Source organism: Tardiphaga sp. 285_C5_N1_2, assembly GCF_052076065.1.
GTDB lineage: Bacteria > Pseudomonadota > Alphaproteobacteria > Rhizobiales > Xanthobacteraceae > Tardiphaga > Tardiphaga robiniae.
On sequence record NZ_CP197241.1, the window covers coordinates 3,859,449 to 3,974,791 of the forward strand.

General features: G+C 62.0%; 104 protein-coding genes and 1 tRNA gene (2 of these 105 cut by a window edge). 39 read left to right on the top strand and 66 right to left on the bottom strand.

Going from position 1 to position 115,343, the window contains the following annotated elements; genetic code table 11:
- The 4 genes from AB7951_RS18305 to AB7951_RS18320 all read right to left on the bottom strand — a co-directional run.
- Positions 1-716 carry the 5' portion of an IclR family transcriptional regulator gene (locus tag AB7951_RS18305; protein WP_309946428.1) on the bottom strand. It extends 40 nt beyond the left edge of the window, so the window shows 716 of its 756 coding nt (coding positions 1-716); the start codon lies at positions 714-716; its stop codon lies off the left edge, out of view.
- Between the two features lie 86 nt (positions 717-802).
- Entirely contained in the window at positions 803-1,891 is a 1,089-nt protein-coding gene (locus tag AB7951_RS18310) for an extracellular solute-binding protein (RefSeq protein ID WP_231077525.1), read from the bottom strand.
- Positions 1,892-1,922: 31 nt separating this feature from the next.
- Entirely contained in the window at positions 1,923-3,716 is a 1,794-nt protein-coding gene (locus AB7951_RS18315; RefSeq protein ID WP_441256006.1) for an ABC transporter permease subunit, read from the bottom strand.
- Positions 3,713-4,864, bottom strand: a complete 1,152-nt coding sequence (locus AB7951_RS18320) for an ABC transporter ATP-binding protein (RefSeq protein ID WP_439068912.1) — start codon at positions 4,862-4,864, stop codon at positions 3,713-3,715. Before AB7951_RS18320 ends, AB7951_RS18315 begins: the two co-directional genes overlap by 4 nt.
- Positions 4,865-5,115: 251 nt before the next feature.
- Between AB7951_RS18320 and AB7951_RS18325 the strand changes: the two genes are divergently transcribed.
- The 9 genes from AB7951_RS18325 (at position 5,116) to AB7951_RS18365 (ending at position 13,494) form a co-directional block, all read left to right on the top strand.
- Positions 5,116-5,922: a CoA-transferase gene (locus tag AB7951_RS18325; RefSeq protein ID WP_441256007.1), complete on the top strand. Its 807-nt coding sequence runs from the start codon at positions 5,116-5,118 to the stop codon at positions 5,920-5,922.
- Entirely contained in the window at positions 5,922-6,689 is a 768-nt protein-coding gene (locus tag AB7951_RS18330) for a CoA-transferase (RefSeq protein ID WP_441256008.1), read from the top strand. The genes AB7951_RS18325 and AB7951_RS18330 overlap by 1 nt, the downstream gene beginning before the upstream one ends.
- A 33-nt stretch (positions 6,690-6,722) precedes the next feature.
- The gene (locus tag AB7951_RS18335; RefSeq protein WP_441256009.1) at positions 6,723-9,035 is read left to right on the top strand and encodes a molybdopterin-dependent oxidoreductase; all 2,313 of its coding nucleotides are present in this window, start codon (positions 6,723-6,725) and stop codon (positions 9,033-9,035) included.
- A 15-nt stretch (positions 9,036-9,050) separates the two neighbouring features.
- Positions 9,051-9,620: a peroxidase-related enzyme gene (locus AB7951_RS18340; protein WP_068738357.1), complete on the top strand. Its 570-nt coding sequence runs from the start codon at positions 9,051-9,053 to the stop codon at positions 9,618-9,620.
- A gap of 77 nt (positions 9,621-9,697) precedes the next feature.
- On the top strand, positions 9,698-10,384 hold the full coding sequence (locus AB7951_RS18345) for an L-fuculose-phosphate aldolase (RefSeq protein ID WP_320447563.1): 687 nt from the start codon (positions 9,698-9,700) through the stop codon (positions 10,382-10,384).
- A gap of 33 nt (positions 10,385-10,417) precedes the next feature.
- On the top strand, positions 10,418-11,380 hold the full coding sequence (locus tag AB7951_RS18350; RefSeq protein WP_441256010.1) for a PfkB family carbohydrate kinase: 963 nt from the start codon (positions 10,418-10,420) through the stop codon (positions 11,378-11,380).
- Positions 11,381-11,422: 42 nt separating this feature from the next.
- Positions 11,423-12,169, top strand: coding sequence for a glucose 1-dehydrogenase (locus AB7951_RS18355; protein ID WP_441256011.1), 747 nt, complete (start codon positions 11,423-11,425; stop codon positions 12,167-12,169).
- Between the two features lie 328 nt (positions 12,170-12,497).
- A complete protein-coding gene (locus tag AB7951_RS18360; RefSeq protein ID WP_441256012.1) occupies positions 12,498-12,917 on the top strand; it encodes a hypothetical protein in 420 nt (139 codons plus the stop codon).
- Positions 12,918-13,257: 340 nt separating this feature from the next.
- A complete protein-coding gene (locus tag AB7951_RS18365) occupies positions 13,258-13,494 on the top strand; it encodes a hypothetical protein (RefSeq protein WP_441256013.1) in 237 nt (78 codons plus the stop codon).
- A 269-nt stretch (positions 13,495-13,763) separates the two neighbouring features.
- On the opposite strand, the gene AB7951_RS18370 is transcribed toward AB7951_RS18365, so the two are convergent.
- Positions 13,764-14,039: a hypothetical protein gene (locus AB7951_RS18370; RefSeq protein WP_093760270.1), complete on the bottom strand. Its 276-nt coding sequence runs from the start codon at positions 14,037-14,039 to the stop codon at positions 13,764-13,766.
- 528 nt (positions 14,040-14,567) lie between these two features.
- Here AB7951_RS18370 and AB7951_RS18375 point away from each other — a divergent pair.
- The 5 genes from AB7951_RS18375 to AB7951_RS18395 all read left to right on the top strand — a co-directional run bounded on the left by AB7951_RS18375 (position 14,568) and on the right by AB7951_RS18395 (position 18,317).
- A complete protein-coding gene (locus AB7951_RS18375) occupies positions 14,568-15,533 on the top strand; it encodes a trypsin-like peptidase domain-containing protein (protein WP_441256014.1) in 966 nt (321 codons plus the stop codon).
- Positions 15,534-15,751: 218 nt separating this feature from the next.
- Positions 15,752-16,438: a hypothetical protein gene (locus tag AB7951_RS18380; RefSeq protein WP_441256015.1), complete on the top strand. Its 687-nt coding sequence runs from the start codon at positions 15,752-15,754 to the stop codon at positions 16,436-16,438.
- Between the two features lie 56 nt (positions 16,439-16,494).
- Positions 16,495-17,094, top strand: a complete 600-nt coding sequence (locus AB7951_RS18385; RefSeq protein ID WP_441256016.1) for a hypothetical protein — start codon at positions 16,495-16,497, stop codon at positions 17,092-17,094.
- Between the two features lie 39 nt (positions 17,095-17,133).
- Positions 17,134-17,763, top strand: a complete 630-nt coding sequence (locus AB7951_RS18390) for a hypothetical protein (protein ID WP_441256017.1) — start codon at positions 17,134-17,136, stop codon at positions 17,761-17,763.
- Between the two features lie 182 nt (positions 17,764-17,945).
- Entirely contained in the window at positions 17,946-18,317 is a 372-nt protein-coding gene (locus tag AB7951_RS18395; RefSeq protein WP_441256018.1) for a hypothetical protein, read from the top strand.
- 163 nt (positions 18,318-18,480) lie between these two features.
- On the opposite strand, the gene AB7951_RS18400 is transcribed toward AB7951_RS18395, so the two are convergent.
- The 6 genes from AB7951_RS18400 to AB7951_RS18425 all read right to left on the bottom strand — a co-directional run bounded on the left by AB7951_RS18400 (position 18,481) and on the right by AB7951_RS18425 (position 24,486).
- Positions 18,481-18,556, bottom strand: a tRNA-Lys gene (locus AB7951_RS18400).
- A 173-nt stretch (positions 18,557-18,729) separates the two neighbouring features.
- Entirely contained in the window at positions 18,730-19,383 is a 654-nt protein-coding gene (locus AB7951_RS18405; protein WP_120290434.1) for a Spy/CpxP family protein refolding chaperone, read from the bottom strand.
- Between the two features lie 138 nt (positions 19,384-19,521).
- Positions 19,522-20,847 (bottom strand): TRAP transporter large permease, encoded by a 1,326-nt coding sequence (locus AB7951_RS18410; RefSeq protein ID WP_068738414.1) that lies wholly within the window; start codon positions 20,845-20,847, stop codon positions 19,522-19,524.
- The gene (locus AB7951_RS18415) at positions 20,844-21,419 is read right to left on the bottom strand and encodes a TRAP transporter small permease (RefSeq protein ID WP_068738416.1); all 576 of its coding nucleotides are present in this window, start codon (positions 21,417-21,419) and stop codon (positions 20,844-20,846) included. The genes AB7951_RS18410 and AB7951_RS18415 overlap by 4 nt, the downstream gene beginning before the upstream one ends.
- 143 nt (positions 21,420-21,562) lie before the next feature.
- The gene (locus tag AB7951_RS18420) at positions 21,563-22,564 is read right to left on the bottom strand and encodes a TRAP transporter substrate-binding protein (protein WP_068738418.1); all 1,002 of its coding nucleotides are present in this window, start codon (positions 22,562-22,564) and stop codon (positions 21,563-21,565) included.
- Positions 22,565-22,902: 338 nt separating this feature from the next.
- Positions 22,903-24,486 (bottom strand): 2-isopropylmalate synthase, encoded by a 1,584-nt coding sequence (locus tag AB7951_RS18425; RefSeq protein ID WP_120290432.1) that lies wholly within the window; start codon positions 24,484-24,486, stop codon positions 22,903-22,905.
- Positions 24,487-24,986: 500 nt separating this feature from the next.
- Between AB7951_RS18425 and AB7951_RS18430 the strand changes: the two genes are divergently transcribed.
- Positions 24,987-25,880, top strand: a complete 894-nt coding sequence (locus AB7951_RS18430; protein ID WP_120290430.1) for a dihydrodipicolinate synthase family protein — start codon at positions 24,987-24,989, stop codon at positions 25,878-25,880.
- Between the two features lie 150 nt (positions 25,881-26,030).
- Here the strand turns inward: AB7951_RS18430 and AB7951_RS18435 are convergent, their stop codons facing one another.
- The 3 genes from AB7951_RS18435 to AB7951_RS18445 form a co-directional block, all read right to left on the bottom strand.
- A complete protein-coding gene (locus AB7951_RS18435; protein ID WP_120290428.1) occupies positions 26,031-27,005 on the bottom strand; it encodes a polyphosphate kinase 2 family protein in 975 nt (324 codons plus the stop codon).
- Positions 27,006-27,070: 65 nt separating this feature from the next.
- Entirely contained in the window at positions 27,071-27,778 is a 708-nt protein-coding gene (locus AB7951_RS18440; RefSeq protein ID WP_120290426.1) for an NUDIX hydrolase, read from the bottom strand.
- Positions 27,779-27,787: 9 nt separating this feature from the next.
- Complete coding sequence (locus AB7951_RS18445) at positions 27,788-28,846, bottom strand: ABC transporter substrate-binding protein (protein WP_120290424.1); 1,059 nt, start codon at positions 28,844-28,846, stop codon at positions 27,788-27,790.
- A gap of 129 nt (positions 28,847-28,975) precedes the next feature.
- On the opposite strand from AB7951_RS18445, the gene AB7951_RS18450 reads away from it, so the two are divergent.
- Positions 28,976-29,437, top strand: coding sequence for a cupin domain-containing protein (locus AB7951_RS18450; RefSeq protein WP_068738428.1), 462 nt, complete (start codon positions 28,976-28,978; stop codon positions 29,435-29,437).
- A 178-nt stretch (positions 29,438-29,615) separates the two neighbouring features.
- On the opposite strand, the gene AB7951_RS18455 is transcribed toward AB7951_RS18450, so the two are convergent.
- Both AB7951_RS18455 and AB7951_RS18460 read right to left on the bottom strand, forming a co-directional pair.
- Positions 29,616-30,404, bottom strand: a complete 789-nt coding sequence (locus tag AB7951_RS18455; RefSeq protein WP_120290422.1) for an ABC transporter permease — start codon at positions 30,402-30,404, stop codon at positions 29,616-29,618.
- Positions 30,401-31,207 carry an ABC transporter ATP-binding protein gene (locus AB7951_RS18460; RefSeq protein WP_120290420.1) on the bottom strand — a complete coding sequence of 269 codons (807 nt, stop codon included), beginning with the start codon at positions 31,205-31,207 and terminating at the stop codon, positions 30,401-30,403. Before AB7951_RS18460 ends, AB7951_RS18455 begins: the two co-directional genes overlap by 4 nt.
- 368 nt (positions 31,208-31,575) lie before the next feature.
- On the opposite strand from AB7951_RS18460, the gene AB7951_RS18465 reads away from it, so the two are divergent.
- Entirely contained in the window at positions 31,576-32,376 is an 801-nt protein-coding gene (locus tag AB7951_RS18465; RefSeq protein ID WP_120290418.1) for an ATP-binding cassette domain-containing protein, read from the top strand.
- Positions 32,373-33,929, top strand: a complete 1,557-nt coding sequence (locus tag AB7951_RS18470) for a glycine betaine ABC transporter substrate-binding protein (protein WP_441256019.1) — start codon at positions 32,373-32,375, stop codon at positions 33,927-33,929. Before AB7951_RS18465 ends, AB7951_RS18470 begins: the two co-directional genes overlap by 4 nt.
- A 91-nt stretch (positions 33,930-34,020) precedes the next feature.
- Here AB7951_RS18470 and AB7951_RS18475 read toward each other — a convergent pair whose 3' ends face one another.
- The 6 genes from AB7951_RS18475 to AB7951_RS18500 all read right to left on the bottom strand — a co-directional run bounded on the left by AB7951_RS18475 (position 34,021) and on the right by AB7951_RS18500 (position 41,749).
- A complete protein-coding gene (locus AB7951_RS18475; protein WP_120291132.1) occupies positions 34,021-35,727 on the bottom strand; it encodes a sulfatase-like hydrolase/transferase in 1,707 nt (568 codons plus the stop codon).
- A 181-nt stretch (positions 35,728-35,908) separates the two neighbouring features.
- Positions 35,909-37,651, bottom strand: a complete 1,743-nt coding sequence (locus AB7951_RS18480) for a sulfatase-like hydrolase/transferase (protein ID WP_120290414.1) — start codon at positions 37,649-37,651, stop codon at positions 35,909-35,911.
- Positions 37,652-37,831: 180 nt separating this feature from the next.
- Positions 37,832-39,088 carry an ABC transporter substrate-binding protein gene (locus AB7951_RS18485; RefSeq protein ID WP_175366851.1) on the bottom strand — a complete coding sequence of 419 codons (1,257 nt, stop codon included), beginning with the start codon at positions 39,086-39,088 and terminating at the stop codon, positions 37,832-37,834.
- A gap of 91 nt (positions 39,089-39,179) precedes the next feature.
- Positions 39,180-39,926: an FCD domain-containing protein gene (locus AB7951_RS18490; RefSeq protein ID WP_120290412.1), complete on the bottom strand. Its 747-nt coding sequence runs from the start codon at positions 39,924-39,926 to the stop codon at positions 39,180-39,182.
- 72 nt (positions 39,927-39,998) lie between these two features.
- Positions 39,999-40,847, bottom strand: a complete 849-nt coding sequence (locus AB7951_RS18495) for an SDR family NAD(P)-dependent oxidoreductase (RefSeq protein WP_120290410.1) — start codon at positions 40,845-40,847, stop codon at positions 39,999-40,001.
- A 176-nt stretch (positions 40,848-41,023) separates the two neighbouring features.
- The gene (locus tag AB7951_RS18500) at positions 41,024-41,749 is read right to left on the bottom strand and encodes a TetR/AcrR family transcriptional regulator (protein WP_120290408.1); all 726 of its coding nucleotides are present in this window, start codon (positions 41,747-41,749) and stop codon (positions 41,024-41,026) included.
- 111 nt (positions 41,750-41,860) lie between these two features.
- Here AB7951_RS18500 and AB7951_RS18505 point away from each other — a divergent pair, with 111 nt between their 5' ends.
- The gene (locus tag AB7951_RS18505; protein WP_120290406.1) at positions 41,861-42,490 is read left to right on the top strand and encodes a ferric reductase-like transmembrane domain-containing protein; all 630 of its coding nucleotides are present in this window, start codon (positions 41,861-41,863) and stop codon (positions 42,488-42,490) included.
- 51 nt (positions 42,491-42,541) lie between these two features.
- On the opposite strand, the gene ilvC is transcribed toward AB7951_RS18505, so the two are convergent.
- The 8 genes from ilvC to miaA form a co-directional block, all read right to left on the bottom strand.
- The gene (gene ilvC, locus AB7951_RS18510; protein WP_089267877.1) at positions 42,542-43,561 is read right to left on the bottom strand and encodes a ketol-acid reductoisomerase; all 1,020 of its coding nucleotides are present in this window, start codon (positions 43,559-43,561) and stop codon (positions 42,542-42,544) included.
- A gap of 153 nt (positions 43,562-43,714) precedes the next feature.
- The gene (locus AB7951_RS18515) at positions 43,715-44,317 is read right to left on the bottom strand and encodes a LysE family translocator (RefSeq protein ID WP_068738457.1); all 603 of its coding nucleotides are present in this window, start codon (positions 44,315-44,317) and stop codon (positions 43,715-43,717) included.
- Positions 44,318-44,321: 4 nt separating this feature from the next.
- Positions 44,322-45,194, bottom strand: coding sequence for an EamA family transporter (locus AB7951_RS18520; RefSeq protein ID WP_120290404.1), 873 nt, complete (start codon positions 45,192-45,194; stop codon positions 44,322-44,324).
- Between the two features lie 18 nt (positions 45,195-45,212).
- Complete coding sequence (gene ilvN / locus AB7951_RS18525) at positions 45,213-45,755, bottom strand: acetolactate synthase small subunit (protein ID WP_068738461.1); 543 nt, start codon at positions 45,753-45,755, stop codon at positions 45,213-45,215.
- A 205-nt stretch (positions 45,756-45,960) separates the two neighbouring features.
- Positions 45,961-47,739: an acetolactate synthase 3 large subunit gene (locus AB7951_RS18530; RefSeq protein ID WP_441256020.1), complete on the bottom strand. Its 1,779-nt coding sequence runs from the start codon at positions 47,737-47,739 to the stop codon at positions 45,961-45,963.
- Positions 47,740-48,237: 498 nt separating this feature from the next.
- A complete protein-coding gene (locus tag AB7951_RS18535; protein ID WP_089267874.1) occupies positions 48,238-48,546 on the bottom strand; it encodes a HigA family addiction module antitoxin in 309 nt (102 codons plus the stop codon).
- An 8-nt stretch (positions 48,547-48,554) separates the two neighbouring features.
- Positions 48,555-48,851, bottom strand: coding sequence for a type II toxin-antitoxin system RelE/ParE family toxin (locus AB7951_RS18540; RefSeq protein WP_120290400.1), 297 nt, complete (start codon positions 48,849-48,851; stop codon positions 48,555-48,557).
- A 39-nt stretch (positions 48,852-48,890) separates the two neighbouring features.
- Complete coding sequence (gene miaA, locus AB7951_RS18545; RefSeq protein WP_120290398.1) at positions 48,891-49,817, bottom strand: tRNA (adenosine(37)-N6)-dimethylallyltransferase MiaA; 927 nt, start codon at positions 49,815-49,817, stop codon at positions 48,891-48,893.
- A 3-nt stretch (positions 49,818-49,820) separates the two neighbouring features.
- Here miaA and serB point away from each other — a divergent pair, with 3 nt between their 5' ends.
- Positions 49,821-50,711 carry a phosphoserine phosphatase SerB gene (gene serB, locus AB7951_RS18550; RefSeq protein WP_120290396.1) on the top strand — a complete coding sequence of 297 codons (891 nt, stop codon included), beginning with the start codon at positions 49,821-49,823 and terminating at the stop codon, positions 50,709-50,711.
- Positions 50,712-51,836: 1,125 nt separating this feature from the next.
- Here serB and AB7951_RS18555 read toward each other — a convergent pair.
- The 11 genes from AB7951_RS18555 to AB7951_RS18605 all read right to left on the bottom strand — a co-directional run bounded on the left by AB7951_RS18555 (position 51,837) and on the right by AB7951_RS18605 (position 62,053).
- On the bottom strand, positions 51,837-53,375 hold the full coding sequence (locus tag AB7951_RS18555) for a Do family serine endopeptidase (RefSeq protein ID WP_120289070.1): 1,539 nt from the start codon (positions 53,373-53,375) through the stop codon (positions 51,837-51,839).
- 198 nt (positions 53,376-53,573) lie between these two features.
- Positions 53,574-53,774 carry a DUF2065 domain-containing protein gene (locus AB7951_RS18560; RefSeq protein WP_068734021.1) on the bottom strand — a complete coding sequence of 67 codons (201 nt, stop codon included), beginning with the start codon at positions 53,772-53,774 and terminating at the stop codon, positions 53,574-53,576.
- Between the two features lie 168 nt (positions 53,775-53,942).
- Positions 53,943-54,836, bottom strand: coding sequence for a protease modulator HflC (gene hflC, locus AB7951_RS18565; protein WP_089268264.1), 894 nt, complete (start codon positions 54,834-54,836; stop codon positions 53,943-53,945).
- Complete coding sequence (gene hflK, locus AB7951_RS18570) at positions 54,833-55,987, bottom strand: FtsH protease activity modulator HflK (protein ID WP_089268263.1); 1,155 nt, start codon at positions 55,985-55,987, stop codon at positions 54,833-54,835. The genes hflC and hflK overlap by 4 nt, the downstream gene beginning before the upstream one ends.
- A gap of 153 nt (positions 55,988-56,140) precedes the next feature.
- Positions 56,141-56,677, bottom strand: coding sequence for a dihydrofolate reductase (locus tag AB7951_RS18575; protein ID WP_120289069.1), 537 nt, complete (start codon positions 56,675-56,677; stop codon positions 56,141-56,143).
- Positions 56,674-57,468, bottom strand: a complete 795-nt coding sequence (locus AB7951_RS18580; RefSeq protein ID WP_120289068.1) for a thymidylate synthase — start codon at positions 57,466-57,468, stop codon at positions 56,674-56,676. The genes AB7951_RS18575 and AB7951_RS18580 overlap by 4 nt, the downstream gene beginning before the upstream one ends.
- Before the next feature lie 166 nt (positions 57,469-57,634).
- Positions 57,635-58,618, bottom strand: coding sequence for a tripartite tricarboxylate transporter substrate-binding protein (locus AB7951_RS18585; protein ID WP_089268260.1), 984 nt, complete (start codon positions 58,616-58,618; stop codon positions 57,635-57,637).
- Between the two features lie 127 nt (positions 58,619-58,745).
- Positions 58,746-60,311, bottom strand: a complete 1,566-nt coding sequence (locus AB7951_RS18590; protein ID WP_170849787.1) for a tripartite tricarboxylate transporter permease — start codon at positions 60,309-60,311, stop codon at positions 58,746-58,748.
- Between the two features lie 13 nt (positions 60,312-60,324).
- Positions 60,325-60,825, bottom strand: a complete 501-nt coding sequence (locus tag AB7951_RS18595; protein WP_089268259.1) for a tripartite tricarboxylate transporter TctB family protein — start codon at positions 60,823-60,825, stop codon at positions 60,325-60,327.
- A 92-nt stretch (positions 60,826-60,917) separates the two neighbouring features.
- The gene (locus AB7951_RS18600) at positions 60,918-61,454 is read right to left on the bottom strand and encodes a chromate transporter (RefSeq protein WP_120289067.1); all 537 of its coding nucleotides are present in this window, start codon (positions 61,452-61,454) and stop codon (positions 60,918-60,920) included.
- Entirely contained in the window at positions 61,451-62,053 is a 603-nt protein-coding gene (locus tag AB7951_RS18605; RefSeq protein WP_089268257.1) for a chromate transporter, read from the bottom strand. Before AB7951_RS18605 ends, AB7951_RS18600 begins: the two co-directional genes overlap by 4 nt.
- A 256-nt stretch (positions 62,054-62,309) precedes the next feature.
- Between AB7951_RS18605 and AB7951_RS18610 the strand changes: the two genes are divergently transcribed.
- The 4 genes from AB7951_RS18610 to AB7951_RS18625 all read left to right on the top strand — a co-directional run bounded on the left by AB7951_RS18610 (position 62,310) and on the right by AB7951_RS18625 (position 65,083).
- Positions 62,310-62,825 (top strand): SspB family protein, encoded by a 516-nt coding sequence (locus AB7951_RS18610; RefSeq protein WP_089268256.1) that lies wholly within the window; start codon positions 62,310-62,312, stop codon positions 62,823-62,825.
- Positions 62,826-62,933: 108 nt separating this feature from the next.
- Complete coding sequence (fumC, locus tag AB7951_RS18615; RefSeq protein ID WP_120289066.1) at positions 62,934-64,346, top strand: class II fumarate hydratase; 1,413 nt, start codon at positions 62,934-62,936, stop codon at positions 64,344-64,346.
- 294 nt (positions 64,347-64,640) lie between these two features.
- Positions 64,641-64,829 (top strand): DUF4169 family protein, encoded by a 189-nt coding sequence (locus AB7951_RS18620; RefSeq protein ID WP_068734044.1) that lies wholly within the window; start codon positions 64,641-64,643, stop codon positions 64,827-64,829.
- Positions 64,826-65,083: a ribbon-helix-helix domain-containing protein gene (locus AB7951_RS18625; protein ID WP_068734045.1), complete on the top strand. Its 258-nt coding sequence runs from the start codon at positions 64,826-64,828 to the stop codon at positions 65,081-65,083. Before AB7951_RS18620 ends, AB7951_RS18625 begins: the two co-directional genes overlap by 4 nt.
- Before the next feature lie 56 nt (positions 65,084-65,139).
- Here the strand turns inward: AB7951_RS18625 and AB7951_RS18630 are convergent, their stop codons facing one another.
- From AB7951_RS18630 to AB7951_RS18640, 3 genes are all read right to left on the bottom strand, one after another.
- Positions 65,140-68,811: an AsmA family protein gene (locus tag AB7951_RS18630; protein WP_120289065.1), complete on the bottom strand. Its 3,672-nt coding sequence runs from the start codon at positions 68,809-68,811 to the stop codon at positions 65,140-65,142.
- A gap of 225 nt (positions 68,812-69,036) precedes the next feature.
- Positions 69,037-70,353 (bottom strand): MFS transporter, encoded by a 1,317-nt coding sequence (locus AB7951_RS18635; protein WP_120289064.1) that lies wholly within the window; start codon positions 70,351-70,353, stop codon positions 69,037-69,039.
- A 194-nt stretch (positions 70,354-70,547) separates the two neighbouring features.
- Entirely contained in the window at positions 70,548-71,963 is a 1,416-nt protein-coding gene (locus tag AB7951_RS18640; protein WP_120289063.1) for an FAD-linked oxidase C-terminal domain-containing protein, read from the bottom strand.
- Positions 71,964-72,044: 81 nt separating this feature from the next.
- Here AB7951_RS18640 and AB7951_RS18645 point away from each other — a divergent pair, with 81 nt between their 5' ends.
- The gene (locus tag AB7951_RS18645) at positions 72,045-72,554 is read left to right on the top strand and encodes a thioesterase family protein (protein ID WP_120289062.1); all 510 of its coding nucleotides are present in this window, start codon (positions 72,045-72,047) and stop codon (positions 72,552-72,554) included.
- A gap of 3 nt (positions 72,555-72,557) precedes the next feature.
- On the opposite strand, the gene AB7951_RS18650 is transcribed toward AB7951_RS18645, so the two are convergent.
- A complete protein-coding gene (locus AB7951_RS18650) occupies positions 72,558-72,731 on the bottom strand; it encodes a DUF1328 domain-containing protein (protein WP_120289061.1) in 174 nt (57 codons plus the stop codon).
- 271 nt (positions 72,732-73,002) lie between these two features.
- Between AB7951_RS18650 and AB7951_RS18655 the strand changes: the two genes are divergently transcribed.
- The 6 genes from AB7951_RS18655 (at position 73,003) to AB7951_RS18680 (ending at position 78,133) form a co-directional block, all read left to right on the top strand.
- Positions 73,003-75,468: a UvrD-helicase domain-containing protein gene (locus AB7951_RS18655; RefSeq protein WP_120289060.1), complete on the top strand. Its 2,466-nt coding sequence runs from the start codon at positions 73,003-73,005 to the stop codon at positions 75,466-75,468.
- A 2-nt stretch (positions 75,469-75,470) separates the two neighbouring features.
- Complete coding sequence (locus tag AB7951_RS18660; protein WP_120289059.1) at positions 75,471-75,752, top strand: type II toxin-antitoxin system HicB family antitoxin; 282 nt, start codon at positions 75,471-75,473, stop codon at positions 75,750-75,752.
- 49 nt (positions 75,753-75,801) lie between these two features.
- On the top strand, positions 75,802-75,996 hold the full coding sequence (locus tag AB7951_RS18665) for a type II toxin-antitoxin system HicA family toxin (RefSeq protein WP_120289058.1): 195 nt from the start codon (positions 75,802-75,804) through the stop codon (positions 75,994-75,996).
- A gap of 8 nt (positions 75,997-76,004) precedes the next feature.
- On the top strand, positions 76,005-76,295 hold the full coding sequence (locus AB7951_RS18670) for a type II toxin-antitoxin system HicB family antitoxin (RefSeq protein WP_120289310.1): 291 nt from the start codon (positions 76,005-76,007) through the stop codon (positions 76,293-76,295).
- A 154-nt stretch (positions 76,296-76,449) separates the two neighbouring features.
- Positions 76,450-77,370 carry an ABC transporter ATP-binding protein gene (locus AB7951_RS18675; RefSeq protein ID WP_089268247.1) on the top strand — a complete coding sequence of 307 codons (921 nt, stop codon included), beginning with the start codon at positions 76,450-76,452 and terminating at the stop codon, positions 77,368-77,370.
- Between the two features lies 1 nt (position 77,371).
- The gene (locus tag AB7951_RS18680) at positions 77,372-78,133 is read left to right on the top strand and encodes an ABC transporter permease (RefSeq protein WP_068734061.1); all 762 of its coding nucleotides are present in this window, start codon (positions 77,372-77,374) and stop codon (positions 78,131-78,133) included.
- Positions 78,134-78,197: 64 nt separating this feature from the next.
- On the opposite strand, the gene AB7951_RS18685 is transcribed toward AB7951_RS18680, so the two are convergent.
- Positions 78,198-78,524, bottom strand: a complete 327-nt coding sequence (locus AB7951_RS18685) for a hypothetical protein (RefSeq protein WP_089268246.1) — start codon at positions 78,522-78,524, stop codon at positions 78,198-78,200.
- A 278-nt stretch (positions 78,525-78,802) separates the two neighbouring features.
- Here AB7951_RS18685 and AB7951_RS18690 point away from each other — a divergent pair, with 278 nt between their 5' ends.
- Positions 78,803-79,591, top strand: coding sequence for a L,D-transpeptidase family protein (locus AB7951_RS18690; RefSeq protein WP_120289057.1), 789 nt, complete (start codon positions 78,803-78,805; stop codon positions 79,589-79,591).
- A gap of 60 nt (positions 79,592-79,651) precedes the next feature.
- On the opposite strand, the gene AB7951_RS18695 is transcribed toward AB7951_RS18690, so the two are convergent.
- Complete coding sequence (locus AB7951_RS18695) at positions 79,652-81,928, bottom strand: fused MFS/spermidine synthase (RefSeq protein ID WP_120289056.1); 2,277 nt, start codon at positions 81,926-81,928, stop codon at positions 79,652-79,654.
- Positions 81,929-82,177: 249 nt separating this feature from the next.
- Here AB7951_RS18695 and AB7951_RS18700 point away from each other — a divergent pair, with 249 nt between their 5' ends.
- Positions 82,178-83,779 carry a phytoene desaturase family protein gene (locus AB7951_RS18700; RefSeq protein WP_439061235.1) on the top strand — a complete coding sequence of 534 codons (1,602 nt, stop codon included), beginning with the start codon at positions 82,178-82,180 and terminating at the stop codon, positions 83,777-83,779.
- A gap of 203 nt (positions 83,780-83,982) precedes the next feature.
- Positions 83,983-84,873 carry a 50S ribosomal protein L11 methyltransferase gene (locus AB7951_RS18705; protein WP_120289054.1) on the top strand — a complete coding sequence of 297 codons (891 nt, stop codon included), beginning with the start codon at positions 83,983-83,985 and terminating at the stop codon, positions 84,871-84,873.
- A 71-nt stretch (positions 84,874-84,944) separates the two neighbouring features.
- On the opposite strand, the gene AB7951_RS18710 is transcribed toward AB7951_RS18705, so the two are convergent.
- The gene (locus tag AB7951_RS18710) at positions 84,945-85,160 is read right to left on the bottom strand and encodes a hypothetical protein (protein WP_120289308.1); all 216 of its coding nucleotides are present in this window, start codon (positions 85,158-85,160) and stop codon (positions 84,945-84,947) included.
- A gap of 189 nt (positions 85,161-85,349) precedes the next feature.
- On the opposite strand from AB7951_RS18710, the gene AB7951_RS18715 reads away from it, so the two are divergent.
- Positions 85,350-87,188 carry an aminopeptidase P family protein gene (locus AB7951_RS18715; RefSeq protein WP_120289053.1) on the top strand — a complete coding sequence of 613 codons (1,839 nt, stop codon included), beginning with the start codon at positions 85,350-85,352 and terminating at the stop codon, positions 87,186-87,188.
- A gap of 78 nt (positions 87,189-87,266) precedes the next feature.
- The gene (locus tag AB7951_RS18720) at positions 87,267-88,490 is read left to right on the top strand and encodes a multidrug effflux MFS transporter (RefSeq protein WP_120289306.1); all 1,224 of its coding nucleotides are present in this window, start codon (positions 87,267-87,269) and stop codon (positions 88,488-88,490) included.
- A 945-nt stretch (positions 88,491-89,435) separates the two neighbouring features.
- Here AB7951_RS18720 and ligA read toward each other — a convergent pair.
- From ligA to AB7951_RS18760, 8 genes are all read right to left on the bottom strand, one after another.
- The gene (gene ligA / locus AB7951_RS18725) at positions 89,436-91,586 is read right to left on the bottom strand and encodes an NAD-dependent DNA ligase LigA (RefSeq protein ID WP_120289051.1); all 2,151 of its coding nucleotides are present in this window, start codon (positions 91,584-91,586) and stop codon (positions 89,436-89,438) included.
- 203 nt (positions 91,587-91,789) lie between these two features.
- Positions 91,790-93,463 (bottom strand): DNA repair protein RecN, encoded by a 1,674-nt coding sequence (gene recN / locus AB7951_RS18730; RefSeq protein ID WP_120289050.1) that lies wholly within the window; start codon positions 93,461-93,463, stop codon positions 91,790-91,792.
- 13 nt (positions 93,464-93,476) lie between these two features.
- Entirely contained in the window at positions 93,477-94,373 is an 897-nt protein-coding gene (locus tag AB7951_RS18735) for an outer membrane protein assembly factor BamD (protein ID WP_120289304.1), read from the bottom strand.
- Positions 94,374-94,661: 288 nt separating this feature from the next.
- A complete protein-coding gene (lpxC, locus tag AB7951_RS18740) occupies positions 94,662-95,627 on the bottom strand; it encodes a UDP-3-O-acyl-N-acetylglucosamine deacetylase (protein ID WP_089267338.1) in 966 nt (321 codons plus the stop codon).
- 345 nt (positions 95,628-95,972) lie between these two features.
- Positions 95,973-97,742, bottom strand: coding sequence for a cell division protein FtsZ (gene ftsZ, locus AB7951_RS18745; protein ID WP_120289048.1), 1,770 nt, complete (start codon positions 97,740-97,742; stop codon positions 95,973-95,975).
- Between the two features lie 98 nt (positions 97,743-97,840).
- A complete protein-coding gene (gene ftsA, locus AB7951_RS18750; protein ID WP_068734085.1) occupies positions 97,841-99,166 on the bottom strand; it encodes a cell division protein FtsA in 1,326 nt (441 codons plus the stop codon).
- A complete protein-coding gene (locus tag AB7951_RS18755; RefSeq protein WP_089267340.1) occupies positions 99,163-100,167 on the bottom strand; it encodes a cell division protein FtsQ/DivIB in 1,005 nt (334 codons plus the stop codon). Before AB7951_RS18755 ends, ftsA begins: the two co-directional genes overlap by 4 nt.
- A 478-nt stretch (positions 100,168-100,645) precedes the next feature.
- The gene (locus AB7951_RS18760) at positions 100,646-101,656 is read right to left on the bottom strand and encodes a D-alanine--D-alanine ligase (protein ID WP_120289302.1); all 1,011 of its coding nucleotides are present in this window, start codon (positions 101,654-101,656) and stop codon (positions 100,646-100,648) included.
- A 133-nt stretch (positions 101,657-101,789) separates the two neighbouring features.
- Between AB7951_RS18760 and AB7951_RS18765 the strand changes: the two genes are divergently transcribed.
- Positions 101,790-102,599, top strand: coding sequence for a bestrophin-like domain (locus AB7951_RS18765; RefSeq protein ID WP_089267341.1), 810 nt, complete (start codon positions 101,790-101,792; stop codon positions 102,597-102,599).
- A gap of 66 nt (positions 102,600-102,665) precedes the next feature.
- Here the strand turns inward: AB7951_RS18765 and murB are convergent, their stop codons facing one another.
- A complete protein-coding gene (gene murB, locus AB7951_RS18770; protein WP_120289300.1) occupies positions 102,666-103,586 on the bottom strand; it encodes a UDP-N-acetylmuramate dehydrogenase in 921 nt (306 codons plus the stop codon).
- A 125-nt stretch (positions 103,587-103,711) separates the two neighbouring features.
- Here murB and AB7951_RS18775 point away from each other — a divergent pair, with 125 nt between their 5' ends.
- Positions 103,712-104,047, top strand: a complete 336-nt coding sequence (locus AB7951_RS18775) for a GIY-YIG nuclease family protein (protein ID WP_120289047.1) — start codon at positions 103,712-103,714, stop codon at positions 104,045-104,047.
- 64 nt (positions 104,048-104,111) lie between these two features.
- Here AB7951_RS18775 and murC read toward each other — a convergent pair whose 3' ends face one another.
- Complete coding sequence (murC, locus tag AB7951_RS18780) at positions 104,112-105,515, bottom strand: UDP-N-acetylmuramate--L-alanine ligase (protein WP_120289046.1); 1,404 nt, start codon at positions 105,513-105,515, stop codon at positions 104,112-104,114.
- A gap of 183 nt (positions 105,516-105,698) precedes the next feature.
- A complete protein-coding gene (locus AB7951_RS18785; protein ID WP_441256021.1) occupies positions 105,699-106,871 on the bottom strand; it encodes an MFS transporter in 1,173 nt (390 codons plus the stop codon).
- Positions 106,872-107,000: 129 nt separating this feature from the next.
- Between AB7951_RS18785 and AB7951_RS18790 the strand changes: the two genes are divergently transcribed.
- The gene (locus AB7951_RS18790; protein ID WP_120289044.1) at positions 107,001-107,903 is read left to right on the top strand and encodes a LysR family transcriptional regulator; all 903 of its coding nucleotides are present in this window, start codon (positions 107,001-107,003) and stop codon (positions 107,901-107,903) included.
- A 249-nt stretch (positions 107,904-108,152) separates the two neighbouring features.
- On the opposite strand, the gene AB7951_RS18795 is transcribed toward AB7951_RS18790, so the two are convergent.
- The 7 genes from AB7951_RS18795 to AB7951_RS18825 form a co-directional block, all read right to left on the bottom strand.
- Positions 108,153-109,055 (bottom strand): phosphotransferase, encoded by a 903-nt coding sequence (locus tag AB7951_RS18795; protein ID WP_120289042.1) that lies wholly within the window; start codon positions 109,053-109,055, stop codon positions 108,153-108,155.
- Positions 109,006-110,109, bottom strand: a complete 1,104-nt coding sequence (murG, locus tag AB7951_RS18800; RefSeq protein ID WP_120289041.1) for an undecaprenyldiphospho-muramoylpentapeptide beta-N-acetylglucosaminyltransferase — start codon at positions 110,107-110,109, stop codon at positions 109,006-109,008. The genes AB7951_RS18795 and murG overlap by 50 nt, the downstream gene beginning before the upstream one ends.
- Positions 110,106-111,254 carry a putative lipid II flippase FtsW gene (gene ftsW, locus AB7951_RS18805; protein ID WP_089267347.1) on the bottom strand — a complete coding sequence of 383 codons (1,149 nt, stop codon included), beginning with the start codon at positions 111,252-111,254 and terminating at the stop codon, positions 110,106-110,108. Before ftsW ends, murG begins: the two co-directional genes overlap by 4 nt.
- Positions 111,255-111,340: 86 nt before the next feature.
- Entirely contained in the window at positions 111,341-112,033 is a 693-nt protein-coding gene (locus AB7951_RS18810; protein ID WP_199712047.1) for a uridine kinase, read from the bottom strand.
- Between the two features lie 118 nt (positions 112,034-112,151).
- Positions 112,152-113,549: a UDP-N-acetylmuramoyl-L-alanine--D-glutamate ligase gene (gene murD / locus AB7951_RS18815; protein WP_120289040.1), complete on the bottom strand. Its 1,398-nt coding sequence runs from the start codon at positions 113,547-113,549 to the stop codon at positions 112,152-112,154.
- A 172-nt stretch (positions 113,550-113,721) separates the two neighbouring features.
- Complete coding sequence (mraY, locus tag AB7951_RS18820; protein ID WP_120289039.1) at positions 113,722-114,804, bottom strand: phospho-N-acetylmuramoyl-pentapeptide-transferase; 1,083 nt, start codon at positions 114,802-114,804, stop codon at positions 113,722-113,724.
- Positions 114,805-114,814: 10 nt separating this feature from the next.
- On the bottom strand, positions 114,815-115,343 hold the end of the coding sequence (locus AB7951_RS18825) for a UDP-N-acetylmuramoylalanyl-D-glutamyl-2,6-diaminopimelate--D-alanyl-D-alanine ligase (RefSeq protein ID WP_120289038.1). It continues 908 nt past the right edge of the window; only the last 529 of its 1,437 coding nucleotides appear in the window; its start codon lies off the right edge, out of view — the gene reads right to left on this strand; it ends in the stop codon at positions 114,815-114,817.

Sequence of the window (115,343 nt, forward strand, 5' to 3'; positions counted from 1 at the left end):
CGCGCCGCTTCCATCACGTGAACAGCGTATTCCTTGATCTGCTTTCGCTTGACCCGGATGTCCGGGCCAGACATGCCGATGGCTCCGACGAGTTCACCGGAGCGTCCAACGATGGCGCAAGCGCAGGCGGCGATACCTTCCCGCCATTCGCCATGCAGCACTGACGAATAGCCTTGTGCCCGCGCCGCATGGATGTCTTCGCGCAACTCCTCGATGGTCGTTCGCGTCGTATCCGTATAACGCTTGAGATGCGGGCGAAAGTTCTCCAGATATTCGTCCGGCATTTGCGCGAGCATCGCCTTCCCGGTTGCCATGGTGAATGCAGGCGCACGCATGCCGACGCTGGTATGCGCGCGGATATGATGCGCGCTTTCAATCTTGTCTACATAGACAACGTCGGTGCCCTCGAGCACCGACAGATGAACGGTCTCTCCGGTAACTTCGGCCAGCGCCGTCATCGCCGGGCGTGCGATACGGATCAGATCCATGCGCTGAATGACGTGGTTGCCGAGCACCCATAGCTTGGTTGTGAGTTCGTAGGTGCTGTGCGGCGGAATCTGGCGAACGAAGCCCTGCGATTGCAGCGTCGCCAGCAGTCGATGCACATTGCTCTTGGTGAACTTCAGCTCATTGGCGAGATCGGTGACCCCGCGTGGCTGCTCGCTCATCGCGAGCGCCTCGAGGAGCCTCAGTCCCTTGATAAATGCCTTATCCATCCAAGCAGCCGATGTGAGGTAGTTCTCTGTTGCGAACAGACCGGCGGCGCTGGGCCGCCGCCGGTCTCATTGTTGTATGGCGCGATTTACTGGGCAAGCAGTGCGTTCAGCTTTTCCTGCGCATATTCTTCATTGGTCGAATTGCCAGCGGGCGATGGCGCCCCCCAGAAGTCCGGGCTCCATTCAATCGCCTTGGAGACGTTCTCAGGATTGTTCGCCCAATAGCGCGCGACGTTCTTATCCGTCGCAGCATCGAACACGACCTTCGAAGGAAGCGCGACCGGGAACGTGGAGGTCAGCTGGGCGGCGCGCTTGGGGTCGAGACGCCAGGACAGCAGCTTGAGCGCGTTGTCATAGTTCGGCGCGCCCTTCGGGATAGAGAAGAAGTCGTAATAGACGAAGCCCTGATTGAAGGTGAGATCAATCGGAGCGCCTTCCAGCGCCAGTTTGCTCATCGAGCCCGTATAGGCCTGGCACATATCGGCTTCGCCATCGAGGATCAGCTGCGGCGGCTGCGCGGCGGTGGTCCACCATTTGACGATGTGCGGCTTGATCTCCTTGATCTTCTTGAGCGCACGCTCCATGTCGATCGGATACAGCTTGCTCTTGTCGACACCGTCGGCCATCAGCGCCGCCTCGAAGGTGAAGCGCGGCCAGGCTGGCATGCAGCGGCGCCCCGGAAACTTCTTCACGTCCCAGAAGTCGGCCCAGTTCTGCGGTGCCTTATCGCCCTTGAACTTGTCCTTGTTGTAGACGAGGCCGACGCCGATTACCTGCAGCGCGACGCCCTTCTTGCGCTTCAGATTGTCCGGCATCGCCGCCAGGGTCTTCTGCGCGGATTCCGACAGCTTGGAATAGTCGATGTCAGCCAGGCAGCAGTCGCCGAGTAGCTTGGTTTCCTGATCGAAGATGAAGGTCAGATCCCACTGCGCCTTGCCAGCTTCGGCCTGCGCCTTGATGCGCGGACCGCTGCGCGCTTCCTGCACGGTGACGACCTTGATGCCGGTTTCCTTCTCGAACGGATCGTACATCACCTTGCGCAGCGCATCGCCATAGCCGCCGCCCGGATCCTGCATGATGACGACGTTGCTCTGGGCAACGGCCAGACCCGTCCCCATGGCGATGAACGCCGCCGAAGCCAAGGCCGGCAGCCTGAAGCGTTTCATTCCCATCATAGTGTGTTTCCTCCTGTTTGATCGTTTGTCATCAGGTCGCTTTTTGCGACGTTGCGAGCACTGGCCGCGCGAGGAACAGTCCTCCCACGACCAGCAGCACTTCAAGCGTGGACACGACGGCCAGTACCGGATTGAGCCGGTAGTTGATGTCACCCCACAGCATCAACGGAAGCGTCTTCAGCTGCGCGCTCGACAGGAACAGGGTCAGCACCAATTCGTCGAACGAATGCAGGAACGCAAAGAAGGTCGCGGCCGCAAGGCCCGGCGCGATCGCCGGCAGCGTCACCAGCCGCAGCACCGTGAGCGACGACGCGCCATGGACCGAGGCGGCCTGTTCGAGCCGCGAGTCCACGTTCTGCAGCGCAGCAGACAGGATCACCACCACAATCGGCAAACCGCCAATGGCATGGGCCGCCGCAAGGCCGAACACCGAGCCGACCAGATCGAACTTCAAGAACAGCGTGTAGAGCGACAAGCCGAGCACCACCGGCGGCACGATGATCGGGCTGACCAGCAGCAGCATGATCGCGGATTTGCCGCGCACATTACCTCTGACGATGCCGAGCGCCGCGCATGTGCCGAGCCCGACCGCAACGAAGGCCGAGACCGCCGCGATCAGCGCGGATGTCCAGAACGCGCGCATCCAGTTGGTGTCGGAGAAGAACTGCTCGTACCAGCGCAGCGAGAAGCCCGGCGGCGGGAAGGTCAGATAGCTGGCGCTGCTGAACGAGATGATCATGACGACGATGATGGGCAGGATCAGCAGCGCGACCACCATGCCACCCATCAGGCGGACCGTCCATGTGCCGCAACTAGCCGGCAGCATGCCGAACAGCCGAAGCAGCGGCCAACCGATGGCGTCAGCGAACACGCTGCCGAAACTGCGACGTGCGGTGCCGGACGTTGCCGCCGGCGCGGCCTTCCCTGCTGTCGTCTCGGTGAGCTTGCGCCCACCCCAGATGAATTCCAGGCCAAGGAAACGTCCGGCGATGGCGACCACCAGCAGCGTGATCAACAACAACACGACGCCCAGCGCCTGCAGGAAGCCCTCAGACGTCACCGAGTCCGCCTGCTGCGTGATATGCATGGCGAACATCTGGTCGCCCGGGCCGCCGAGCAGCGTCGGCGTGATGAAGAAGCCGATCGCGGCCACGAAAACCAGCAGGAAGCCGGCGCCAATGCCGGGCAGCGTCAGCGGCAGCAAAACCCGCCAGAACACGGCGATAGGCCCGGCACCGCTGGCCAGCGCCGCGCGCGTTAAGCCGGGATCCAGCCGCGACACACTCGAATAGATGGTTAGCACCATCAGCGGCAGCAGCACCGCCGTCATGCCGAGCAGCACGGTGCCGCGGTGAAACAGCAACTGGACCGGCTCGCTCAGGATACCGATCGACACCAGGAACTTGTTGACCGGGCCGTTGCGGCCGAGCAGCACCATCCAGGCATAGGTGCGGATCAGGATCGCGATGAAGTATGGCAGCACGATCGCGGTGGCGATCAGAGCACGGGTGATGCCGCGGGTGCGATGGATCAGCAGCGCGGTGGGATAGCCGAACAGCAGGCACAGGAATGCGACCGTGACCGAGATCTGCATGGTCCGGACCAGCGATTCCCAATAGAGCGGCACCGCAAAGACACGCTGGAAATAGGTCAGCCAGCTTGGCCCGCTGATGCTGATGCGAATGAGATCGACCAGCGGCAGCAGATAGATGAACGACAGGAAAGCGACCGCGGGCAACAGCAGCAGCGCGGGGTTCTTGAGCTTCATGGCCAGGCTGGAACTCGCCTGATGCCTTGGCTCATCGGACAGCGAGATCGTCGTCATGTCAGCACCCAGCAGTCTTCCGGACCCCAGCTCACATGCAGGCGATCGCCGACATCGGGCAGCGGCCGCCTTGCGGTGTCGGTACAGCGGATCAGCAGGGTGTCGCCGCCGTCCATCTGCGCCTCGATGCGCAGGATCTCGCCAAGGAAGATCGCCGACGTCACAGTCACCGGCGTCGAGCTTGCGGTCGGCTCGTTGGCGATCGCGATGCGCTCGGGCCGCACCAGCACGGTGACGCGACCGACATCGATGGCGTCGCGGCTCTCGGCATCGAACACATAGCCAGCGCGGTTCTTCAGCGTCACGGTGGTGCCGCGCTTCTGCATGATCTCGGCTTCAATCAGATTGCTCTCGCCGACAAACGACGCCACAAAACGATTGGACGGGTGACGATAGATGTCGAGCGGGCGGCCGATCTGCACGATCCTGCCGGCATCCAGCACGGCGATGCGATCGCTCATGGTGAGCGCTTCGCCCTGATCATGTGTCACGAACAGGATCGTGCTGCCGATCGTCTGATGCAGATCGCGTATCTCGATCTGGATTGATTCGCGCAGCCGGCGGTCGAGCGCGCTGAGCGGCTCGTCCATCAGCACGACCTTCGGCCGCATCACGATGGCGCGCGCAATGGCGACGCGCTGTTGCTGTCCGCCGGACATTTCCGACGGCGATTTGTTCGCATGATCCGACAGGCGCATGATTTCCAGCGTCTCGGCGACGCGCCGCTCGGTGGTGGCGCGATCGACGCCGGCCATGCGCAGCGGGAACGCGACATTCTGTGTCACCGTCATGTTGGGAAACAGCGCATAGCTCTGGAACACCATGCCGAATCCGCGCTTATGCGTGGGCACGTTGTGCACCGGCCTGCCGTCCACGAGAATCTCGCCGCCGTCGAGGCTCTGGAAACCGGCCAGCAGGTTCAGCAATGTGGTCTTGCCGCTGCCGGACGGGCCGAGCAGCGTGATGAATTCGCCGGGTTCGATATCGAGATTGATACGATTGACGGCATGGAACTGGCCGTATCGTTTCTCGGCATCGCGAACTGCGATGCGCGAACCGATGACCTGACGCTCGCTTGCGCCGCCCGACTGCGACGCCGGAACACCCGCGCCGGAATGTCCCACGCGCAGCGCCAATGGCTCAGCCATCATCAACCTCCCTCGTCGTTCTATATTATGAGACGTTATTCCAATTATTGTTGGCATCACGCATCGTCTTGTCAAGTGAATGCGCGATGCGACGACGCGCCGATCGTCATCGACTTACCGACGGGTTTGCATTTTCCCCTATTGGCAAAGTGCTTCGCGACACAAACGGATTGACAGCCGCGGCGCCGCGCGACTAATTTTATTTAGAACCACGTTCTACAATATAGAACATATAAATCGGGAGGCGAATTGTGGTAAGCGATCTTCGCGCGTTGGCGAAGTATGTGGAGCCGGGAGTCCGGCTGGCGCTGCCGGTGGATTATGCCGGCGTCTCGATGGCGATGACGCGCCCGATCATTGAACGCAACACACGCAATCTCGATCTCGTCTGCGTGCCGACCGGTGGCCTTCAGGTGGACCAACTCGTCGGCGCCGGTCTGGTTCGGTCGGTCGAGACCAGCGCCGTATCGCTCGGCGAAGCCGGCGGCGCGCCGCGCTTCAACGCAGCCGTCAAGGACGGCGCGATCGCATTGAAGGACGCCACCTGCCCCGCTATCCATGCCGGCTTGATGGCCGCGCAGAAGGGCAGCCCGTTCATGCCGATGCGCGGACTGATCGGCAGCGACCTGCTGCACCACCGCAGCGACTGGCGCGTCATCGACAATCCGCTGGCGGATGGCGGCGATCCCATCGTGCTCATCCCCGCGATCAAACCCGATATCACGATCTTCCACGCGCCGATGGCTGACCGTTTCGGCAATGTGTGGATCGGACGACGCCGCGAACTCGCCGCGATGGCTTATGCATCGGCCACCACACTCGTCACTGTCGAGCGCATCGTGGACGACAGCCTGCTCGCCAATGAGATGAGCGCAGCGGGCGTGCTGCCGGCGCTCTATGTCACCGAAGTCGCCGTCGCGCCGAAGGGCGCTTGGCCCTACGGCCTGTGGGGCGAGTATCCGACCGACACGGCCGAGATCCTGCGCTATGCGCGCGCCGCGCGCAGCGCCGAGGGTTTTGCCGACTACATGACGAACGCACAGATGGAACCCGCATGATGAGCGAGGTTCACCCGCGCGAAATCCTGATCTGCACCGTCGCCAAACTGCTCGACGGCGTCCGGCATGTCGCTGTCGGTGCGTCCTCGCCGATCCCCGCGGCCGGCGCCATGCTGCTGCGAGCGCTAAAGCAGCAGGCCGGCGAGAAAGGCCCGCGCATCTCGATCCTCGGATCGGTGGAGCACAATTTCTTCACCAACGGCTCGGCCGAACTGTTCGATTGCGCTGGCCAGGGCCGCATCGATGCCTTCTTCCTCGGAGGCGGCCAGATCGACGGCCGCGGCAATGTCAATCTGGTGGGCACCGGCGACTATCCGCAGACGCCAGTGCGATGGCCCGGCTCGTTCGGATCGGCCTATCTTTATTACGTGGTGCCGCGCGTGATCTTGTTTCGCGAGGAGCACACGCCGCGCGCTCTGGTCGAGAAGGTGGATTTCATCAGCACGCCCGGGGTCAGCGACGATGGCGTTTACCGCAGTGGCGGCCCGATCGCGCTGTTGACCAGCAAGGCGCTGTTCCGCTTCGACAAGACGCGTGCGGGCTTCGACCTGCAGAGCATCCATCCCGGACACGACCTCGCAGGTATCAAGAACGCCACCGGCTTCCAGTTCACCCATGAAAGCCAGCCGGAGCAGACCGCGCTGCCGGATCCGCAGATGCTGGCTTTGCTGCGCGGGCGTGTTTACGACGAGGTCGCAGAAACCTATCCGGACTTCGCCGCCCAGATGCGGCGCGAGATCGAACGGCCGCTGTCCCATGCATCCTGACAGGACCGGCGAGCAACGACACGGAGACGATGCGTGAGTGAGATCAATCGGATCCCGCATTGCAGCCACTGGGGCGCCTATACGATCCTCGTGCAGGACGAACAGATCGTGGGCATCGAGCCGTTCGCCCATGATCCTGCCCCCTCGCCCATCATCCATTCAGTGCCGGAATGGGCCAATCCCGAACGCCGCATTCTGCGTCCGATGGTGCGCTCCGGCTGGCTCGACAAGCGCGAGCACAGCGATCCGCGCAAGCGCGGCGCGGAGAAGTTCGTGCCCGTCAGCTGGGATGAGGCAACCACGCTGGTGGCCGACGAAATCCGCCGCGTCTCCAGCACCCATGGCAATGCGTCGATCTTCGCGGGCTCCTATGGCTGGACCAATTCGGGCCGCCTGCATCATGCGTCGTCATTGCTCAAGCGCATGCTCAATCTGGTCGGCGGCTTCACCCGGCATGTGGATACATATTCCATTGCTGCCGGCCCGGTGATCCTGCGCCATACGCTGGGAAGCTCTGATGCTTGCGACGGCCAGGCCAATACGCTCGACACCATAGCCGCCCACACCGAGACGCTGGTGGTGTTCGGCGCACTATCGCCACGCACCGCGCAGACCGAAGCCGGTGGCATCGGCGCCCACCGCCTCGAATCCTATCTCAGGAAAATCGCCGAGCGCGGCATCCGCATCGTTCACGTCTCGCCGCTGAAGGACGATATGCCGGATTGGGTCGATGCCGAATGGTGGCCGGTCCGCCCGAACACTGATACCGCGCTGATGCTGGGCCTCGCCGGCGAGATCGTGAAGGCAGGCCGGCACGCTCGGGATTTCCTCGATCGCTGCACCAGCGGCGCCGAGCAACTGCTCGGCTATCTCGACGGCTCGTCCGATGGCATTCGCAAGGATGCAGCCTGGGCCGCGGAGATCTGTGGGCTCGATGCCGACGGCATCCGCCAGCTGGCGCGACGCCTCGTCGATACCCGCAGCATGCTTACCGTGAGCTGGAGCCTGCAGCGCGCGCATCATGGCGAGCAGCCGTTCTGGGCAGCGCTCGGCCTCGCCTCCATCATCGGCCAGATCGGGCTGCCGGGCGGCGGTGTCGGCTACGGCTATGCCTCGCTCGGCGGCGTCGGCTCGCCCATCAATCTCGGCAAGTCACCGGCCATCTCGCAACTCACGCGCCCGATCGACAGCTTCATCCCGGTGGCGCGCATCAGCGACATGTTGCTCAATCCCGGCGCGACCTTCACCTATGAGGGCGAGACGCGAACCTATCCGGACACAAGGCTGGTCTACTGGGCCGGCGGCAATCCCTATCATCACCATCAGGATCTCAACCGGCTGTCCGAAGCCTGGACGCGGCCCGAGACCATTATCGTCCAGGATCCGATGTTCACCGCGACGGCACAGCGCGCCGACATCGTGCTACCGGCGACCACATCGATCGAACGCAACGACCTTGCCGGCAACAGGCGCTCCGACTTCATCATTGCGATGAAACAGGCCATCAAGCCGGTCGGAGACTCGCTGCCCGACTTCGAGATTTTCGACCGCATCGCCGGCAAGCTCGGCGTTGCCGACCGCTTCAACGAAGGCCGCGACGAAATCGGCTGGGTCCGTCATCTTTATGAGGCGAGCCGGCAGGACGCCTCCGAGCGGCTCGGCTTCGACATGCCCGACTTCGAAACATTCTGGCACGACGGCTATGCGCGCTGCCCGGTGCGCGCCGACCACACTTTCCTCGCCGATTTCCGCATCGATCCCGAGGCGCATGCGCTCAAGACCGAAAGCGGCAAGATTGTGCTCGGCAGCAAGACCCTTGCCCGGCTCGGTTATGCCGATTGTCCGTCGCATCCGGCCTGGGTTGAGCCGGCGGAATGGCTCGGCAGCGGCAGCGATGCGTCCGACTTGCACATGATCTCGCATCAACCGGCCGGCCGGCTGCACAGCCAGATCGAAACCGGCGTCGCCAGCGTGGCCAACAAGCGCAACGGCCGCGAACAGGCACGGCTGCATCCCGACGACGCCGCGGCGCGCGGCATCAGCGACGGACAGACCATCCGCATCTGGAATGCACGCGGCGCCTGTCTCGCCACTGCTGACGTCACCGACAGCGTGCGCTCCGGCGTGCTGGTGCTGCCGACCGGCGCCTGGTTCACCCCGCGCGCTGAGACTGGTCTCGAAGTCGCCGGCAATCCGAACGTGCTGACGCTCGACATCGGCACCTCGCAATTCGGCCAGGGCTGCTCGGCACATACATGCCTGGTCCGCGCCGAACCCCATATTGCAGATCAACGCGACGCTTTTGAAGAATACCAGGACAGACTGGTTGCACTCGCGACCGCCTGAGAGGAAACAGAAACCATGACCACGCCAGCCATCAGCCGCTTCCCCGTCCCCGAAATCTCCAGCCTGCCGGAGGACATCCGCACGCGCATCCTCGCGGTGCAGGAAAAATCCGGCTTCGTGCCCAACGTGTTCCTGACGCTGGCGCACCGGCCCGACGAATTCCGCGCCTTCTTCGCCTATCATGATGCGCTGATGGACAAGCCAGGCCCAATCACCAAGGCCGAGCGCGAGATGATCGTGGTGGCCACCAGCAATGCCAACCAGTGCCAGTATTGCGTGGTGGCGCATGGCGCCATCCTGCGCATCCGCGCCAAGAACCCGCTGATTGCCGACCAGATCGCGGTGAACTATCGCAAGGCCGACATCACGCCGCGGCAGCGCGCGATGCTCGATTTCGCCATGAAGGTCTCGATGCAGGCTTACGAGGTCGGCGATGCCGATATCGAGGCGCTGAAGCGCCACGACTTCACGGAGGACGACGTCTGGGATATCGCTGCCATCGCCGCCTTCTTCGGCATGTCGAACCGGTTGGCGAATGTCACCAGCATGCGGCCGAACGACGAGTTCTTCGCCATGGGGCGTTGACGCGCCTCGCACCCGATATAACGATCACCCGCAGCGGCCGGTAAGAGCCGCAGCGACGACTTTCGAGGAAACAAGCCATGACGCATCCAAGCGCCGCAGACGTCGCAACCCGACAGGCCATCATCGATGCCTGCCACGAAATGTCGGCTGCCGGTATCAATCAGGGCACGTCCGGCAATATCAGCGTCCGCACCGGGGACGGCATCCTGCTGACGCCGTCCGGTGTTCCCTATGACAGCATGCGGCCGGAAGACATCGTCGCGATGAAATGGGATGGCTCGTGGACGGCGCCGGCTGGCCGCGTGCCCTCGACGGAATGGCGTTTCCACCTCGACATACTCAAGGCCAAGCCCGAAACGAATGCCGTCGTGCACGCGCATCCGATCTTCTGCACGATCATCGCGATCATGAACCGCAGCATTCCCGCGATCCACTACATGATCGCGGCGGCCGGCGGCAACGACATCCCCTGCGCGCCCTATGCGCAATATGGCACCGCGGAACTGTCGCAAGCGGCACTGGAGGCGCTGCGCCATCGCCGCGCCTGCCTGCTCGCCCATCACGGACTGATCGCCATCGGCCCCAATCTGCGCAAGGCGATGTGGCTTGCAGTGGAGGTCGAGGTGCTCGCCAAGCAGTATCACGGCTGCTTGCAACTCGGCACGCCGCCGCTGCTGCCGGATGCCGAGATCGACAGCATCCTGAAGCGATGGGGACAATACGGCCTGCGCGACAGCGACGGCACGCCGAAAACCTCGACCTAACAAACCAGCACCAACAATTGCGAGACTTGCCACATGGCCCATCCCCACGACGTCAGCGTCTGCGGCACCTACATCCTGGACATCCTCGGCGTCCCCATTACTGAAATCCCGGCCGGCGGCGGCCGCGCGCTGATCGATGAGATCCGGCTCACGGTCGCTGGCACCGCGGGCGGCACCGTGGTGCCCTGCGCGCGCCTCGGGCTGAAGGCGCTCGCCGTCGGCGCGGTTGGCGCCGACGAGAAGGCCGACTGGGTGCTGAATGCGATGGAACGCGAGGGCATCGATATTTCGGTGATGGAGCGGATGGCCGGCGTGCCGACCTCCGCCACCATCCTGCCGATCCGTCCGGATGGCTCGCGCCCGGTGCTACATGCGCGCGGCGCCTCCGCGCGCTGGAAGATTTCGCCCGAAGCGCAGAAAGCCGCCTGCCGCAGCAAGGTGCTGCATCTTGGCGGCGTCGGCTCGCTGCTGGCGATGGACGGCGAGCCGACGGTGGCGCTGCTGCGCGATGCCAAGGCGGCCGGCTGCATCACCACCGTCGATCTCATCCAGGCACGCGGCGAGACGCTGGCACTGGTCGAACCGCTGATGCCCTATACGGACTTCTTCATGCCGAGCATCGACGAGACCCACGCGCTGGTCGGCACCGACGATCCCGCGGCCTGCGCGCAGTATTTCATCGGCAAGGGCGCCGGTGCCTGCGCGATCTCGCTCGGCGAACACGGCTCTTTCATCATGACGCGCGACGGGCGGCAGTTCACGGTACCGGCCTTCGAGGTGACGGTGCGCGACACCTCCGGCTGCGGCGATTCTTATACCGGCGGCTTCATCGCCGGCCTGGTCCGCGACTGGGACCTGCTGGACTGCGCAAAACTGGCGACAGCCACGGCCGCCATCGTCGCGACGGGGCTCGGTTCCGGCGCCAATCTCGTGTCCTTCGAGGAGACGGTCAAGGCGATGAACACGCTGCCCGTCCGCGGCGCCGCCCGCGTTTAAGTCGCTTCGCGTTACGCTTTTCTGAACAACAGGATCGATTTCATGACCAGACATGCCATCGTTACCGGCGCCAGCCGCGGAATCGGACGCGCCATCGCCCTTGGCCTCGCCAAGCGCGGCTACAATCTCGCTCTGACTGACATCGCAGCGCAGGAGAGCACGCTGCTGGAGACCGTCACGGATGTGAAGAAGCTCGGAACCACGTGCATTCCGGTGTTGGCAGATGTCAGCAAGCTCGAGGATTGCCAGCGCTCGGTTGCGGAAGCGGTCGCGGGTCTCGGCCATGTCGATGTTCTCGTCAACAATGCCGGCATCCTGCGTCTCGCGAGCATCGAAGACACCACGCCCGAACACTGGGACCAGACCTTCGCCGTGAACGTCCGCGGCGTGTTCCAGATGACCCAGGCGATGGTCGTCCACATGAAGGAGCGCAAATATGGGCGCATCGTCAACATCGCCTCGTTGGCTGCACGCACCGGCGGCCCCGGCCAGTCGCATTATGCCGCGTCGAAATCCGCTGTGGTGGGCTTCACGCGGGTCTCGTCGATGGAATTCGGTGGCCATGGCATCACGGTGAATGCCGTATGCCCCGGCATCATCCTCACCGAGATGGGCCGCAACAACCTGCGCGATCCGGAGCGGGTCACCTATTTCGAGAAGATCACCGACCTGCATCGGCTCGGCGAGCCGGAAGACGTCGTCGGCCCAGTCGCATTCTTCGCCTCCGACGATTCCGCCTTCGTGACGGGCCAGGCACTCAACGTGGATGGCGGTATCTTCTACAGCTAATCGACCTCAATCCGAGATCGACGCCCGGCAACGAACGCACGACCCTGCCGGACTTCGCGGACGTGCGTATCCGGGACCGCGCAATGATACGGCGGCCCCTGCTCCATACTCACAAACGATAACGCAGCGCTTCGACCAGACGCGTGAAGGCGGCGGTCGAACGTCGAAGCGATCCTGGACGCGCCTATCTGGACGTTAGGCTTGGAATTTTGGCGCGGTCAGAATGAGGTGACGCCTGGGCCGGCAGCTTTTTTTGCCCCGCGCTGCAACCAACGGGGTTCACGGATGTTGCAGCATTTGCTGGGTGGCCGTCCATAGGAGCGCATCCATGTGTGATTACAGCCTGCACGCGGTCGCCAACCGTCCCGCAGAGGTGGCGGATAGGTTGGTATCGGCAAGATTTCCTTCGACGACGACCAAAGGGTTCGCAAGCTTCGACGATCCAAACGTTGCGGTATGCCTTCGCCCTGGCACCGAGATCGCTTTTGAAGAAAACGTCCGAGTCGATGGATGGGTGTTTCGCCGCAACGTCAACGATCGACTAGCCCGGTTTCGTCAAATTGACATGGGCCAGTATCACAATCACCACGACGCGCTGGAATTCTCAAATGGCAGGATTGTTCTCGTCACAGACCTGAAACCCGGCCAGAAGGCAATCGTGCTGCAATTACCGGTCAGCCAGGCAATCCAGAAAACCAGGACCGCTGCGCCTGCAGCTACGCCGCGGGCCGCCCGGACCACTCCCTGACGAGCCGTATCGCCAGTAGGCAGACGAAACCCGCCGGCGCAGCTCGGCGGGTTTTCATTGCATTGGTAGGGTCTTGGCTACGCTCGACGTCTCGCGGCATATCGCCGAACCGCAGACCGCCATAACCCGCTCGATACCCGCGGGCGTTTTTTTCTTTGGCTCCCTTGAACCTTTCAGCCACGTCCATCGTACCAATTTGTGCTGGGGATTTCAGGGCCCAGTGTTTAGCCAACGTCGCCGGGGCGATCATACTCCGCTCGGGGCGGCGTTGCGCGTGCGGTCTCCACCCGCCCTCGCCCGCGGGCTTTTGCGGACGCACGCCATCGGCTAGAATGCCGGAATGACCAACACAAAAGCATGGCAGTCCAAGCTGCTCGACGAACCCAGGATCGGCTTTGTTGAAGAGCACGGTTCGCGCGCGGCCAATGCCGAGCGCGCCATGGTCGCCGAGCGCCGGCACAAACCGACGGCATCCCCTCGGACGCCCCCAAAACACGATCCTCTGGCGAAGATCCTGAACGAACCGCGCGTGGGCTTCGATACCATCCATCGATCCGCCTCCAGATCGCCAAAATGAAAAGCCGCCCACTGAGCGGCCTTACGGAGGAGTAAGTTATGCCGAACTGGTTAGGGCCGCTTCTCGCGCTGGTCCTCCTGGTTGGGTTTCTCGGCTTTGCGTTTCGTCAGGGTACGAAGACAAAACCAAATGATGACGACTCCGAGCCGTGGACAAGCGGAGACGGAACTCATCACGGCTCCGACGGCCATTCCTAGGCAGTCACCAGATCAGACCGCTGCCATTTCAAACCAGGCCACTGAGGTCGGAAACCGGCCAGGACGAATAGTCTAGAGCTTCGCCTGGACCGTCCAGAATGATGCATCCTTATCGGACAAGTCATTGTGGATGGTGCTGTCGCTCGGGGCGTGTGGACGCAGCCGCCAGGCCTCCGAATTGATCTCCAATTCGAGCTCGCTGTGCGAAGCTGAGATCACCTTACCTGACACCCGACTTTTGTTGGGGTATTCGAGCGCAAGCGTTTCTCCCGGCGCCACCGATTTGGCGACGACAGAAATCACGGTACCGGTTTTGATATCTTTTCCGTTGATGAAGGCGCTGAGCATCGACAAACTCCCATTTGCTGCTTGGTGATTGGACTTGAATGCAAAGCGCGCCGCACGACGGCACCAGAATGCTGTTTCTCCAAATGTAGGAACGTGCACGCATCCCGGCGGTTCCACCTAGCCACCTCCAGCAGAGGGTACGGGACCAATAGAAAAATTCTGTCTGCGTTTTCGCTCGGGTTTGCAAAGAGCTCCGAAAATACCGGATGACTCAGCAAAAGACCAAAAGCAGGTGCCACGTCAGAATGACGGATGATGTCGGGTCGGAACGACTGACCACCGAAATTCTAACAATCTGATTTGTTGAGATTTTTTGGTGGGCGCACTAGGGCTCGAACCTAGGACCCGGTGATTAAGAGATACTTGGGTCACCTATCAATGACTTACGTGTCGCACCGCAGACGATTTCCGGCGAAAAACGGCGTTTGTCGCACGGCACAATCCGCTGAAATTTACCGATCACAAAAATATTTAATACCCGTTCCAGTTGAAGTTCCCATGAGATATCGTCCCGACCGGAGAACCGGGATGCCGATAACGAGACGTAAACTGCTATTTTCGGCGGCTTTGGGCTCGATCGTTTTTCCTGCGCGAAAAATAGGGGCAAAAATGTTCGAGCCGACAAGCGTCGCTGAGAACTTGATGTACTGTACCGCACGGCTTGTCGGCACAATTCCAGCCTCAACCAATTTCAAAACTGGTACAGGGTTCTTCTTCAGTTTCCCTCTCAATCCCAACGAACAAATTCCAGTTCTGGTGACAAACAAGCACGTCATAGAGGGAACTGAGAAGCTCCAATTCTTGATACACACTTCATCGACCAGCGATGCGAAGCAGCCGGATGGCAACGCGGCGATCGATTCAGTGGCGACCGATTGGATTGCTCATCCAAATCCAAAAGTTGATTTGTGTGCCCTCGGGATAGGACAAGCCCTTAATTCGATGGGATCGCTCACACCATTCTTTAGGTCGCTTGACCCCACTATCATCAAATCGGACGATGAACTTAAGAATTTCAACGCTGTTGAGGATGTCTTGATGGTGGGCTATCCCAACGGCCTATGGGATTCAACTAACAACTATCCTTTGATTAGACGCGGAATAACTGCCTCCCATCCCTCAATCGATTTTGATGTGGATGGTGTTGCTACAACGGTCGTCGATGTAGCGTCCTTCCCAGGCTCATCCGGATCACCCGTTCTTATTTATAATAACGGCGCAATTATTGATAAGAAAGGGAATACGACCTTTGGATCGAGAGCCATACTACTAGGCGTTCTATATTCTGGACCAACCTTCCAAGCTGACGGCTCGATCGTCATCAGAAACATTCCGACAGGCAATGTAGCTGTGCCTCAACTAAATATGATGATGAACTTGGGCTATGTCATCAAAGCAAAAGAGATCTTGGAGTTGGGGAAGGCACTCTTTGCGCGACACAGCTTTGACTGGCCATCTGAACCAATCATGCCTTCGCCAGAAGCCAAGCCTTAGGCTCGTTTCATTAAATTTGATCATGGCGAATGCGCTTAGTGCGCAGTCTCCAGTATGTTGGGCTACCGGTCATAGCTATCAATCGGCGCAGACCATCATGAAGCACTACCGCGCCCGCAATGCGCAGCGAGCCGATGCAGCGATCGATAGGTTAGTGGCGTTCATGTCGGAGGAAGGGATGACGGGGTGATTGAAGTATTTTCGTCGAGGGCAAACTGATGTCCGAGATCGTCGTCTCTGAGCGAATGAAGCAGATATTGATAGTCGTCCCCCTCCTGAGTTCTGCACTCGCCGTGTTTTTTGATGTGGGTTACTTCTATGCTCTCGATGTCAACTTATTCACCGTGTTTTCGCTCGCAGAGCACATTAATTTCGCCTTAGAAGCGCTCCCTTTGGCGCTCGGAGGGATTTTCTTCGCTGCAGTTGGCGTCGTTCTTACAAGTCGCCTTTTGCATGCGGAAGACAAATCTAAGGAACGAATTCGCACAGCCGGGCGTGCTCCGTCGTGGAAGGACCGATGGCCCCTTCTCGTTCAGCCAGCTGTAATTGGGATCCTTGCCCTGAACACGTGGTTGCGTCCGGGCCTTGTAAATTACGTGATGCTCGGCTCTTTGATTTCGGGCGCTATTCTTCTTTGGATAATTCCATCGGGGGGTAGCAGGCTCACCTTTATGACGATGGGAACAGGCTCGTTGCTTTTTGCTCTTAGTTTTGCGCTGGGCTACGACATCGCGACAGGCTATGCGGCGAACGCGCCCTATCGACACACCATTAAGATCGGCTTGCTTGAGCTTAAAGCAAAAGTTGTCCGTTCCGGCGAGAAAGGGTTGCTATTCCATGATGAAGCGTCAAAGCAACTACTTTTCTTGCCGTGGAGCGATATCAAGAGGGTGAGCTACAAGTAACCTTGAACCAAATCGTATTTCAGTTGGCGCATCTTGGTAAGGAATGACGGGCTAAGATGGCAGGAACAACAATTAAGCCGGAGGAAACGCCGTTTCAGCGCAATATGAGGCCGCTGTCGTGGGCGGCACTTCGCACCCTCGGCAATTCGCTGTCTGTACGGGTCTCAGCGCTCTTTCCTCTCGTCGGCTTCTGGATTCTCTTCAACAATCAGGCGCGCGAGTTTCTAAACTTGGGACAGCTGGAGGATCATCTTTCTATTGGGTGGATCGATGCGCTTTGGGCGAAAAAGACATTTCTCACATATTTCGGACTACTTTTCCTTGGCATCGGGTCGTTTATGTACCAGAGCTGGTGTCCTTATCTTGTGAAGAAACACGGCGACTGGGCAGGCTATGTCACCGTTGACGGTCCAGCTATGGACGAAACGGCACTGGCTGCGCTGGGATCAGTCGTCCGAATACCGCGAAATCCGCTCAATCATAGAACGCTCAGTGATTATCGCGCGCTCGTTATGCAGCGCTGGTACAATGAGCAATCAACGAGCAAGCCAAATCTACGGCTACTGGTTGCCTTTTTCTTTTGTACGGGTCTGCTCATCCTCGCCGTGCCCTCGATAATTTCTGCAATTAAGATCGCGGAGCTGTTACTCCGGTAGGCTGGTTGAATTCATGTCGAAGGAAGGGATGACGGGGTGATGCTTGAATTGGTGAAGAGCTATCCCCTTGCATACTTGTTGCTTGTTATAGGCCCCGTCGTTGCAGGCATCTTCGGTGCACTGGTTGGCTACGAGAACTTGGCGACCCGACTTCGAAATGACAAGCAAAACGACCGCATCGAGTCCCGAGGTGACCAGATCGTAACAGAGGTCAAAGAGCTGAAGGTTCCGATCGAGACGCTTAAGCGCTACGAAGCGCAGCTCGACGCTGCGGGGCAGAATACGGAAGTTCTTAAGGTGCTTCTCAGGCAATATGATCAGCTAACTGCCGCCACTTCCAATCTGGAAAAATTCACAGGCCATGCGGATCAAGCAGACCGCGTCGCATCGGCCGACCACATCCTTAGAGAAATTCACGCACTTCTTGGAACGACGAAGCTTCAGCCCGGTCCTGGCGGGGCTGCGCTCATCATCAAAACCGGACAGAATACCTTCCGTGTGACTTTTGCTGTGCCAATGCGCATTCCGCCGACTCTTGAGTTCGAGGATCTGCCGAAAGGTGTAACGCCCGTTGTGATCGAGAAGACGAACATCGGATTTGTGGTGATCTTCACTCCGACCACGACAGCGGTTGAAAAGATCAGTTTTACGGCCAGTGCCGAACTCTGATCCGCCACGACGGCGTTCGGCGCAAGCTGGATCTCTAAGCGTGATGCAGCCAATCGACATATGGCTCTCCGAAATATCAGCGCATTGTAGCTAATCGTTCTCCGGTTGACGGGGCCGTTTTAGCAGCCTTAAGTTGAGCGGGGCCGCTTAGGCGTTCTCGGGGACGAGCTAGAGGGGATGGAATGAAGCGGTTTTTTATCAGCTATGATTTGAAAGAGACTGACCCGGAGCCGCATTCGGACCTGTTAGGACTCGCGGAAAAATATAAACTATCAAATTGGGCACCTGCGAAGGATAACAGGTTAAGGCACCTTCCGGACACTACCTTGACCGGCACCTTCGAGACGCATGAAGAAGCGTACACGGCTTGGAAAAAGCTAGTGAGCGCGACATCTAGGAAGATCGGTATCCCTGTGAAGGTGGAAAAGCTCCTCATCGTGCAGTCAGCCAATCCATTCATGATTTCATCGGACGTAGACAAGCCCAAAGTCGCTCCTGGGAGCAAAAGCACAGCGCTGCGAATAATCGCACTCGCTCGCGGAAAAAAAACTTAGCCAACTCGTTGGCCGCCCATGGCTCTCTCTTGTCGGAAAACGACATAGAACAAGCCGAGACATCCGCAAAATGTCGCACAGCGTGCGACAAAACGGTGTCGCACGTTCACGCTTTGAGCGGAGTGCTTGTTTAGCAAGATATTGTTATATCGGGAGTTATGAATGGTGGGCGCACTAGGGCTCGAACCTAGGACCCGGTGATTAAGAGTCACCTGCTCTACCAACTGAGCTATGCGCCCGGATCCAGATCCGGATATCCCCGTGGGGACGGCGTCGTTTAGCAAAGCGATCCGGGGATGTCCAGCGACGCTGTCACAAAAATTGCACCGTTTTTCGCAATCGCAAAAATGCGAAAAAGCCGCTGGATTTCAGCGGCTTCTTCGTCATTGGGACCGTGGAAAACTGCGTCGCGTCAGAGCCGTTCGGCGCCCGGTGCGGCGTCGTGGTCGAATCTGTCGCCGGGGCCACCGGGACCGCGATCGTCGTCATCGCCGAAATGCGGGCGATCGAAGCCGGGAGGGCCGAATCCCTCGCCTTCGAAGCTGCCGCGCTCATAGCCCGGCCGCGGGCCGCGATGACGCCAGCCGCCCTCCCCGCCCCCGAAGCCGCGGTCCATATGGGTCAGCACTGCCAGTCGCCGCTTCTGGCCGTCATCGAGGGTCTTGTAGAGCGGGTCGGCAGCATCGGCGATTTTCTTCAGCGCCGCGGCCGTGGTGGCCATGTCGCCGGCACGCTGCTGCAGGCGGGCGACCGGATTGTCCGGCGTGTCGGTCCGCTTCGCGTCGTCGTCGCGGTTCTTGCGCTCTTCCATGCGCGCATTGGCGCGGTCGATGCGCAGCTTGGCGAAATCGCGCACTGCGCTCTCCACCGCCGGCCACATCTTCTCCTGGTCCGGCGTCAGCTTGAGCCCGGCCTTGACCGCGGCGATGCGCGCATCGGCGAAGGCAGCGCGGTCTTCCGGATTTATCCGGACGTGATGATGCATCCATGGACGGTGCTGGGCATAGACCGCGGTAGAACCGGCGATCACGGCAACAGCGGCACCAGCGAGCAAGATCTTCTTCATGGCAACCTCCTTTGGAAAGTTACCCGAAGATGATCCTGCGATGCCGGACCTTCAACTTACGCTTTGGCCATATGTTTTCCGGATGTGTTCGATTTCTGAATATGTATTCACGATGGAACACACTTCAGAATTCTTTTGTCACAGCATCCCGAGCAATCGCGGCAGCCACAGCGAGAGTTCCGGAATGTAGGTGATGAGGCCGAGGAAGATCAGCAGCGTGATCAGCCACGGCAGCACGGCAATGGAGAGTTCGGTGATCCCCATCTTCGCGATACCGGAGGCGACGTAGAGATTGAGTCCCACCGGCGGATGACACATGCCGATTTCCATATTGACCACGATGATGATGCCGAAGTGCACCGGATGAATGCCGAGCTTGACTGCGATCGGATAAAGGATCGGCGCCATGATCAGAACGATCGAGGACGGCTCCATCACATTGCCGGCGAGCAGCAGCAGCAGGTTCACCACCAGCAGGAACGTGATCCAGTTGATGCCGCTGTTCGTGATCCAGTTCGACATCGCCTGCGGGATCTGCTCGCTGGTCATCAGGAACGAGAACAGCACCGCGTTGGTAACGATGTAGAGGATCATCGCGCTCATGCTGGCCGAGATCAGAAGAACCTTGGGCACGTCCTTCCACTTCATGTCCTTGTAGATGAACATCTCGATCAGGAAGGCGTAGACGGCGCTCATGGCGGCGGCTTCCGTCGGCGTGAACCAGCCGAGATAGATGCCTCCCAGCACGATAACGATCAGCGAAATGCCCCAAGCTGATTCCCGAAAGGCGTGCCAGCTCTCGGCCCAGGTTGCCTTCGGTATGCGCGGATAGTTGTTCTTCCACGCGCGATACCAGGTGGTGGCGGAGAGCATAATGGCAAGGATCACACCCGGTACCATTCCGGCCATGAACAATTGTCCGACCGAGGCGGAAGAGACCTTCTCGCCGGCAGGGCCGAAGTAAACCGCGCCGCTGGTCGATACTGCGTAGATCACCATGATGATCGAAGGCGGAATCAGGTTACCGAGCGCGCCGCCGGTGACGATGACGCCCGCGGCAAAGCGCTTCGGGTAACCGACCGACAGCATGGCCGGCAGCATGATCGAGCCGATGGCCACCACGGTTGCCGGCGACGACCCCGACACCGCTGAAAACAGCGCGGCGGCCATCGTGGCTGCAATGCCCAGTCCGCCGGCCCAATGGCCGATCATGGTGCGCGCGAATTCGATCATTCGCCGCGCGACGCCGCCATGCGTGAGGAAGTTTCCGGCGAGGATGAAGAACGGGATCGCCATGATCTCGAACTTCTCGATGCCGGTAAACAGCTTCAGCGCGACGGATTCGATCGGCACGTTGGTCATGAAAAACAGGAACGTCAGCACCGTGAGACCGAGCGCGATCGAGATCGGCATGCCCGTCAGCATCAGCACAACAAGCAGTCCGAAAATAATGGCAGCGATCATCGGATGATCCTCGCGGCGCTGGCGGCGGCGGCTTCGGGATCGATCCCCTCCACGTCGGTCTCGTCATGATGTGGGAGTTCGCCGGTGCGCCAGAATTTGCGAGCAACCTGCAGGAAGCGGAAGCACATCAGATAGGAGCCGAGCGGAACACAGAGATAGATGATCCAACTCGGCAGTTCGAGATCGGGCGTCACCTGATCGGTGTACATCAGCCCGTAGACGAATTTCGCACCCATGCTGCCGACCACAAAGGTGAAGAGCGCGCCGCAGAGCAGACCGAACATCACCACCGTCTTGCGCCAGGGCGGGTCGAGTTGGTTCACCAACACATCGACGCCGACATGGATGCCGGTCCGCACGCCGTAGGCGGCGCCAAACTTCGCCATCCACACGAACATCAAGATGCACAGCTCCTGCGCCCACGACAGGTGGATCGGGAACAAAAATGGATAGAAGAACGGGATCCCGACGAGGTAGCGATGTGCCACTGCAATGAAAATGATCACGGTCGCGGCCGCGATCAATGTCATGATCAGCAGTTCCTCAAGCCGATCGAGGATGCGAAGAAACATTTAGTCCCCCAGTGCGGGTCAATCGGCAATTGATCTGATCGCGGCGTGACCTTGCGCTAACCCCATTCCGCAGTCAGGCAACTGCGGCCCCCGGGCGTCAGTGGCTTCCGCACCCGAGGGCGCGGAAGCTCACATCGTCAATCCTAGTTGGTGGCGCCGCGCGTTTCCTTGAGAAATTCGTCGATCAGTGGCTTGCCTACCCGGCCTGCCACATCGGTATAAACCGACTCCACCGCCTTGCGCATGCCGGCATCCTGCTCCGGCGTCAGTGTAACAAATTCGGTCTTGCCGCTCTTCTTCATCTCGGCGAGTGCGTCGTCGTTTTCCTTCGCCGACTGGCCGTTGCCATAGGCGGTGGCTTCCTTCATGGCCTTTTCCAGAAGGCCGCGAGTATCCGCCGGAATGCCATCCCAGAATTTCTTGTTCACCACCACAACGTAACCGATATAACCGTGGTTGGTCAGCGTAGTGTACTTCTGCACCTCATGCATTTTCTGCGTGTAGATGTTCGACGGCGTATTCTCCTGACCATCGACCACGCCCGTCTGCAGCGCCTGGTACACTTCCGAGAACGCCATCACCTGCGGAATCGCGCCAAGCGTACGGAATTGAGCTTCCAGCACCTTTGACGACTGAATGCGGAATTTCATGCCTTTGTAGTCCGCGGGAGTGAGCAACTTCTTGTTCGCGGTCATCTGCTTGAAGCCGTTGTCCCAATAGGCAAGGCCGGTCATGCCTTTGGAATCCAGCAGCTTGAGCAGCCGCGCGCCGAGCGGGCCGTCAGTCACCTTGCGCAGGGTGGCGAGGTCCGGAAGGATGTAGGGGAGATCGAAAACCTCGAACTCCTTGACGCCGATAGGCCCGAACTTCGAGTTCGACGGCGCCAGCATTTGCACCGCGCCGAGTTGCAAGGCTTCCAGCTCTTCCTTGTCCTTGTAGAGCTGCGAGTTCGGATAGACTTCGACCTTGACCTTGCCGTCGGTGTATTTCTCGGCGAGTTCCTTGAACTTCTCCGCAGCGAGGCCCTTCGGCGTGTTCGGCGCGACGACATGGCTGAATTTGATGATGATAGGCGCCTGCGCGGCGGCCGGTCCTATCAATGCAAGCGCGGCGACCGATGCTGCTGCGAAAATCAATTTGCGCATGTGTTTCTCCCGTATGACGTGGGAGCTCATTGAGCGGCTCCCGCTTGTATGCCAGTTGCAGCAATATAGAGATCAATGCGCAAACGCCATTGCCCCTTCGCAGGGGTACAACATGAAATCGATGCTGCAACGCAAAACGCGGAGCGCCTGCTCCCTCTCCCCGTTCTGCACGGGGAGAGGGGCGGGGTGAGGGGCGAGGCAATGGCCTAACAGCGTGGGGAATCGTGCGGGTGCGACCCGTCAGTAAGTGAGGGATGAGAGGACAACGAACCGCCCCTCACCCGCGCGTAAGAGCGCGCGACCTCTCCCCGCGCAGAGCGGGGAGAGGTTATCCGAGATCAGCTCGCGGCAGCAACCGGCGCCGGCATATCGCGCTCGCGTTTCATGACGATCTTGTTCAAGGCGCCGAGATAGGCCTTTGCCGAGGCCACCAGCGTATCCGGATCGGCGGCGCGCGAGGTCATCGATCGGCCTTCATGGGCCAGCCGCACCGATACTTCCGCCTGCGCGTCGGTGCCTTCGGTCACGGCGTGGACCTGATACAGTTCCAGCTTGGCCTCATGCGGCACCAGCGCCTTGATGCAGTTGAACACCGCATCGACCGGACCATTGCCCTCGGCCTCCTCGATCTTCAGCACGCCTTCGACATTCAGCTTCATGGTGGCGCGCTGCGGGCCATGGGTGCCGGCGATCACCGTCAGCGACACCAGCTTGATGCGGTCATGGGCCTGCACGATCTCCTGATCGACAAGCGCCTCGATATCCTCGTCGTAGATATCCTTCTTGCGATCCGCCAAGGCCTTCATGCGGATGAAGGCGTCCTCGATCTGGTTCTTGCCCAGCTTATAGCCCAGCTCTTCCAGACGATGGATGAAGGCGTGACGGCCGGAATGCTTGCCGAGCACGATCGACGACTGCTTCAGGCCCACCGAGGCCGGCGTCATGATTTCGTAGGTCGAGGCATCCTTCAGCACGCCATCCTGGTGGATGCCGCTCTCATGGGCGAAGGCGTTACGGCCGACGATCGCCTTGTTGTACTGCACCGGGAAAGATGTCGCCGCCGAGACTACCTTCGACGCCCGCGTCAGCATCGTGGGGTCGATCCTGTTCCAGTACGGGAATTTGTCGTTGCGCACATTGATCGCCATCACGACTTCTTCGAGCGCCGCATTGCCCGCGCGCTCGCCGATGCCGTTAATGGTACACTCGACCTGACGCGCGCCGCCGTCGATACCGGCCAGCGTATTCGCCACCGCCATGCCGAGATCGTTGTGGCAATGGACGGAGAAGATCGCCTGATCGGAATTCGGCACGCGCTCGCGCAGGGTGCGGATGATGCGGGTGTATTCTTCCGGCGTGGTGTAACCGACTGTGTCGGGAATGTTCACCGTGGTGGCGCCGGCCTTGATGACGGCCTCGGTGATGCGGCACAGGAAGTCGATGTCGCTGCGGGTGGCGTCTTCCGCCGACCATTCGACATTGTTGACCATGTTGCGGGCGCGGGTGACGCCGGCCACGGAGGCGTCGATCACCTGCTCCGGGGTCATGTTCAGCTTGACGCGCATATGCAGCGGCGAGGTTGCGATGACCATATGCACGCGCGCACGATCGCCCGCCGGCTTCACGGCTTCGGCGCAGCGGTCGATATCCTTCGGATTGACACGGCCGAGACCGGCGATGACCGAGTTCTTCGAGCGCTTGGCAATCTCGTGCACCGCCTCGAAATCACCTTCCGACGAGATCGGGAAACCGGCCTCGATAATGTCGACGCCCATATCGTCGAGCATCTCGGCGATTTCCAGCTTCTCTTCAAAAGTCATAGTGGCGCCGGGGCACTGCTCGCCGTCGCGCAAGGTGGTGTCGAAAATGAAGACGCGGTCCTTGTCGGACTTGTCCTGAACGGACGGGGTGGTCGAAGTCATGAGATATTCCTTAGGTCGGGGCGCATCTGTCTGGGCGCCAGAGGGAGCTGATGGTTCTGGATGTCATGATCCCCTGAGTACCCAGGCCAAACGGCCCAGACGGCGCTCAGGGGCAGATAAGCAGAAGCAGCCCGCCAAGAAGGAGGTTGGACAGCAGCGCAGCCGGAATCGCGTCGGGACCAGCGGCAACAGCCACTCCCCCGGAAACTCCAACCATATCGCTGCGAATCAGCATTGCCACACCTTCAGGCCCACATCCTCGGCCAAAACCAGTCTCAAGGAAAACCCTTGAGGGTTCGTTGCCGACGAGGGCCTGAGGTCGTTCTAGACGACAATTGCGGGAGGCTGCAACGGCTAAGAGGGTCAGGAATGCTGACCTAAATCCTCCTGGGAGAAGCTGGGGCGCGTGGCCGACTGGCCTAGCCAGAACATCGCCAACTGGACGTTTTCGCAGCCATCCTTTTGCCCTAAGACCGAACGGCAATTGCGAGGACAGGACGATGACTTTCGCTAAGGGATTATCCGCTTTCCCGATCACGCCGATGAATACAAATGGCAGGGTCGATACGCCCGCGCTGCGGCGGCTGGTGGCGCCGCTGGCGACCGCCAAGGTCGATTCCATCGGGCTCCTGGGCAGCACCGGTTCTTACCCGTTCCTCAGCCGTGACGAGCGCCGGCGCGCCACTGAAGCCGCTATTGCGGAGGTGAACGGCCGAGTCCCCGTGCTGGTCGGCATCGGCGCGCTCCGCACCGACGAGACGATCGAACTCGCCCGCGATGCCAAGGCGACCGGCGCTGCCGCAGGCCTGCTGGCGCCGGTGTCCTATGCGCCGCTCACCGAGGATGAAGTCTTCGAACATTTCAAAACGGTCGCCGTCGAAAGCAAATTGCCGATCGTGATCTACGACAACTTCGCCACCACGCATTTCAAGTTCACGCCCGACCTGGTCGGCCGCATCGCACGTATTCCCGGCGTCGTCGCCGTCAAGGGCACCTCGCCCGAAGCCAGCCTCGCCGCAGATCACCTGAAGCAGATGCGTGCCGCCGTGCCATCAGGCTTTTCGGTCGGCTATGCCGGGGACTGGAATTCGATGGAGACGCTGCTGGCCGGCGGCGACGCCTGGTATTGCGTGGCAGCGGGCCTGTTTCCAAAGAGCTGTCTGGCCATCACCCGCGCAGCGCAAGCCGGAAATGCCGACGAAGCGCGCCGCCTCAACGGCGCGATGCAGCCGCTGTGGGATCTGTTCAAGCAATTTTCCAGCCTGCGCGTGATGTATGCGGCTGCGGAGCAGATGGGGCTGACGGATGCGAAGCCACCGCGCCCGGTGCTGCCGCTGAACGACGCGGCGCAGGACAAGGTCGCGACGGTGTTGAAGGAATTGAAGCTGAGTTAAACTAGCCCGCCGTAGCTTTCGTCTCCGCGAAGGCGGGACCCATAGCCACGGTCGAACTAATCAAAACGGCAAAGTCGCGACGACAACGTACGAACGGCCTCTTCGGCGTGTATGGATCCCCGCCTTCGCGGGGATGACAGCCAGAAAATATCACGTTTTCTTCGCCGCTTTCTTCTTGGCCACCTTCTTCTTCGCGACCTTCTTCACCACAGGCTTGCCTTCCCTTGGCGGCCCTTCTTTCTCCAGCGCCTCGCGGATCAGCGTAAAGTCCTTCTTCGCCTCGCCGTCCACGGTGGGGAAGTGCAGGTCCAGCTTCTCCAGCGCGTTGACGATGGCCGAGCCGATCACCACGCGTGAGAACCATTTGCGATCCGCCGGCACCACGTGCCATGGCGCTTCCTCGCAGGAGGTATGCTTGATCAGGTCCTCATAGGCCTCCTGATACTTGTCCCACAACGCGCGCTCGGCGATATCGGCCGATGAGAACTTCCAGTTCTTCGCCGGCTGCTCGAGACGATCGAGGAAGCGCTCACGCTGCTCTTCCTTGGAGACGTTGAGAAAGAATTTCAGCACCACGGTGCCGTTGCGCGCGAGATATTTCTCGAAGGCGGTGATGTCCTCGAAGCGCTCGCGCCAGATATCTTTTGTCACCAGCTCCGCCGGAATTTTCTGCTTGGCGAGAATCTCCGGATGCACACGGACGACAAGACATTCCTCGTAATAAGAGCGATTGAAGATGCCGATGCGTCCGCGCTGCGGCAGCGCGATGGTGTGACGCCACATGAAATCGTGATCGAGTTCGTTCGACGACGGCGTCTTGAACGAATGCACCTCGCAGCCCTGCGGATTGATGCCATCGAACACGCTTTCGATGGCGCTGTCCTTGCCGGCGGCATCCATGCCCTGGAAGATCAGCAGCAGCGACCAGCGATCCTGCGCATAGAGCTTTTCCTGCAGTTCCTGCAGCCGGCGTCGGTTGGCCTCGATGATCTTCTTGCCGGTTTCCTTGTGCAGCCCGCCGCTGCCATTGGTGTCATGTGCCTTGAGGTGGAAAGCTTTCGACCCATCGATTCTGTAGGGCTCGATATAGGACTTCAACGCAGACACTACGGGCTTGGCAGACATGAGATCGGCAACTCCGGGACACGGGATTGCAAGCGTAGCGTGCCGATCCCGGCAATACCAGCAGATCACATCGCTGGCGCCAGTTGCGCTGTCATAAACGCTGTCACAAACAGCGGCATCGTCGGGGTGAAGTCGGCTTCGCTGCGCACCAGATGAATTCCGCGCAGCTCAGGCGACGTCTGACCGGCAAGATTGGCTTCGATGGTGTTACGCAATACCTCGCCCGGCTGACCCGCATCGAGAAGACGCATCATCGCCACCGAGAAATCCGTCACGACGCAGGACCAGCCAGCGTCGGCGCGGTAATCGGCTTCCGTCAGACCGAGCTCTTCCTCGACTTCACGGGTCACACTGCCGGCAATATCGACCACGTCGCCGCGCAGGTCGTCCAGATCGGGCGTGCCCGCCGCAAAATAGATGCGTCCGGCATTGGATGTATGCTGCCCCATCTCGCCGAGCACGAAGGCGCCGTCGCTGGCACGCAGCGCGCCCATACCAAATCCGTTGAACACATCCGGATCGGGACAGCGCCAATCCCGCCACGCCAGAAAGCTCGCAAAATCGGTCTCGAAATAGTCCGCGCTAAACTGGTTGCCAGTGAACTGCGCATTGCGCGCCAGCAACACGCGCCCATTGAACAGTTGCGGCTTCTCGGCACGCTTGCCTGCGAAGTGAGCGTCGATCTCGTCCCGCCGCTCACGCGCGAACGGCCACTGCCAATCACTGCGTGTGAGGTCGAGTTGCGTGACGCGGTGAATGACCGGCGTCATCATGCGCAGAACCTACTTCGCATTCGTCCCCATCGTTTTGGCGAACTGCTCGACATATTTATTCGTATAGGTCTTGCTGACATCGATATTGGCTTTCGCGACCTCCGGCGAGCCCTCGCTGAACACCGCGAGCACGGCAGCCGCGCCCTTCGGATCCATCAGCCCCGTCTCCGAATACATCGGGAGCGTGTTCTTCAGCGCTGCGAGATAGAGCTCCTTGTCCTTGCCGACGATACCTTCGGGCATCTTCGCCATGATCTCTTCCGGCGTATGGCTGTGAATCCATTTCAGCGTATTCATGATCGCGTTGGTCAGCCCCTGCACTTCTTTTTTCTCATGAGCCTTGACCCAGGCCGTGGTCGAATACAGCGCGCCACCGGGATATTCGCCGGAGAACACCGCCAGCGTGTCCTTCTGCGTCCGGGTATCGCTGAGAATCGTGAGGTCTTTGTGGCTGCCCTGCAGCACGGTGACGGCAGGATCGAGCATCACCGCGGCTTCGATCTGCCCCTGCTCCATCGCCGCCACTGCCGTCGCGCCGAGGCCGACGCCAATCACAGCAGTACCAGCCGGATCGAGACCGTTTTTCTTGAGCTGATACTTCAGGAAGAAGTCCGTCGACGAGCCCGGCGCGCTGACGCCGACTTTCTTGCCGGCGAGATCCTTGATCGACGTGATCTTGCCGGTGTGCTTCGGCGACACCACCAGCACGAGACCGGGATAGCGGTCATAGACCACGAAGCTCTGCAGCTCCTGCTTCTTGGCGGCGAGATTGACGCAATGATCGAAATAGCCGGAGACCACATCGGCGCTGCCGCCGAGCACGGCTTTCAACGCATCGGAGCCGCCCTTGAGATCGACCAGCTCGACGGCGAGACCCGCTTTCTCATATTCGCCGAGCTGCTTGGCCAGCACGGTCGGCAGATAGCACAGACACGCCCCGCCGCCGATGGCGATGGTCACCTTGGTTTGCGCTGCAGCGGGATGAACGAGAAACACCGACAAAAGGCTCGCAAGGAAAAGACGTGCAAGGAATAAACGGCTCAAGCCGGTTTTTATGTTCGTTGTCATTGTTTCCTCCGCGCTATCAGGCGCGGAGGATAGAGGAGCCTCCGCCGGTTGGAAAGCCGGCACTGGTCAACCCACGTCCCGCGACATAGCATCCGCGCGGCAAATCATTGTCATCCAGGGGGAACGTTCATGAAGCGCATCACCGCAACACTCTCGATCACTGCCGCCTTCGCCGCCGGCTGCCTGATCACGCATCTTGTGCCCGAGGGCATCACGCCGGCGCAGGCTGCGGAAAACATCACCGCGCAGGTCATCCACGTCCCCGAACTCGTCGGCGATGCACTCGGACCCGCCTCGCCCACCGGCTTCCGCTCCAAGATGTTCATGCAGGCCGACGGCGCGACCATCTCGGTGCAGGACGGCAATGTGGTGAAGCACATGCATCCCAACACCAACGAGATCCAGTACATCCTCGAAGGCACCGGCACCGTGTGGCTGGGCGACAAGGAAGTTCAGGTCAAGGCCGGCGACCTCATCATCATCCCGAAGGGCACGCCCCATGGCGGCACCAAGCCCGACGGCAAGCCGTTCCGCGCCATCGCCATCAAGACCCCGCCGCAGGCGCCGGACGACACCAAGCCGCTGCCGTAAGCCACGGGCTCTGCCTAACCTCGCCCCGCTTGCGGGGAGAGGTCGGATCACAAGCGACAGCGCGTGATCCGGGTGAGGGGGAGCCAGTGTTTTACTCGCTAGCTCCCCCTCACCCGTCTCGAATGACCTTTGGTCATTCGATCCACCCTCTCCCCGCAAGCGGGACGAGGGAATCGTCTCAGCTTCGCCCGTCGCTCACCACAGGCTTCCACACCAGCAATCTCTTCTCGACCATCGTCACCAGAATATCGATGGCGATCACAAACGCCGACAGCACGAACATGCCCGCGAACACGCCGGCCACGTCGAACGTGCCCTCCGCCTGCTGGATCACGTAACCCAGCCCCGCCGCCGATCCCAGATATTCGCCGACCACGGCGCCGACGACGGCAAAGCCCACTGCGGTATGCAGCGACGAGAACATCCATGACAGCGCCGACGGCCAGAACACATGGCGCATCAACTGCCGCTCGCTCATGCCCAGCATGCGGCCATTGGCGAGCACCGTGGGCGAGACTTCCTTGACGCCCTGATAGACGTTGAAGAACACGATGAAGAACACCAGCGTGACGCCGAGCGCGACTTTCGACCAGATGCCGAGCCCGAGCCACAGTGCGAAGATCGGCGCCAGCACCACGCGCGGAAGCGCATTGGCCATCTTCACATAGGGATCGAAGATGGCGGCGAGGCGCGGCTGGCGCGCAAACCAGAAGCCGATCAGCACGCCCAGCGTCGAGCCGATGACAAAGGCTAATACCGACTCAAGCAGCGTGATTCCGAGATGCTTCCAGATAATGCCTGACGCGAACCAGCTAACAATCTGGCTGCCGACATCCCAGGGGTTAGAGAAGAAGAACGGCGGCAGCAGGATGCGGCCGAACACCGGCACGGTGGTGAGCAGGTGCCACAGCCCGATGACGACCACGGCGACGAGTACCTGACACAGCAGCAATACAGGACGCGTCATGACGCGGCTCCCATACCAGCCGACTGCGCATAGCCCTTCATCACCTCGTCCTTCAGCACGCTCCAGATCTCGCGATGAAGCGCGTGAAACTCCTTGTCGAGCCGCACCTCGAAAATATCGCGCGGCCGCGGCAGCGGCACCTTCCAATCGCCGATGATGCGCGAGCCCGGCCCTGCTGACATGATGACGACACGGTCGGCCAGCGCGATTGCCTCTTCGAGATCGTGCGTGACGAACAGCACCGCCTTGCGATCCCTGCTCCACAGATCCAGCAGCAGGTTGCCCATCACCTGCCGGGTCTGTGCGTCAAGCGGCCCGAACGGCTCGTCCATCAGCAGGATTTTCGGATTGCGGATCAGCACCTGCGCAAGACCGACGCGCTTGCGCTGGCCGCCCGACAGCATATGCGGATAGCGCCCGGCGAAGGCGCCGAGACCGACCGAGGTCAACCAGTCCTGCGCCCGCGACAACGCCTCGTCGCGCACGACGCCGGCGATCTCCAGCCCGATGGCGACATTGTCGAGCGCGGTCTTCCAGGGAAACAGCGCGTCGGCCTGAAACAGGTAACCCGCCTGTGCGTTCAGTCCGCCCAGCGGCTGACCAAATATCCGGACAGCACCGGAGGCTGGCGCCAGCAGACCGGCAGCGACATTGAGCAGGGTAGATTTGCCGCAGCCGGTCGGCCCGACAATGGCGACGAACTCGCCATCCGCGACCCGGAGTGTCGCCTTCTCCACCGCCGTATAGATGCGATTGTCGGCAATACCGAACGCCACCGTCGCGTCATCAAGCGCCACCGCCATCGATGCCGCGGCCCCACCTGCCTGCACGCGCGTCCCCCAAAGTGTTTTTGTTCCGGGACTGGCTTAGCGCTGCAGGGTTGATAATTCAACGGTGGGGCCGGGTTGGTGGGCCAGATGCTGCATGATAGCTTTGCAGCGATGATTTCAGAACTCGGTACATCGATGGCGCCCCATCTTCACCCTCCCCTGGAGGGGGAGGGTCGGGCGACGCGAACGATGCGCAGCAGCGGTCGCGTTGTCCGGGGTGGGGTGACATGTTCATCCATGGAGCTTCCCATTCACCCCACCCCGCCACGTGCTTCGCACGTGGCGCCCCTCCCCCTCCAGGGGAGGGTAAGCGACGACGCACCGCGTAAGATATCCGGCGCATGAGTCCCCTCATCCGCTTCTCCCATATCAGCAAGAGCTTCGACGGCGGCCGCATTCACGCCGTCGACGGTGTCTCGCTCGATATTGCCGAGGGAGAGTTCCTCGCGGTGGTCGGCGGCTCCGGCTCTGGCAAGACCACGCTGATGCGGCTGGCCAACCGGCTGATCGCGCCGGACGCGGGACACATCACCATCGCCGGCGAGGACGTGGCGCAGGTCGATCCGATCGAACTGCGCCGCCGCATCGGCTACGTGTTCCAAAGCGGCGGGCTGTTTCCGCATATGAGCATCAAAGACAATATCGGCATCACGCCCAGACTGCTGGGCACTCCCGCCAGAGATATCGCGGATCGTGTCGATGAACTGCTCGATCTCGTGCGCCTCGACCGCAAGCAGCACCGCGATCGCTTTCCGCACGAACTCTCCGGCGGCCAGCGCCAGCGCGTCGGCGTCGCGCGTGCCCTCGCCGCGAAGCCGCGCATCGTGCTGATGGATGAACCGTTCGGCGCGCTCGATCCGCTGACCCGCGATGCGCTTAGCGACGACTACCGCGCGCTGCATCGCAGCCTGGGCCTCACCACCATCATGATCACCCATGACATGACCGAGGCAATCCTGCTCGCGGACCGGATCGCGGTGATGCGCTCCGGCAAACTGCTCGCGGAGGGCACGCCCACTGAGTTGTCCGAAAGCACCGATCCCTATGTCGGCGAGTTGCTGGGCACACCGCGCCGGCAGGCGAAACGACTTCAGATGCTGCTGCCGAGGGATGGCACGGCGCCCCAAGGCGGCGCGACATGAGCCTGTTCACCGATCCGCGCTGGAGCGACGCGCTCGGCCATCTGCCGGACTATCTCGGTAGCCACGTGCGCGTCAGCCTTGCAGCGCTGGCGCTCGGCCTCATCATCAGCCTGCCGCTAGCCATCATGGCACGGCAACGGCCGGTGCTGCGCAGCGCGCTGCTCGGCGTCGCCAGCATCGTGCAGACCATTCCGGGTCTGGCATTGCTGGCCTTGTTCTATCCGCTGCTGCTGGCGCTCGCAGCGCTGTCGCTGCAATATCTCGGCGTCAGCTTCTCTGCCTTCGGATTCCTGCCGGCCGTGCTGGCGTTGGCGCTGTATTCGATGCTGCCGGTATTGCGCAACACCATCACCGGATTGAACGGCGTCGATCCCGCATTGACCGAGGCGGCTCAGGGCGTCGGCATGACGCCGCGGCAATCGCTGACCATGGTCGAACTGCCGCTGGCATTGCCCGTGATGATGGCAGGTATCCGCACTTCCGCCGTCTGGGTCATCGGCACCGCGACGCTATCAACGCCGATCGGCCAGACCTCGCTCGGCAACTACATCTTTGCAGGCCTGCAGACACAGAACTGGGTTCTGGTGATCTTCGGCTGCGTCGCCGCGGCAATTCTTGCACTGGCCGTCGATCAATTGCTGGCGCTGATCGAAACCGGCATCCGCCTGCGTAGCCGTATCCGCACCGCCATCGGCGTGCTCGGTATCGCGGCGCTGGTGATCGTCACACTCGCGCCGTCATTCGCCCGCTCCGGCACACGCATCGTGGTCGGCGCCAAGACCTTCACCGAACAATATGTGCTGGCCGCGCTGATGTCGCAGCGGCTGCAAGCGGCCGGCCTGCCCGCCACGACGCGGCAGGGTCTCGGCTCCAGCGTGATCTACGATGCGCTGGCCTCCGGCGATATCGATGTCTACATCGACTATTCGGGCACGCTGTGGGCCAACCAGTTTCACCGCACCGAGATCCTGCCGCGCGAACAACTACTCACCGAGCTGAAGACGGCGCTTGCCAAGCAGGGCATCACGCTATTTGGCGAGCTCGGTTTCGCCAATGCCTATGCGCTGGTGATGCCGCGTGTAAAGGCGCAAGCGCTCGGGATCAAGACCGCGGCCGATCTCGCGGCGCTGAGCGCCACCATGACCATCGCCGGCGATTACGAATTCTTCTCGCGGCCGGAATGGGCGGGACTGAAAACGGCCTACGGCCTGTCGTTCAAGACCCAGCGCACGATGCAGCCCGATTTCATGTATGCCGCTGTTGCCTCCGGCGAGGTCGATGTCATCGCCGGCTATACCAGCGACGGACTGATCGCGAAATACGATCTCGTGGTGCTGGACGATCCCAAACATGCGATCCCACCCTATGACGCGATCATGCTGCTGGCGCCGAGACGCGCGGACGATGAGAAGCTGCGCAGCGCGTTGCAGCCGTTGCTTGGCAGGATCGATCTACCGCTGATGCGCGAAGCCAATCTCCGCGCCGCAGGGAATGATGCGACGAGCTCGCCGGAGAGTGTGGCCCGGTGGATGTGGGACAGGATAAAAAAGTAGGATGGGTAGAGCGTCTTCGCGAAACCCATCAATGGCGAGCCACAAAAGCGATGGGTTTCGCTGCGCTCTACCCATCCTACGAACTCCGGCGTTACAAATTCTTGATCATCCCCGCATCGATCAACAGGCGATTGAATCGTCGCGCTTCCGCGCCGTCCTTGCAGGCGTAAAACAGTCCCTTGCAGCGAAGCATGATCTTCTTCTGCTCCTCGAAGGACGGGTCCAGCGGAATGCCCGCGGCCTCCTGAATGACCAGCGGCAGATACGGCCCGTCGATCGTGTCCATCACCGTCGCGCTCTTCACCGGTTCGAAATTGATCGCGTCGATGGCGTAGTAGGTCGCGTAGTAGCGCGGGTCGTAACTCTGCAGCTTCTTGCCGAGGCCCGCTTCATCCATGTTGGGATCGAGAATGCCCGGCGCGAATTCCGGCTGATGATCGCCATAGCGTACGATCAGGAACGGCTGCGCTGGAAACTGCTTCTTCAACTTCGCGACGAACGCGCCATAGTGATCCACGCTCATCGCCTGACGGCGCAGATATTCGTCGACCACCGGCACGTTGCCGGGCGCACGCCAGCCTGGCGTCATGTCGGGGCGAAATCTGGTTTCCCACGGAAAGTGATTGGCGGCGAGATAGACGAACATGAACAGCGGATTGGCCGGCGGCTGCTCGGCCATCAGGCGCGCCGCTGAATCATAGAAAAAGCTGTCGGGCTCGACGCCCTTGGCGCCGAGATCCTTGGCGTCATAGAAGCGCTCGACGCCGGTGGTGGTCTGGAAGCTGCGCGCGCTCATGAAGGCGCCGAAGGCCGGATAGAGCGAGATAGTGCTGTAGCCACAGCGGCGCAGCGCCAACGGCAATCCGCGCTCGACGCGGCCCGAAGCGATGCGCGTGACGAAATAGGAGAACGGCCCGAACGAGCGCGACGACAGTCCGGCCAGTACGTTGTATTCGGTGAACCAGCTCGGCCCGCCATTGCTCTCGGCGAGAAATTTGCGCGCCTTGCCATCCCATGAATTGAAGTGGCTGCCATAGCCTTTCGGCGTCTTCACGCCGGCGGCCTGACGGATGTCGAAGGACGACTCGTCATGCACCATTATGATGTGCGGACGACGTCCCGCCGGATGGCAAGAATCCTCCAGCGGCAACTTCAGCCGCTCGGTGATGACCGCGTCGGACTCCATGAAACCGTGGCTGCTGAAGTCCGACACGGCGGTGACGCCGGAGCGCGCGAATTTCGACAGATAGCCGTCATCGTAATAGCCGCGCCAGGCTTCATCGGGCCAGGCCAACGCATAGCCCGTCAATGCGGCGAGGCAGGCCGTCAGCGCGGCCAGCGCCGGCAGCCGTCGGATGCGGAACGGATCGAGCCACCACAGCGCATACATCAGCGGCAGCACCACCACGGCAGCGCCGATGGCGGACCAGCGCAGGTTCGGAAAGATCGTGAACAGGAAGGCTGCGGTATCGCGGTCGATCACCATCAGGTCGACGAAGTTCGCGGTCATCTGCACCACGTCGTGCTTCAGCCGCGACAGCAGCACCAAGATGACGACCAGGGTCAGCGACAGCGCTCCCGAAAGCGCGGGACGGCGCAGCAGCGCAATCCAGAACAAGTTGAGAATGGCCCAGGCCAGCACGAAGCCCACCCGTCCCACCAGATCGGTCTCGGTCTGGAACATCACCAGCAGCGCGCCGAAATGCGGCGCTGCCACGGCCAGCAGCCGCCACACGCTGGTCGGTGCAGCGACAGCAGTTGTCGAGACGCTGGGTACTGGATTGAGCGGAGGCGCCATGGCGGCACGCAACACCACCGGCGAGGCCTCGGGCCTGGGCTGGCGACGGCCAGAGGGCGCATGTCGCAGCCGGAAACTGCGATATGTCATTAATTTGTAATGTAATCGTCATGAACGGGCAATGACCTTGGCCTGAACGGGATGGACAGACACCCTGCCCTCACTGCTGCAACCGGCCGGGTCAGAGATCCTTGATCAGCCCCGCATCAATCAGCCACCGATTGAATCGGCTGGCTTCATCGCCGCCCTTGCAGCCGTAGAACACGCCCTTGCAGCGAAGCATGATCTTCTTCTGCTCGACAAAGGACGGATCGAGCGGGACGCGTGCGGCCTCCTGCACCATCACAGGCAGATAGGCAGCATCCAGTGTCGACAGTGCCGATGTCAGTTCGGGGCGGTAGTTCAGCGCGTCGATGGCGTAATAGGTCGTGTAGTATCTGACATCATGCGTCATGATCCGGTCGGCGCGCTTCGGCTGCGGCAGATCGGGTTCGAGCAGTTTCTGCGCGATCGCGGGCTGATGGTCGCCGAACCGCACCAGCAGGAACGGCTCGGTCGGATGGTCCTTCTGGAGCTGCGCGACGAAGGCCTTGTAGTCCGCAGCCGTCATGGCCTGGCGGCGGATATACTCATCCACCTCCGCCGTATTGCCCGGCGCCTGCCAGCCGGCGGGCGTCAGGTCGTCGCGATAGGTCGTGGTCCACGGGAAATGATTGGCAGTGAGATAGACCAACACGAAGACCGGCTGGTCGGTCTTGCTCGCGCGCGCGATGAGGTCCCTGGCCTGGTCGAAATAGAACCTGTCGGGCTGCATGTCCTCGCTGACGCCCATCGCCGCCATGTCGATGAAGCCGTCGATGCCCGCGCCCTCTTGGAAACTGCGGGCGCTGAGGAAATTGCCGTAGGTCGGATACAGCGAGAAGGTCTTGTAGCCGCAGCGCTGCAGCGCCTGCGGCAGGCCGCGCGAGATCTTCCCGGCGGCAATGCGGGTGACATAGAACTTCAGCGCACCGAAGGAGCGCGCCGACAGCCCGGTGAAGATATTGAACTCGGTGTACCAGGTCGGACCGCCGCTGGATTCGGTGATCAGCGCGCGCAGCTGGCCGTCTGCCGACTTGAAATAATCATGATAGCCCGCCGGCACCTTCACGCCGGGCGCCGCGGACACGTCGAATGACGACTCGTCGAGCACCATCACGATATTCGGCCGCTTCACGCCCGGCTCGCAGGTGGTCATCGGCGATGCCTGGGCCGAACTCACGAGGCTCTTGGAATCCGCCTCGATCCATCCGGTCGCCGTCAGATGCGACACCGAGACAACGCCGGAGCGCGCCAGATTGGAAATGTGATTGACGCCCTGGAACGGCTCCCATGGCTTTTCGGGATTGGCTGCCGACAGGCCGACGATCCCCGCTAGGCAGACGCCTGCACAGGCCAGCGCGCTGCGGCGGCGCAGTCGGTACGGATCGGCGCGCCAGATCAGCCACAGGATCGGCAGCGCGACGGCGGCGGCGATCAGTAGCCAGGTCCGCAGTTGCGGGAAGATCGAATGCAGGAACGAGATCGTGTCACGATCGATGATCAGGAAATCCAGGAAGGTCAGCGTGAGCTGCGTGATGCCGAACTTGAACTGCGATAGCACGATCAGCGCCGTGACCAGCAGCAGCGACAGCACCGCGCTGACACCGGGCCGCTTCAACAGCGCGAGGAACAGGAAGTTCAGCAAACCCCAGGTGAACAGCGCCAGCGTGTTGGCGAACGGGCCGTATTCGACCGAGGCCAGAACATAGAACGCGAGCGTATGGATCGCAGCGATCAGCGCCGTGCGCAGCGGCCACTGCCGAAGATACTGCCAGACGACCACCAACCGCTCCTTGAAGCGGCGGCCGGCTTGCGCCGGAGAGACTGAGGGCGACGGCAGCATGGCTTGCCTGCGAACCCGGCAAGACAACTGCCCTGTCTGGCAACGGCCAGCCGGCTCACACCGCGACCGGACCCTGCGGAATGTCACAAAATCGTAATACAGGCGTCATGAACGGACAATGAACCTTTCGACGCAGGCGGTGCCGGTCCGGGCGCCGCCTGCCGTCGTCATCCCTCGCCTCTACCGCACTGCGGTCGGCGTCTCGCCCTTGATGATCTCGCCGAAGCGCTGCCAGCGCTCGCCCTTGAAGCTCATCATCTGAAACTGGTCGATGGGCGAGAAGTCGGTCGGGCTGGTGTTGACGGTTACGCCTGGCAGCAGTCCGTCGAGCTGCACATTCTTGAGGTTGGCGGCCTGTTTCATCAGGTTCTCATGGGTGAGATCGTCGCCGCACTGCTTCAGCGCCTCGACCATGGTCTGGGCGATGCTGTAGCCGGACAATACCGTGCTCTCCATCGCCTTGCCTTCGGGAATGTACTTCTCGACATAGGCGTAGAACTTCTGCATGCCCGGATCGTCCTTCCACTGCGGATCGGTCGGATCCTTGGCGAAGGTCGCGGACAAAACGTCCTGCGCATTCTCGAAGCCTGCCGGACGGATCACGCTGCCCACCGACGAACTCGCATTCGGCACGATGTGCAGCGGCTTCCAGCCGAGCTCGGCGACTTTCTTGATCGACTGTGCGGCGAATTTTCCGACAGCAAAGGAGAACAGCGTATCGACGCCGGCGGCCTTCAGCTTGACGATCTGCGAGTCGATGGTCGGCTCGGAAACCTCGTAGCTCGCTTCAGCCACGATCCTTGACGCCGCCTTGTCGCCGAAACCTTCCTTCAGTCCCTTCAGATAGTCCTTGCCGAAATCGTCATTCTGATAGAGCACGCCGATCTTGGCATCCGGCTTCTCTTTCAGGAGATACTTCGCATAGGCCGCAGCTTCGGCGTGGTAGCTCGGCAGCCAGCCCATGGTCCATGGAAACTGCTTCGGATCGTTCCAGCGGGTGGCACCGGTCGCGAGAAACAGTTGCGGCGTCTTCTTGGCATTGACGTATTTCTGGATCGCGGCATTCGCGGCGGTGCCGACATTGCCGACGATCGCCATCACCTCGTCGCTCTCGACCAGCTTGCGGGTCTGCTCCACGGTCTTCGGCGGCGAATAGGCGTCGTCATAGGAGATGAAGACGATCTTGCGGCCGTTGATGCCGCCCTCATCGTTAATCTTCTTGAAATAGGCGCCGTAGGCCTTGCCGAGAATGCCGTAGGCTGAGGCCGGGCCGCTATAGGGCACCGTGTTGCCGATCTTGATTTCGGTGTCGCTGGCACCGGGGCCGTATGTCTTCTGCGCCAGTGCCGGGCTCGCGGCCAGTGCAATCGCAGCTGCGAACGCAGCCATGATGCTGGCGGCCGCTGGCGCGGCCCTGGAAGTCATCGTGATACGCATTTTCTGTCCTTCTTTTTGCGTTTCCATAAGTGACGGCCGTTGCCGTATTCGATCCGAGCCTTCCCGTTTGTCGGGATTGTTGAACGGCTCGTCAGGTGTTGGTGTTTGCGATCTCCTGCTCCTGCGGGTCGATCGGGGCGTGATCAGCCAGCGCCTCAATGTCGGCGGCAGCGATCTGCACATGGCGATGAACGAGCGCGGTGACAGCGATTTCGTCGCGCGCTTCGATGGCCGCGACGAAAGCGCGGTGATCGTCGAGCGAGCGCTGGCGCAACGCCGCGGATTCGAAGTAACGGCGACGCCCGCGCGTGCTCATCAGCATCAGGGGCGTAATCGTGCGCACGAGAATGCGGTTCTGGCTGGCGCCCGCCACGGCAAGATGAAACTCGACGTCCTCGTCGGCCATGTTGCAGCCGTTGGTGGCCAGCACCGCATAGGTATCCAGCAGTCCGTGCAGCTTTGCGAGATCGGCATCGGTCCGGCGCTGGCAGGCCAGCCGGAACGCCTGCTCCTCGCAGATGATCCGCGCTTCGACCGCATCGCGCGTCACCTGCGTATCGAAGGTCACGCCCAAATCCGCCTGCAGCACCAGCGCATCGAGCCCGCTGTCTTCCAGCGCGTTGCGCAGATAGATCCCTGATTTGGGCTTCCGCTCGGTGATGCGCATGGCATCGAGCACCGCCAGCGCCTCGCGGACCGAGCCGCGCGTCACCCCGAACCGCTCCGACAGATCCCGCTCCGACGGCAGCCGGTCGCCCTTCGCGAGCCGGTGATGCCGGACGAATTCGAGCGTTTTCCGAACGGCGTCGGAGGTTTCGGTGCTGACCGTAGCGAGCATGGCTGACCCTACCAATCTGGTAGTACCAGTTAGCCAATTTTAGCGGCCCTGTCGAGACTACAAATGGCCCCGCTATTTGGGCCGCAGCCCCAACTGCTTCGCCATGATCACGTCCAGCCAGCGTCGCGGCAGCCAACCAGCGATCCACGTCTGCACCGGCTGCGGCGACGCCACCACGCGCAGCTTCGGCCGGGATGCGGTCAGTGCCCGGTAGACCAGCTCGCCGATCCGCTCCGGTGGCAGCCCGTTCTTCGCCAGCTTCATCAGCATCTCGCGCAGCTTCGTTAACGCCGGCAAAAACGGCGACGCATCGAAGCGCGCCATATCGATCGCCTCGGCCTTGTCCCAGATCGGCGTGCGCACGGCCCCCGGCGCGATCACCAGCACGTCGATACCGAACAGCATGAATTCGCGCCGCAGGCTCTCGGCCAGCCCCTCCAGTGCGAATTTTGACGCGCTATAGGGCGACAGCAGCGGATTGCCGAACTGGCCAGACACCGAACTCATCATCACGATGCGCCCGGGCGTGCCCGTCATCGCCGGATCGGCGCCAAGCAGCGGCGCGAAGGCCTTGGTGACGATCACCGGGCCCATCACATTGATCTCGATCTGCTGGCGAAACTCGTCGACCGACAGGTCGAGCAGTGCGCCCGGCACGGCCACGCCGGCATTGTTGACGAGGCCTGCAAGCGTCTCGCCATTCAGCGCGGCGCGAACCTGCGCAGCGGCGGCCAACACAGCGGCCTCATCCGAGACGTCAAACAGGAGCGGGATGAAATTCGCGCCGAACTCGGCTTGCAACCGCTCGGCATCGGCCTGCCTGCGCACGCTACCGAACACGCGAAAGCCGCGCGCGAGCAGAAGCTTCGCCGTGGCGTGGCCGATGCCCGTGGAGACGCCGGTGATGACGATGGATCGCATGAAAAGCACCTGAGATGTGATGGCACGTGAATTTGGCCGAGAACGAGACCGCATCGCCGCGGTCACAACGAGAATTGCGGATCGCCGCCTCATTGGTTTTTGACGATCGGCGCGCTCTTGTCTATCTGCGACAGCAAGCCGCGCAGGCTTGATGCATATTCCAACGGAATCGCTGTTCAGACAGGCCTTGCGATTCCATCAACGAACAGCGTGATGATCGCCTCTGCCATCTGATCCGCCTCGGCATCCGCGACACCCCAGCGTGGAAAATGCCCGTCGATCTTCATGCGGGCAAACCCATAGACCAAGGCACGGCCGGCAATCTTTATCACGCGCAGATCGGAGGAGCGCAGTTGTCCCTGCGCCAGGGCATCCATTAGCAATTGCTCGGTCATGGCGATCAGCTCATCATTGTCCTCGCGTAACGCTTCCGACTGGTCGTGGGAAAAATACTTGCCGCTCGAGATCACTTCGAAATGCGCCGGGTTTGTCATCGCCCAGCGCATATAGGCCATGCCAAAGGCGCGAAACCGCGCCAGCGGATCGTCGGCGGACGTGCCGGCGATGGCCGCGGCGATCGAGACTCGAAAGCGGCGCTGTGCCTCTTCCGCCACCGCGCTCATAAGGTCATTGCGGCTGGGGAAGTGCCGGAACGGCGCTCCCGGCGATACGCCGGCGCGCCGCGCGGCCTCGCGCACGCTGACGGCATCCGCGCCACCTTCCTCGGCCAGTTCAAGCGCTGCCGCAATCAGCACACGGCGCAGATCGCCGTGATGATAGGTCTTCGGCGATGTTGCCGTTCGCCCCTTCGCGGCACGTGGCACGACCGATGGCCGGGCGGCTCGTTTTCGCGCAGGCAGCTTCGATGCCGATCTGGACGGCGGCTTTGCGGACTTGGACATGCGCCAGCATAGCATCACCGTATCGTGAATGTAATCACTGATTACACAATTGACTGGATCGCCTGCCCCGAATGTAACTAGTGATTACATATGGCAATACGGGGGAACGTCATGACACGGGATCGTCGCAACTGGTTCGAAGGCTGGCGGCTGCTCGCCATACTGACGCTTGTACTGATCGCGCTCAGCGTCTGGATCGCCGGCATGCGCGGCTTCGAGGTCGATGGCATCAGGATGGTGATCCGCTTCACCGCGCGCAGCTCGTTGCTGTTCTTCTGCCTCGCTTTCGCAGCATCCGCGCTCGCCCTGCTCTGGCCGACATCCGGTACGCGCTGGCTGCGGCGCAACCGCCGCTATCTTGGGCTCACTTTTGCGGCATCTCACGCCATCCACGCCGTCGCCATCGTCTGCTTCGCCGTGATGGCGCCCGCTGACTATGCAGCAGCAACGACGCCCGCCTCCTACATCTTCGGCGGCATTGGCTACGCCTTCATCATCGCGATGGCGGCAACGTCATTCGACCGCTCGGCGGCCGCCATCGGCCCGCGCGCATGGCGCATCCTGCATACGACCGGCATCTATTATCTCTGGTTCCAGTTCATGGTGAGCTTCGGCATGCGCATTCCGCAGATGCCGAACTATGTCTGGTTCCTGATGCCGTTGATTGTGGTGATGGCGCTCAGGATCGCTGCGGCGGTGCTGAAACGGCGCCAGGCGCGCATATCAGTGCCTGCAAACTAAAACGGGACCGCGTTGCCGCGGTCCCGTTGGTAGCTGCGATTTGAAAAGCGCTTAGTTCTTGGTCTTGTCGACCAGCGCCTTTTCCTTGATCCACGGCATCATGTCGCGGAGCTTGGCGCCCACTTCCTCGATCGGATGCGCATTGTTGCGCTGGCGGGTTGCCTTAAACGAGGCCTGGTTGACCTTGTTTTCCAGCATCCAGTCGCGGGCGAACTTGCCGGACTGAATGTCGGTGAGCACGCGCTTCATCTCGGCCTTGGTTTCCGAGGTGACGATGCGCGGGCCGGTGACGTATTCGCCGTATTCCGCGGTGTTGGAGATCGAGTAGTTCATGTTGGCGATGCCGCCTTCATAGATCAGGTCGACGATCAGCTTCAGTTCGTGCAGGCACTCGAAGTAAGCCATTTCCGGTGCGTAACCGGCTTCCACCAGCGTCTCGAAGCCGGCGCGGATCAGCTCGACGGTGCCGCCGCAAAGAACGGCCTGCTCGCCGAACAGATCGGTTTCGCACTCTTCCTTGAACGAGGTCTCGATGATGCCGGCGCGGCCGCCGCCCACTGCCGAAGCGTAGCTGAGGCCGAGGTCATGGGCATTGCCCGAGACGTCCTTGTGAACGGCGATCAGGCAGGGCACGCCGCCGCCGCGCTGATATTCCGAACGCACGGTGTGGCCGGGGCCCTTCGGCGCGATCATCAACACGTCCAAGTCTTCACGCGGGTCGAGCAGGTTGAAGTGCACGTTGAGGCCGTGTGCGAAGACGAGCGCTGCGCCCTTCTTCATGTTGTCGTGCATGTGGTCGCGATAGATGTCGCCCTGCAATTCGTCGGGGGTGAGCATCATCATCAGGTCAGCCCACTTGGCAGCCTCGGCGACTTCCATCACCTTGAAGCCGGCGGCTTCCGCCTTCTTCGCGGTCGCCGAGCCCTTGCGCAGCGCGATCACGACGTCCTTGACGCCGCTGTCCTTGAGGTTCAGCGCATGGGCATGGCCCTGGCTGCCATAGCCGACGATGCAGACCTTCTTGCCCTTGATCAGGTTCAGGTCGGCGTCGCGATCGTAATAAACTCGCATGGGTATTTCCTCTCTTCAGCAACTATATTTCAAAGCTGCCCGTTCGAACGGGTCACCACCGCGTGGTGGATGACCATGAATTGCCGCCGGTTTCTAGGGCGACGGGTGCCGCGAGACAAGCCCGCGACGGTGATTTTACGCTGCGCGTCAGGCTCATAGCTCGACCAGCACCGGATACAGGGACGCCAGCAGCAGCAGCCCCATGACGATATTGAACGCCCGGACCGCGCCAGGCGATTTTACCAGCGATTGCAGCGAGGTGCCGCACAGCACCCAAGTGACGCAGGAGACGAACCCGAGCAGCAGCGACAGGGCGACCTGCAGCAGGATGTTCCAGGGATAGTTCGCAATCGCCGCATAAGCGGTGATGGTGCCGATCACCATCACCCAGCCCTTGACGTTGACCCATTGAAACAGCGCTGCGCCGAAAAACGTCATCGGCCGGCGCCGTTCGGCGTCACCCGGGTTGGGCGGACCCGACATCCCGATCGCAAAGGCGAGATAAACGAGATACGCGGCGCCGGCATATTTCAGGATGGTGTGCAGCACCGGATAGGAGGTGAAGACCGCCCCCAATCCGAGGCCAGTGACGGCGACCATGAAGGCAAAGCCGACGGTGACGCCGAAGACATGCGGCAGCGTGCGACGAAAGCCGAAATTGAGCCCCGACGCGAGCAGCATGATGTTGTTCGGGCCTGGCGTGAAGAACATCACGATGGCGAACACGATGAAGGCGAACAGGAGTTGTTGCGACATGACCTCAGACCACCTCGACAAGCGTGGGTGGGCGCTTCGACAGCAGCATTACGGCAATGCCGCAGACAACGACGATCATGCCCGCGAGCCGCAGTGATCCAAACTGTTCGCCGAACGTGACGCTCGACGCCGCCGCGCCAATGAACGGCACCAGCAGCGCGAACGGCACGACCTGCGCCGCGGAATAGTCGCGCAGCAGCCGGCCCCAGATCCAGTAACCCAGCGTGGTGCCGACCACCGCGAGGAACAGCACACAGGCGAAGGCCTTCAGCGAGGCATGCGTGAGCGATTGCCAGGTAGTGCTTGCGCCATCGACACTGAACAGCACCACCAGCAACGGCAGCAGCGCGACGAGACTGATCCAGGCGAACAGGTCGAGCATCGGCACGCCCTGCGCGCGCCGCAGCAGCAGATTGGAGAACGCAAAGCTCACGGGCGCGGTCATCAGCACCATGAACGGAAACACGCTGAAGTCATAGCCGACCGTGAAGCAGATCATCAGCAGCCCGCCCATCGCAATGACAATACCGATCACCTGCTGCCGCGTCGGCAATTCGCGCAGGAACAGCGCTGCAGCCCCCACCGTGAACAGCGCCTGGCTCTGCACAATCACCGAGGTCAGCCCCGCCGGCACGCCATGCGCCATGCCATAGGTCTGCGCCAGAAACTGCGCCACCAGCAGCCAGCTTGTGGCAACGATCAGCAGCCATGACAGCTTCGGCTTCGGCAGGAACAGGCACGGCAGCGCCGTGATGCCGAAACGCAGCGTGGTGAGCAGCGTCGACGACATTTCGTCGACCGCCATCCGGGTCAGCACGAAGCCGACGCCCCAGATCACGGCCACTGCGACGGCCAACGCGATGTCGAGAGGTTTCATGACTGCGATGCGTGGAGGCTACATCCCCTCCGGTCCGCGGCTGATGGCGGCAACGCCGGTGCGCGAGATCTCGACGAGGCCAAGCGGCCGCATCAGGTCGATGAACTGGTTGATCTTGCCGGTGTTACCGGTGATCTCGAACACGAAGCTCTCGATGGTGGCGTCGATGACGCGCGCGCGGAACGCTTCGGCGAGCCGCAGCGCCTCGACGCGATGCTCGCCGGTGCCACGCAGCTTGACCATGGCAAGCTCACGCTCGATGGAGCGGCCGGTCAGCGTCATGTCGACGACGCGATGCACCGGAATCATGCGATCGAGCTGATGCTTGATCTGCGTGATTACCATCGGCGTGCCGGTGGTGACAATGGTGATGCGCGAGACATGCTTGTGGCTCTCGGTCTCCGACACCGTGAGACTTTCGATATTGTAACCGCGGCCGGAGAAAAGACCGATGACGCGCGCGAGCACGCCGGGCTCATTGGCGACGAGCACCGTCAGCGTATGCGTCTCGTTGGGATCGTGACGCTCTTCCATGAAATAGGCGGAGGCAGGCTGTTCCATTGTCGTTTCTCTTTTCAACCGTCTCGGTCAGAATTCGATTTAGCCGCGGGTGACGTAAGCTCCTTCTCCCCGCGTGCGGGGAGAAGGTCGGGATGAGGGGGAGCCTCAGCAAACTCGGAGCAGGTGGAGAGTCCCCCTCACCCGCCCGTCTTCGCTGCGCTCCGCCGGGCGACCTCTCCCCGCAGGCGGGGAGAGGTTAGAAGCATCACACCAGCGCCTTGCCGCCAGCGAAGGCCGCCGCGGTGGCTTCGTCATTCGCTTCGAGCGGCAGCAGCATTTCGTTATGTGCCTTGCCGGACGGGATCATCGGGAAGCAGTTCTCCAGCGCGGCAACGCGGCAGTCGAACAGCACCGGCTTCTTCACCTTGATCATTTCCTGCAGTGCGCCGTCGAGATCGCCGGGCTTGCTGCACTGGAATCCGACGCCGCCATAGGCCTCAGCCAACTTGACGAAATCAGGCAGCGCTTCCGAGTACGAATGCGACAGCCGGTTGCCATGCAGCAGCTGCTGCCACTGGCGCACCATGCCCATATACTGGTTGTTCAGGATGAAGATCTTGATCGGCAATTCGTGCTGAACCGCCGCCGACATTTCCTGCATCGTCATCTGCACCGAGGCATCGCCGCCGATATCGATGACCAGCGAGTCCGGATGCGCAACCTGCACGCCCAGCGCCGCCGGCAGGCCGTAGCCCATGGTGCCCAAACCGCCGGACGTCATCCAGCGATGCGGCTCCTCAAAGCCGAAGAACTGCGCCGCCCACATCTGATGCTGGCCGACTTCCGTGGTGATGTAGGTGTCGTGGCCGCGCGTCGCCTCGAATAACCGCTGGATCGCGAATTGCGGCAGGATCACATCGTTATTCGTCTTATAGGCCAGCGAATTGCGCGAGCGCCAGGTGGCGATGGTCTTCCACCAGTCCTTGGTGTCGGGCTTCTTCGCCTCGGATTTGAACACCTGCAGGATATCGCCCAGCACATTGCCGCAATCGCCGATGATCGGCACGTCGACGCGGATGTTCTTGTTGATCGACGACGGATCGATGTCGATATGGATCTTCTTCGAGTTCGGCGAGAACGCATCGGTGCGGCCGGTGATGCGGTCGTCGAAGCGCGCGCCGACGCACAGCATGACGTCGCAGTCATGCATTGCCATGTTGGCTTCATAAGTGCCGTGCATGCCCAGCATGCCCAGCCAGTTCGGGCCGGATGCCGGATAGGCGCCGAGGCCCATCAGCGTCGAGGTGATCGGGAAACCGGTGACCTCGACCAGCTCGCGCAGCAGCTTGGATGCCGCGAGGCCGGAATTGATGACGCCGCCGCCGGAATAGATGATCGGCTTCCTGGCACCCGCCAGCATCGACACCGCCTTGCGGATCGCATTGGCATCACCCTTCACGCGCGGTGCGTAGGAGATGTGAACGTCCGACTTGCGCGGCGGATGATAGGTGCCGGTGGCGAACTGCACGTCCTTCGGAACGTCGACGACGACCGGGCCAGGACGGCCGGTGGTCGCAACATAGAAGGCTTCATGCAGCACCTTGGCGAGATCGTTGACGTCGCGGACCAGCCAGTTGTGCTTGGTGCAGGGCCGCGTGATGCCGACGGTGTCGCATTCCTGGAACGCGTCGTTACCAATGAGATGCGTCGGGACCTGTCCGGTGATGCAGACCAGCGGGATCGAATCCATCAGCGCGTCGGCCAGCGGCGTCACCATATTGGTGGCGCCCGGACCCGAGGTCACCAGCACGACGCCCGGCAGGCCGGTCGAGCGCGCATAGCCTTCGGCGGCATGGCCGGCGCCCTGCTCGTGGCGGACCAGAATGTGCTCGACCTCGGACTGCTGGTAGATCTCGTCGTAGATCGGAAGCACCGCCCCGCCGGGATAGCCGAAGATGTGCTTGACGCCATGATCCGCAAGCGCGCGCACGATCATCGCTGCGCCGGTCATCTGATTGGGATCGTGAGGCTTGCTGTCGCTCATGGTTCGCTCCGGATGCGCTCTGCGGCGCGGCTTGGTCTGGATGGTCGCTGGGTTCGGAAAGCTTGAAGTTCAGACAATAAAAAAGGGCCCGTTCAGGACCCTGTGCACACCGCTCGGTTCGTGGGTAGCCGTCAGCTACCCCCGGCGGTGCGCCAGGGTACCACGATAATAAGGAGATTTGTAACTTTGTTGCGCACAGGATCGGTCCGACTTTTCATAACTTGCGCGGAACATAGCCAGCAAACGGGGGATGTCAAGGGAAGTTGCTGTGATCGCGCTGATTTTGGAGCCTAGCCGGGTCTTTGGCGTTCGGCGAGCGGAAAAATCGGGCGGGCAGATATGCGTGCCGACGTACGGGTCACCCGCCCCCTCCATCGTCATGCCCGGCGAATGCCCGGTATCCACGCCTTTGGCCGCAAGCGAAGACGTGGATGGCCGGGACATCTAGCGAAGCTTGCTTCGCGCTGCCCGGCCATGACGGAGTGTTAGTTTGCAGGCCTAAGCCGCCTTCACCAGAGGCGTCGCACGTTCGATCCGCGCCAGTTCCTGCGGCGAGTTCATCGCCTCCCAAAGATCACCGCGGCGCTGCACGTTCAGCCAGAAGTCCGGGCTGTTGCCGAAGACGCGCGCGAGAATGAGCGCGGTCGCCGCGGTCACGTTACGGCGATCGTTGCACAACTCGTTCACATGCTTGCGCTGGACACCCATCGCCTTTGCCAATGTCCCTTGTGTCAGGCCAAGCGGCTGCATGAATTCCTCGACCAGAATTTCACCGACAGTGGCCGGCTTGCGTTTGGTCATCAGCATGAGTCACCTCACCGGTAGCTGTGATCGTCGAGATAAAGATCCGACGCTTCGCCGCGGCCGCTATCCCAGCGGAAGATCAGCCGCCACTGGTTGTTGACGCGGATCGAGTGCAAGCCGCCAAGTTTGCCGCGCAGCTTTTCGAAATGATTGCTCGGCGGTACGCGCAGATCCTGATCGGTGGTCGCATCGTCGATCATCTGAAGCTTGCGAAACAGCCGGCTTTCAAGGTCCGCCGGAATGTTGCGAGAATGGACGTCGTCCACGAAGAAGGCCCGCAACCAATCATCGCGAAACCCGACGATCATTCAGAGCCTCCCAGATGAGCCATTGTACCACCCTATGGGTCAAATGACAAGAGCTCTGGCCAAGCTCGTCCCCGCCTCCTCCACCGTCATCCACGCGAACTCCGGCAGTTGATGCCGAAACCACGTGAACTGCCGCTTGGCGTAGTGGCGCGTATCCGCCTGCCCGATCTCCGCGGCCTCCTCGCGCGAGATTTCGCCGCGGATATGCCGGATCAGTGCGGGCACGCCATGGGCCTTCATCGCGGGCAACAGCGGATCGAGACCGCGCGCCGCGAGGGCAGCGACTTCGTCCAGCGCGCCCTCGTCCAGCATGCGCCCGAACCGCGCATCGATCCGCGCATAAAGCTCGTCGCGCTCGGGCGCCAGAAACAGCGCGGTCACGCCCTCCGGCGGCAGCAGCGGCGGCAGGCCCTCGCTGTGCCAGTCGGTCAGCGAACGTCCCGTCGCCTCCACGACTTCCAGCGCGCGGGCGATGCGCGTGCGGTCGCGCAGATTGAGCCGCGCGGCGGAGACCGGATCAACCAAAGCGAGCTGCGCATGCAGCGCCTCCGGCCCATCCCTTTCCAGACGCGCGCGGACATCGTCGCGCACCTCGGCGGCGACGGGCGGTACGGCCGAGAGCCCGCGCGTCAGCGCCTTGAAGTATAGTCCGGAGCCGCCGATGAAGATCGGCAGTTTGCCTTGCGTCCGCACCTCGGCAAGCACCCGCGCCGCCTCCTCGACCCAGGCGCCGGCGGAGAAATTCACCGCGGCATCGACCGTGCCATAGAGCCGGTGCGGCGCCTGCACTTCTTCCTCGACCGTCGGCCGCGCCGTCAGCACGCGCAGGTCGCGATAGACCTGCATGCTGTCGGTATTGATGACCACGCCGTCCCGCGCGCGCGCCACGGCCAGCGCCAGCGCCGACTTGCCGCTGGCGGTCGGCCCTGCGATAAGCAGCGCTCTGTTGTCCGGACTGGAACTCACGTCATGTCTCTCGTTGCGACCCTGATCTGCAACCCCGCCAATCCCGCTCTCGATAGCACGGTGGTCGACGGTCTGCGCGCACTTCTGCCGGGCGACACCGAGGCGCACTGGCTGAGCGACGGCGTCGCCGCAGATATCCTGTTTGCCAGCGACCACAACATCCTCGCGCTCGGCGACCGCCTCCGCGCAGCCCGCGGCGACATGCCGATCGACGTTGTCGTGCAGCCTGTCAGCGACCGGCGCAAGAAGCTTTTTCTCGCCGACATGGATTCCACCATGATCGGCCAGGAATGTATCGACGAGCTCGCTGACTTCGCCGGCCTCAAGGCTCATGTGGCTGCGATTACCGAACGGGCCATGCGCGGCGAGATCGAATTCGAGCCGGCACTGCGCGAACGCGTGGCGCTGCTGAAAGACCTGAAAGTCGGCGTGGTCGATGAGGTGCTGGCCTCGCGCATCACGCTGACGCCGGGCGGCCGCGAGCTGGTGCAGACCATGCGCGCCAATGGCGCCTATACCTGCCTCGTCTCCGGCGGCTTCACGCTGTTCACAGCCAAGGTCGCCGAACTCGTCGGCTTCCAGGAAAACCGCGCCAACGTGTTGCATGTCGCTGATGGCAAGCTGACAGGCACCGTCGCGGAGCCGATCCTCGGCAAGGCCGCGAAACTCGCAACACTGGTCGAGCTGCGCGAGTCCTTCGATCTCGACAATCTCGACACCATGGCCGTCGGCGACGGCGCCAACGATCTCGCGATGATCCAGGATGCCGGCCTCGGCGTTGCGTATCACGCCAAGCCTGCGGTGGCAGCTGCCGCAGCGGCGCGCATCGACCACGGCGATCTCACGGCGCTGCTCTATGCGCAGGGCTACAAGCGCAGCGAGTTTGTGAGCTGAACCACGCTGTCATTCCCCGGCAAACCAATTGGTTTGCCTGAGGGCGCGCGTCGCCGGCAAAACCGGCATAGCGTGGACCTCAGCCACTCCACTTGGAGCGGTGGAGAATCCCGATCCAAGCTCGTCATTCCGGGGCGCACGAAGCGGCGCAGCCGCGTAGTGCGAACCCGGAATCTCAGAGTGTTTGGCGCTGAACATGCTGAGATTCCGGGTTCGCGTCCAGCAAGTGCCGGCCGCGCCCCGGAATGACGAGTGTGGGTCGGGCGCACAGAGGCACCAAACATTTTTTCCTATCTCCCATTGACAGCATCCCTATAAGGTTTATATTCCCCTCCGTCCTGCCCCACCGAGAGGGGCGATCGCGATCGTCACGTTCGCGGGGTGGGATGCGGTGGACGCCGGAGATGCGGCGTTACGCGGTTCATGGGGAACGTCTGTCTTCGGGCAGGACGGATCTGCGCCAGCACTGCCACTGGCAAGGACACGGCCGACCTTGGGATGGACAGACCCCTGGACAGTGTGACGGACGACCAAATCGAAACGCGTTCGGCCAAGTGCTTTGCGGCTACCCTGTCCCTCCGCCCTGGGACATTAATTTTGGTGATGGGACCGTTCGCCATGGCAGATGTGCAAGCAACCGAAAAAACACCGCAGGCGGAACGTCGGGCACTTGCTCGGCGCCTCCGAAAGTCCTGATGCACTCTAAATTGCGGAAGACCGCATTCGCATCAGGCCCAAGGGTGCAACGGGCACCCGGCGTTCCGCACGCCCTCTCACAGGAGGGTGGGAATGCAAGCGACGACGGCGCCCCCGCGCGGCAGATAGCAGGGGCGACGACGCATGTCTGAAGCGCAGTGGCTGTTTGACAGTTGAATCAGCGATGACGCACAGGCGTTTGTGGCATCCCTCCCCCCGCGCGAAGCGAAGCTTCGCTAGGCGGGGCGGGTCGGCCGAACGAGGCGATGCGCAGCATCGACGAAGTGGAGGCCGGGGTGGGGGTGCCACGAGCGACGCCCTCACGTGGGGCGCCCCACCCGTCACGTTTGTTCGCTTCGCTCTCAAACGCGCCACCCTCCCCGCTGCGCGCGGCTTCGCCGCGCTTGAGGGAGGGAGAAGAAAGCGCCCCTACTGCACGCTCAGCGCAACGAAGCGCAGCTCGCCTTCGGCATTCGACACCAGCAGCAGCACCGACTTCTTGCCGTCCTTCTTCAAGGCATCGACGCGCTTCTTGACGTCGGCAGCATTGGTGACCGCTTCCTGCGCGACCTCGACGATGACGTCGCCGGCGGCCAGGCGCTTCTCGGCGGCGTCGGAGCCGGCATCGACGCCGGTCACAATGACGCCCTTCACGCTGTCCTTGATCTTGTACTTGGTGCGCAGATCCTTGCTGAGGCCGGTGAGGTCGAGGCCCAGCGCCTTCTGCGTCGCCGGCTTCTCGGCTTCCGGCGTGGCCTTGATCGAGGCCTGCACCGGCTTGTCATCCTCGAGACGGCCGAGGGTGACCTGCTTGGTCTCTTCCTTGCCCTTGCGAATGATCAGCACATTGACCGCCTTGCCGACGGCGGTGCCGGCAACGATGCGCGACAGGTCCTTCGGCTCCTTGACGTCACGGCCGTCGAACTTGATCACCACATCGCCGGGCTCGAGGCCGGCAGGCTTGGCCGGGCCCTTGTCGTCGACGCCGGCGATCAGTGCGCCGCGCGCCGGCTTGATGTTCAGGCTCTCGGCAATCTCGTCCGTCACCGGCTGGATGCGCACGCCGAGCCAGCCGCGGCGGACTTCCTTGTATTCGCGCAGCTGCTCGATGACGCCGACCACGGTCTTCGACGGCACGGCGAAGCCGAGGCCGATGGAGCCGCCGGTGGGCGAGATGATCAGCGTATTCACGCCGACCACTTCGCCCTCGAGGTTGAACAGCGGACCGCCCGAATTGCCGCGATTGATCGAGGCGTCGGTCTGGATGTAGCTGTCATAGGGGCTGTTGTTGCTGATCTCGCGGTTACGCGCCGAGACGATGCCCGCAGTGACGCTGCCACCGAGCGAAAACGGATTGCCGATGGCGATCACCCACTCGCCAAGCCGCAGCTTTTCACTGTCGCCGAACTTCACGGCAACCACCGGCTTCACCGGTGTGAACTTCAGCACCGCCAGATCGGTCTTCTTGTCGACGCCGACCAGCTCCGCCTTGATCTTGGTGCCGTCATTCATGATGACGGTGATCTCGTCGGCACCATCGATGACATGGTTGTTCGTGACCACGACGCCCGAGGTGTCGATGATGAAACCGGAGCCCAGCGAATTGGTCTTGCGCGGCTGCAGGCCGCCATTCTTGTCGCCGCCGGGGCGCCCGCCGCGGTTCTTGAAGAAGTCATCGAAGAACTCCTCGAACGGCGAGCCTGGCGGCAGTTGCGGCATCGCCCCGCGGCCACCGCCCTCCCCCTTGTCGCTGTTCTTCGCCTCGACGGTCGAGGTGGTCGAGATATTGACCACGGAATCGATCACCTTCTCGGCAACGTCGGCGATGCCATCCGGTCCGCGGGCCGAGGCCGGTGCGGAAAATGTGGCGACCGCGGCGCCAAAACAAAGCGCCGTCAGCAGCGGACGCAGGCCACTATACGATGCGCGGCGCGAAACGGAGCTCAGAGAGGGATGAGCGATGGACATGTCGGAAACGTCTCCAAAAGAGAGTCGGCAAATTTGGTTGAGAGTGCGCCCGAACGGCGACATCGCGCAAGCCTTCGCGCGGGCCATCCGACTGGCCCATCTGGGACGTGGATTGCGGCGGAATGCGGACGTAAACGTGCACGATCGCGTTGATCCGGAAGAGCTTTTTCGGACGCCCGGAGAGATTATGAGCCGCCGCTAGCGCCGGATCGCCCAGATCAGGATCAGGCCGCCGACGGCCGAGACCAGACCGGCAATGCGCAGGATGTTGTCAGGGCTTTGCAGCGCGCTCTTCATCGCGCGGCGCATCCATCCGGGAAATGCCAGGAACAGGATGCCTTCGAATACGAACAGGATTCCGATGCCGATGAGGAAGTCGGCAAACGCTATGGACCTCATCCGACTTCAACTCCCGAACGTTCGCACCCTGGCCGCAGTTTCTTGGCAGTTTTCTTGGCGCTTTTCTGAAAACAAATGAGGCGCGCCACGATGGCGCGCCTCATCCTTTAGATCAGAGTGGCAGCGAACGCAAAACAGGTATCCGCGTAAGCTTAACCAGTGACGCCGTTACTGCGGCTTTGCCGCGGGGGGCTTGCCCGACGGATTGGCGAAGAAGCGGAAGAACTCCGAATCCGGCCGCAGCAGGAAGCGGGTGTCGTTGCTCTTCAATCCGTTCTCGTAAGCCGTCATCGAGCGGTAGAACGCGAAGAACTCCGGATCCTGGCCGTAGGATTCAGCGAACAGACGGTTGCGCTCGCCGTCGCCGGCACCGCGGGTTTGTTCAGCCGTCGAATTCGCATCGGCGATGATGACCGTTGCTTCACGATCGGCCTTGGAGCGAATCTCCTGCGCCTTCTGGCCACCGCCGGCGCGGAATTCAGCAGCTTCCCGCTGACGCTCGGTCTGCATCCGCTGATACACCGCCTGGCTGTTCGCCTCCGGCAGATCGGCGCGGCGGATACGAACGTCGACGACGGAGATGCCGTAACCGTCGGCTTCCTTGTCGAGCTGCTCGCGGATCTTGTTCATCAGGTTCTCACGCTCGTCGCGCACGATCTGGATGAAGGTGACCTCGCCGAGCACACGGCGCATGGCCGCGTTGAGCAGCGTGGTGAGCTGGATGTTGGCCGCCTGGATCGAGCCGATGCTCTGGTAGAAGCGCAGGGCATTCTTGATCTTGTAGCGAGCGAAGGCATCGACCACCAGACGACGCTGGTCGTTGGCAATGATTTCCTGAGCCGGGTTTTCCAGATCGAGGATACGCTTGTCGATCGAGATCACGCTGTCGATGAACGGGATCTTGAAGTTCAGACCGGGCTCGGTGACCACGCGGACGGGCTCGCCGAGTCGGACCACAAGGGCCTGTTCAGTCTGGCGCACCGTATAGATCGAGCCGAAGCCCACGATGACCAGCACCAGCACTACAATCAGTGCAACGATACCTGAGATGCCGGTTTTCATCGGGTGCTCCCGCTCTGCTGAGGCTGACCAGATGGCGCCGGAGGCTGACGCCGCGGCGTCAGTTCATTCAAGGGAAGGTAAGGCACGACGCCTTGCGAAGCACCGGCGCCCTGGCCGCCGTCATAGACCAGCTTCTCGGCACCGCCGAAGATCCGCTCCATGGTTTCGAGATAGATACGCTGACGGGTTACGTCAGGCGCCTTCTTGTACTCGTCATAGACCTTCAGGAAGCGCGCGCTCTGGCCCTTGGCTTCGGCGATCGCCTGTTCGCGATAGCCTTCGGCGACCTGCAGGATCTGCGCGGCGCGACCGCGCGCATCTGGCACAACGCGGTTGGTATAGGTCTGGGCTTCGTTCTGCAGACGCTGCGCGTCGGCCTGTGCCGCCTGCACGTCACGGAATGCATCGATCACCTGGGCAGGCGGATCGACCTTCTGCAGCTGGACCTGCTGGATCAGGACGCCGGCGCTATAGCCGTCGAGCGTCTTCTGCATCAGTTCCTGCACCTGGGTTTCGGTGGTGGTGCGTGCGCCGGTGAGGATCGGCTGAATGTTGGCGCGGCCAACCACTTCACGCATCACGCTTTCGGCGACCGCTTTCACGGTGCCTTCGGGGTTCTGGATGTTGAACAGGAAGTTGCCGACACCGTCGGGCTTGATACGCCACAACACGGTGAAGTCGACATCGACGATGTTCTCGTCGCCGGTCAGCATCAGGCTCTCTTCCGGCACATCGCGGATGGTGCGGCCACGGCGACCGGTGTCTTCCAGGATCGACATGCCGACCGACAGCGTCGATACGCGCAGCGCCTTCGGCAACAGCACGGTCTCGATCGGATAAGGCAGATGATAGTTCAGGCCGGGCTGCACGGTGCGGACATGCTTGCCGAAGCGCAGCACGACACCGAGCTCTTCGGACTGCACGCGGAAGAAACCGGACAGACCCCAGATCACGAGCGCCACGGCGAGCACGAGCGCGATGCCCATGCCGCTGACGAAGCCGCCGGGCAGCATCGACTGCAGACGGTCCTGCCCCTTGCGCAGCAGATCCTCAAGATCAGGCGGCCTCGGTCCGGACGATTGCGGACCAGAACCCCAAGGTCCCTTCGGACCAGAGCCCCATGGGCCTCCGCCTTGATTCTTCCACGGCATTCAACACTCTCCTCTGCGCGGCCGGACATACCGGTCTCGCCACGTCTGCATGGCTTTATAGGGGACGACCCCAGCTCTTACAACGCGGGGTTCTTGATCGCTGGAGCTATGCCCGAGGCCGCGAAAGTCAATGTTAACGGGCGGAAAACGCGGTTAACGGGGCGCTCTCCGGCAATATGTCACATAGGAGAAATCGACGCTGTCCTCGCCCGCCGCGGCGTTCCTGACGCGCGCAGCTTCTTCCCACACAGTGAGATCGACCGGCGGCATAAAGGTATCGCCGGTCGGCTGCGCGTGAACTTCGGTCACTTCGAGACGGTCGGCGATCCCCATCCATTGGGCATAGATCTCGGCGCCGCCGATCACGGCAATCTCAGTGACCAAACGCCGCAGCGCATCGCCAGTCGCCACCGCGCGCGCATCGGCAAGCGACGTGGTGACTACAGCCCCCGCGGCCTGATAGTCGGCATTGCGCGTGATGACGATATTGGTGCGGCCCGGCAGCGGTCGCTTCGGAAACGACTCGAACGTCTTGCGCCCCATCACGATCGGCTTGCCAATGGTCAGCGCCTTGAAGCGCTGCATGTCCGACTTCAGCCGCCATGGAATGGCATTGCCCTGCCCGATCACGCCGTTCTCGGCGACGGCATAGACGAAGACGATCTGAGGGGCAGCCGTCGTCGCGGTCAAACCGCGACCTCCGCCTTGATGTGCGGATGGGGATCGTAGCCTTCGAGGGTGAAGTCCTCATAGCGGAACGCGAAGATGTCCTTCACGTCCGGATTGATCTTCATCACCGGCAGCGTACGCGTCGGCCGCGTCAACTGCAGCCGCGCTTGCTCCAGATGGTTGGAATAGAGATGCGTGTCGCCAAGGGTGTGGACGAAGTCGCCGGGCTTGAGACCCGTGACCTGCGCGATCATCATCGTCAGCAGTGCATAGGAGGCGATATTGAACGGCACGCCTAGGAAGACGTCGGCCGAGCGCTGATAGAGCTGGCACGACAGCTTGCCGTTCACGACATAGAATTGGAAAAGACAATGACATGGCGGCAGCGCCATCTTGTCGATCTCGGCGGGATTCCACGCCGTCACGATCAGCCGGCGCGAGTCCGGATTGCGCTTGATCATGTCGATGACATTGGCGATCTGATCGATCGTGCGTCCGTCCGCCGTAGGCCACGAGCGCCACTGCGATCCATAGACCGGACCGAGATCGCCATTGGCGTCCGCCCATTCATCCCAGATCGAGACGCCGTGGTCTTTGAGATATTTGATATTGGTATCGCCTGCCAAAAACCACAGCAGCTCGTGGATGATCGCCTTGAGCGACAGCTTCTTGGTGGTCAGGACGGGGAAACCATCACTGAGCTTGAAGCGCATCTGATGGCCGAACACCGACAGAGTGCCGGTGCCGGTGCGGTCGTGCTTCTCGGCACCGTCGCTCAGGATTCGCTCTAGCAGGTCGTGATACTGGTTCATGGTCGATCTTGCGGGCTTGTGAGCGGGCGAACTTATCGCCTCGTCCGGTGGTCGGACACGCCGATTCCCGGATTATACCCGAAAAAGTGTATCCCCGCCCCGCAAACGGCAATGGCTGGATCCGTTGGGATCCAGCCATTGGAATCAACCGGTTACCCGGTTCCGATCACATCGCCGGCTTCAATACCGCCGACCACTTTTCGACTTCGCTCTTCACCAGCGAACCAAGCGCAGCCTGGGTGCGGGCTTCCGGCTTCGGAATGTCCGAGCCGAGATCGAGCAGACGCTTCTTGACGTTCTCGTCGTCCAGCGCCTTGGCGGCCGCGGCGTTCAGCTTGGCAGTGATCGCGGCAGGCGTGCCCTTGGGTGCGAAGATCGCGTTCCAGGCCGAGGCCTGATACTTCGGCAGACCGGCTTCGATGGTGGTCGGGACGTCCGGCAGCGATGGGTTACGATCGGGCGTCGCGATGGCATAGGCCTTGATGGTGCCACCCTTGATCTGCGGAACCGCGTTGACGATCTGATCGCACATATAATCGACCTGACCACCGACCAGCGCGTTCATCGCCGGACCAGTGCCATTGAACGGCACACCGGTCGGCTTGATATCCAGAACCGAGCTCAGCAACTCGCAGGACGAATACGACACAGAACCGACGCCGGCATGAGCCATGTTCAACTTGTCGCTGTTGGCCTTCACATAGGTGACGAATTCCTTGAGATCCTTTGGCGCGAAATCCTTCTTCGCCAGGATCAGGATCGGCGTGCCGGCGAGCAGCGCGACAGGCTCGAAATCCTTCTCGGGGTGATAAGCGAGCTTCGGATACAGCGGCACCGCCGCAGCATGGGTGCCCATGTGGCCGGTGATGATCGTGTAGCCGTCATTGGCCGCACGCGCTGCACGCGTCGCGCCGGTCGTGCCGCCAGCGCCGACGACGTTCTCGATGATGATCTGCTGGCCCAGCGTCTTCGACATGTCCGCAGCGACGATGCGCGCGATCACATCGGTGGGGCCGCCGGCCGCGAACGGCACGATCATGGTGATGTTGCGCGTCGGGTATTCCTGCGCCTGAACAGTGGTTGCCAGTGCGCCGAAGCCGGCGACGGCCGCCAGGCCACTGATCGCAACTCTGCGATTGAACAGCTTCATTTGGTTTCCTCCGAAAATGTTTTTGCCGCGAAAATAACGACAGTCGCGGGACTGAATACAAGCAAAGGCCCGAAGTCTATTCGACTTCGGGCCGTGGCGTAACGACGCAGATGTGTGGAGAGATTCGTCAGCTCTCGGATTCGACGAAGACTTCGTCGCGTTTCTTTCGCAGTGCGGGAAGCACAGCGAGGATCAGCAGGAACGCCGAGATTGCCATCAGGGTGGCCGACAACGGACGGGTGAAAAACACCGTCGCATCGCCGCGCGAGATCAGCAGTGCACGACGCAGGTTCTCTTCCATCAGCGGACCAAGCACCATGCCGAGCAGCAGCGGCGCCGGTTCAAAGTCATGCTTGATCAACCAGTAGCCGAGCAAACCGAACACGCCTGCGAGCACCACGTCCATCGGTGCGTTGTTCACCGAATAGATGCCGATGCTGCAGAACACCACGATCGACGGGAACATCAGGCGATACGGCACACGAAGCAGCCGAACCCAGATGCCGACCATCGGCAGGTTGATGACGAGCAGCATCAGGTTTCCGATCCACATCGAGGCGATCATGCCCCAGACGAGTTCCGGCTGCTTCTGCATCACCTGCGGGCCCGGCACGATGCCATGGATGGTCATCGCGCCGACCATCAGCGCCATCACCGCGTTCGGCGGAATGCCGAGGGTGAGCAGCGGGATGAACGAGGTTTGCGCTGCAGCGTTGTTGGCGCTTTCCGGCGCCGCAACGCCTTCGATCGCTCCGCGACCGAAACGCTTCGGATCCTTCGACAGCTTCTTCTCAAGCGTATAGGCCGCGAAGGATGCGATGACCGCGCCGCCGCCCGGCAGAATGCCGAGAATGGAGCCGAGCACCGTGCCGCGCAGAATTGCCGGCGCAGAGTCCTTCAAATCCTTCTTGGTCGGCATCAGGCCCGTGACCTTCTGCTGCACGAGCTGGCGATCTTCCTCGCCGCCCGCATCCAGGTTGCGGATGATTTCCGCAAAGCCGAACAGACCCATGGCGACCGTAGCGAAGCCTAGGCCGTCAGCGAGTTCAGGGATGTTGAACGACATGCGCGACGCACCGGTCTCGATGTCCGAGCCAACCATGGACAGCAGCAGACCGAATACGATCATCGCGATCGCCTTCAGCACTGAGCCCTTGGCAAGCACCACGGCGAAGATCAGGCCGAGCACCATCAGCGAGAAGTATTCTGCCGGACCGAACGCAAGCGCGAGCTTGGTCAGCGGCGCGCCGAGCACAGCGATAAGGACCGTCGCAACGCACCCCGCAAAGAACGAGCCGATTGCTGCAATCGCGAGCGCCGGACCGGCACGGCCCTGCTTCGCCATCTGGAAGCCGTCTAGCGCAGTTACGACAGAACCCGCTTCACCCGGAATATTGACCAGAATCGACGTGGTCGAACCGCCATATTGCGCACCGTAATAGATGCCGGCGAGCATGATCAACGCGCCGACCGGCGGCAGACCGAACGTGATCGGCAGCAACATCGCCACGGTGGCAATGGTACCGATGCCCGGCAGAACGCCGACCAGCGTACCGACCAGCGCACCGATCAGACAGAGCAGAATATTGATCGGAAGCGGGATCGACATTCCGCCGAGGAACGCCGGCGTCCACTGCACGAACTGGAAGACGGTGCTGAAGCCAAGACCGAGATTCGAAAAAAGATCACCCATGACGCCCTCGTTCTTAGCGGATCAGAAATGTCGGCCACATCTGCAACGGCAGACCAAGCGCATACGGGAACAGCAAGGCGCAGAAGCCCGTGAGGCAGGCGCCAACGATGATCGTTTCTTTCCAGCGCGTCTCGGGCGTGCCGAGCGCAGCAATCAGAAAACTCGACATCGCCGCGAAGATCATGCCCATCGGACGAATGCCGACCGCGAAAACCAGAATGGCCAGCGCCACAAAAAACGGACCGCGCCAGTGGAACTTGGAGAGCCCGGGGCCCTCTGTGAAAATGCCGACAACGGTTACGGCTGCACCAAGACCCAGCAGCAGAATGCCGAACATCCGCGGCGCGGTACCTGCTCCGAACGAAAAGCCATGCATGCCCTGCAGATCGCTGGATGCCCACAGAGCAAATGCAGCAATCGCCACCAAAGCAAGGCCGCCGATAAAGTCTTGAGGGCCTTTGACCCAGCTCGGTAAGATGGATTTCTCCGGCGCATGGCTCGGCGCATCACTCATTGGTACGTTCCCCTGTCACGAGCATTTAGCCCAAACAACATCGTTCGGAGACCGCCCAACGGCTCCGTGGTCAAGCTTGCTAGCGATTTTCGTCAGAGAACGCCAGCGAAACCAAGAAGGCCCCCGGCAACTAACAACCATAGCGGGTTAAGCCGCGTGGCAAACGCCAAAACGGCGGCGCTCCCCGTTACCAGAAACGCCGTCCAGGTGGTGTCAGAAGCGAACAGCAGAACCAGCCCGCTCGCGCTCATGAGACCTATCGATAAGGGGACCAGCGCGGCCTGTACGATTCCCGGCCATTGCGCGTGGCCCGACCGCGCAAGCAATTGGCTGACAAAATAAGCAAACACGGCCGTCGGCCCGCACATGGCGAGTGTTGCAACCATCGCACCGAGGATGCCGGCGACCTGATAGCCGATCAGCGTCACAATGAGAACGTTCGGCCCCGGCGACAGCTGCGAGATCGCAAACACATCCGCGAACTGCTTGTCGGACATCCAGTGGTTGACATCGACCGCGAGCCGATGAATTTCGGGAATGGCCGAATTGGCGCCGCCCACGGCAAAAAGCGACATCAGCCCGAACGACCAGGCCAGCGTGACAAGCGATCCGGGAGTGGCATCGTTCATGCTGCCGCCCGCCGTCGCATCAACATGGTCAGGCCGATACTGACGGGAATCGACACCAGAAGAACGGTCGGCAATGGCCATCGCATCACGCCAACGGCGACGAAAACGGCGATCAGGAGCGCCAGGCTGACGGGCTCACGCTTCTTCAGAAGAGGCAGCATCATTCGGAAAATCACCGCGAACAGCAGTCCAACGGCAGCGCATGAGACGCCGGCAAGTGTGCGCCGCAGCGCTTCGATATCCCCAAAGCGTGCATACAGGATCGCCAGAATGGTCACGATGACCACGGGCGGACCCAGCAATCCCGCAAAGGCTGCAATAGCGCCAGGCACACCGCGAAACCGCGCCCCGAACACCACCGACAGATTGACGATATTCGGCCCCGGCAAGAAATGGCAAAGTGCGAAAGTCTCATTGAATTCCTCGGGCGTCATCCAGCCGTGCTGCTCGACGATCGCCCGGCGCGCCCAAACCAGAACGCCACCGAAACCGGCCAGGGACATCTTTGCAAAGGCGAGGAATAGCGTCAGCAGTCCCGGCGGCGATGCCGACGCGAGTTCCGCAATGGGGGCGTCAGCCTGTGGTGAACTTGGACGCATGGTCCAGAACTAGGGCCATCCGCCCATCGGGCCAATCGATTTTTGCCTGTTTCCACGCCAATCGGCGGTTGAAATGACCGCCCGGCTGTATCGCGTCCAATTTGCGTCATATATAGAGGGCGCCAGCTTTTCCGGCTGCTGACCTCGGGTCAAGACCGGGATAGAATAGATAGAACAGTATGTGACGCGAGTCGGCCTCCGGCCTCGCCCTCACTCCATACATGGCCATGACCAAGACAAGCGACGGGACCGACCGATGGCAACCGATCATATTCGATACGATGTGCTGGCGCGCGACGCCCTTCGTGGCGTTCTGCGGCGCGTGCTGATCGACGCTGCCGAGCACGGCCTGCCGGGCGAGCACCACTTCTTTATCACCTTCGTTTCAACGGCCGACGGCGTCAAACTGTCGCCGCGCCTGCTGGCTCAGTATCCAGAGGAAATGACGGTGATCCTGCAGCATCAGTTCTGGGATCTCGTGGTCACCGAAGATCGCTTCGAGGTCGGCCTGTCCTTTAACGGCATCCCCGAGCGCCTCGTCGTGCCGTTCAACGCCATCAAGAGTTTCTACGATCCCTCGGTGCAGTTCGGCCTGCAGTTCGAAACCGAAACCGCTGTAGAGACCCCGGCTGCCGGTGCGTCGTCCGCAGCCACTGCGGCATCTGCTCTCGCCGCCCCTCCGGCTCCGCCCGCGCCTGCTTCAGAGGAAGAACCGCCAAAATCGGGCGAAGGTGCAGAAGTCGTCCGTTTAGACCGCTTCCGGAAAAAATAATCGCAAGACGTTGTAAGGTGCCGGGGCCGCGTTCGCGCGGCCCCATTCTTATGCGCCGCACCCGCCAGAAGTCTCTGCAGGGAGCGCGGCATCGCAAGGACCGTACCCATGGCCAAATCCTCGAAGACCTCCGCCACCACCCGCACCGAAACCGACAGCTTCGGTCCGATCGAGGTCGCAGCGGATCGCTATTGGGGAGCGCAAACGGAACGGTCGCGACAGAATTTCAAGATCGGTCACGATCGCATGCCGATGCCGATCATTCGCGCGCTCGGCATCGTCAAGCTGGCAGCGGCCGAAACCAATCGCGAACTCAAACTTCTCGAGCCCAAGCTTGCAAAAGCCATTGTGAGCGCAGCGCGCGAAGTCATCGATGGGAAGCTGGATGATCACTTCCCACTGGTCGTCTGGCAAACCGGCTCCGGCACGCAGACCAACATGAATCTCAACGAGGTCATTGCCAATCGTGCGAACGAGCTTCTTGGCGGTGAACGCGGCGCGAAGAAGCCAGTGCATCCCAATGACCATGTCAACATGAGTCAATCGTCCAACGATTCGTTTCCGACTGCGATGCACATTGCGGCAACGCAGGGTATTGTTGAGTACCTCATCCCCGCACTAAGCGAACTACATGCTGCGTTGCGCAAGAAGGAAAAAGCCTTCGCAAAGATCGTGAAGATCGGACGTACGCATACACAAGACGCGACGCCGCTCACGCTCGGGCAGGAGTTTTCAGGCTATGCCGCACAGATCGAAAGCGGCATCAAACGCCTACGAAGCGTCGTGAAGGATCTCTACCCGCTCGCCCAAGGTGGAACTGCAGTCGGGACCGGCCTCAACTCCAAGCCTCGTTTTGCGAAGTTGTTCGCGAAGCACGCAGCAACAATTACCAAGCTGCCTTTCATCACTGCACCGAACAAATTCGAAGCACTCGCATCAAACGACGCCTATGTGTTTGCACACGGTGCGATCAACTCAATTGCAACTAGTCTATTTAAGATTGCAAACGACATCCGATTGCTCGGATCTGGCCCGCGTTCCGGACTTGGCGAATTGATACTTCCGGAGAACGAGCCTGGCTCATCGATCATGCCTGGAAAGGTAAATCCGACACAATGTGAAGCAATGACAATGGTATGCTGTCAGGTATTCGGTAACCACACGGCAATTACGGTGGCCGGCAGTCAGGGTCACTTCGAGCTCAATGTCTACAAGCCGGTGATGGCCCATTGCATGATGCAGTCCATCCAATTGATGGCAGACGTTGCGCGATCCTTCACAGAGCACTGCATCAACGGCATTCGCGCCGATGAAAAACGAATTCATGAGTTGATGGAACGATCACTGATGCTCGTGACTGCACTCGCACCGAAAATCGGTTACGATAACGCGGCGAAAGTAGCTAAGGTTGCTCATGCAAACGGAACGACATTGAAGGAGGAAGCGCTGCGGCTCGGTTTTGTTAGTGCAGCAGAGTTCGATCTTCTTGTTCAGCCGGCCAAAATGATACATCCTGGGTAAGCAAGAATATTTGCTCACAGCTTGTTGAGAATAACTCCAGAAGGAAATAGTTATAATTCATATCTGCTAAATGGTTAGAATGGTCGCATATCAGACGCGTTTTTCCTTGTGATACAGCAGAAGGTGATCTGGTTACGCTTCGTAGATGACTTCATTTTTCTGCGGAGCTTGTTTGGAACTACGGAGAATATTTTAGGATGGATACCGAAACCGAATTCACCCTCGTCTCGTACAACTACTGGATGGTGAAGACGACGTTTCCCACCCCATCATTTTTTAAAGACAGGAGCGATCATGGGTGACCTGATCAATCTCAATCGCTTCAAGAAGCGCACTGCACGAGAGGAATCGGCAAAACAAGCCGATATAAACCGTGCGCGCTTCGGACGAACTAAGTCAGAACGAACATTGCAGGAGCAGCGCACAGTCCGTGCGAACAACGTGCTGGATCAGCATCACATCGATGGCGAGGACGCATCATGAAATCGCCCGTAGTTAAGAGATCGATCGTTGTTGCGGGTCACAAGACCAGCGTGAGTCTCGAAGAGGCATTCTGGAACGGCATGAAGGAGATTTCGAATCTTCGCGACATGACGCTTTCCGAGCTGGTTGGTGAGATCGACACAAACCGTCAGCAGGGCAATTTGTCGTCCGCGATTCGGCTGTTCGTGCTCGATTACTTCCGTACACGTGCCGTTCCGCAACAGCGGATGCCGGAGCACAATCTCTCGGCGTAAACACAGCCGACCTTCAGCGAATCGCTTCGCCGTCGGTCGTGTTTGCTGAGTCATCGTCAGAACGTCGGCCGCGCTGAACTCGCGGTCGGCGGTGTCAGTACTAGCGGAGGCGCGGGCCTCGGCCTTGGTGCGCGCGCAGCACCGGGTGCCGGACGAACTTCAATGGGTGCTGGCAGCGGCGCAACCTGCTGACTTGCAACAGGCGGTGTCGCAGGACGAGGCGTAGCAGCCTTCGGTGCAAGACGGCGCGGATCGCGACCGGGAAGAAGCACATCGGAGGGCGCAGAGGCTGTCGGTGGATCGCTCGCAGGCGTCTGCGTGTCGACGGGCAGCGAGGCGGACGGCGGAGGAACGGCAACGGGCACAGCCGCCGGTGGCAACTCACCGCGTTCAAGCGAATCAAGCCGGCGCGTCTCGCGATCGATTGCGCGCACTGCGAGCCAGGATGATAACGCCGCCACATCTAGCGTGCGATCAAGCTTGTCAGGCGTTCCCACCGCGAAGATCTGAACTTCCGGTCGAACGCTCGACGTCCCCGCGCTCGTGCCGGTCAATGTCGCGCGCATATCCACCTGGTCGGCAACGATGTCGTAACCTCCTGACACGATCGCACGCCCTCCTTCGCCATCGAGCGTCGTCGCACCAACGCGCAGGCGGCTATCCTTGATACTGAATGGGACCTGCACCGAAGTTACGGACAATGCACCGGCGGCGATCACGGTATCGACGATCTGACGCAACTTGACGTCATTCGTGGCCTGCCCAGAATCGCTGGCGCGAATGGCAATGTCGAACGCACGTGGATCGAGGCCATTGATGCGCGCCCCGTCGATCGTCAGCAATCCACTGCCGGACAATGCGCCTTCCAGAGCCGAGGCACTGCGCCCCTGACTGGCCAGCGTCATCCGCAGCGATGTTTTGCCCACGGGCATTGCCAGGGAACGATAGCGCAAATCAGCGCCATCGATTCCGGCGAATTGCACGCGGGCGCCGAGCGCATATCCGCTGATCGATGGCTTCAGATCGACATCGGCCGTGATCTCGCCGCCACCGACAGACCCTTTGATCGTATCGATCGTCAGGGCCTGGCCATCACTCTTCACAGTGCCACTGATGGGACGCAATTCAACACCGCCAGGCAATGTCCCGCGCAGCGCCTGAAAGGCCAACTGCCCGCGCCATCCCTGCAGCACACCATGCCCGAGCGGATCCGTGGCGTCGCGACCTCTCGTGCCCACAGCGAGACCAAAGGCCGGTCCAAGTTCGATCGCATCCATGCCGATCTGACCATCGATGGCTTTCTCGGCACCGAGCGTCAGCGCAATACGGCCGCGCACGCGTGAGCCAGCCAGTGTGCTGTCGATATCCTCCAACGTAACTTTGTCGCCGTTCAATGTGAGCCGCGATGACAGGCTGACATTCTGCGCGGCCGCATCCGACGGCTTGAGAGCGACCAGCGGCGCCAGATTGGCGCGACGTATCGCAACCGCGAGCGATGCTTTCGGTGATCCCGCCCAAGGTTCTGCACTACCCTGAACATCGGCATCGACATCCGCGCCGGACAGTTTTGCCGTGACGCGCAGCGGCGCGCGCCATTGTCCTTTTGCCGATCCTTCGAAATTCACAACGGCGTCGCTTGCGGCGATCACGTTACTCAGGCCCAACAATGCGAGAAGTTGCCCGCCCTGCCCGACCAATTTAGACTCGAGTGTCACATCGCTGCGCGACAGCTCATTGAGGTCGACGCCACGCATCGCCGCTAGGGGAGCAGATGCGGTCAACGTCGTCGTCCCCTTCACCTGCGCCGCATCGATATCGAATACGGCGCGCGCATTTGTGCGATCGGCGCGTTGTTGATCCTTTGCCAGATCGAGCGACAGTTTGACTCGAACCGCGCCGGGCGTCGCGGTCATGGCGCTGAGCCTCGCCGCAACAGACGGCGCCAGCGGCGTGAGCAAGTTGCTGATCTGACTCATCGATGCGGACGTGGCGTTGAGTGTCAGTCCGCCCGTGGCTTCCATGCGATCGAACGACGCGCGGCCGTCGAGCATCAGGCCGGTGGCTTCACCGACTTTGAAGCGATCGACCGAGATCGTCTTTGGGCTGTAGGCCAGTTGCGCCACGAACGGGCGCATCTCCTGCCCGGCTGACACAGCACGGCCGATATCGAGTGACACCTGCCCTGCATCTGGCCACTCGGCCTGCGGCTCGCCAAGCGACCGGATCAAAACCACCGCTGCGTCGAGATCGAGCCGGTCGGCCTTCAGGTCGGCATCGAAGCGGGAGCCGCCAGCGGCAGACGGATACGAATATGCAGCACGACCTTCGACCGTACCGCCGTCGATCTCCGCCTTGAGTGCCTCGATGGCCAAGCGATTGGACGCCGAAGTGATATTGCCGCGAATGCGTAGCGGCTTCTGATTGCGCAAGCCGATGTCTGTTCGGCCCTTGAGCCACGCAGCAAGCGTATCCGGATCGGACGACTCGACCGCGATCGCCCCCTTGAAGCCGCTCGATGCACCTGGCTGTGCTGCGCCGCCGCTCAACGTGACGCGGGTCGCGCCTGGCGCGCGAAACTCGAGACGATCGACCGTCCATGTTGCTGCATCGCTACGCAGGTCAGCGCCGATATTCTGCACAGGCTTTCCGCCGAGCATGATCTGCTCCACGCCAATCTCGATCTGTGTCGCGAAGGGCGCCATCGGCATGCTCGACAACAGTCTGCGCAACGCCGGCAATGGCGTCACCGCATCGTTGGTCGCTTGATCCCTGGAGAGCAGGCGATCGGCATCCAGTTGCTTGGCCGACAGCACCGCATGCAGCAGTGGCGATGTGCCAAAGCGCATGTCAGCAAGACCAGCGAACCTCAAAGCGGTCTCTTCCGCACCATAGCTAGCTTCAAGCGCTTCCATATGCGCAACGGCCGGATCGGCCTTGACCTTGGCCAAGACGCGCCACGGCGTTGACAGTCGATCGCCAGCGCCATTCGCCTTCAGGCCGGCCGGGCTTGCGAGAGTTAGTGCGCCGTCGAAGCGTGGCGTGCGATTGTCGAAGTTGAGCACGCCATCGAGATCGACGGACAAGGGCTTCTCGCCGGGGTCGACAGTGAAACGAACGCGCGTGCCGTTGCCGTCGCCGGTCGGCCCGGAGGACAAACGGAACGGATAGCGCGCGCCCGACAACAGGAAATTGCCATCACCGCGCATGGCGCCGGCCGCCAATGAGCGAACATCGCCGCTGAAGGCGACGTCGTAGAGTTCGAGCGTGCTCTTGCTCGCCGCATCATGGAGCGCGACGCGACCGGTGATATTCAGCCGATCAATCGCCAGCGCGCCAAGATTGAATGGCCCGGTGGAAGCCGGAAGTTCGATACGCCCCTGCGCGTTGAGGCCGAGATCGACCGCAGCGCCGCCGATGGTGAGTTCTGTCGCGCGCCATTCGCCGCGCATCAACGAACTCAGGCTGAATTCCACATCGAGATTGTCTGCACGGATCCTGCCGAGATCGTTGGGACTGCCCACCGTGATTGACTGCAGCCGCAACGACGGCGCCGGCAGCAGCCGCGCCTCCAGCCCGCCGCTGACGCGAACGGGCGCACCGACCACGCGCGTGGCTTCAGCCTCGAATTGCGGGCGGAACTGATTCCAGTCGACAAAATAGGGCCCGACCAGAGCAGCAACCAGCGCCAGGATAAATGCAATTGCCAGGCCGAGCAGTGTCGTCTGCACCGAATCTCCCCTCAAGCGCTCCGGCAGAATGTCCGCCTGCCTGCCAGGCAAAGTGCATTGCAGCACGTCACTGGGCAATACGCCTTACAGACGTTGCAGGGCCACGCAGAAATACGCGGGAACGCATCTATTTATAGAACCAACTGTGGCGAAGTCACAGCACGCAATACATGGCCAGATCAGCCATCCCTCGCCATCCGCTTGCGGCAAATCGCCCGGCTTCGATCAAGTCGAAGCACCCTGCTCCAGCGGTTTTGCGGCGCCATGGGCGCGGTGCAAACGTCCGGCCACCGCCCTCACCTTGCCCGGCGACGCCATCCAGACCGCAAAGGTCGCGAGGAAGCTGACTGCGATTCCAAGGGCAAATGCTGGAGTATAGGTGCCAAAGTGGTCGTGCAGGACACCCGTCACCAAGGGACCGGCGGCGCCGCCGGCCAACGCGGCCAGCATGAGCGTGCCGAAAATGCTGCCGAAATGCTCGCCCTGGAAAATCTCGGAAACCACGGCGCCCATGATGGACGTCACGCCATAGCCCAGCAGGCCCTGCGAGATCACCATGACATAAACCAGCATCAAGCTCGGCACCGATTCCAGTGCAATCAGGGACGCAAAGCAGATTGCGAAACCGACACCGCTGACGGTCCAGATCCATTCGCGGCCGATGCGATCGGACAGATGACCGAGAAATATCTGGCCGGGCACACCGAACAGACTGACCATACCGAGCGCCCAGGCGGCGACACCCGGCGTAAAGCCGATGTCGAGCAGATACTTGGTCTGATGGACCTGGACAGCATACCAGGCATACAGCCCACCGAACAGGCCGAGCGCCAGCCACCAGAACCGCGCCGTTCGTATGGCGCGTGCCAGCGTCCAGTCGATACTGGCCCAAACCGGGTCAACTACGTTGGATACATGCTTCGCCGACGAGGTCGGCGCCTGATCGCCATCCGGCAAGAGCCCCATGTCCTGCGGGCGTTTGCGCAACAGCAGATTGATCGGCACGAGGACGACCAGCACCACGAGCCCGACCGCTGTGCAGGCGGTGCGCCAACCCGTCTGCTCGATCATCACCTGCACCCAGGGCAGCACCGTTACGGAACCGATGCCGACGCCGGCGAATGCGAGGCCGACCGCGAGGCCGCGCTTGCGGCTGAACCAGTTCGGCAGAAACAGCGATTGTCCGGAATAGCCGAGGCAGACGCTGCCTGCGCCGACCAGAACGCCGATGGTCAGGTAGAGATGCCACGGCTGCGTCGTCAGCGGCGCCAGCAACAACCCGGCTGCCATCAGCACGGTGCCAAGCTCCATCACCGCGCGAGGGCCGCCACGATCCATCAGCCTGCCCATCAGCGGGCTCATGATCGCAGAAATCAGGAAGCCGAATGAAAAGGCACCGGCCGTGACGCCACGGTCCCAGCCGAATTCCTGGAGAATTGGCGGGAAGAACAGCGAGAACGATGTCCGCGCATTGACCCCGATGGCCATGGAAACGAACGTGACGGCGACGATGACCCAACCATAGAAAAACGGTAGCCGCATCGGATGATGCCTTTTTTATTGGACGCATTCTGCGTCAAAGCTTTTTGATTGCACCTTCCGTAACCGAAATGCGCAATCCATGCTGGTATATAATTATATCTACAACTTTAAACTTTTTAAGAATAGTTAAGCATCGCCGCTGCTGCCGAATTTTCCCGTCCGCATTCGGCCTGACCGGACGCGGCAATCTGGCGTCACGCCGGCGGCAGGATTTTCCCGGGATTGAAGATATTGTCGGGATCGAGCGCCTTCTTGAGCGCCCGCATGGCGTCGAGCGCCTCACTGCCCAGTTCGGCCTGCATATACTTTTGCTTGCCTTGCCCGATGCCATGTTCACCTGTGCAGGTGCCCCCCATCGCCTGCGCCCGTTGAGCGAGGCGGTGCATGAAGTCCTCCGCGCGGGCGACCTCATTGGCGTCATTGCGATCGCAGACCATCGAGCAATGAAAGTTGCCATCGCCGACGTGGCCAACGATGGGCGCCAACAGGCCGAGGCGTGCGAGATCCTCTTCCGTCGCAGCGACACATTCTGCGAGTTTGGAAATCGGCACGCAAACGTCGGTGGCCGCGACATCGGAGCCCGGTCGCATGCTCTTCACCGACCAATAGGCATCGTGACGGGCCTGCCAGAGCCTGGTGCGATCCTCCGGCTTCGTCGTCCATGAGAAATCGCCACCGCCACATTCCAGTGCGATCTCGTGAAAATTTCGCGACTGCTCGGCCACTTCGGCCTCGCTGCCATGAAATTCCAGCAGCAGCAGCGGCGTTTCCGGCAACGTCAGCTTGGAATAAGAGTTACAGGCACGCACCTGCGCCTCGTTCAGCAGCTCGATCCGAGCAACGGGAATGCCGGTCTGAATCGCGAGAATCGTCGCCTGACAGGCACCTGCCACCGTGGCGAACGAACATGATGCGGCAGCCATGGTTTCAGGAATGCCACGCAGCTTGATGGTCAGCTCGCTGATGATGCCCAGCGTGCCTTCGGCGCCAACGAACAGATGCGTCAGGTCATAGCCGGCAGAAGATTTCTTCGCGCGGGTGCCCGTCTTGATGATCTCACCATCGGCGCGCACGACCTTGAGCGCGAGCACGTTGTCGCGCATCGTCCCGTAACGCACCGCGTTAGTGCCGGAGGCGCGCGTCGACGCCATGCCGCCAAGCGACGCATCGGCACCGGGATCGATCGGGAAGAACAGGCCTTGATCGCGCAGATTTTCGTTGAGCGCCTTGCGCGTGACGCCCGGCTGGATCACGCAGTCGAGGTCTTCGCTGTGCACTTCCAGAATCTGGTTCATGTCGCGCATGTCGATGCAAATGCCGCCTGCCGGCGCATTGACCTGACCTTCCAGCGACGTGCCGGTGCCGAATGCGATCACCGGAACTTTGTTCGCTGCACAAATCCGGACTACGTCCTGGATATCCGCGGTTTCCTGCGCGAACACGACGCCATCCGGCGGCTGGTTGGCAAGCCATGTCGTGGTATGGCCATGCTGCTCGCGAACCGCCTGCGACGTCACCAGTCGATTGCCAAAACGCGCCGTCAGCGCTTCAAGCGCTGTGGCCAAGGCCTTTGGCTCCGGTCGTTTCAAATTGTTCGCAATGCTAGCCACAGCAGTCCCTCCGACGCGGCGGGACCGTGGCAAAGGTTGTATAACGGGTCAAGAGACGTGAGAGCGGGACAGGAATTACCGATGACTGAGCCAACCGACGATCTGCTGCTGCAACCCGTCCCTTTCCAGGCGCATGTCATGCAGATCGAACCGCAATGGATCGACTATAATGGCCATCTCAACATGGCCTATTACAACGTGCTGTTTGACCGGGCGATCGACGACCTTTGGCTCAAGATCGGGATCGGTCCCGAATATATGAGGGCGCGCAACAACTCGACCTTCACGGCCGAATGCCATGTTCGCTATGTCAGGGAAATCCATCTAGGCGATCCCGCGCAGGTGTCGATCCTGGTTGTCGCCGCGGACGACAAGCGCATTCACACCTTCAAGGAGTTGCGCCACGCCACCGAGGGATGGCTGTCGGCGACGTCGGAAAACATGACGCTCCACATGGACATGGCCGCCCGGAAGGTTGCGCCGTTTCCGCCTGATATCAGCGCCCGCGTGCAGGCGCTGGCCAATGCGCACCGATCCGTAGATCGCCCCGAGGGCATCGGCCGATCGATCGGGATGCCCTCGAAGAAATAACCGTCAGACGCGCGTGCGGCCGCGGACGAGGCCCACAACGGCCGAAATCAGGAACAGGACGATGGCGATGAAGAAGATCGCCTTGGCGATTTCGATGGAGGCGCCGGCGACACCGCCAAAGCCGAGAATGCCGGCAACGAGAGCAATGACGAGGAAGGTAACGACCCAGCTGAACATGGCACAAACCTCAGTTTTTGGTTTTTGACGCGGCATTCGCCGTCGTGCTTGATGCTGAAACAAGCCTGAGCGAAAACGAAAGTTCCCGACCCACGTACCAGCCAACATCACTGAAACGAGAGCGCTCCTGCGTGCCAACGGGCGTCAGATGAGCCGCATGCGGGGATAAGTCTGTCGCCAGAAGCCTCTCGCTCCTATATGCCCTCCTATCCTGCTAAGAAGGCTCCCCTTTAAGGCCCCACGGTGCCAACGTGGGCGGAATACGATTCGCATGAGTGACGCACGCAAAATGCCCGCCAACGATCTCCCTGCCTACCAGCCGGCGGCGGGCGGCATTGGCGCGCGTGCGCGCGCTGCTGCGGCGCCAGCGGCACAGTATCTGAACGGCCTCAACCCCGAGCAGCGCGATGCCGTCGAAACCCTCGACGGCCCCGTCCTGGTGCTCGCTGGCGCCGGCACCGGCAAGACCAAGGTTCTAACCTCGCGGATCGCGCACATCCTCAGCATGGGCCGTGCGCGGCCCGCCGAAATCCTGTCGGTGACCTTCACCAACAAGGCCGCGCGCGAAATGAAGCACCGGCTCGGCATCATGCTCGGCCAAGCGGTCGAGGGCATGCCGTGGCTCGGCACCTTCCACTCGATCGGCGGCCGCATCCTGCGCACCCATGCCGAACTGGTGCAGTTGAAATCCAATTTCACGGTGCTCGACACCGACGACCAGATCCGACTGCTCAAGCAGCTCCTGCAGGCCGACAATATCGACGACAAGCGCTGGCCGGCGCGAATGCTGGCCAACCTGATCGACGGTTGGAAGAACCGCGGACTAACGCCATCGCAGGTGCCGTCAGGCGAAGCCGCCGTGTTCGGCAATGGCAAGGGCGGCAAGCTCTATGCCGCCTATCAGGATCGGTTGAAGACCCTCAACGCTGCTGACTTCGGCGATCTCCTGCTCGAATGCATCAGGCTGTTCCGCGAACATCCGGACGTGCTGAAGCAGTATCAGCAGCGCTTCAAATATATTCTCGTCGACGAATATCAGGACACCAACGTCGCGCAGTATCTGTGGCTGCGGCTGCTGTCGCAGGCGCCCGGTCAGCGCTTGCTGCCGGAAGCGGACGCGCCATCGGCAGACAGCAAACCGGCCGTGCCGCTCAAAAACATCTGTTGCGTCGGCGACGACGATCAGTCGATCTATGGCTGGCGCGGCGCCGAGGTCGACAACATCCTTCGCTTCGAACATGATTTTCCCGGCGCCAAGGTCGTCCGGCTGGAGCGCAACTATCGTTCGACCGGCCATATCCTCGCCGCGGCCTCGCATCTGATCGCGCATAACGAAGGCCGCCTCGGCAAGACGCTGCGCACCGAGGACGTCGACGGCGAGAAGGTCACCGTCACCGGCTCCTGGGATTCTGAAGAAGAAGCACGCGCGATCGGCGAAGAGATCGAACAGTTGCAGCGCGAGGGCAACAAGCTCAACGACATCGCGATCCTGGTGCGCGCCTCGTTCCAGATGCGCGAGTTCGAAGACCGCTTTGTCACGCTCGGCCTGCCCTATCGGGTCATTGGCGGCCCGCGCTTCTATGAGCGAGCCGAAATCCGCGACGCACTGGCCTATCTGCGCGTGATCAATTCGCCCGCCGACGACCTCGCCTTCGAGCGCATCGTCAATGTGCCCAAGCGCGGCCTCGGCGATGCCACCGTGCAGATGCTGCACGATCACGCACGTCGTCGCCGCATTCCGCTCTCTGAGGCTGCCCGTCAGGTCGTCGAGACCGACGAGATGAAGCCGAAGGCGCGTGGCAGCCTGCGCGACCTGATGATGAGCTTCGAGCGCTGGCGCAAGCAAAGCGAAGTGATGCCGCATACCGAACTCGCCGAAGTCGTGCTCGACGAGAGTGGTTACACCGACATGTGGCAGAAGGATCGCTCCGCCGATGCTGCCGGCCGCCTTGAGAACCTCAAGGAACTGGTGCGCTCGATGGAGGAGTTCGAGAACCTGCAGGGATTCCTCGAACACATCTCGCTGGTGATGGACCGCGAGGGCGGTGCAGACGAGGATGCCGTGTCGGTGATGACGCTGCATTCCGCCAAAGGCCTCGAATTCGACAACGTATTTTTACCCGGCTGGGAGGAAGGCCTGTTTCCGCATCAGCGCGCGCTCGACGATCAGGGCCGCGCCGGGCTTGAGGAAGAACGCCGCCTCGCCCATGTCGGCATCACCCGCGCACGCCGCCGCGCCAAGCTCTATTTCGCGACCAACCGGCGCATTCACGGCACCTGGAACACGACGATGCCGTCACGCTTCCTCGATGAATTGCCGGCGGCCAATGTCGAGATCACGGAATCAAAGGGCGGTTCGGGCTGGGGCGGCGCCGGAGGCTACGGCGCATCGCGCTTCGACAACGTGGAATCGTTCGGATCGAGCTATTCGACACCGGGCTGGCAGCGCGCGCAGGCCAACCGCTCGCGCGGCGGACAGGGCGGCAGCGGCTTCAGCGAAGGCCAGTCGCCTTTCGGCGGCTCTTCTTCATCGCGAAACAAGCGGCCGATGACTATCGAGGGCGAGTTGATCGCGAAGTCCACCGGCACGGAGTCCGACTTCACGCTGCAGGATCGCGTCTTCCACCAGAAGTTCGGCTACGGCAACGTGACCAAGATCGACGGCAACAAGCTCACCATCGTCTTCGAGAAGGCCGGTGAGAAGAAGGTCGTCGACAGTTTCGTGGAACGTGTCTGACAATGCCGGTCTATATTGCGCTCATTCAGAAGGATGCCAGCGGCACCTTCAACGTCTCCTTTCCCGATCTGCCCGGCATCGTAACCGCCGGCGACACCCTCGATGAAGCCATCGAGGAAGCCGAGGAAACGCTCGAATACGCGGCCGGAGACTGGCGCAATCTGGACGGCTCGAGCGGCCTTCCGACGCCGCGCACCATCGAGCAATTGCAGGACGATCCCACATTCGTCGATGCCGCGGATGGCGGCGTCATTGTCGAGATCGACTATGAGGCGACGGAATAGCTAGCCGTCCAAGCGCTTCTGCATTACGCTTTCTTTGGGGGAAGCGGTCATGCTGACGAATAGCCGCGATATCATCCGGCGTCTTGAGCGCGAAGGTTGGATTAAGACCCGCGTCACCGGCTCGCATCACGTCTTCAAACATCCCGAGACCGGGGACACACTCGTCGTTCCCCATCCCAAGAAGGACTTGGGGAAAGGTCTCGTTCGTGCCATTTATAGAGGTGCAGGCTGGAAGCCTGATTGAGGTTCGTCATGGCCCACTACGTCGCCATCATCGAGGAAACGGGACCAGCTCTCGCCGTCGGCGTCTGGTTTCCCGACTTGCCCGGCTGCACCTCTGCAGGTGACGACATCGACGAGGCCTTGCACAATGCGCCGGAAGCTTTGCAGCTGTACGCCGAGAGCGTCGCGGCTGAAGGACGAACGTTACCGCCTCCTCGCACCTTGACCGAGCTGAAAGAGGATGCGTCGGTCTCTGGCGAGATCGACGCGCATATGGTGGCCCTTGTCGAGTTTCGCGCACGCGCTCACACCGCAGAATAGCCCTAAAATCGCCTGTTCCGCGATTGCGCCGGCGCATCTTCATTCCTATGTACGCACCCCGCGCCCGACAAAGCCGTTTCGGCTGCGCCGTTCGTGCGTCCCGGTATGACCGCCCGGTCCTCTGCCTTCCCCTTTTCGAACGATCATATCGCCGATGTCTCCCATCATTTCCGTTTCCAATCTGACCAAGAGCTATGCCTCGGGCTTTACGGCCCTGAAGGGTATCGACCTCGACATCAACCGCGGCGAGATCTTCGCGCTGCTGGGGCCGAACGGCGCTGGCAAGACGACGATGATCAGCATCATCTGTGGCATCGCCAATGCCACCTCCGGCAAGGTCATGGTCGATGGTCACGACATCGCCCGGGACTATCGCGCCGCGCGGTCGCTGATCGGGCTGGTGCCGCAGGAACTGCACACCGACGCCTTCGAATCGGTTTGGGCCACGGTCAGTTTCAGCCGCGGCCTGTTCGGCAAACCGAAGAACCCGGCGCTGATCGAGAAAATCCTGAAAGACCTCTCGCTGTGGGACAAGAAGGATAACAAGATCATCACGCTGTCCGGCGGCATGAAGCGCCGCGTGATGATCGCCAAGGCGCTGTCGCACGAGCCGCAAATCCTGTTCCTCGACGAGCCCACCGCCGGCGTCGATGTCGAATTGCGCAAGGGCATGTGGGAAGTGGTGCGCACGCTGCGCGCCGCAGGCGTCACGGTGATCCTCACCACGCATTACATTGAAGAAGCCGAGGAGATGGCCGACCGCATTGGCGTCATCAACAAAGGCGAGATTATCCTGATCGAGGAAAAGACCAAGCTGATGGAGCAGCTCGGCAAGAAGCAGCTCAAGCTGTATCTGCAAGGCAAGGTCACGGAGATTCCAGCCAGCCTGGCTCACTACAACCTCGAACTGGCAGCGGACGGCCACCAGTTGATCTACAGCTATGACACCAAGAGCGAACGTACCGGGATCACCAGCCTGCTCGGCGATCTCCGCGAATCCGGCATCCGCTTCTCCGATCTCGACACCACCCAGAGCTCGCTCGAAGACATCTTCGTCAGCTTGGTGAGGAAGTAACATGAACTTCAGAGCTGTCCGCGCCATCTATCTGTTCGAAATGGCGCGCACCTGGCGCACCGTGCTGCAGAGCATCGTTTCGCCGGTGATTTCCACCTCGCTGTATTTCGTGGTGTTTGGCGCCGCGATCGGCTCGCGCATCACCTCCATCGAGGGCGTCAGCTACGGCACCTTCATCGTGCCTGGTCTCGTGATGCTGTCGGTACTCACGCAGAGCATTTCCAACGCCTCGTTCGGCATCTACTTTCCGAAATTCACCGGCACCATCTATGAATTGCTGTCGGCGCCGGTGTCCTACGTCGAAGTCGTGCTCGGCTATGTCGGTGCTGCTGCGACCAAGTCGATCCTGCTGGGCCTGATCATTCTGGCCACCGCCGGACTGTTCGTGCCGCTGCACATCCTGCATCCGTGGTGGATGCTGACCTTCCTGGTGCTGACGGCAGTGACGTTCAGCCTGTTCGGTTTCATCATCGGTATCTGGGCTGACGGTTTCGAGAAACTGCAGGCGATCCCGCTGCTAGTGGTGACGCCGCTAACCTTCCTGGGCGGTAGCTTCTACTCCGTCAGCATGCTGCCGTCGGGTTGGCGGACCGTCACGCTGCTCAATCCGGTCGTGTATCTGATCAGCGGCTTCCGCTGGAGCTTCTACGAGATCTCCGACGTCAGCGTCGGCTGGAGCATCGGCGTCACCTGCATGTTCCTGGTGATTTGCATGTTCGTCGTCTGGTGGATTTTCAAGACCGGCTACAAACTGAAAAACTGAAATCGCTGATAACAAAAATGGCCCGGTTTGAACCGGGCCATTTTCATTTCAAATCAATATCCGCTTAGCGATAGCAGCGGAATTTGCCATGGCGGTTGTAATAGCCGCGGCACTGTGTCCGTCGACCCTCGGGAATACCGAGCACGCCCTTGACGCCGCCCACGGCCGCGCCGACGCCAAGGCCAACTGCGCCACCGACCACACCGCCAACCGGTCCGGCGGCGCGATTGCCGTCACGGTAACCTTGGTTGGCCCCCTGCTCACCACCCCGGAATACGCCCTGCGCCTGCGCAAAATGCGGCATGGCGACCAGAGCCAGCACGCCCGCGGCGAATGCCAGGCGGGTCTTCATCGACGAACTGATCGGCAACACAGCGGTCTTAACGGTCATCTGGAGCTTCCCTCTGAGCGGCGAGAATTCGCCGCTTGCGATTGTGGGAGGGCAACGCGTGACCTAGGAACCGGTTCCATCCGCCTCCATGAGAAGCTTCCTATCGCGCATCCTCGGGTCGGGCCGAGCCCTCTTTCGGCCCGGTCGCCGCCTTGGTGCCGCCTAGCACAACATTAAGGATGCACGAAACTGTCACTGGCACCCGGGTCGCCCGATATGCATATTGGAGGCGGGACGGTAGGCGGTACAACAGGTTACGGCCCGGAGGCCAAGGTAAGATGCGTTCGTTTTATATGACCCTTGCGGGTCTCGCCGTTTTCGCCGCCACCAGCACTGCGCAGGCCAAGATTGCCATCACCGTCGACAAGGATGCCCAGCAGCTGACCGTCGTTCAGGACGGCGTCGAGAAATATCGCTGGCCGGTCTCGTCAGGCATTCCCTCCTACGAGACCCCGAATGGCAGCTTCCAGACATTCCGCATGGAGGAGGATCACTTCTCCAAGGAATTCGACGACGCGCCAATGCCCCATGCCATCTTCTTCACCAAGAAGGGCCATGCCATCCACGGCACCGATTCCGTGAGCCGCCTGGGCTCGCCGGCCTCCCATGGCTGCGTGCGGCTGTCGCGTGAGAATGCTGCGACCCTGTTCGCCATGGTGAAGGCCGACGGGGTGCTCAACGCCACCGTCACGCTGACGGGCTCCTCGCAGGTCGCCCTCGCCCGCAATCCGCGCCCGGCGAAGCCATCTGCCGTCGCCCGCCGCGACATCGCACCCGCCACACCGTCCTATGACGCCGCCGGCAATCCCATGGATCTCACTCCGCCGGCCGTGGCGCCGGGCCGCCGCGTCGCGCGTCAGGTGCAGCCGGCGGATGACGATCGTTACATCTATCCGGCCGATGGCAATGACGGTCAGCGTTATCCGGCCCCTCCCGGCTATCGCCGCATGACGGAAGCCGAGACCCAGCAATATTACGCCAATCGCGGCTATTACAGCCGGCAATACCCGCCGCAGGCCTACGCACCGCGGCCGTATCAGCCGCGCGGCTTCTTCGGCGATTACTGAGCGAACCTGTGTGACGCGTTTTCCTGACGCGGGCCGGCGTCCACTTCGCTTGAAAACGCTTCAGTTGTCCCCGTCCCGCAGCCGGCGCCACACGGCGCCGAGCACGTTGGAATAATCGTCGGTCCAGACCCGCTGATCGTCGTTCGCCTCGGTCAAGGCCCATTGCGATGACGTCGCGATGGAGCCGACATCGGCAGCGTCATGGGCCGAGATGACGACGTTTGTCGAGAAGATATATTCGTTGTCGCGGCCGGAATCCTCAGAATACACCCAGCTCTTCATGTCATTGGCGTCGGCGATGCCGACGACGACGCTAGCGAGTTCGAGATGCCGGTTCGACACATGCATCACGACGGCGCCCTGTGGGGCGAGCTTTTCCTTGTAGATCTCCATCGCCTCCTCGGTCGCCAGATGGATCGGGATCGCATCCGACGAATAGGCATCGACAATGATGAGGTCGTAGACGCCGTCAGGCTCTTTCGCAAAAGTCAGCCGCGCATCGCCGATCACCGGCTTGACATCCGGCTCGCACTTCTGGATGTAGCTGAAATATTTCGGATCCCTGGCGGTATCGACCATCGACTGGTCGATCTCGAAGAATTTCCAGTCCTCGCCCGGCGCTGATGCACAGGTCAGTGACCCCGAACCAAGTCCGATCACCGCCACGCGAAGCGGCGCCCCCTTGCGGGCGCGCACCGCCGTGATCGCCTGCCCGATTCCACCGTCCTTGTAATAATAGGAGATCGGCTCCGGCCGGCCGGTCACCGGCGTGCCATCGTCATTGAGATATTTCTCGGCGCCATGGATCGTCGTGCCATGCATCAGCACGTGATACTGGTTGTTCGGCGTCACCACGATCTTGTGCACGCCGAAGAAACTACGCACGGTTTCGACCCGACCATCGTCCGCCGGGTAGAAACGGATCAGCGCCAGCGCAAGAACAGTGATCGCCACGAGCTTGAGCCGATCGGCCCTTAGCAGGATCGCAATTATCATGCTGACGATGGCAACAGCGCTGACGACATAGACGCGCTGGGCTTCGATCCATGTAAACAGCTTGCCAGTCGTATAGCTCGGTGCAATCAGCGCCACCGCGGCGATGACCAGTGCGATCCAGTACCAGCGCGCCCAGCCGGAATAGCGTTCCGGCAATGACGGCCTGCACAGCACGGCAAATGCAATCAGGATCGGGTATTCCGCGATCCATGAAAATGTGAATGGCGCGATCAGGCCAGCAAACAGACCACCGACCATGCCGCCGAATGAGAGTGCGACGTAGTAGCCCGTGAGATACCGGGCAGCCGGACGCTGCCGGGCCAATTCACCATGGCACGCCATGGCAATAATGAAGAAGCACAACAGATGACCACCGAGGGTCAGCAGCAGATTCTGTTCGCCGCCAACTGCGAGCAGGACAACCACGCCGGCAATCGCGAGAGGCTGCAACATCAGGACCCACGCATGCGGCAGCAGCGGCCGCGACTGGAACACCAGCACCCAGGTCAGCAGATACAGCGACAGCGGCAACACCCAGAGCAGTGGCGCGGCTGCAACGTCGGTCGAGATATGCGCGGTGACCGCGATCAGCAAGCCGGATGGGACAGCGGCAAGGAAAATCCAGCGTGCACGCAGCGCCCAGCTCGGCGCCGGCGCGGCGATGGCATCAGCACCCGGTGCAGCGACGGCAACCGGCGGCGACTTCAGCAGCAATACGCCACAGCCGGCGATCAGCAGGATCAGCAGGCCATAGCCGGACGTCCAGATCAGGTTCTGCGTGCGCAGCGAAAACATCGGCTCCAGCAGCACCGGATAGGTCAGCAGCGCGAGAAAGCTCCCGATATTCGACGACGCATAGAGGAAATACGGATCGTGACCGTTGGGATGACCGGTGCGCACGAACCAGGCCTGCAGCAGCGGATTGTTCGCAGCGAGCGCAAAGAACGGCAGACCGATCGACACCGCGAACAGGCCGAGCAGCCAGAACGCATAGCCACTCTCCGGCGGCGTGCCCCAGCCCGACGCGATGGATAGCGGCAGCGTCAGCAGCGCAACGATCAGCAACAGGAGATGAACGACGATCGGCACCAGCCGGCTTCGCAATTGCATCAGGTAGTGGGCATAGGCGTAGCCGCCGAGCAGCAGCGACTGGAAGAACACCATCGCCACCGACCACACCGCCGGCGACCCGCCGAGCCGCGGCAGCACCATCTTGGTGAACAGGGGCTGCACCGAGAACAACAGCAGCGCGCTGGTGAAGATCGCCGCGGTGTAAACCACCAGAAGGAGCCGATTGCGGGAGGCCGAGTTTGGGGCGGCGACGGGCTGCGACGAACTCATGAAGGCTCCAGCATATTGCACGGCAGAAAAGCGAGAATCCGGCCGGTAACCGGCGGGCGGGAATGGAGCATATGGCACCGTTTCGGGCAATGTGCGCTAACTATGGAACCACAATCGTGATGGGCGGCCTTGTGCCGCGCGCGCGCCTCTTCGATAAAGAGGGCCCTATTTTCGTTTGACGCGTTTTCTTAATGCGAACCGGTCGCCACTTCGCACGAAAACGCTCTATCAGGCTTTGTTGAAGCGGACATGTCAGACACCGACGTTTTGATCATCGGCGCCGGCCATAACGGCCTCACTTGCGCGGCCTATCTCGCCATGAGCGGGTTGCGCGTGAAGGTGGTCGAACGACGTTCCGTCGTGGGCGGCGCCGCGGTGACGCAGGAGTTTCATCCCGGCTTCCGTAATTCGGTCGCCGCCTACACCGTCAGCCTGCTCAACCCGCAGATCGCATCTGATCTGAAGCTGGCCGAACACGGCCTGCGGATCGTCGAGCGCAAGGCGCAGAATTTCATTCCTGCGCCGGACGGCAGCTATCTCCTCACAGGCGAAGGTCGCACGCAACAGTCGGTTGCCAACCTCAACGCGCGCGATGCCGAGCGGATCGGCGCGTTCTCGCATGAGCTCGAAGTCATCGCCGACGTGCTCAGGGACTTCGTGCTGCGTTCACCGCCGAACGTCGTGCAAGGTTTCGGTCTCGGCGCGATCAGCGAAGCCATCAATGCGCTCGGCACCGCCAGGATTCTCAACGCCCTGAGCATCGAGCAGCAGCGCGTATTGCTCGATCTGTTCACCTGCTCTGCCGGCGAGATGCTCGACGATGCATTCGAACACGATCTGGTCAAGGCATTGTTCGGCTTCGATGCCGTGGTCGGCAACTATGCGAGCCCATATGCCGCCGGCTCCGCTTACGTCATGCTGCACCATGCCTTTGGCGAGGTGAACGGCAAGAAAGGTGTCTGGGGCCACGCCATCGGCGGCATGGGCGCGATCACGCAGGCCATGGCCGCCGCGGCACGCTCGCACGGCGTGCAGATCGAACTCGACAACGGCGTACGCGAAGTCCTCGTGGAGAACGACAGGGTCGTCGGCGTCATCCTCGACAATGGCGAGAGTATCCGCGCGAAATATGTCGCCTCCAACGTCAATCCGAAGCTGCTCTATACACGGCTGATGCCGGCGGATGCGCTGCCCAAGCCGTTCCTCGATCGCATCCGCCGCTGGCGCAATGGCTCCGGCACGTTCCGCATGAATGTCGCACTGAACGCCCTGCCCTCATTCACCGCATTGCCCGGCAACGGCGACCATCTCTCGGCGGGCATTATCATCGCGCCAAGTCTCGCCTACATGGATCGCGCCTGGCTCGATGCGAAGCAGCACGGCTGGAGCCGCCAGCCGATTGTCGAAGTACTGATCCCCTCCACTCTGGATGACAGCCTCAGCCCACCGGGCCAGCACGTCGCCAGTCTCTTTTGCCAGCATGTTGCACCGACACTCCCCAACGGCGCATCATGGGATGACCATCGTAACGAGGTCGCGGACCTGATGATCAAGACGGTGGACGACTACGCACCCGGCTTTGCCGCCAGCGTCATCGGCCGGCAGGCGCTGTCACCGCTCGATCTGGAGCGCGACTTCGGCCTGCTCGGCGGCGACATCTTCCACGGCGCGCTTAGCCTGAACCAGTTATTCTCGGCGCGGCCGATGCTCGGCCATGCGGATTACCGCGGACCGCTGAAGGGCCTTTATCACTGCGGCTCGGGTGCACATCCCGGCGGCGGCGTCACAGGTGCCCCCGGTCACAATGCGGCCAAGGCGATCCTCAGGGACCACCGGGCGCTGTTCGGCTGAGGAGATCCTGTGGATAAGCCTGTGGACAGGCGGTGGATGGGTCCTGAACAAGCCTGTCGAAAATCGCGGGATAGCGGCGGTATTATCGCCGTATAACCCTGTGCGCTGCCGGCGCACAGATCGGGTATCCTCGCAGGGATAAACCCTGTACCAAGCGCGCCTAAGCTGTGCAGATCCTGTTCACGACGCTATCCGGACCCGCGATGACCACGCCTCAAGGAACCAGCCGCGCCACCTTCGCCGTCGGCGACGAATTCAGCGCCAAGCGCATCGTCGATCTCCTCACCGAGAGTTTCGAGGAAGGCCAGGCCGCGATTGCTGCATTCGAGAGCCCCGAGGGCCGCTGGGACGTCACCGTCCATTTCGCCGATCCGCCGGACGAGACCTCGATCCGCGACCTCGTCAGCCTCGCCTCGGACGACACCGTCGCGGCGAGCATCGTGTTCGACAGCATCGAGGCCAAGGACTGGGTCAAGGAGAGCCTCAAGGGTCTGGTGCCGGTGCGCGCCGGCCGCTTCATCGTCCATGGCCAGCATGACCGGGACCAAGTACGGCCCAATCAACTCGGGATCGAGATCGAAGCCGCACTCGCTTTCGGCACCGGCCATCACGGCACCACGCGCGGCTGCCTGATCTATCTCGATTATGTGCTGCGCGCGAAAGCGCCGAAGCGCATGCTTGATCTGGGCACCGGCACGGGCGTGCTGGCCATCGCTGCTGCGAAGGCCACGAAACGCCGCGTGCTGGCGACCGATATCGACCCGATGTCTGTGAAGGTGGCGCGCGAGAATATGCGGCTCAACGGCGTCGGCAATCTCGTCGATACGGTTTGCGCAACCGGCTTTTCCTCGCCGGCTTTCGGCGATCGCGCGCCGTTCGATCTGATCCTCGCGAACATCCTCGCCAATCCACTCCGCGCGATGTCGACCGACATGAGCCGACATCTCACGCGCAATGGAATGGTGATCCTGTCCGGCCTGTTGCCGCATCAGGCGATGAGCGTGATCGCCGCGTATCGCGCCCGCGGGCTTGTGCTCCGCAAGCATCAGATCATCGAAGGCTGGAGCAGCCTGTTGATGCAACGCGCAGGCTGACACGCCCTTCGCCATTTTCCGAACTCCGGAATAACGACGGGCGATCTGGCTGAAGCTGACAGCTGATTTTGCTACTTCGGGGGCGGCACGTCGCGACGACGGAGCGTTGCATTTTCCAGCCGCTCGACGCGCGTCACGCGGGCTTCGACGAAACGGCCCAGAATCTGGATGATACCGCTACGTTGATGTGGCTGACTGGGCGGAGTTTGGGTGGACTGCACCTGGGTAGGCTGGGAATGGCCAAGCGTGGCGGGTGGCGAAATTTTCTCGAACGTAAAAGCAGGCATTGTGTATCCCCTCTTCGTTGAGTTGAGACACTCTGAATGGCCAAGCATCGCACCGACAACACAAGCCGGGGGACGTTGTTCCATCCGGTTGAACACAACCATCAGATTTCAAGCATAACTTGTGCCAAATCTGCGCAACCCTGCCCCTCGATTGCAGGCCTGACAGCGCACCCATAGGATGATCCCGCGATGTTCGAAGCCCATTTCCAGACGTTCGAAGAGCCCGAAAGCGGCGTGGCGCTGACTGCGCGGCTGGCCGCATTTCGCGAAGAATTGCTGCGCCGGAAACTGACAGGCTTCGTGATTCCCCGCGCCGATCAGCAGCAGAACGAATATGTGCCGCCCTCCGACGAGCGGCTCGCCTGGCTCACCGGCTTCACCGGATCGGCCGGCATGGCTGTGGTGCTGCTGCAGGAAGCCGCCGTCTTCGTCGACGGCCGCTATACGCTGCAGGCCGCCAAACAAGTCGATGTGAATGCGTGGAGCATCCAGTCGCTGGTCGAGCCGCCGCCGGAGAGCTGGCTCGCCGATCACCTCAAGCCCGAAGATCGCCTCGGATTTGATCCGTGGCTGCACACTTCTGCGGCAGCGGAGCGGCTGGCTACCGCCTGCGCCAAGGCCGGCGCCGAACTGGTGGCGGTCGACAGCAATCCGCTCGATTCGGTGTGGGCCGAGCGCCCGGCGCCGCCGCTCGGCGCGGTATCGATTCACCCACTCAACTATGCCGGCGTTTCCGAAGCCGACAAGCTCGCCCAGATCCGCGGCGAGATGGAGCGCCTGCGCGTCGATGCGCTGGTGCTGTCGGATTCCCATGCGGCGGCCTGGACCTTCAACATCCGCGGCACGGATGTCTCCCATACGCCGCTGCCGCTGTCCTATGCGCTGATACCGAAACACGGCCGGCCGCAGGTGTTCATCGATCACCGCAAGCTCTCCAACAGCACGCGCAACCATCTGGAAGTCTCGGCCGATGTGCAGGAGCCGGATGCGCTGACGTCGGCGCTCGCAAACCTCGCCGCCTCGGGTGCTTCGATTGCGCTCGACAATGCCACCGCCGCCGATGCGCTGAGCCGGTTGATCACGGCTGCCGGCGGCAAGCCCGTGCGCGGTACCGATCCCGTTGCGCTGCTCAAGGCGGTGAAGAATCCCGTCGAGATCAAGGGCACGCAGACCGCGCATCGCCGCGATGCTGTGGCACTGGCGCGCTTTCTCGCCTGGATCGACCGCGAAGCGCCGAAGGGCAAGCTCACTGAAATCGATACCGTCGAGGCGCTGGAGACCTTCCGCCGCCAGACCGGCGCGCTGAAGGACGTGTCGTTTCCCACCATCGCCGGCGCCGGCCCGAACGGCGCCATCGTGCATTACCGCGTCACCCGCAAGACCAATCGCCGTATCGCGCTCGGCGATCTGCTGCTGATCGATTCCGGCGCGCAATATGAGGACGGCACCACCGACGTCACCCGCACCATTGCGATTGGCGAGCCGACCGACGAAATGCGCGACCGCTTCACCCGCGTGCTGCGCGGCCATATCGCCATTGCGCGCGCGGCGTTTCCCGATGGCACCACCGGCGCTCAGCTCGATACGCTGGCGCGGCAGTTTCTCTGGCATGCCGGCCTCGATTTCGCCCACGGCACCGGCCACGGCGTCGGCAGCTATCTGTCGGTCCATGAAGGCCCGGCGCGGATCTCCAAGCTCGGCACCACGCCGCTCAAGCGTGGCATGATCCTCTCCAACGAGCCCGGCTACTACAAGACCGACGCCTTCGGCATTCGCATCGAGAATCTCGAACTGGTGGTCGAAGCCCATATCGAGGGCGCCGAACAGCCGATGAATGCATTCGAGACGCTGACACTGGCGCCGATCGACCGCCGGCTGATTAATACCCATCGCATCAGCAAGCGCGAGCTGAAATGGATCAACGACTATCACGCCCGCGTCCGCCGCGAGGTGATGCCGCTGCTCGACGATGAAGCGACGCGCACATGGCTCGAAGCGGCGACCGAGCCGCTGACGCAGCCGCAATAGCGAGAGAACAGCCACCACGTGAATTACAGCCCGCCCGTTCCCAAAGTCGACGTCGTCGACCTCTCCAAATCGCGGGTGATGCTGCTGTTGCTCGTGGTGATGACCGGCATCGCGCCGATCTCACTCTATATGCTGGTGCCGGCGCTGCCCGAACTCGCCCGCACTTTCGACGCCGACATCTCCATCGCGCAGATGACGGTGTCGCTCTACATGGTCGGCCTTGCCTTCTCGCAACTGATCATGGGACCGCTGTCGGACAAGTTCGGCCGAAGGCCTGTGCTGCTTGCCGGTCTCGGCCTGATGGTGATCGCCGGCATCGGCAGCAGCTTTGCGCTGACGCTGCCGCAACTCATCGCCGCGCGGTTCTTTCAGGCGCTCGGCGGCGCAACGGGCATGGTGATGAGCCGCGCGATCATTCGCGACCTCTATCCGCGCGAGCGCGTCGGCGCGATGATCAGCCTCGTCATCGCGGTGATGATGATCGCGCAGATGCTGAGCCCGCTGGCCGGTGGTCTCCTGGAAACCGGCTTCGGATGGCGCGCGATCTTCTATGTCGTCACCGCTTCGTCGCTGGTCGTCACGCTGGCCATCGCATTCTTCCTGCCCGAAACGAGACGGCGCGCAGCCAGTGACGTGAGCGGCGGCGGCTTCATCGCCGACTCCCGCGTCCTGCTGCGCAGCCGGACCTTCATCGGCTATCTCCTCTGTTACGTCGTGGCCTCCTGGATCATCTTCACCTTTGCCGGCGGCGGCCCTTATGTCGTTGTCACGCAGATGGGCCGGACATCGGCCGAATATGGCGCATGGTTCGCGACATCGGGTCTTGCTTATCTCGTCGGCAATCTGTGTTGCGTGCGCTTCGCGCCGCGCCGGACCATCGAACAACTGATCTGGTTCGGCCTCGCGCTGCAATTCGGCGGCGCCATGCTCAACGTGGTCTGGGGCCTCACCGGGCTGAACCAGAATCCTGCCTGGCTGTTCCTCACCCATATGATCGTGATGTTCGGCAATGCCTTCGTGATGTCGAACGGCGCAGCCGGCGCGCTCAGCATTCGGCCGCAGGCCGCGGGCACGGCATCGGGCATGATGGGCTTCCTGCAGATGGGATTGGGCTCGCTGTGTTCGCAATTCGGCGCCTGGCTCGGCGGCCATTTCGCAACGCCGGTGCCGCTCAACATTGCACTCGTCGTGCTGTCCTGCGGCTGCGCCGCCGCGATGATCTTTCTGGTCCCCCGCCGCAAGACCGTGGTGACGGAAGAACTGATCGAACAGGCCGAAGGTGAAGAGAGCGGTTTGTTGTAGGAGCGCTTTTCTCTCCACGTGATGGCCGGACTTGTTCCGGCCATCCACGCCTTCCTTTGTCACCAAGACGTGGATACGCGGGACAAGCCCGCGCATGACGGTGTTTGTGCGCGCGTCACGCGATTTCAGATTCAACTGTCAAACAGCCACTGCTTTTCAGACATGCGTCATCACCCCTGTTGTTTACGGCGCGGGGGCGCCGTCGTCTCTTGCATTCCCTGCCCCCTGTGAGAGGGCGTGCGGAACGCCGGGTGCCCGTTGCACCCTTGGGCCTGATGCGAATGCGGTCTTCCGCAATTGAGAATGCATCAGGACTTTCGGAGGCGTCAGGCAAGTGCCCGACGTTCCGCATACGGTGTTTTTTCGGTTGCTTGCACATCTGCCATGGCGAACGGTCCCATCACCAAAATTAATGTCCCAGGGCGGAGGGACAGGGTAGCCGCAAAGCACTTGGCCGAACGCGTTTCGATTTGGTCGTCCGTCACACTGTCCAGGGCTCTTTCCATCCAAGGTCGGTCGTCTCCTTGCCAGTGGCAGTGCTGGCGCAGATCCATCCTGCCCGAAGACAGACGTCACCCCCAAACCGCGTAACGCCGCATCTCCGGCGTCCACCGCATCCCACCCCGCGAACGTGACGATCGCGATCGCCCCTCTCGGTGGGGCAGGACGAAGGGGAATATAAACCTGATGGAGATATTGTCAACGGGATATAGGAATAAATGTTTGGGTGCGCCAAACTGTCATTCAGGGGCGCGAGGAGACGCCGAAGGCGGCGTATCGCGACCCCGGAATCTCGGCATGTTCAGCGCAAAACACTCCGGGATTCCGGGTTCGCATTTCAGCGGCGTTGCCGCTTTCATGCGCCCCGGAATGACGAGCCAAGACAACACCCGAAATGGCGAGTGTGGGCAAGGCGCGCCGGAAAATGCCCGAACCCGACCGCCCCTACCCCCCGATCAGCGCCAGCCACTCCTCTTCCGTGAGCACCGCGACGCCGAGATCGCGTGCCTTGGTGAGTTTCGAACCGGCGTCCTCACCCGCGACGACATAGTCCGTCTTCTTCGACACCGAGCCTGCGACCTTGGCACCGAGACGCTCGGCACCCGCCTTCGCCTCATCACGCGTGAACTTGGTCAGTGAGCCCGTGAACACCACGGTCTTGCCGGCCACCGGCGTATCGGTCTTGGCCTGTGCAACATCGAGCACCTCGATCTCGCTCAGCAACTCGTCGAGCGCCTTCACGTTACGTTTCTCGGCGAAGAACTCGACCACCGCATCGGCGACGATTTCACCGACGCCATCGATGGCGTTGAGATCGGCATAGGCTTCAGACGTATTCTCCTCAGCGCCCTGCCCCGCAGCAGCCGCAAGCATCGCCTCGCGAAACGCAGCAAACGAACCGTAGTGTCGCGCCAGCAGCTTGGCATTGCCTTCGCCGATATGGCGGATGCCGAGCGCGAAGATCAGGCGATTGAGTTCGATCTTGCGGCGGTCATCGATGGCGGCGAACAGGTTGCGCACCGAGGTCTCGCCATAGCCCTCGCGGTCGCGCAGTTTCTTGGTGTTGCGCTCGTCGCGTTTGGCCAGCGTGAAGATATCGACGGGATGCATGATGACGCCCTCGTCGTAGAATTCCTGGATCTGCTTGTCGCCGAGCCCATCGATGTCGAAGGCCAGCCGCGAGACGAAATGCTTGAGCTTCTCGACTGCCTGCGCCGGGCAGACCAGCGCGCCGGTGCAGCGCGTGACGACTTCGTCGTTCTCGCGGATCGCGTGGCTGCCGCAGACCGGGCATTTGGTGGGAAATTCATACGGCTTCGCGCTTTTCGGCCGCTTGTCGAGGACGACATTGACGACCTGCGGAATGACGTCGCCGGCGCGTTGCACGATGACGGTGTCGCCTTCGCGAATATCGACGCCGTCGCGCAGCGGCTGGCCGTCATTGCCGATGCCCGCGATGTAGTCGGCATTATGCAGTGTGGCGTTCGACACCACGACGCCGCCAACGGTGATCGGCGTCAGCCGCGCCACGGGTGTCAGTGCGCCCGTGCGGCCGACCTGGATATCGATTTTCTCCAGCACCGTCGTCGCCTGTTCGGCAGCGAATTTATGCGCGATGGCCCAGCGCGGCGCGCGGCCGGCGAATCCGAGACGCGCTTGCCAGTCGATGCGGTCGACCTTGTAGACGACGCCGTCGATATCATAGCCGAGCTTGGCCCTGATCTCGCCGATGCGGCGATAGAAGGCGAGCGCGTCATCAACGCTCTTGCACGAGGTGATCTCAGGATTGACGGTGAAGCCGACTTTGTCCAGCCACGCGATCATCGCGTGCTGGGTCGGCTCCGCCATCGGATAGTCCGACATCTCGCCCCAGGCATAGGCAAAGAATTTCAGCGGACGTGACGCAGTGATCGCCACGTCCTTCTGGCGCAGCGAGCCGGCCGCGGAATTTCTGGGATTGGCGAAGACGGTGTCGCCGGCCTCTTCCTGCTTCTTGTTGAGCGCGAGGAAGTCGCTCTTGAGCATATAGACCTCGCCGCGCAGCTCGCAGGCGGCGGGGATGTGCTTGCCTTTCAGCGTCGTGGGAATGTCCTTGATGGTGCGAACATTGGCGGTGACGTCCTCGCCGGTGAAACCGTCACCCCGCGTGGCGGCGCGGATCAACTCACCGTTCTCGTAGCGCAGCGACAGCGACAGACCGTCGATCTTCGGCTCGGCGACGATGGCCGGGATTTCATCGAGCTTGAGGAAGCGCTGGATGCGCTCCACGAATTCGGTCACTTCCTCATCGCTGAACGCATTGCCCAGCGACAGCATCGGCACCACATGCTGGATCTTTGCAAAGCCACGCGCGGGCGCTGCGCCGACCGTCTGTGTCGGTGAATCCTTTGCGACGAGGTCCGGAAACTTCGCCTCGATCGCCTCGACCCGCTGGCGCAGTGCGTCATACTCCGCGTCCGACACCGTCGGCGCGTCGTCCTGATAGTAGCGCTTGTTGTGCGCTTCCATCTCCAGCGACAGCCGCATCAGCTCGATCTTCGCTTTGGGCTTCGTGAGCGTGGAGATGTCGGGGGGAGTTTTTGCGGGTTTTGCCATACGCGGTCACCGATGTTCGTCATGGCCGGGCTTGTCCCGGCCATCCACGCCTTGAAGCGCTGTTGTAAAGACGTGGATGCCCGGCACAAGGCCGGGCATGATGGAGTACAATGGTGAAACAAGGTGCACGTCGCGGTTCCGGGTTCGCTCGCCAAGAGGCGAGCGCCCCGGAATGACAGTGTGAGGCCCAACTTCGCGCGTTTTTACGCCGCGCCCTTGAGCAGCCGCTCCGCTGCGGCCCGCGCTTCGGCGGTGATCTCCGCACCCGCGAGCATCCGCGCGATTTCCTCGCGGCGGTGATCCTCCGCCAGCGTGTTGACGCGCGTCGCCACGCGCTTGCCCTTGTCGAGGGCGTCCTTGGAGATCAGCAGATGCTGGTCGGCCCTCGCCGCCACCTGCGGGGCGTGGGTGACGGCCATCACCTGGACCTTGCCGGCGAGCCGCGCCAGGCGCGCGCCGATGGCGTCGGCCACCGCGCCGCCGACACCGGTGTCGATTTCGTCGAACACCAAAGTCGGTGCGGAGCCCTTGTCGGAGAGCACCACCTTCAGCGCCAGCAGGAAGCGCGAGAGTTCGCCGCCGGAGGCGACCTTCATCATCGGGCCGGGGCGGGTGCCGGGATTGGTCTGAACCCAGAATTCGACGCGGTCGATGCCGTGCGGACCCGGCGTCGCCGCATCGCTGTCGACTTGGGTGATGAACTTGGCACGTTCGAGCTTGAGCGGACCGAGTTCGGCGATGACGGCCTTGTTGAGCTTCTCGGCGGACTTGATGCGCGCCGCGGAAAGTTTTGCCGCTGCGGCGGCGTATTTCTTGTCGGCGTCAGAGGCCGCGGTCTCCAGCCCCTTGAGCTGGCCGGCGCCGGCATCGATGGTGGCGACATCGGCAAAATATTTTGCGGCCAGCGCGGCGAGCCCGTCGACCGGTGTCGAATATTTCCGCGCGGCGCCGCGCAGCGCGAACAGCCGTTCCTCGATACGCTCGAGTTCCGCAGGATCGAAATCGGCGGCGATGAGCGCGGCGGCAAGATGCTGGTCGGCTTCTTCCAGCGCGTTGATGGCGACGTCGATCGCCTTCACCGCGGGCTCGACCAGCGACGGCGATGAACCGGCGCGGCGCTCCAGCCGGCGCACGGCGGCGGCCAGCGACGAGATCGGCGAATGATGGCCGGACACGGCCTCCTGCGCCTCGCGCAGGTCGGCCGCGATCTTCTCGCCCTGCATCATGCCGGTGCGGCGCTCCGCAAGCTTGCTCTCCTCGCCGTCCTTCGGGTTGAGCTTCTTCAGCTCATCGGCGGCGTGGCGCAGATAATCGGCATCGCGCGCGGCACGCTCCATATTGGCGCGATGGCTTTCAAGGGCCGCATAAGCGGACTTGCGGGCCTCCCAGAGCGTCTCCAGCGCGGTGACGTCCTTCTCCAGCCCGGCGAAAGCATCAAGCAGCCGGCGATGCGTGGCGGCATCTACCAGGGCGCGCTCGTCGTGCTGGCCGTGGATCTCGACCAAAGCGGCGCCGACCGCCTTCATGGTCTGCACGGAGATCGCCTGATCGTTGATGAAGGCACGGGTGCGGCCGTCGGCGAGCTGCACCCGGCGCAGAATCATCTCGCCGGAATCGTCGTCGAAGCCGTTGTCCTTGAGAATCGCCAGCGCCGGATGGCCCTTGGCGAGATCGAACACGGCCGTGACCTGGCCCTGCTCGACGCCGTGGCGCACGAGCCCGGCATCGCCGCGGCCGCCGAGCGCCAGCGCAAACGCATCGAGAAGAATGGATTTGCCGGCGCCGGTTTCACCGGTCAGCACTGCAAGACCGCGGGAAAACTCGATATCGAGCCGTTCGATCAGGACGATGTCACGGATCGACAGACGGGCCAGCATGGGAGGTCAGTTCCTAACCGAGGCCAAATCTCTTGAAGGCCTTGCTCAGGTAAGACCCCTTGTTCTCGCTCGGCTCGAGACCGCCGGACTTTACAAGATTGTAGGCGTCTTTGTACCACTTGCTGTCAGGAAAGTTGTGGCCAAGCACGGCGGCAGCGGTCTGCGCCTCGTTGACCACGCCGATCGCCATATAGGCCTCGGTCAGGCGCATCAGCGCCTCCTCGACGTGACGCGTGGTCTGGTACTGTGTCACGACGGTCTTGAAGCGGTTGATGGCGCCGGTGTAGTTGCGCTTGTCGAGATTGTAGCGGCCGATTTCCATTTCCTTGCCGGCAATCTGGTCGCGTGCGCCTTCCAGCTTCTTCTTGGCCGAGGTCGCATATTCCGAGGTCGGATATTTGCGGACCACTTCCTCGAGCGCAGCCATTGCCTTTTCGGTGCGGCCTTGGTCGCGCGAGATGTCCGGGATCTGGTCGTAATGCGAGGCGGCGATCAGATACTGCGCATAGGCCGCATCCGGGCTGCCGGGATGCAGCGTCACATAGCGCGTGGCCGAGCCGATGCAGGTGTCGTAGTCGGCGGATTCGTAGGCCGCATAGGCCGACATCAGCAGCGACTTGCGCGCCCATTCCGAATACGGATGCTGACGATCGACTTCCTCGAATTTCTTCGCGGCGGCCTTGGGATCCTTGTTGTTGTTCATGAGGTACAAGCCCTCATTGTAGAGCTTGTCGGCGGGCTCCTCGACGAAAGTGTCGTCCTTGGTGCCGAACTTGTCCCACAGTGCGCCGGTGCCGCAGCCACTCAGCGGCACGGCCAGCACGATGAGGCCCGACGCCAACCGCACATGGCGGCCGAAGCGGGTGAGCAGGGAATCACGGGATTCGAGCGTAATGCGCTGTGCCGACATATATCTGAGACCTGACGCCTTCATGCGGTGTCTGCGCGGTACGCGCACAATCACGGACCAACCGGATACGCGCCCGCAGCTTCGCTTGACCGCGTGCTCTATCTACCCGAATGACATCCGTTAACCAACCGGATACGGAGCCATTTCGCCCGGATTAAGGCGAAGGATGTGGAGATACAGGCGGTTATGGTTACCGGGGATGTCTCGGTGCCCGCAAAGGTCTACGCGCCCGCAAAAGCGCAACGCAAAATACCGGCAGCGGGTAGAAGAAGGCCAGAAAGCCCGATCTTAGGAAACGTCCGGGCCGAAAGCCGGGGCGATCATGCCGCCAAGCATGCCCGAGGTGACATCGGCGCTGGCGCGGCCGCGGCGGACAGGGACGGCATCGGCTTCGACGATCTTCCAGGCCGAACGATCGGCCATCAGGGCGCAGAGCACGGCGTTGTTGAGCTTGTGGCCGCCGCGCACCGAGCGGTAAGCGCCGAGGATCGGCAGACCTGCCAGCGCGAGATCGCCGACAGCGTCCAGCACCTTGTGGCGGGCGCATTCATCGCTGTAGCGCAGGCCTTCGGTGTTGAGCAGCTTGTCATCGTCGAACACGACGGAATTCTCGAAGGACGCGCCGAGCGCAAAACCGGCGCTCCAGAGGCGGGCCACGTCGTTCATGCAACCGAAGGTGCGGGCACGGGCGATATCGCGGCGGAAGGATTCGGGATTGAGATCGAGCACGTAGCTCTGGCGGCCAATCACCGGATTGGCGAAGCTGATTTCGACTTCGGCGCGGAAACCCGCAGCGTGGGGGCGGATTTCGCCGAACGAGTCACCGATGGCAACCTGCACCGGTTTGAGAACCTGAATGAAGCGGCGACGGGCGCCCTGCTCCACAACGCCGGCCTGATCGATGGCGGCGACGAAGGCGGCTGCGGAGCCGTCCATGATCGGCACTTCCGGTCCATCGACTTCGATGGTGGCGTTGTCGATGCCCATGCCGCGCAGCGCAGCGAGAACATGTTCGGCGGTGGAAACGATTGGGCCTTCACGATCGCCGAGCACGGTGGCAAACTCGGTGGCGATAACGGATTTGGCGTCGGCCTGGATTTCGCGATCAGCACCTTCAAGACCGGTGCGAACAAAAATATAACCTGCATCGACGGGCGCAGGTCCAAGCGTGAGACTGACAGGCTTTCCAGAATGGACGCCGACACCGGTAACGGTGGCTTGCGATCCAAGCGTTGTCTGTCGGCTGAAAGTCATAAGGTACCCACCCAAGTAGCCTCTCGTCATGAGAGGGACTCTCTCAGTCGAACCTTGCGGCCTCCTGAGTCCCCGAGTCGCAGTCACATTAACCCCTGCCACAAAGTGCGCCAACTCACGCTTTTTTACCGATTGTTACCCCACCTTTGCCGCAATCAGGCCAGGGGTTAACCAAAATTTCTGCCGGTTCCACGGTCGTTTCGAGCCTTGGCAGAGCGCGACGGTAAAGATTAATGACTTACTATCAATAGGTTAAGAAATCCTACGCCTTTTGGTGGCTGTCACAAACGAAAGCCCCGGCTGATCCAGCCGGGGCTTCTGTCGTCGTCACGATTGTAACAAAGGTCAGCTGGTCTGGCGGCGCAGGAAGGCCGGGATATCCAGATGATCATCGCCCTGTGGCGCCGGCGCAACAGGTGCCGGACGGCCATGAGAATCAAGACCCTGCGGGGCCGGACGGCGGGCGTATTCGGACACCGGCGGCTCGTTACCCATCTGCTGGGCGACGCTGCGCTGTGGCTTACGCTCGGGCAGCGGCGGCATCGGAGCCATCGGCGGGGCCGACGGACGACCGGAGACCGGCGCTTCCGTTTCCTCGTCGCGGCGGCCGAGACCGACATTGGCCAGACGCTGCAGCAGCGACAGGCGAGCCTTCTGCGGTTCCTCTTCCGATTCGCCACGTGCCTGACGGATCTCGTTCTGGGCCGGCATCGGCAGTTCTTCGAATTTCGGCATCCGCGGAGCGCGCAGCGGAGCACGTTCGGCCGATGGCGGAATGAACTGTTCGGGGATCGGCGCTTCGACAGGGGCTTCCTGACGCGGCGCTTCCGGGAACAGCGAGGGCTTCTGCGCGATCGGACGCACCATCACGTCGCCATACTGCTGCGGCGCAGCGGCTTCCGGAGCCACAGCAGCGGCGATGGCGGCGAGCGCGGCACGCTCATGGCTGGTCGCCGGGGCGCGGGGCGCGGCAGCGGGCGCCGGAGCGCCAGCAGACTTGGCAGCCGCTGCGGCAGCGAGACGCTGGTTGTCCGCGCGGAGACGCGCGGTCAGATCGGCCAGGCGGGCATCCGGAGCGCCGTTGCCAGCAGGAGCCGCAACGGCCGAGGTCGCGGTGGTGACCGGAGCCGAGGAATTGCGGGCCAGCATGGCCTGTTCGATGCCGGTGGCGACGACCGACACGCGGATCACGCCGTCGAGGCTCTCGTCGAAGGTGGCGCCGACAATGATGTTGGCGTCGGCATCGACTTCTTCGCGAATGCGGGTCGCGGCTTCGTCGACTTCGAACAGGGTCAGGTCCTTGCCGCCGGTGATCGAGATCAGCAGGCCGCGGGCACCCTTCATCGAGCTATCGTCAATCAGCGGGTTGGCGATCGCAGCTTCCGCTGCGGTCAGCGCGCGCTTCTCACCGGTGGCTTCGCCGGTGCCCATCATCGCCTTGCCCATCTCCTTCATGACTGCGCGCACGTCGGCGAAGTCGAGGTTGATGAGGCCTTCCTTGACCATCAGGTCGGTAATGCAGGCAACGCCCGAGTAGAGCACCTGGTCGGCCATCGCGAAGGCGTCGGCGAAAGTGGTCTTCTCGTTGGCGACCCGGAACAGGTTCTGGTTCGGGATGATCAACAGCGTGTCGACCACCTTGTGGAGCTCGGCAATGCCGGCTTCGGCCGTGCGCATGCGGCGCTGGCCTTCGAAGTGGAACGGCTTGGTGATCACGCCGACGGTGAGGATGCCCATGTCGCGCGCGGTCTTGGCGATGACCGGAGCAGCGCCGGTGCCGGTGCCGCCGCCCATGCCGGCGGTGACGAACACCATATTGGCGCCGGTCAGGTGATCACGGATTTCGTCGATGACTTCCTGCGCGGCGGCAGCGCCAACGTCGGGCTGCGAACCGGCGCCGAGACCCTGGGTGACCTGCGTGCCCATCTGCACGATGCGCTGGGCCTTCGACATGGTCAGCGCCTGCGCATCGGTGTTGGCGACGACGAAATCGACGCCCTGCAGACCTGCGGTGATCATGTTGTTGACGGCGTTGCCGCCAGCGCCACCGACACCGAACACGGTAATGCGGGGCTTCAGCTCGCTGATATCAGGAACGTTGAGATTGATGGTCATGAGGTTGCCTCTCGATTACGCGCGCGTTGTGTGGTCATGCCATTGGCCGGTGGCCGATGGCGTCGGAGATGGAAAAAACACTGGTCGGAAAAATTTCATCAGAAGCCCTCTCGAAGCCATCGTCCGACCTTTCCGAAATAACCGTCACTGGTCCCTGTCTTGAGCTGCCGCGTATGCCGCGGTTCGACATGTTCAAGATGAGCGAATTGCGGATAGACCAGCAGGCCCGACGGCACCGCGAACGAAGCGCTCTTGGCTTCATTGGGCAGCCGGCCGAAGCCGAGTGGTCGTGCAATGCGAACGGACCGTCCGAGAATCTGGCTGCCGAGTTCGGCAAGGCCCGTGAGCTGCGACGCGCCGCCTGACAGCACCACGCGTGCGCGCGGTTCTGCAGCGAAGGGCGAATCCGCCAACCGGTCCCTGACCATTTCAAAAATCTCCTCGGCACGCTGACGCACGATGTTCGCGATCGTGGCGCGGGATACGACCTGCGGAAAATCGCGATCGTTATCACCAGCCGTCGGCACGTTCATGAGTTCGCGCGCATCGGAGCCACCCGTCAGCACCGTGCCATATAACGTCTTGATTCGCTCGGCATCCGCGATGCAAGCACCGAGTCCGCGCGCGAGATCCATGGTGATGTGTTGCCCGCCGACCGCAAATCCCGACGCGTGCACGAAGCGTCCGCCGGAATAGGTCGCGATCGTTGTCGTACCTGCGCCCATCTCGACGACCGCAGCGCCGAGATCGGTCTCGTCATCGGTGAGAACAGAGAGACCTGCGACATAGGGCGCCGCAGCCATGGCTTCGACATTGAGATGGCAGCGCTCGACGACCAGCATCAGGTTACGTGCGACCGTCGCGTCCGCAGTGACGACATTCATATCGACGCCGAACTGCGAGGCGACCATGCCCTTGGGATCGCGAATGCCCTTCACGCCATCGAGTGAATAGCCGACCGGCAATGCGTGGAGCACCGTGCGGCCCGGCGGCGTCGCGTGGCGCATGCCGGTCGAGGTGACGCGTGCTATATCGGAGGCCGTGACGGCGCCGCCCTTGATATCGGCTGACGCTTCAATCAGTTGGCCCTGCAGGCGACCGGCCGACACCGACAGCAAAACGGATTCGACGCGAACCTTGGCCATACGTTCGGCCAGCGCCACCGCCTGACGGACGGCCTGCTCGGCCTCGCCCATATCGACGATCGCACCGGACTTGACGCCGCGCGACTGGATCTGGCTGTAGCCGATCAGTTCAACCGCATGGCTGCGGCCGCGCAGGGCTTCGTTCGGCGCGGATGGCCGCAGACGCGCGATCATGCACGCGATCTTGCTGGTGCCGACGTCCAGCGACGCCACCAGCGCGGTGCGGTTGGCCGCCATCTGACGCGTTTTCGGCGCCTGGTTGCGATCGAGACCGGTCATGCCGCGCCAGCCTTCTTCTTGGACTTGTCTTGTGCCTTGAACAGATCTTCGCGCGCCTTCGCGGCGTCTTCCGACAGCCGCACGGTCAGCCGATCCGACAGCCGCATGTCGATGGCGACGATGTCGCGCGAGAACAGGCGATCTTCCTTGTCGAGCTTGCTGAGCATGGCCAGCGCGTTGCCGACGTCGATTTCCGGGAGGCGAATGTCGAGGCCATCCTTCAGGCGGAGATTCCAGCGGCGCTCGCCGACGAAGATCGCGGCCTTGGTGACCGAGCGGACCTGCGGATAGCGATCGAGCAGCGCGAGGAAATCCCTGGCGTTGCTGTCGGCGCCCTTGCCCACCACCAGTGGCAGCGACATGAAGCGGCGCGACACGTAGTTTTCGAGAACGGCACCGTCATCGGCGATCACCGAGAGACGACCGTCCTCCTGCCACAGCGCAAAGGCCGTGCGCTCGGTGACATCGATCTGCAGACGGTTCGGATAGAGCTTCAGCACATTGGCGTCAGCGATCCACGGATTGGCCTTGAGCTTGTCGCGGACAGCCGCGGCGTCGAGGAAGAACAGCGAAGAGCGACCATTGACGCCGCCGATGGCCAGGATCTCGTCCTGGGTCAGCTGCTTGCGGCCGTTGAGAATGACGGAGGCAATGCGGAAGCCGGCGGCATTGGCCGCAGCATTGCGCGCATCGCTGAAAGCTTCGACCATTTCGTCGACGTGATTGCCCTTGACCACACCGAGCGCGAGGCTGCCCGTCAGCATCAACACGGTGGCCGCAATTCCGACGCGGCGCGGCGCGTAACGCTCAAGCGTCGCGATGAAGCGATTGGAACTCTGTTCGCGGACGGCAGGCTTGGCGGCACGAAAACGGGCCCAGAAGCGGGCGAGCGGACTCAGCTGCTCACGCAGCAGAATGCCTGCCCCAAGGGCAGCCATTTTAAGATCAGCTTGGGGCCTCAAGGGTCGCACCGACCGAGAGAGGCGTCCTCCACCATCCATACCACGAGCTCGTCACAGGTTACGTCCGCATTGGCGCGGGACTTGAGGCGCGAGTGACGTCTCGGTCCTGCCGGGATGGATTCAAGCCTTTGAAAAAGGCCGGTTTTCCATCGATACGCGTCGTCACGGAGTCCCCGCAAAGCTCACGCCTCGGCAGCCAAGCGCATACGCGCCGCCAGCGTTAACCTTCGGCCTTCCTGGTAAACAAAGTGTAAAGGGGATGGGCGCAGAGCGCGATTTGATACGGCTGTGGAAGACTTTAGCCGAGGTGTGGCCGACGCGCCCGAGGGAACTGCGGCAGCTTCATGGCCGGCGTCGCGGGGTTGCCGGAATTAACGCGGGTGATCGGGTGTTGCGCCGGCCAGCGATTAAACTCCGTCATGCCCGGCCTTGTGCCGGGCATCCACGTCTTCGCAGCGAAGTAAGGCGTGGATGGCCGGGACAAGCCCGGCCATGACGGAGTGAGATGGCAGGCCGCCTACCCGCCTGCCCGTTTCACCGCGAGCTCGATCTGGCCGTTCAAAAAATCCACAAAACTGATCCCCTGGGCGTTGAGCGCCTTGGGATAGAGCGAAGCCTTGGTCAGGCCCGGAAGCGTATTGGTCTCCAGATAGACTGGGCCTTTGGCCGACACGATGAAGTCCGACCGCGAATAGCCGCGGCACGACATCGCGCGGTGCGCCTTGACCGCGAAATCCATGATCGCCGCGGAAACCTCGGGCGTGAAACGCCCGGGGCAGATTTCCTGCGTCGATTTGGCGAGATACTTCGCCTCATAGTCGAAACCGCCATCAGCCGGGATGATTTCGATCGGCGGCAATGCGATCAGCGAGCCATCGGCCTGCTCAAGCACGGCGCAGGTCGCCTCGACGCCGGCGACGAACGGCTCAATCACATAGTCCTCGGTCTTGGCCGCATTGCGCACAGCAACGAGATCCTGCTTCGCATTGACGAACATCAGGCCGTAGCTCGATCCGTCACGTGCGGGCTTGGCGATCAGCTTGCCGTATTCGGCGAGCGCGGCTTCCATGTCGTTCAATGCGACACCCGCCACGATGGGCACGCCTGCGATGGCCGCGAAGCGCTTGGCGCCGACCTTGTCGAAAGACAGATTGGATGATGCCGAACCGGAACCGGTGAACGGGATGCCGCGCATTTCGCACATCACCTGCAGCTCACCATTCTCCGCAGCGCCGCCATGCATGCCGAGCACCAGCACGCGGTTCTCGGCCTGGGCCTTGTCGAGCGCCTGCGTCAGCACGCCGATGCTGCTGCCACCGGGCTTGAACGGATCCTCGAACGGACGATCATGGGAGAGCAGCGCCGTGCCCGACGTCTCGTAGACGCGGTCATCGGCATCCCAGAACCACAGATCCGCATCGGGCAACGCGCTGTGCAGGGCCTGTGCGGAGGCCACCGACACCAGACGCTCCTTGTTCAGGCCACCAAACATGATGGTGATCCGCTGAGGTCTCGCCTGCTCCGTCATCGTGTCGTCTCCGAACCCATCCGCGAATCGCGCCGCCGCCGACAAGGCAATAGCATCACGCTAGCCGAGTCATATAATGCCTTGTCGGGGGCGGTTTTGCGAGCCCGCCCCGCGGTGACATGGAAGTAACCTGATGATCAGAGCCTGGCTCGAACTCTCTACCTTCGGCATCTTCGCGACGCTGGGCACCATCTATTACGGAGTCGCGCTGATCCTCGTGGGGCTGACATCCAGCCGGCTGCTGTCTATGCGGCTGAAGTCCATCCACGGCATCGTCGCGCCTTTCTTTTCCTCGGTGGCCATCCTGTTCGGCCTGCTCACGGGCTTCCTTGCCAGCGACGTCGGCGACCGCAACCGCCAGGCCGTCCGCGCCGTTCAGATCGAGGCCGGCGAGCTGCGCAACATCCATACGCTGAGCGTGGCATCGGTCACCGACATGTCCAACATACGCGCCGCGCTGAAGGCCTATGTGACATCGGAAGTGACGGAGGAATGGCCGGCAATGCTCCTCGGCCTGAAGTCGCCGCGCACCGATGTGGCCTATGACAGCCTGCTGCGCGAAATCAGCGATCCCGCCATCACGCGCGACGCCAGCAACACGGTGCATGGGGCGCTGATGGGCGCCTCGATCCGCGCCGGGACCGCGCGCAATGACCGGCTCAGCCTGTCGACCGACCACACCAACGATCTGAAATGGACGTCGGTCCTGCTGCTCGGGCTGATCACGCAACTGGCGCTGGCGCTGGTGCATCTGGAACGGCCGCGGGCCATGCTCGCGGCGCTCACGGTGTTCGCCAGCGGCGCCATCGTCGCTCTCGGCATTATCGCGCTGCAGGAACATCCGTTCGACGGCGCCTTCCGCGTCGCCCCTGCGCCGCTGGAAAATCTGCTGAGCATCAGCGAGGCCGGACCGGCGTCGGCACTACCGCCACCGCCGAAATAGCAGCCAAAACGTTTCCGAGCGAAGTGGTGCCGGTTCGCGTTAAGGAAATGCGTCAGACATATCGTGTTACGGCGCGACGCCGATGCGCTTAATTTCCCAATGCAGATCGATGCCCGACTGCGCCAGCACGCGCGCGCGCACGGTCTCGCCGAGCGTTTCGATATCGCTCGCCGTGGCATCGCCGGTGTTGATCAGGAAATTGCAGTGCATCTCCGACACCTGCGCGCCGCCGACGCGCAGGCCGCGGCAGCCAGCGGCATCGACCAGCTTCCACGCGCTGTGACCGGGCGGGTTCTTGAACGTGGAGCCACCGGTCTTCTCACGGATCGGCTGCGCGGTCTCGCGATGCGCCTGCACCTCGTCCATCCGCGCGCGAATGGCGGCGGGCTCTGTAATCGTTCCGCGGAATCTCACCGAGGTGAAGATGATCGAGGGATCGACGCCGGAATTGCGATAGACGAACGCCATGCCGGCATTGTCGAAAACATGTTTCGTGCCATCGCGGCCGATGCCGGTGGCTTCGATCAGCACATCCTTGGTCTCGTCGCCATTGGCGCCAGCATTCATCCGCAGCGCGCCGCCGATGGAGCCGGGAATGCCGAAGTAGAATTCGAGACCGCCGACATTCGCCGCTGCCGCCGTCTCTGCCACGCGCTTGTCGAGCGCAGCCGTGCCCGCGCTGACGACATCACCTTCGGCTGATGTTGCACCGAAGCCGCGCGGGCTCAGGCGAATGACGACACCTTTGATGCCGCCATCGCGCACGATGAGATTGGAGCCGACGCCGACGACGGTGACGGGAATGTCGGAGGGAAGCTTCGAGAGGAAGTAAGCGAGATCGTCCTCATCCGCCGGCGTGAACAACACCTGCGCGGGACCACCGACACGAAACCATGTCAACGGCGCGAGGGACTCGTTCGCGAGCAGACGCCCGCGCAGATCGGGCATCGCGGATTTGAGTTGGGGGGTGATGTCGGGGAAGGTCATGTTATTGCGCAGGAAGAAGACATGGATGGCCGGGACAAGCCCGGCCATGACGAGAGAGAGTGAAGACTACTACTAAAAAGGGCGGAGCGCTCGCAAATGTGATAAGGCGAAAATGTAACTCCGTCATGGCCGGGCTTGTCCCGGCCATCCACGCCTTTCGAGCTATCAACATGGCAGGTGGTTACGTGTACTTCATGACCAATCGGCCGAATGGCATCCTGTATGTCGGGGTGACCAACGATCTCGTGCGCCGCGTCCACGAACACAGATCCGGCTTCGTCGATGGCTTTACCAAGCGGTACGATCTCAAGCTGCTCGTGTATTTCGAGCGCTTCGAGGACATCCGCGACGCCATTCAGCGCGAGCATAACATCAAGCACTGGCCGCGGGCGTGGAAGGTTCGGAAGATCATGATCGACAATCCGAACTGGGACGACCTGTATCCTCTCATCACGCAGTAAAGACGTGGATGGCCGGGACAAGCCCGGCCATGACGAACTCTTCTGCAGCGTATGCCCCATCAAGTCACCCCAGCGCCTTCAATTCGCCCGGCAATGCATAAGCCCATTGCGTGATGTTGCCTGCACCCAGACACACAACCGTATCGCCCGACTTCGCAACACCCGCGACAAGACCCGCAAGCGCCGCCGATTCCTGCAGCGGGATCACCTCGCGATGGCCGTGGGCGCGCAGGCCGAGCACGAAATTGTCGCGATCGATGCCCTCGATCGGCGCTTCGCCGGCGGGATAGACGTCGGCGACGATCACGGTGTCGGCGTCGTTGAAGCAGGTACAGAATTCCTCGAACAGCGACTGCAGGCGCGTGTAGCGATGCGGCTGCACCACGGCGATGACCTTGCCTGCGGTGCTTTCACGCGCGGCGCGCAGCACGGCGGAAATCTCCACGGGATGATGGCCGTAGTCGTCGATGATGGTGACGCCGTTCCACTCGCCGGTCTTGGTGAAGCGGCGCTTGACACCGCCGAAGCCGGCGATGGCCTTGCGGATCGCCTCATCGGACATGCCGAGTTCATGCGCGACGGCAATCGCCGCCGTGGCATTCAGTGCGTTGTGACGACCCGGCATCGGCAGCAGCAGATTGTCGATCTCATGCGAGGTGCCGGCCTTGCGATCGCGGAACGCGACCTTGAAGCTTGAGCCGCCATTGGCGGGTTTCAGATCGACCAGCCGCGCATCGGCCTGCGGGTTCTGTCCGTAAGTGATGATGCGGCGATCCTCGATCTTGCCGACGATGCTCTGCACCACGGGGTGATCGATGCACATCACGGCGAAACCGTAGAACGGCACGTTCTCGACAAAGTGGCGGAACGCATCCTGCACGGCATCGAAGGTCTTGAAGTGATCGAGATGTTCGGGATCCACATTGGTGACGATGGCGACATCGGCCGGCAGCTTCAGGAAGGTGCCGTCGCTCTCGTCGGCTTCCACCACCATCCACTCGCCGGCGCCGAGGCGCGCATTGGTGCCATAGGCATTGATGATGCCGCCATTGATGACGGTCGGATCGAGTTCGCCGGCATCGAGCAGAGCCGCAACCATCGACGTCGTCGTGGTCTTGCCATGGGTGCCGGCGATGGCGACGCAGCTCTTGAGGCGCATCAATTCGGCGAGCATCTCGGCGCGGCGCACCACGGGAATGCGCTGGGCGCGCGCAGCCATCAATTCCGGATTGTCGCGCTTGATCGCGGTGGAGACGACGAGCACGTCGGCGCCCGACACGTTATCGGCCTTGTGGCCGACATGGATGGTGATGCCCTTTTCTCTGAGACGATTGACGTTCGCGCTCTCGGAGGCGTCGGAGCCCTGCACGGTATAACCGAGATTGCACAGCACCTCGGCGATGCCGCTCATGCCGATGCCGCCGATACCAACAAAGTGAATGGGTCCGATTTCGCGCGGCAGTCTCATGGGGCGTCTCTATGTTCCATCATGTCCGGGCAGCGCGAAGCGAGCTTCGCTGGACGTCCGGGCATCCAAGCTCGTTCGAGCAGATGACTCCTTCAAACAGACGTGGATGGCCGGGACAAGCCCGGCCATGACGAAAAAGACGGAAATTTGGCTTGCGGATCAGGCGAATCCGCCTTGAGCACCCTATTCCGCCGGCGCGGGAACCGGCGCCGGTGCGCGATCCGCACGATTGGCAATGAGCGCCAAAGCGACCCCAGCCAGCGGAGCGAGCGCCGCGACCCATGGCACCGCGCTCAGACCGCCATGCGCAATCACCGCGCCGCCAAGCCACGCGCCGATGGCATTGCCCAGATTGAACGCGGCAATGTTGAAGCTCGACGCGAGACTCTGGCCGGCGCCCTCGGCCTTGCGTAGCACCGCCATCTGCAAGGGCGACGCGGTGGCGAAGGCCGTGGCACCCAGCAGCGCGATAGCGATGATGACGGCGACCTGATTATGCGCGGCGAAGGTGATCAGCACGAGCGTCACCGCCAGGGCCAGCAGGCTGCCGAACACGCTGCCCGCCGGCCAGCGATCGGCAAGACGTCCGCCGGCCAGATTGCCGACGATGGCGCCCGCGCCGAACACCAGCAGGATCGGCGACACGGCCGCATCGGAGAAGCCAGAAATCTTCGTCAGGATCGGCGCGACATAAGTGAACAGCGCGAAGATGCCGATCCAGCCCAAAATTGTTGTGAGCAGGCCGAGCAGCACCTGAGGCCGCGCCAGCACTGCGAGATCGTCGGACAGCTTGCTGTGTTCTTCCGGCGCCTTGACCGGTGGCACCAGCAGCGCCACTGCGGCCATCGCAACCATTCCCACCAGCGTCACCGCGTAGAAGGTCGCGCGCCAGCCATAGCCCTGCCCGAGCCACGTCCCGAACGGCACGCCGAGAATGGTCGCCACCGTCAGGCCGGCGAACATGATGGAGATCGCCGACGCCTTCTTGTTCTCGGGCACGAGGCTCGTCGCCACCACCGAGCCGACGCCGAAGAACGTGCCATGCGCGAAAGCCGTCAGCACGCGTGCCGCCATCAGGCTCCAGTAGTCCGGCGCCAGGGCGCAAGCGAGATTGCCCAGCGTGAAGATGCCCATCAGCACCAGCAGCACGGTTTTGCGCGGCCAGCGACTGGTGGCGATGGTCATGATCGGGGCGCCGAGCACAACACCCAGCGCATAGCCCGAGATCAGCAGACCCGCGGCCGGGATCGACACGCCGAGGTCGCCGCCGACCTCGATGAGAAGACCCATGATGACGAATTCGGTGACGCCAATTCCGAAGGCGCCGGCGGTGAGCGCGTAAAGTGCGAGAGGCATGATCGTGTCCCATGACTGGCCGGGCCGAATGCCCGATGACGGGAGATGTGGACCTCCTGACATTGATGAGATAGACATGCCTCATTCACAATATTTGTGAATTGAATTCACCAAACGAGTTGAAGCCTTATGTCACGGCTCGACGTCAACCGCTCCGGCGAAATGGAAGTGTTCACCCGCGTGGTCGAGCTCGGCGGTTTTTCGACCGCGGCGCGGGCCTTCCGGATGACCCCCTCTGCCGTCAGCAAGCTGGTGGCGCGGCTGGAAGCACGGCTCGGCGTGCGGCTCATCAACCGCTCGACGCGCAAGCTGCAACTCACGCCGGAAGGCAGTGCGTTCTATGAGCGCGCACTACGCATTCTCGACGAGATCAGCGCAGCCGAACGCGAGGCCGCCATCGGCGCCACACCGAGCGGCCTGCTGCGCGTCAATACCAGCGTGCCCTTCGGCCTGCGTCTCCTGCTGCCGCTGCTCCCCGATTTTGCGAAGCGCTATCCGGACATCAAGGTCGAGGTCGTTCTGACGGATCTCGTGGTGGATCTCCTGGAAGAGCGCGCCGATGTCGCCATTCGCGTCGGCTTGATGCGCGAGTCACGACTGCTGGCGCGCAAACTCGGCGAGAGCCGAATGGTCGTGGTCGCCTCGCCCGGCTATCTCAATGAGCGCGGCACACCGAAGACGCCGGACGATCTCGCTGACCATAATCTGCTGCGCTTCGGCTTTGCCAAGTGGGAGAACGGCTGGCCGTTCAAGATCGGCGGCGAGACAATCGCCGTGATGCCGTCAGGCAATGCCCTCGTCAGCGACGGCGAAGCGATGCAGCATCTCGCCGTGGCCGGCATGGGCCTCGCGCGACTGGCGCGTTTTCACGTCGAGGCCGATATCAAAGCCGGCCGGCTGGTGCCGGTGCTCGAAGCATTCAACCCCGGTGACATCGAACCGATCCACGCGGTGTTCGTCGGCCATGGCGGCCAGTTGCCGGCGCGCGTGCGGGCGTTTCTGGATTATCTGGTGGAGACCGTGAGGCTGTAGCGCTTCAGCACCTCGTCGTCATGCCTCCGCTGTGCCCATTACTTGAAAGGCACTGATCGGCGGAGGCAGCCCCGGCGGTTTCTCGCCCGTGAAAAATGCAGCGAGATACATCTTTCCAAGCAGATGTCTGGTCTCCAACGCGTCGGGCGCCAGCCGCCCGTCGCGCAAGGCCTGCTGGAATTCCGCAAGTATAGGAGCCGAGAGGTCCGTGTCCGGCACCGAACGCGACGCGGTCGCAACCGCGCTGAACTAGACGCCCGCATAAAACAGACGGGTGAGCGCGCGCATCAGTTCGAGGCGATCGCGCAGGCTGCGATCGGGCGGGTGACCAAGCCATGCCTGCAAAAGCACCTCTTCGAGTTCAGGTGACGGTGCAAAATTATCGAGCATGGTCGCCATGTCGACGACGGGATCGTTGCAATAGGCCGACTCCCAATCGACCAGCCACAGACGCTCGCCATCGAACAGAAGATTGCGCGGCAGGATATCATTGTGGCTGGAAACCGCCTCGTCGCTATTCCACTTATAAGCGTCACGGAGGTGTGCCAGACGCTGCGTGTGGGCATCGAGCACGCCGGGCGCAAACAGATTTGTGCGGCAGACATGGGCCCATAGCCGGGCGACGATCTCGGGATATTCAACGAAGCGCCCGAACCTTGGCGTCCCCTGCAGGCGCCGCAGCATGTCTCCCAGCGCCTGTGCCAAAGCGTGAGGGCCGCCGGGATAGGTATTCAATGGTTGCTCGACGATAAAGTCCATCACCGCGACACGTGCGGTCTCATCCACATGGTGCAGCCGTGGCGCGATACCCGCCTCCGCGGCAATGCGCATCGCGGAATACTGGTGAGGATTACGCAGCGGACTTGCGTGCCCCTCCATGCGCAAGACGTAGCGGCGACCGCCGGCAGTCACCCGGTAGACCAATGCACCCGAGACGCCACCCGGAATCGGCCGGATGGAATCGATGGTTGCAGAACCGACAGACGCCCTGAGCGCAGTCTGCGCGATCCCGCGGTGCGTCATCGGAATATTGGAAAGATACTCTCCGCTCATTGCCCCCCCGGCGAACCGCGTGGGGACGACGTGTAGCAGAACCGATGACCTAAATCTTCGCGACCTTGGCAACCAGATCCGCCAGCCGCTCTGCTGCATCGAGCTTGCCGACCTTGCGCGCGCCTGAGGCCATCGCGGTCAATCGCTGGGGCTCACCGGCCAGCGCCGAGATTTCAGCAGCCAGACGATCCGGCGTGAAATCACCCTGCGCAATACGAAGCGCGCCGCCGGCGTCCGCCAGCACGCCGGCATTGGCGAACTGATCCTGATCCAGCGCACCGGGCAGCGGCACCAGAATGGAAGGCCGGCCGATGGCGCCAAGTTCGGCGACGGTGCCCGCACCGGAGCGCGAGATCACAAGTTGGCTCGATGCGAGACGCGCGGGGAGATCGCTGAAGAACGGCGCGAGTTCGGCCTTGATCTTGAGCTTGTCATAGACTGCACGCACGCGCCTCATGTCTTCGTCGCGCACCTGTTGCGTCAGCACGAGACGATTACACAGCGCCGGTTCGAGACGCTCGATCGCGGGTGGCACGATATCAGCCATGATACGCGCGCCCTGGCTGCCGCCGACGACGAGCAAGCGGAATGGCCCGCTGAGATCCGGCGCCGCATAAGGAACGGCCGCGGCGGCGAGGATCGCCGGACGCATCGGCGTGCCCGTGGTCGTGGTCTTCTTCGACAATTCGGGATCGCGGTCGAGCACGCCGGGCAACGACGTCGCGATGGCGCTGACCTTGCCGGACAGCATGCGGTTGGCGCGGCCCATGACGGCGTTGGAATCGTGAATGAGGGTGGGAATGCCGAACAGACGCGCGGCAAACAGTGGCGGCACAGTCGGATAGCCGCCGAAACCGATCACCGCCGCTGGTTTCAGGCTGCGCATCAGATTCAGCGCCATCACGGTGCCGGCGGCGAGCATGATGCCGGTGCGTGCCAGCGAGATGGGATTGCGAGAGCGCACCGTCTCGCTCGGCACCACATCGATCATCTCGCGTGAAAACAGCCCGCTATATTTCAGCGCCCGCGCATCGGTGACGAGCCGGACGCGCAGCCCGCGCTTCATCAAAGCAACGCCGAGCGCTTCCGCCGGAAACAGATGTCCGCCGGTGCCGCCCGCCGCAAGCAATATGAGAGGCGCGGTGCTCATCACGCGTAAGTGCGCGCGACGTGGGCGTCGATCGCCTCGACTTCAGTGCGCGGACGCATCCGTGTCAAAGCGAGCAGCATGCCGACGCTGTAAGCCAGCGAGATCATCGACGAACCACCATAGGAGATGAAGGGCAGCGTCATGCCCTTCGCCGGGATCAGATGCAGATTCACCGCCATGTTGATCGCCGCCTGCACGCCGAACAGGATCGCGAGACCCGAGGCAGCGAAGCGCGAGAACAGATCTTCGGTGGCGTAGGCGCGCGACATCGCGCGGATCACGATGAAGGCGAACAGGCTGAGCACCGCAAGGCACAGGAGAATGCCGAACTCTTCGGCGCCGACGGCAAACACGAAGTCGGTGTGGCTGTCCGGCAGGCTGCGCTTGGCGATGCCCTCACCCGGCCCGAGGCCGAACCAGCCACCATTCGAAAACGCCTCCATCGCGGTATCGACCTGGAACGTGTCGCCCGACGCGGGATCCATGAAGCGTTTGATACGGCCTGCGACATGCGGCACCAGAAAATAAGCCATCAATAGCCCGCCTGCCGCGGTGGCGCCGAGGCCGAACACCCAGACCATGCGCATGCCGGCGATGAAGAACAGCGAACCCCAGGCCATCAGGATCAGCATGGTCTGGCCGAAGTCGGGCTGCATCACCAGCAGCGACACCAGCATCATCAGCAGGACGATAGCCATGGATGTGGCCGGCATCTCCGGCTTGCGCGCGGATTCCGAGAACAGCCAGGCGGCGATGACGACGAAAGCCGGCTTGGCGGATTCCGACGCCTGGATGTTGATGCCAAGAATGGTGATCCAGCGCTTGGCGCCCTTCACCTCCGGCCCGATCAGCAAGGTTGCCAGGATCAGCACGATGGAGATCGCGAACACGACAAGGGCCGAGCGGCGGATCTGCCGCGGCGTCATGAAGGACACGCCGATCAGTACGATAATCGACGGCACCAGAAACAGGATATGCCGGTTGAAGAAGTGGAACGGATCGAGCCCGATGCGCGTCGCCACCGGCGGCGAGGCGGCCAGCGACAGGATCACCCCGGCCAGCATCAGCGCGATGATCGCCGCCAGCAGCAGGCGGTCCACGGTCCACCACCATTCGCTGAGCGGTGTGCGTTGTTCGCGAGAGATCATAAGCGCGTCCTGCGGGTCGATGAACTCCTATCGATGGGCCATCGTGGTTGCCAGACGGTTAATGGATTGTGAAAATTTGGCCCCATTCAGGGCGGCCAGCGGCGGGCTGTGACTGCAGGGTGCGTGAAATCGGAATAGTCGATGACGAGATTCGCGCGGTTTTGCGGGTCGTTCTCTTGCAGATACAGGCGCTGGCCTTCGATATAACGCCGGTTGGACGCGGCATCCACATCAGCCGATCCGTATCCGGGGCCGCGACCGGCGCCGCGCGGGATGGTGATGGCGAATGGCGCATCCAGAAAAATCGACAGGTTCCAGACATCCCTGAGTTCCGGTCGATGCAGGAAGATGCCGTCGAAGACGAGGACAGCATCGGGATCGGCAATCGACCAGCAAGCGGCGACCGGGGCGTTCACGGTGTGATCGAAGATGGCAGGGCAATAGACGCGTGAGCCGCCGGGTCCGAGAGGATCGAGCAGTACTTTCCGCAACTCAACATAATTGTAGGAGTCCGCGTAAAAGCCACGTGGAGAGGTTTTCCCCTGCCGGTATCGGATCTCGCGCGTGTTATGAAAGCTGTCCACGGAGGCGCGGATAACGGGCCGTCCGAGCGTGCCGATTACACGCGCGAGCGTGTCCGCGAACACCGTCTTTCCTACACCATCCACGCCATCGATCCCGACGCGGAGGATCGAGCCCGTCGCATGATGCCGAATAAATTCGGCGATCTCTGCGATCAGCGGCGACGTGTCCTTGCGATCATCCGACGGCTCAATCATCAACGCCCCCTGCACGGTGCGATCAAATGACCTCGACTGTTGGCTCCTAACAGCCGCGTGATATTCCCTCGACTGAGCCAGAACACGTCGGCTGATACTGGTTCGTGAAGATCGCGCCTTAAACCGCCCTCACCCCATCCAGCGCCAGCACCAGTTCCCGGAACCGGTCGCCACGGATCTCGAAATTGCGGAACTGGTCGAATGACGCACAAGCCGGCGACAGCAGCACGACGGGTTCCGCGAGCCCGGCTTCCGCGGCATCGCGCGCGGCATTGGCGACCGCGACGTCGAGACTGACGCTGATCTCATACGGCACCTTGCCGTCCAGCGTACGCGCGAAGTCGCTCGCCGCCTCGCCGATCAAATAGGCGCCGCGGATGCGCGGGAAGAATTCGGCGAGCGAAGTGATGCCGCCCTCCTTCTGCTTGCCACCGGCGATCCAGAAGATGTCGTTGAACGACGACAGCGCCTTCGCTGCAGCGTCCGCATTGGTGCCCTTGGAGTCGTTGACAAACAACGTCGTGCCCTGACGCCCGACCTGCTCCATGCGATGGGCAAGACCGGGAAAGCTGCGCAGGCCCTTCTGCAGCACGGCCGGGCTGACGCCGAGCGCCAGCGCTGCGGCGGAAGCACAGGCTGCGTTCTGCGCATTGTGCAAGCCACGCAGCGAGCCGATACCAGCGATATCGACGACATCGCTCTGCGCGCCGCCGGCATTGCGCACGATGGTGCTGCCACGAATGGTGAGGCCATCGGCCAGCGGATGTTCGACGGAGACGCGCACCACGCGCTTGCCGGACTGCTCGATGCGATCGGCGGCCTTACTGCACCAGTCGTCATCGACGCCGATGATCGCCGTGCCACCCGCCTGCACGCCGGCGACGAGGCGCTCCTTCACCGCAGCGTAGTGCGCCAATGTGCCGTGACGATCGATATGATCGGGTGTGACGTTGAGCAAGATGCCGACGGAAGGATCGAGTGAGGGCGTGAGATCGATCTGATAGGACGACATCTCGATCACATGGACGCGGCCAGCGCGCGGTGGCTCGAGCGACAGGATCGCGGTACCGATATTGCCGCCCATCTGCGTATCGAAACCCGCCTCGCGCATCAGATGCGCAACGAGCGCTGTCGTCGTCGATTTGCCGTTGGTGCCCGTGATAGCAACGAAAGGCGCATCGGGTGCATGCAGCTTGCGCTCGCGGCAGAACAGTTCGATGTCGCCGATCACCTCGACGCCTGCTGCTTTCGCAGCGACGACTGTCCAATGCGGCGCCGGATGCGTCAGTGGCACACCGGGCGTCAGGATCAGAGCCGCAAAACTGCCCCATGCCACCGTGCGCAGATCGGCGGTGATGAAACCTGCCTGCGTCGCCTGAACCATCCGATCGATGCTGTCGTCGCAGGCGATGACTTCGGCACCGCCTGCCTGCAGCGCGTGGCAGGACGCGAGGCCGGAGCCGCCGAGCCCGAACACGGCGACGGTCCTGCCGGCGAATGAGGTGACGGGGATCAAAGCAACGCTCCGTTTGCTTTCTTGTCCCCTCTCCCCTTGCGGGAGAGGGTGGCGCGTAGCGCCGGGAGAGGGGTGGCAACAAGCGACGTCCGGCGTGCGTGGCCCCCCTCTCCCCGGCCCTCCCCCGCAAGGGGGGAGGGAGCACTACGCGCGGCGCTCCATCTCATTTCAATCACCGCAGCTTCAGCGTGGAGAGGCCGACCAGCGCCAGCATCACCGAGATGATCCAGAAGCGAATGACGATCTGCGGCTCGGTCCAGCCCTTCTGCTCGAAGTGGTGATGGATCGGCGCCATCCGGAACACGCGCTTGCCGGTGAGCTTGAACGACGTGACCTGCACGATCACCGACACGGCCTCCAGCACGAACAGGCCGCCGATCACCGCGAGCACGATCTCGTGCTTCACGGCCACCGCGATGGAGCCGAGCATACCGCCCAGCGCCAGCGAGCCGGTGTCACCCATGAAGATCGAAGCGGGCGGCGCGTTGAACCAGAGGAAGCCAAGCCCTGCCCCGAGCACCGCGCCGCACAGCACGGCGAGTTCGCCGGTGCCCGCAACGTAGTTGATCTGCAGGTAATCAGAGAACACCGCGTTGCCGGCGAGATAGGCGATCATGCCGAACGAGGCAGACGCGATCATGACAGGCACGATGGCGAGACCGTCGAGACCGTCGGTGAGGTTCACGGCATTGCCGGCGCCAACGACGATGAAGGCGCCGAACAGCACGAAGAACCAGCCGAAATTCACGATCACGTCCTTGAGGAACGGGATCACCAGCGAGGAGGACAGCGGATCGCGGCCGAGCTTGACGAAGGCGAAACAGGCGGCGCCCGCGATGATGAATTCGATCAGCAGACGCGTGCGACCGGCGAATCCTTTATGGCTCTGCTTGGTGACCTTGAGATAATCATCATAGAAACCGACGAAGCCGAAGCCGAGCGTCACGGCCAGCACGATCCAGACATAGGGATTGCGCGGATTGGCCCAGAGCAGCGTGGAGACCACGAGGCCGGACAGGATCATCAGCCCGCCCATGGTCGGCGTGCCCACCTTGACCAGATGCGACTGCGGGCCGTCAGCGCGGATCGGCTGACCCTTGCCCTGGCGCAGGCGCAGATTGTCGATGATCCAGGGACCGAACAGGAACACGAACAGTGCGCCGGTGACCACTGCGCCGCCGGTGCGGAAGGTGATGTAGCGGAACACGTTGAACACCGGCACGGTGCCCGCGAAGTCGATCAGCCAGTAGAACATTCAGTCCGCCCTATACCGCGGCGTCGTCGAGCGCGGCGTTGCCGGGAAAGCGCTTTTCGAGCGCGGAGACAATCGGTTTCATCTTCGAGCCGAGCGAGCCCTTGACCATGATGGCGTCACCGGCGCGGATCGCGGCCAGCACCTGCGATTCGAGCGCCGCCGCATCCCCGGCATAGCCGCCCCGCTTGCCCGTGGAAAGGGCATCCCAAAGGTTGCGCATCAGGGGACCACAGCAAAATACCAGATCGATGCCGTTGGACTGCACCGCATCCAGCAACCCGGCATGAAGTTTCGCGCCATCGGCGCCGAGTTCGAGCATGTCGCCGAGCACCGCGATGCGGCGCCCCTTTGGACCGACTGCTGCAGCGCCCAGTACATTGATGGCCGCCGCCATCGAAGCCGGATTGGCATTATAGCTCTCATCAATCAGCGTCGCCTCGCCGCCTGGCACTTCGAGCACATGGCGAGCGCCGCGGCCCACAGCGGGCACGACCTGCGACAGCGTCAGCGCGGCATGAACGAGATCGGCGCCCATCAAT

Bases quoted from the DNA above. Each gene is read 5' to 3' on its own strand.
- ftsW (WP_089267347.1), bottom strand. From the start codon at position 111,254: ATGATCTCTCGCGAACAACGCACACCGCTCAGCGAATGGTGGTGGACC.
- AB7951_RS18375 (WP_441256014.1), top strand. From the start codon at position 14,568: ATGCCGATAACGAGACGTAAACTGCTATTTTCGGCGGCTTTGGGCTCG.
- AB7951_RS18685 (WP_089268246.1), bottom strand. From the start codon at position 78,524: ATGACCGTTAAGACCGCTGTGTTGCCGATCAGTTCGTCGATGAAGACC.
- AB7951_RS18345 (WP_320447563.1), top strand. From the start codon at position 9,698: ATGACGCATCCAAGCGCCGCAGACGTCGCAACCCGACAGGCCATCATC.
- murB (WP_120289300.1), bottom strand. From the start codon at position 103,586: ATGACCTTCCCCGACATCACCCCCCAACTCAAATCCGCGATGCCCGAT.
- AB7951_RS18395 (WP_441256018.1), top strand. From the start codon at position 17,946: ATGAAGCGGTTTTTTATCAGCTATGATTTGAAAGAGACTGACCCGGAG.
- AB7951_RS18695 (WP_120289056.1), bottom strand. From the start codon at position 81,928: ATGAGTTCGTCGCAGCCCGTCGCCGCCCCAAACTCGGCCTCCCGCAAT.
- AB7951_RS18760 (WP_120289302.1), bottom strand. From the start codon at position 101,656: ATGACGGAGCAGGCGAGACCTCAGCGGATCACCATCATGTTTGGTGGC.
- AB7951_RS18675 (WP_089268247.1), top strand. From the start codon at position 76,450: ATGTCTCCCATCATTTCCGTTTCCAATCTGACCAAGAGCTATGCCTCG.
- ftsA (WP_068734085.1), bottom strand. From the start codon at position 99,166: ATGACCGGTCTCGATCGCAACCAGGCGCCGAAAACGCGTCAGATGGCG.
- ilvN (WP_068738461.1), bottom strand. From the start codon at position 45,755: ATGGAACAGCCTGCCTCCGCCTATTTCATGGAAGAGCGTCACGATCCC.
- AB7951_RS18330 (WP_441256008.1), top strand. From the start codon at position 5,922: ATGAGCGAGGTTCACCCGCGCGAAATCCTGATCTGCACCGTCGCCAAA.
- AB7951_RS18560 (WP_068734021.1), bottom strand. From the start codon at position 53,774: ATGAGGTCCATAGCGTTTGCCGACTTCCTCATCGGCATCGGAATCCTG.
- AB7951_RS18470 (WP_441256019.1), top strand. From the start codon at position 32,373: ATGAGCCTGTTCACCGATCCGCGCTGGAGCGACGCGCTCGGCCATCTG.
- AB7951_RS18415 (WP_068738416.1), bottom strand. From the start codon at position 21,419: ATGTTTCTTCGCATCCTCGATCGGCTTGAGGAACTGCTGATCATGACA.
- AB7951_RS18520 (WP_120290404.1), bottom strand. From the start codon at position 45,194: ATGAAACCTCTCGACATCGCGTTGGCCGTCGCAGTGGCCGTGATCTGG.
- AB7951_RS18810 (WP_199712047.1), bottom strand. From the start codon at position 112,033: ATGATTGAGCCGTCGGATGATCGCAAGGACACGTCGCCGCTGATCGCA.
- ftsZ (WP_120289048.1), bottom strand. From the start codon at position 97,742: ATGACCATCAATCTCAACGTTCCTGATATCAGCGAGCTGAAGCCCCGC.
- AB7951_RS18670 (WP_120289310.1), top strand. From the start codon at position 76,005: ATGGCCCACTACGTCGCCATCATCGAGGAAACGGGACCAGCTCTCGCC.
- hflK (WP_089268263.1), bottom strand. From the start codon at position 55,987: ATGCCGTGGAAGAATCAAGGCGGAGGCCCATGGGGCTCTGGTCCGAAG.
- AB7951_RS18765 (WP_089267341.1), top strand. From the start codon at position 101,790: ATGATCAGAGCCTGGCTCGAACTCTCTACCTTCGGCATCTTCGCGACG.
- AB7951_RS18690 (WP_120289057.1), top strand. From the start codon at position 78,803: ATGCGTTCGTTTTATATGACCCTTGCGGGTCTCGCCGTTTTCGCCGCC.
- AB7951_RS18655 (WP_120289060.1), top strand. From the start codon at position 73,003: ATGAGTGACGCACGCAAAATGCCCGCCAACGATCTCCCTGCCTACCAG.
- AB7951_RS18650 (WP_120289061.1), bottom strand. From the start codon at position 72,731: ATGTTCAGCTGGGTCGTTACCTTCCTCGTCATTGCTCTCGTTGCCGGC.
- AB7951_RS18775 (WP_120289047.1), top strand. From the start codon at position 103,712: ATGGCCGGGCTTGTCCCGGCCATCCACGCCTTTCGAGCTATCAACATG.
- AB7951_RS18355 (WP_441256011.1), top strand. From the start codon at position 11,423: ATGACCAGACATGCCATCGTTACCGGCGCCAGCCGCGGAATCGGACGC.
- lpxC (WP_089267338.1), bottom strand. From the start codon at position 95,627: ATGACTTTCAGCCGACAGACAACGCTTGGATCGCAAGCCACCGTTACC.
- AB7951_RS18665 (WP_120289058.1), top strand. From the start codon at position 75,802: ATGCTGACGAATAGCCGCGATATCATCCGGCGTCTTGAGCGCGAAGGT.
- AB7951_RS18700 (WP_439061235.1), top strand. From the start codon at position 82,178: ATGTCAGACACCGACGTTTTGATCATCGGCGCCGGCCATAACGGCCTC.
- AB7951_RS18440 (WP_120290426.1), bottom strand. From the start codon at position 27,778: ATGATGACGCCGGTCATTCACCGCGTCACGCAACTCGACCTCACACGC.
- AB7951_RS18350 (WP_441256010.1), top strand. From the start codon at position 10,418: ATGGCCCATCCCCACGACGTCAGCGTCTGCGGCACCTACATCCTGGAC.
- AB7951_RS18475 (WP_120291132.1), bottom strand. From the start codon at position 35,727: ATGGCGCCTCCGCTCAATCCAGTACCCAGCGTCTCGACAACTGCTGTC.
- AB7951_RS18480 (WP_120290414.1), bottom strand. From the start codon at position 37,651: ATGCTGCCGTCGCCCTCAGTCTCTCCGGCGCAAGCCGGCCGCCGCTTC.
- AB7951_RS18585 (WP_089268260.1), bottom strand. From the start codon at position 58,618: ATGAAGCTGTTCAATCGCAGAGTTGCGATCAGTGGCCTGGCGGCCGTC.
- AB7951_RS18795 (WP_120289042.1), bottom strand. From the start codon at position 109,055: ATGCAGCAGAGCGGCTGGCGGATCTGGTTGCCAAGGTCGCGAAGATTT.
- AB7951_RS18530 (WP_441256020.1), bottom strand. From the start codon at position 47,739: ATGAGCGACAGCAAGCCTCACGATCCCAATCAGATGACCGGCGCAGCG.
- AB7951_RS18310 (WP_231077525.1), bottom strand. From the start codon at position 1,891: ATGATGGGAATGAAACGCTTCAGGCTGCCGGCCTTGGCTTCGGCGGCG.
- AB7951_RS18580 (WP_120289068.1), bottom strand. From the start codon at position 57,468: ATGAACCAGTATCACGACCTGCTAGAGCGAATCCTGAGCGACGGTGCC.
- AB7951_RS18495 (WP_120290410.1), bottom strand. From the start codon at position 40,847: ATGCGATCCATCGTCATCACCGGCGTCTCCACGGGCATCGGCCACGCC.
- AB7951_RS18680 (WP_068734061.1), top strand. From the start codon at position 77,372: ATGAACTTCAGAGCTGTCCGCGCCATCTATCTGTTCGAAATGGCGCGC.
- AB7951_RS18370 (WP_093760270.1), bottom strand. From the start codon at position 14,039: ATGCTCAGCGCCTTCATCAACGGAAAAGATATCAAAACCGGTACCGTG.
- AB7951_RS18705 (WP_120289054.1), top strand. From the start codon at position 83,983: ATGACCACGCCTCAAGGAACCAGCCGCGCCACCTTCGCCGTCGGCGAC.
- AB7951_RS18785 (WP_441256021.1), bottom strand. From the start codon at position 106,871: ATGCCTCTCGCACTTTACGCGCTCACCGCCGGCGCCTTCGGAATTGGC.
- AB7951_RS18340 (WP_068738357.1), top strand. From the start codon at position 9,051: ATGACCACGCCAGCCATCAGCCGCTTCCCCGTCCCCGAAATCTCCAGC.
- serB (WP_120290396.1), top strand. From the start codon at position 49,821: ATGTCTCTCGTTGCGACCCTGATCTGCAACCCCGCCAATCCCGCTCTC.
- AB7951_RS18365 (WP_441256013.1), top strand. From the start codon at position 13,258: ATGACCAACACAAAAGCATGGCAGTCCAAGCTGCTCGACGAACCCAGG.
- AB7951_RS18490 (WP_120290412.1), bottom strand. From the start codon at position 39,926: ATGCTCGCTACGGTCAGCACCGAAACCTCCGACGCCGTTCGGAAAACG.
- recN (WP_120289050.1), bottom strand. From the start codon at position 93,463: ATGCTGGCCCGTCTGTCGATCCGTGACATCGTCCTGATCGAACGGCTC.
- AB7951_RS18410 (WP_068738414.1), bottom strand. From the start codon at position 20,847: ATGATCGCTGCCATTATTTTCGGACTGCTTGTTGTGCTGATGCTGACG.
- AB7951_RS18755 (WP_089267340.1), bottom strand. From the start codon at position 100,167: ATGGATGGTGGAGGACGCCTCTCTCGGTCGGTGCGACCCTTGAGGCCC.
- AB7951_RS18390 (WP_441256017.1), top strand. From the start codon at position 17,134: ATGCTTGAATTGGTGAAGAGCTATCCCCTTGCATACTTGTTGCTTGTT.
- AB7951_RS18595 (WP_089268259.1), bottom strand. From the start codon at position 60,825: ATGAGTGATGCGCCGAGCCATGCGCCGGAGAAATCCATCTTACCGAGC.
- AB7951_RS18535 (WP_089267874.1), bottom strand. From the start codon at position 48,546: ATGCTGATGACCAAACGCAAGCCGGCCACTGTCGGTGAAATTCTGGTC.
- AB7951_RS18625 (WP_068734045.1), top strand. From the start codon at position 64,826: ATGAAATCGCCCGTAGTTAAGAGATCGATCGTTGTTGCGGGTCACAAG.
- AB7951_RS18590 (WP_170849787.1), bottom strand. From the start codon at position 60,311: ATGGGTGATCTTTTTTCGAATCTCGGTCTTGGCTTCAGCACCGTCTTC.
- AB7951_RS18645 (WP_120289062.1), top strand. From the start codon at position 72,045: ATGACTGAGCCAACCGACGATCTGCTGCTGCAACCCGTCCCTTTCCAG.
- AB7951_RS18380 (WP_441256015.1), top strand. From the start codon at position 15,752: ATGTCCGAGATCGTCGTCTCTGAGCGAATGAAGCAGATATTGATAGTC.
- AB7951_RS18320 (WP_439068912.1), bottom strand. From the start codon at position 4,864: ATGGCTGAGCCATTGGCGCTGCGCGTGGGACATTCCGGCGCGGGTGTT.
- AB7951_RS18465 (WP_120290418.1), top strand. From the start codon at position 31,576: ATGAGTCCCCTCATCCGCTTCTCCCATATCAGCAAGAGCTTCGACGGC.
- ilvC (WP_089267877.1), bottom strand. From the start codon at position 43,561: ATGCGAGTTTATTACGATCGCGACGCCGACCTGAACCTGATCAAGGGC.
- AB7951_RS18360 (WP_441256012.1), top strand. From the start codon at position 12,498: ATGTGTGATTACAGCCTGCACGCGGTCGCCAACCGTCCCGCAGAGGTG.
- AB7951_RS18435 (WP_120290428.1), bottom strand. From the start codon at position 27,005: ATGTCTGCCAAGCCCGTAGTGTCTGCGTTGAAGTCCTATATCGAGCCC.
- AB7951_RS18505 (WP_120290406.1), top strand. From the start codon at position 41,861: ATGACACGGGATCGTCGCAACTGGTTCGAAGGCTGGCGGCTGCTCGCC.
- AB7951_RS18405 (WP_120290434.1), bottom strand. From the start codon at position 19,383: ATGAAGAAGATCTTGCTCGCTGGTGCCGCTGTTGCCGTGATCGCCGGT.
- AB7951_RS18515 (WP_068738457.1), bottom strand. From the start codon at position 44,317: ATGTCGCAACAACTCCTGTTCGCCTTCATCGTGTTCGCCATCGTGATG.
- AB7951_RS18605 (WP_089268257.1), bottom strand. From the start codon at position 62,053: ATGCGTCCAAGTTCACCACAGGCTGACGCCCCCATTGCGGAACTCGCG.
- AB7951_RS18735 (WP_120289304.1), bottom strand. From the start codon at position 94,373: ATGTCGGCACAGCGCATTACGCTCGAATCCCGTGATTCCCTGCTCACC.
- AB7951_RS18430 (WP_120290430.1), top strand. From the start codon at position 24,987: ATGACTTTCGCTAAGGGATTATCCGCTTTCCCGATCACGCCGATGAAT.
- AB7951_RS18715 (WP_120289053.1), top strand. From the start codon at position 85,350: ATGTTCGAAGCCCATTTCCAGACGTTCGAAGAGCCCGAAAGCGGCGTG.
- AB7951_RS18460 (WP_120290420.1), bottom strand. From the start codon at position 31,207: ATGGCGGTGGCGCTTGATGACGCGACGGTGGCGTTCGGTATTGCCGAC.
- fumC (WP_120289066.1), top strand. From the start codon at position 62,934: ATGGCCAAATCCTCGAAGACCTCCGCCACCACCCGCACCGAAACCGAC.
- AB7951_RS18445 (WP_120290424.1), bottom strand. From the start codon at position 28,846: ATGACAACGAACATAAAAACCGGCTTGAGCCGTTTATTCCTTGCACGT.
- AB7951_RS18420 (WP_068738418.1), bottom strand. From the start codon at position 22,564: ATGCGCAAATTGATTTTCGCAGCAGCATCGGTCGCCGCGCTTGCATTG.
- AB7951_RS18720 (WP_120289306.1), top strand. From the start codon at position 87,267: ATGCTGCTGTTGCTCGTGGTGATGACCGGCATCGCGCCGATCTCACTC.
- AB7951_RS18315 (WP_441256006.1), bottom strand. From the start codon at position 3,716: ATGACGACGATCTCGCTGTCCGATGAGCCAAGGCATCAGGCGAGTTCC.
- AB7951_RS18660 (WP_120289059.1), top strand. From the start codon at position 75,471: ATGCCGGTCTATATTGCGCTCATTCAGAAGGATGCCAGCGGCACCTTC.
- AB7951_RS18600 (WP_120289067.1), bottom strand. From the start codon at position 61,454: ATGAACGATGCCACTCCCGGATCGCTTGTCACGCTGGCCTGGTCGTTC.
- AB7951_RS18620 (WP_068734044.1), top strand. From the start codon at position 64,641: ATGGGTGACCTGATCAATCTCAATCGCTTCAAGAAGCGCACTGCACGA.
- AB7951_RS18500 (WP_120290408.1), bottom strand. From the start codon at position 41,749: ATGTCCAAGTCCGCAAAGCCGCCGTCCAGATCGGCATCGAAGCTGCCT.
- AB7951_RS18385 (WP_441256016.1), top strand. From the start codon at position 16,495: ATGGCAGGAACAACAATTAAGCCGGAGGAAACGCCGTTTCAGCGCAAT.
- AB7951_RS18710 (WP_120289308.1), bottom strand. From the start codon at position 85,160: ATGCCTGCTTTTACGTTCGAGAAAATTTCGCCACCCGCCACGCTTGGC.
- mraY (WP_120289039.1), bottom strand. From the start codon at position 114,804: ATGTTCTACTGGCTGATCGACTTCGCGGGCACCGTGCCGGTGTTCAAC.
- AB7951_RS18455 (WP_120290422.1), bottom strand. From the start codon at position 30,404: ATGACGCGTCCTGTATTGCTGCTGTGTCAGGTACTCGTCGCCGTGGTC.
- AB7951_RS18555 (WP_120289070.1), bottom strand. From the start codon at position 53,375: ATGTCCATCGCTCATCCCTCTCTGAGCTCCGTTTCGCGCCGCGCATCG.
- murC (WP_120289046.1), bottom strand. From the start codon at position 105,515: ATGAGACTGCCGCGCGAAATCGGACCCATTCACTTTGTTGGTATCGGC.
- AB7951_RS18450 (WP_068738428.1), top strand. From the start codon at position 28,976: ATGAAGCGCATCACCGCAACACTCTCGATCACTGCCGCCTTCGCCGCC.
- AB7951_RS18540 (WP_120290400.1), bottom strand. From the start codon at position 48,851: ATGATCGTCGGGTTTCGCGATGATTGGTTGCGGGCCTTCTTCGTGGAC.
- AB7951_RS18485 (WP_175366851.1), bottom strand. From the start codon at position 39,088: ATGCGTATCACGATGACTTCCAGGGCCGCGCCAGCGGCCGCCAGCATC.
- AB7951_RS18425 (WP_120290432.1), bottom strand. From the start codon at position 24,486: ATGACTTCGACCACCCCGTCCGTTCAGGACAAGTCCGACAAGGACCGC.
- AB7951_RS18635 (WP_120289064.1), bottom strand. From the start codon at position 70,353: ATGCGGCTACCGTTTTTCTATGGTTGGGTCATCGTCGCCGTCACGTTC.
- AB7951_RS18610 (WP_089268256.1), top strand. From the start codon at position 62,310: ATGGCAACCGATCATATTCGATACGATGTGCTGGCGCGCGACGCCCTT.
- ligA (WP_120289051.1), bottom strand. From the start codon at position 91,586: ATGGCAAAACCCGCAAAAACTCCCCCCGACATCTCCACGCTCACGAAG.
- AB7951_RS18790 (WP_120289044.1), top strand. From the start codon at position 107,001: ATGTCACGGCTCGACGTCAACCGCTCCGGCGAAATGGAAGTGTTCACC.
- hflC (WP_089268264.1), bottom strand. From the start codon at position 54,836: ATGAAAACCGGCATCTCAGGTATCGTTGCACTGATTGTAGTGCTGGTG.